A 114,613-nucleotide genomic window follows, 5' to 3' on the forward strand; every position below is an offset into this window, starting at 1 on the left:
GGGGGGGGGGGGGGGGGGGGGGGGGGGGGGGGGGGGGGGGGGGAGGGGGGGGGGGGGGGGGGGGTGGTTTCCTCCCCCCCCCCACCAAAAGGGGTGAACGGTCGTAACTTTCCCGCGCGGGTCGCGTTCCGTCGCGCTAGGAGATCACCCGCGTACGCATCGTCACGCGAACCTGGAGGGGCCGCTCAACTCGCCGGGTACGGCCAGGGGTTGGCCTTGCAGCGAATGCCGTCGTACTCCAGGAACTTGGTCTGCTGCTGCATGACAGGCGCGAGATCGCCGTTCTTGTCGCAGGTCACGTGCGAGTAGCCGAGCCGGTGGCCGACCTCGTGGTTGATCAGCATCTGGCGGTAGGCGTGGATCTGGTCGCCGTACGTCCTCGAGCCCTGCGCCCAGCGATAGGCGTTGATCATCACGCGTTCGGTGGCCGCGGAGTCGCACGAGACGTTGTCGACCGTCGTGTCGAGGCCGGACTTGGCGCACCAGTCGGCGGTCGTGCCGGGGCTGGCCAGGGTGATCACGAAGTCGGGCTCGCCCGAGTGGATGCGCTCGAAGGTACGGCCACCGTTGTGCGCCCAGCTGCGGTCGTCGTTGAGCGTCTGCTGCACGGCCTGCGCGAACAGCTCGCCGTCCAGCCCGAGCCCCTGCTCCACGTCCACCCGGTAGGTGTACTTCTGCCCCTTGCCCGGCGCCTTGTCGATCCCGGGGATCGCCTCGAACCTCCCGGAGCCGTCGAGCGACGGGCTCAGCGGGTACTTCTTCGCCATCTTCTGCTCGTACGTCAGCGGCACCGCGCTCGGCGACCCGGAGGGCGTCGGCCGCCCCTCGCCGCGCGAGGCGGAGTCGTGGGCGCCCCGCTTGTCATCGGTGGCGGACTGCGACCGTGCGGCGTCGTCGTCCTGACCGTCGGCGACCTGGCCCGCGACCACCACGGCCAGCACGGTGGTCACCGCGGCGGCGGCGACCCCGGCGAACGCCCGCCCCTTGCCGCCCCTGCCGCGCACGGGCTCGCCGGTGGGCGGGGCGTCGTCGGCGGGGGTGTCGTCCCAGCGGTTGGCGGAGGCGTACGGATCGGCGGGGGCGGCGGCCGTACGCCGGGTGAAGACGTCGTCGTCCGAGCCGTCCGAGCCATCAGCGCCGAAGGCGTCGAGGTAGTCCTGCCTCGGGCCCGCCGGACCTGCCGGACCCGCCGGACCCGACGCCGGCCGCTGCCGCGGTATCGGAGCGCCGGGCGCCGCCGGACTCCTCAACTCACCCCAGCCACCCCCGGGTTCCCGCTGCTCGGGGTGCCCACCACGGACGCGGGGGACGCCGTGCGCGGGGGTGCCGTCGGGGAAGCGGGGGGTGCCGTGCGCGGGAGTGCCGTCCGGAAAGCGAGGAATGCCATGCGCCGGCGTCCCGTCCGGGAAACGGGGCGTGCCCTGCGCGGGAGTGCCATCCGGGAAACGGGGCGTCCCCTGCGCAGGGGTCCCGTCCGGGAAGCGAGGAATGCCATGCGCGGGAGTGCCATCCGGGAAACGGGGCACACCGTGCGCCGGCGTCCCGTCCGGGAAACGGGGAACACCGTGCGCCGGCGTCCCGTCGGCGAACCGGGGCGCCCCCTGCCCCGGCACCCCATAAGGAGCGGCCCCACGCGCCTCCCCCGTGGCTCCCGCGGGCGGCCCAGCAGGCCCAGCAGGCCCAGTAGGCCCAGCAGGTCCAGCGGGCCCCCCAGGAGCAGCAGGCGCCGCAGGCCCCGCCCCCGCGGCCCTCCGTCGTCCCGTCCCCCCGGCGCCGGCCTTCGCGCCGGCCTTCGTGGTCTCACCCTTGGGTGCCGGACCGCGGCGGCTGTGGCGTCCCACGTCGCGTCTCAGCTCCCCGCACTCGCGGACTCGGCGGCGCCGCGGGCGGCCTCCTCGGCCAGCAGGTCCCGGAACGCCCCCGCCACCGTCTCCGGGTACTCCATCATCGCCACGTGCCCGGCGTCCGGCAGGGTGATCAGGCGGGAGTCCCGGAAGGCGCGGGCCGCCTTCTGGGCCATGCGGAAGCCGACGAGCTGGTCGCGCCCGCCGTAGACGAGCAGCGTCGGCGCGAGGACGCGTTCGGCCTGGCGCCACAGCCCGTGCTGCCCGCCCAGGGTGTACGCGTTGACGATCCCGCGCGCGGAGCGCGCCATCGCGTCCCAGAAGTACGGCAGTCGCAGCCGCCGTTCCATCTCCTCGACCGCGTTGCGAAAGCCTTCCGGCGTCACCCGCCCGGGGTCGCCGTAGCAGAGCGCCATGACCCCGCGGACCCGCTGTTCGGCCGTCCAGCCCTGGGTGTACCGGGTGAACAGCGCGGTCACGCCGGGCAGCGCGAGGAGTGCCGTCGGTACGGCGCCGCGCTGGACCCGGATCTCCGGCAGCGCGGGCGAGACGAGCGCCAGCGTCCGCACGAGGTCGGGCCGTACCGCGGCGACCCGGGTGGCGATCGCGCCGCCGAGGGAGTTGCCGAAGAGGTGCACGGGGCCGCGGCCGGCCGCGTCGAGATAACGGATCACCGCGCGCGCGTGCCCGGTGACCGAGTAGTCGCCGTCGTCCGGCGGCGGCGAGTCGCCGAAGCCCGGCAGGTCGACGGCCTCGCTGTCGACGACGTCCTCGAGCAGCGGCATCAGCGCCGACCAGTTCTGCGAGGACCCGCCGAGGCCGTGGACGTACAGGGCGGGCGGGAGTCCCTCGCGCGCGGGCGGCCGGGAGCGGACCGTGAGCGTGATCCCCGGCAGCCGGACCGACCTGAGCCGTTCGCCCTCCGCGACCCGGACGGGCGCCACCTTCGGGAGCACGTTGGCAGTCAGCACGAAGGCGGGCTCGGTCGAAGACATGCGGCAATGTTACGAGGTGATCACGCCGTGGTTCATGTGTTCGCCGTCACAGAAGCAGTGTCGTTTCAGCAGGGCCACTTCGGCGGAGGCGGGAGCGCTCCGATGCGCACCGCGTGACGATCCGGACGCGGATCGCATAGCGTCCCGATCGGGTGTCTCCTAGGCTCGTACAGAGGGCACCCGCGTGTGGCCCCTGCTTCTCTCAGGGACGTTCGTAGGAAGGGAGCCCACCATGGCCGTAGACCCCACCGACCCGGATACGTTCGAGAACGGCGAAGGCGAGGAGGCTCAGGAGTTCGGCGTCGAGGCCCCCGAGGTCGACGCGGCCGAGCAGCACGCGGAGGTGAAACCGGACCGCGACGACCCGCTGACGGGTGTGAACCCCGACCGGGCGAACGAGGCCGATCTCGTCGAGCAGGCCCGCGTGGTCTCCCTCGACGAGGACGACTACCGGTGACCGGACGAGGACGACCGCCGGTGATCCGAGGAGGACGACGCCGGTGATCCGCGCGGACGCGCGGCACCGCTGAGCAGGAACGGGGCCGATTTTTGCCCGGTCTCCATCTGTTTGAAACCTTTTGCGCGGCTATCGCCGCCGTCCGGTACGTGAAATTCTGCGCTCGCACCGCGCACGACACGGTTACCGAAAAGTACGATGGCGGCGCGGCGCACACCGCATGTGGACGATTTTGGGAGGCGGCGTGACAGCCATCGAGCAGACAGAGGCGGCACGCCCGCGGGGTACGCGCCTGCCGCGCCGTGCCCGACGGAACCAGCTGCTGGGCGCCGCTCAGGAAGTCTTCGTGGCGCAGGGCTACCACGCGGCCGCGATGGACGACATCGCCGAGCGCGCCGGCGTCAGCAAGCCGGTGCTCTACCAGCACTTCCCGGGCAAGCTCGACCTCTATCTCGCACTGCTGGACCAGCACTGCGAGTCCCTGATCCAGTCCGTACGCAACGCCCTGGCGTCGACCACCGACAACAAGCAGCGCGTACGGGCGACGATGGACGCGTACTTCGCGTACGTCGAGGACGACGGCGGTGCCTTCCGTCTGGTCTTCGAGTCGGACCTGACGAACGAGCCCGCCGTCCGCGAGCGCGTCGACAAGGTCACCAACGACTGCGCCGAGGCGATCTGCGACGTCATCGCCGAGGACACCGGACTCTCCCGCGCGGAGTCGATGCTGCTCGCCTCGGGCCTGGGCGGCCTCGCCCAGGTGGTGGCCCGTTCCTGGCTGCACAGCGACCGCAGCGTGCCGCGCGACCAGGCGGTACAGCTGCTGGCGTCGCTCGCCTGGCGGGGCATCGCGGGGTTCCCGCTGCACCACAGCGAGCAGCAGCACCACTGACGCCGCGGGCCGGGGCGCGTTTGTTCCCGTCGGCTGTTCGCTCCTGGCGTTCTTGCGCGGAGCGTGCGCGTCCCCTCACCGGGCTAATGTGTGCTGGGTACGGCGCGGACGCCCGCGCAACACTGACCGTTCGGAGGGACATAGCCGTGGAGGTCAAGATCGGCGTGCAGCACGCGCCCCGCGAGATCGTTCTGGAGAGCGGTCAGAGTGCCGAGGAGGTCGAGCGGGTGGTGGCCGAGGCACTGGCCGGCAAGTCGCAGCTGCTGAGCCTCGTGGACGAGCACGGCCGCAAGGTCCTGGTCCCGGCCGACCGCCTCGCCTACGTCGAGTTGGGCGAGCCGGCGCCGCGCAAGGTGGGCTTCGGCGCGCTGTAAGCGACGCGAGCAACGGCGACGGCCCGTCGGGTGAACCACCCGGCGGGCCGTCGCCGTGTGCGCGCACAGCAGGAACGGCCGTCGACGCAGGAACGGCCGTCGACGCAGCCGTACGTGCGCCGCGCACAGGAGGACCACAAGTCGCCCACAGAGGGAGGATTGCATTCCGCAGGTCAGGGGTAAGACGGGCTGTGACCGTTAGGGCAGGACGGCCAGGTGGGAGGACCCCTACATGCTCTTGGAAGCCTTCAGCTCCGCGATCCTCGGCCTGGTCCTGGCGTGGGCGTACGCCCACCGGCTGCCGCACCGCCTGCCGGCACGCCTGCTGGTGTTGGCGACCGGTGTCGCCGGTGGCCTCTTCGGCGCCTTCCTCATCCGCGGTGCCCTGGACGCCGGGGGCTTCCCGCTGACCCTGATCGGCGCGGCGGTGGTCGCCATCGCCTCCCTGTCGCTGCTGCTTCGCCCGGCGGGAAGACTCCACCGGCGGTCGGCGACGGCCTGAGCCGCCGCCGAGCCCACCCACGTCCCCGCCGCCGTCGGCGGGGACGTGGGTGGGCTCGGCGGCGGGAGGAGGAGGAGCAGGATCCCGATTAGGCCGCCAGCCCCAGCGCCGCCATCCGCTTGGTGTGCGCCTCGGTGATCCGGGAGAACATCCGGCCGACCTCGGCCAGGTCGAAGCCGTCCGCGACACCGCCGACGAGCATCGTCGACAGCGCGTCGCGCTCCGCGACCACCCGCTGCGACTGCGACAGGGCCTCGCCCATCAGGCGCCGCGCCCACAGCGCGAGCCGTCCGCCCACGCGCGGGTCCGCGTCGATCGCCGCACGCACCTTCTCCACGGCGAATCCGGCGTGCCCGGTGTCGTCGAGGACGGCCAGCACCAGTTCCCGGGTGTCGGAGTCCAGCCGGGCCGCGACCTCGCGGTAGAAGTCGCTGGCGATCGAGTCGCCGACGTAGGCCTTGACGAGACCTTCCAGCCAGTCGGAGGGCGCGGTCTGCTTGTGGAAGCCGTCCAGCGCGGCGACGAACGGCTCCATGGCCGCGGTGGGCCCCTCGCCGATCTCGGTCAGCCGGTCCCGCAGCCGCTCGAAGTGGTGGAACTCGGCCGAGGCCATCTTCGCCAGCTCCGCCTTGTCCTCCAGGGTCGGCGCCAGCTTGGCGTCCTCCGCGAGCCGCTCGAACGCCGCCAGCTCCCCGTACGCGAGCGCGCCCAGCAGGTCCACGACCGCGGCCCGGTACTGCGGATCGGCGGAGGCCGTCGCCCAGTCCTGGGCGGCGACACCGGTGTGTGCGGCGGTCTCGGAGGTGTCGGCGGGGTGGGCAGGCTTGTCAGAGCTCGTCATGAAGCGCACAATAGCCCGCCCGCAGGGCCGGGGAAGTCCCTGGTCATTCAGTGTGACAACGACGACGCACGGGACCACCCGGCTGACCGCGCGATTCGGTGTGACGACGACTACGTGACCGAATCGGCCATCGCATGTGCGCGAATCCGGGGTATGGTGGTAATGCGCCTGCTGGTACGTCGGCTGATTCCGACGTGTCTCGACAGGCCGCACGTATGAGGATGCCCGGTCGGTGGCCCGATCGGCTCCGACCCGACAGCCCTCCCTGACCGTACGGCACTGTGCGTACGACGATCGGAGGGACCCCTCAGCGGTACGAGCGCTAGAGCGTCGGCGCGGTCCCGTGCCCCACGGCCCGCCCGTAGGCAGCCGACGTCCCCGGCACGGTCTGTCACGACCCCCGCGCTCGCCTCGCGCCGCCCACACAGAAGAGGCAGCACCCTGACTACGACGTTCCGAGAGCTCGGGATCCTTCCCGAGACCGCCGAGGCCCTGGAAGCCGTCGGCATCGTCACCCCGTTCCCCATCCAGGAGATGACCCTCCCCGTCGCCCTCGCCGGCACGGATGTCATCGGCCAGGCCAAGACCGGCACCGGCAAGACGCTGGGCTTCGGCCTTCCGCTCCTCGAGCGCGTCACCGTCCCCGCCGACGTGGAGGCCGGGCGCGCCAAGCCCGAGGCCCTGACCGACGCCCCGCAGGCGCTCGTCGTCGTCCCCACGCGCGAGCTGTGCACCCAGGTCACCAACGACCTGCTCACCGCGGGCAAGGTCCGCAACGTGCGCGTCGTGGCGATCTACGGCGGCCGCGCCTACGAGCCCCAGGTGGAGGCCCTGAAGAAGGGCGTCGACGTGGTCGTCGGCACCCCGGGCCGACTGCTCGACCTCGCGGGCCAGAAGAAGCTGGACCTGAGCCACGTCAAGGCCCTCGTCCTCGACGAGGCCGACGAGATGCTCGACCTGGGCTTCCTGCCCGACGTCGAGAAGATCATCGACATGCTCCCGGCCAAGCGCCAGACCATGCTGTTTTCGGCGACCATGCCGGGCGCGGTCATCGGCCTGGCCCGCCGTTACATGTCCCGGCCCACGCACATCCGTGCCACCGCGCCGGACGACGAGGGCGCGACGGTCGCGAACATCAAGCAGTTCGTCTACCGCGGGCACTCCCTCGACAAGCCCGAGATGGTCGCCCGCATCCTGCAGGCCGAGGGCCGCGGACTGGCGATGATCTTCTGCCGGACCAAGCGCACGGCCGCCGACATCGCCGAGCAGCTCCAGCGCCGCGGCTTCGCGGCCGGCGCGGTCCACGGCGACCTCGGCCAGGGCGCCCGCGAGCAGGCGCTGCGCGCCTTCCGCAACGGCAAGGTCGACGTCCTGGTCTGCACCGACGTCGCCGCACGCGGCATCGACGTCGAGGGCGTCACCCACGTCATCAACTACCAGTCGCCGGAGGACGAGAAGACGTACCTGCACCGCGTCGGCCGCACCGGCCGCGCGGGCGCGAAGGGTACGGCGATCACGTTCGTCGACTGGGACGACATCCCGCGCTGGCAGCTGATCAACAAGGCGCTGGAGCTGGACTTCAACGACCCGGTCGAGACCTACTCCACCTCCCCGCACCTGTTCGAGGACCTCGGCATCCCGGCCGGCACCAAGGGTGTCCTGCCGCGCGCCGAGCGCACCCGCGCCGGGCTCGACGCGGAGGAGCTGGAGGACCTGGGCGAGCCGGGCGGCCGTGCCCGCGGTCGCGGTGGCCGGAGCGGCCGCCGCGAGGGCCGCGAGGAGTCCCGCCCGACCGAGGGCGAGCGTACGGCCCGTACGCCGCGCCGCCGTCGTCGTACGCGCGGCGGAGCCCTCGTCGATACGGCCGTCCAGACGCCGTCCGGCACCACCGCGCCGGAGACCCCGGCGGCCGACGCCACCGAGTCGGTCACCGCGCCGCGCACCCCGCGCCGCCGTCGCCGCACCCGCGGCGGCGCCCCGGCGGAGCAGGCGGCACCGGCCATGGCGGTCGAGACGACGGCTCCCGCCGCCGAGGCCGCGGTGACCACGGCGGAGGGCCCGAGCGCACTCGACGCGCCCGAGACCCCTGCCAAGCCGCGCCGCCGCCGCACCCGTCGGAGCGCCGAGGCTGCCACGACCATGGAGTCGGCGCCGTCCGTCGAGGCCACGACGACCGTCGAGCCGACGGCTGCCGTGACCGTGGCGGAGCAGCCGCAGCCGCAGGACACCCCCGTCGCCGAGGCTCCGGAGCCCAAGCCGCGCCGCACCCGCAAGGCGGCGGCCACGGCCGAGACGGTGGTGGACACCGCCGAGGCCGCGGAGACGAAGCCGAAGACCCGCCGCACCCGCAAGGCCGCCGAGGCCCCCGAGGCCGTCGCCGTGGACACCGCGGAGGCGGCGGAGGCCAAGCCGAAGACGCGCCGTACGCGCAAGGCGGCCGAGGCCCCCGAGGTCACCGCTGTGGACACGGCTGAGGCCACGGAGGCCAAGCCGAAGCGCACCCGCAAGACAGCGGCTGCCGCCGAGACCACGGCCGAGACCGCCGAGGCGAAGCCGAAGCGCACCCGCAAGGCCACGACCGCCGCCGAGACGGCCGTCGACACCGCCGAGGGCACGGAGGCGAAGCCGAAGGCCCGCCGCACGCGGAAGGCCGCCGAGCCCGCGGAGATCCCGGCGCAGGCCGCCGCCGTGGAGCCGGAGGCCAAGCCGCGCCGCACCCGCAAGGCGGCGGCCACGGCCGAAGCCGCGGTCGACACCGCCGAGGGCACGGAGGCGAAGCCGAAGGTCCGCCGTACCCGGAAGGCCGCCGAGCCCGCCGTGACGACGGAGGCTCCGGAGGCCGAGGCCAAGCCGAAGCGCACGCGGAAGACCGCGGCCGCCGCCGAGACCACGGCCGACTCCGCCGAGGGCACCGAGGCGAAGCCGAAGGCCCGCCGCACGCGGAAGGCCGCCGAGCCCGCGGAGATCCCGGCGCAGGCCGCCGCCGTGGAGCCGGAGGCCAAGCCGCGCCGCACCCGCAAGGCGGCGGCCACGGCCGAAGCCGCGGCCGACACCGCCGAGGGCACGGAGGCCAAGCCGAAGGCCCGCCGCACCCGCAAGGCCACGGCCGCCGCGGAGTCCGTGGAGAGCTGAGGCAGCACACGACGGCCCGGTCCCACCCGAGAGGGGGGACCGGGCCGTCGGCGTTCCCGCCCCCGCACGCTCCCGCACGCCTCACGCGCCCCCGCACACCCCCGCTACCCTCCCCCCGTGACCACCCCGACCCCCCTCGCCCCTCCCCCCGGCGCCCGCGCCTACCCCCTCCGTACCGACCGCGGTGACTTCGCCGTCGTGGACGTACCCGTCGCCCCGGGTACCGAGCAGCGCGGCGTCGCCCTGCTGCTGCCCGGGTTCACCGGGAGCAAGGAGGACTTCCATCTGATGCACGAGCCGCTGGCCGCGCGCGGGTACCGGACGGTCGCCGTGGACGGGCGCGGGCAGTTCGAGTCGAAGGGTCCGGCGGACGACGAAACGGCGTACGCGCAGGGCGAGTTGGCACGGGACGTGCTGGCGCAGGCGGAAGCCCTCGGCGCCGGCGCCCCGGTGCATCTGCTGGGGCACTCCCTCGGCGGGCATATCGCCCGCGCGGCTGTCCTCCTGGACCGCTCCCCCTTCGCCTCGCTCACCCTCGTCGCGTCGGGCCCGGCCGAGATCTCGCTGCCGCAGCAACAGCGTGTGAAGCTGCTGCGGGACGCGCTGGCCGTGATGTCGATGGATCAGGTGTGGGAGGCGATCCTGGCGATGGGCGCGCCGGAGGACGTCGGCGGCCCGGCACGCGGTCTGGGCGGCCCGGAGCAGCTGCGCCGCCGCTGGCTGGGCCATTCACCCGCCCAGCTGACCGCCGTGGGGCGCCAGTTGTGCACCGAGCCGGATCGGGTGGACGAGCTGGCCGCCACGCGGCTGCCGTGCCATGTGGTGTCGGGGGTCCGGGACGGCACCTGGCCGGTGCCCCTGCTGGACGAGATGGCACGGCGGCTGAACGCCTCCCGCACCGTCGTGCCGGGCGCCGAGCACTCCCCCAACCTGGACCGCCCCCTGCCGACCGCCCGCGCGGTGGCCGATTTCTGGGACCGGCATCCGGCGGACGTGTACGGCTAGTACGGCTACTACTGAGCGGTGCGCCCTGTACGGCTGGCTAGTACTGCGTCTGCAGGTGGTCCCAGAACCCGTCGCGCAGTGCCCGCCGCAGATCGGCCTGCCCGCGCAGGGAGTACTGGAGCATGCCCTCCGCCTCCACCAGCAGGTCCTGGTCCACGGAACCCGGCAGGTAGGGGTGCCCGGGCAGCAGTTCCACCAGCGCCTCGCGGCCCCGCGCGGACAGCCATTTCGCCGCGATCTGCGCGCCGACGAAGCGGACGTCCTCCCGGGTGGGCCGGGCGGCGGCGGTGGCGTCGTAGGCGGCGGCGGTGCGCCGGGAGACGTATGGCTTGAAGAAGTCCAGGTCGAGGGTGCGCTGGCTGTCGACCTCCCAGAGCAGCGGCTCGGCCTGGTTGCGGCCCTCGGGTGCCTCGATGCCCCACAGGTGCACCCGCGCGCCGTACCCCTGGGCCGCCTCGACGGCCGACACCAGGTCCTCGTCGCCGCCGAGCAGCGCCGCGTCGCTGATCGCCCGGTGCCGGGCGAGGGACTCCAGGTCGGTCCTGATCAGGGAGTCGACGCCCTTCTGCTGGTTGTTGGCGTTGAGGTTGCCGAGGCGGACCTTGACGTCGGGAAGCTCGGCGATGGTCTGCTGCTCGGCGGTGTGGATACGGCGCCGGGCGCCGTCGTACCAGTAGACGCGCAGCAGCCGACTGTCGGCGAAGATGGTGCGGGCCCGGTCGATCAGAGCGTCGATCAGCCCCTCGGCGTCCAGGTCGAAGGCCCGCCGGTCCTCGGTTCCGGCGACCAGGCGGCCCGCGGCCGCGTAGAGGTACCCGGCGTCGACGAAGATCGCATGGGTCGAGGGCGTCTTCGCCACCTCGGCGAGCATGCGCTGCAGCAGCTCGTTCGTCCGGTCGAGGCGGGCGGCCAGCGCCGAGAGGTCGTCGTTCATCGTCCCCATTGTCCCGGTCGTCACAGTGCGAACACAACCGGTCCCGGTCGGTCCCAGAGCGTAAGGCAGTTGAACGCTTACGCGTCAGTAATTAGTCGTTCGAAAATTTTCTTTAGCGTAGGGAATGTTTGTAACAAGCATCGCGTTGCATCCGTATGGAACCCGGGGCACCGTCGCTCCGTGGGCCATCCACCAGTAGTTCTCCTCAGGGAGGATGACCAGACGAAGGGAGAAGCCTGTGCGCTTCGAGATTCTGCGACTCGACGACGTCGACGGCACACCCGTGGACAGCACCGTCGTGGACGCCGCCTCCGTCAACCGGATCGTTCAGCAGGCCGCCGCGATCGGCCAGCGCCTGTGGATCCGTCCGGCCGAGACCCCGGCCTCGTAACTCGCATGCTTGAGAGCCCCGTACGGCACGACGGCCGTACGGGGCTCTGTCGCGTTCGGCTCAGCTGCCCTGGATGACCTGGGTGACGCCGTTGATGATCTGCTGCACGGCGATCGCGGACAGCATCATGCCCGCGAGCCGGGTCACCAGCACCACACCGCCGTCCTTGATGACTCGGATGATCAGCAGCGAGTACCGCATCACCAGCCACAGCACGACATGGATGGCGAGGATCGCCGACCACACCGACACCTGCATGCCGACGCTGTCGGCCTTCTGCACGGCCAGGATGACGGAGACGATCGCACCCGGACCGGCCAGCAGCGGCATGCCCAGCGGCACGAGGGCGACGTTGACGTCCTTGGTCTGCTTGGGCTCGTCGGTCTTGCCGGTGAGCAGGTCGAGCGCGATGAGCAGGAGCAGCAGTCCGCCGGCGATCATCAGCGCCGGCACGGACACATGCAGATAGTTGAGGATCTGGTGCCCGAGGACGCCGAAGACGGTGATCACACCGCCGGCGACACAGACGGCCTGGAAGGCCATCCGCTTCTGCACCTTGGCGGGCCGCCCGGCGGTCAGGGCGAGGAAGATCGGGGTGATCCCAGGGGGATCCATGATGACAAAAAGGGTGAGGAACAGGGAGCCGAAGACGGCGATGTCGAACATGGGGGAACTACAGGCCTTGCGCTGAAAGGGAGAAGTAGGGCGTGAGAGTGGGGCGGGCGGCGCGGTGCGCCCTCAGATCGCTCCACCGGTACCCGGCACCGGGAACGCCCCGGTGGCCCGCCGGGTGATCTCCCCGTACACCTCGGGGTCGGTCGTGTACTCGCCGAGCACACAGGTCTTCCGGCTGCCGTGGTAGTCGCTGGAGCCGGTCACGAGCAGACCCAGCTCCTTGGCCAGTCCGCGCAGCCGCGCCCGGGTGTCCGGGTCGTGGTCCATGTGGTCGACCTCGATGCCGTCCAGACCCGCGGCGGCCATCTCGGCGATCGCGGACTCCGGCACCGTACGGCCTCGCTTGGCGGCTCCGGGGTGCGCGAACACGGCGACCCCGCCCGCGCCCTTGATCAGCCGGATCGCCTCGAAGGGGTCGGTCTCGTGCTTCTCGACGAAGGCCCGGCCGCCGTCGGCCAGCCAGTCCGGGGTGAACGCGTCGCCCACGGTGGGGACGACCCCCAGTTCGACCAGGGCGGTGGCGACATGCGGCCGTCCCACGGACCCGTCTCCGGCGATCCGCGAAACCTGCTCCCAGGCGACCGGCACACCCAGCTCGTTCAGCTTGGCGATCATGCCCTTGGCCCGCGGCACCCGGTCGTCACGCACCAGCTCGCGCTCGGCGAGCAGTGCGGGCTCCTCGGGATCGAAGAGGTAGGCCAGCATGTGCATGCTGATCCCGTCGACACGGCAGGACAGCTCGGCCCCGGTGACCAGCGTCAGCCCCTGCGGCAGGGCGGCGATCGCCTCGGCGTACCCCCGGGTCGTGTCGTGGTCGGTCAGCGCGACCACGTCCAGCCCCGCGGCGGCGGCGTTGCGCACCAGCTCGGCGGGGGTGTCCGTACCGTCGGACGCGGTGGAGTGGCTGTGCAGGTCTATGCGCACGACGCGTACTCCAGGCGGGTGACGATACGGAAGGGACACCCAAGGATAGCCACAAACAGCACCCGGATGTCACACCCGCTCCCGGCGTGCGCCCTTTACAGCCGCGTAACGCCACCGCCCCCCCGACGGTCACCCCTGCGGCTACGACCACGGCTATGGCTCCGGCGACAGCAGCCGCGGCGACAGCGCCCCGCAGGGCACCAGTTCCATCTCCGCCCCCGCGTCCCGCAGATCCGTGAGCACCAGCTCGTCGTACATCAGCAGCCCGGACTGCTCGGGCCATACGACGGCCCAGAGCCACATCCCCATCGCCTCCCCCGCGAACACCGCCCGGTCGTCGGGTGTGCCGGAGACATGCCAGAGCGGGGTGGGCCGGCCGGCGGCGAGGACCTTCGCCTGCGGTGGTTTCTCGACGTTCACATACGGCCCCGGGTCCGGTCCGTCGATGCCCGCGTACCGCGCGCCCAGCCCGACGCCCAGCTCCTCGGCCACCAGGATCAGCTCGCCGACACCACCGAGCGGACTGGGTCCCGAGCAGGCCAGGGCCGTGGCACGGCCGCCGCTGCGGTCGTCACCCGCACAGAGCACACCCGTGTAGAGCCAGCCGATCGGCAGCGGCCACGGCATCCACACCGGCACCTGCGCGCGACGCACCACCACGGCGAGGGCCTCGACGCTGGGCGGGACCACGGGCTGGACTGGATAGACCGGGCCATGCACATCGCACTGCCACGAGTCGGCAAAGAGTCCGGGCGCCCTGACCCGGCCACCGCACTTCGGGCAACTGGGTTCGCCCCTCATAGGGCCCCACGGTCCTACCCCTGCCGCGCCGCGTCAAGGACGATCACCCGTCCGGGCGGAAACCCGGACCGACAGGAATCGGATGCGACCCACATCATTTAGGCGACCTAACGGCCGGCGGAGAGATCCTGCCACGACCGCAGGGCGCCAACTGACGGCTTACGGCCGGATGTTGGTGAGATCCGTCACCCGAGCGGGACGGACGCGCGCAGCGGATCGCGCAGGTCCGTGCCCTGGTTCAGCCAGCGCTCCTGGAGGGCCTGGGCACCGTGCACCCGCTTCCAGGCGGCCTCGTTGGGCGTCATCGGCAGCAGCGGCAGGAACTGTACGGGGTCCATCGGAGCGTCCAGCTCCAGGTCCTCCACCAGACCGCCCGGCTCGGCCACCAGCACCGAGGTGAACGGGGCGCCGGGCCACAGCGGCTCACCGACGTCCAGCGAGGCGCCCGGGGCCACGACCACGCCTTCCACCTGCGGGGACGCGGCGAGCACGGCCAGCGGGCGGAGCACCTTGTCGGTGTCGGCGCGACCGGCGCGCACCGACAGGACCAGCTCCGCGCGGGGACCCTTGACCGGGTCGGCGAGCACGGCGGTGGGGTCGGTCATGGGCTGCGCGGACATGCCGAGGGTGGCATAACGGACGATGTCCCCCTCCTGGAAGCGCAGCACCTCGATGCGGTCCGTGCCCAGGAAGGTGACCGCGGCACGGGCGTCGGGCTCGCCGAGCGCGGTACGCAACCGGGCCTCTACCAAAGGAAGAACATCAGCCATGCGGCGAGCATAGAACTCGTCAGGACCGGGCAAAGCAGCGCCTTGACACTTCAGTCGGCTGATACTCTTGGCCGGTGGTCGGGCAGCACACGGCAAGCGTGCGGGTCACGTCCCGACGCCACGGGAACCCTCTAGGGGGTTGGGATCGTCCCTCACCAGGGACCGGCCGGAGGAGGTGGGGCTGTCATGGATCGAAGTCGACCGTGCAGTACCACCCGCTCTTCCGGCCACTGATGTAGCTGCTCTGGCTCTGGCTGGCTGCCGCCTCTCGCATGCGCGTCTTCATCCGGGTCACCCGGAAGAGCACTTCGTTTCGCTGTACCTGATCTGTCTGTTCTGTCTGGTCTGCATCAGCAGCTGACTCAGTAGCGAAGCTCGCCACCGCGACGGTGCGGTGCTCCCCGCTTTGTGGACGTGCCAAACATCCGCATTTTCAGGACGTCCCCATTCCGGGTAGTTCCACCCGTCGTCGGCGGTCTTTCGTTGCCCGTTGCGAAGGAGCCTGCCCATGTCGATGATTCGCGACCTGCGCGCCGCCGTCCGCCCGTCCCGCCCCGCGCTGCGCAAGGACACCGGCGGCTACGACACCACCCGCGACCCGGCGACCTCCTCGGCCGTCGTCGACTGTGCCGTCTACCGTGACGGCGCCCGGGTCGAGAGCGCCCGGCCGCTGACGCCGCACGAGGCGATGCGCCAGGTGCGCCGCGACGGAGGGTTCGTCTGGATCGGGCTGCACGAGCCGACCGAGGCCGAATTCGCCGGGATCGCGCGCGAGTTCGGGCTGCACCCGCTGGCCGTCGAGGACGCCGTCCAGGCCCACCAGCGGCCCAAGCTGGAGCGCTACGACGACTCGCTCTTCACCGTCTTCAAGACCATCCACTACGTCGAGCACGACGAGCTGACCGCCAACAGCCAGGTCGTCGAGACCGGCGAGGTGATGTGCTTCACCGGCCAGGACTTCTTCATCACCGTCCGGCACGGCGGCCAGGGCTCGCTGCGCGGGCTGCGGCACCGGCTCCAGGACGACCCGGAGCTGCTGTCGAAGGGCCCCTCGGCGGTGCTGCACGCCATCGCCGACCACGTCGTCGACGGGTACATCGCGGTCGCCGACGCCGTGCAGGACGACATCGACGAGGTGGAGACCGAGGTCTTCTCACCGGGCCGCAAGGGCACCCCGCGCGGCACCGACGCCGGCCGGATCTACCAACTCAAGCGCGAGGTGCTGGAGTTCAAGCGCGCGGTGTCGCCGCTGGTGCGGCCGTTGCAGCTGCTCAGCGAGCGGCCGATGCGGCTGATCGACCCGGACATCCAGAAGTACTTCCGGGACGTCGCCGACCACCTGGCCCGGGTGCAGGAGCAGGTCATGGGCTTCGACGAGCTGCTGAACTCGATCCTCCAGGCCAACCTCGCCCAGGCGTCCGTGGCGCAGAACGAGGACATGCGGAAGATCACCTCCTGGGCCGCGATCATCGCCGTACCGACGATGGTCTGTGGCGTGTACGGGATGAACTTCGACTACATGCCGGAGCTGCGGTGGAAGTTCGGCTACCCGATGGTGCTCGGCATCACCGCGATGATCTGTTTCGGCATCCACCGCACCCTGAAGCGCAACGGCTGGCTGTGAGCCGGCCTCCACAGGCGCCCTCGATAGGCTGAGCCCATGACAACCGAGCTGCTCGACCGGGCCCTCGTCGAGGAGGCCACGAAGAAGTCCGGCCTCATCTGGGTGCGGGGACCCGGGGTTCCCACCCGCGCGCTGTGGCACGCCTGGCACGAGGGTGCCGCCTGCGTGGTCGGCGACGGGCCGGGCGAGCAGCCGCTGCCCGGGCTGACCGACGGGGCCACGGCCGAGGTGACGGTGCGCAGCAAGGACAAGGGCGGCCGGGTGGTGGCCTGGACGGCGACGGTCGTGGAGCTGGCGCCGGGCTCCGAGGCATGGGAGGCCGCGGTCGCCGAGCTGAAGGGCAAGCGGCTGAACGCACCCGACGGCGAGGCGATGACCGAGCGCTGGGGCCGGGAGTGCCGGGTGCTCCGCCTGGAGCCGACCGGCACGACGCTGCCCCTCCCGGACGCCTCCCTGGCCGAGGCCCCGCTGCCCAGCCCGGCGACGACCCGGCGGCCGATTCCGGCGGCACTGCCGCGGTTGCTGATGAAGCGGCGCAAGCGGAAGTAGCGCGTCTGGGTGCCGGCTACGACGTCGGCAGCTGCTTTCCGTAGTCCACGGTCTCGCTCTTCTCCGGCTCGGTGAGGGCGAAGTCCTCGCCCCAGGCCGAGAAGGTCAGCGTGCCGGCGCCGCCGCCGCGGACCAGGCGCAGCGGGTACGGCTTGCCCTCCAGGGAGACGTCGAGGGTGCCGCCGGAGCCCTGGTCGCCGGTGATGCGGATGGTGCGGACGCCGGACTGCTCGTGGCGGCCGTCGGTCTTCAGGGTGCCGTGCAGGGTGAGCAGGCTGTCGAGGAGGACGTCCTTGTCGGTGAAGCCGCTGAACCGCTGGTAGGAAGGGTCGCCCTGGGGCACCTTGACGTACTTGCCGTCGAGCTTGTCCGCGGCTGCGGCGTCCCCGGCCCCGCCCTTGCCGCCCTCCGGGTTCCAGAAGGCCGTGTCCGCCTTCAGATACAGCTGCTCCCCGACGCGCAGCAGCTCGAAGGCCGCCCCTTCCGCGGTGACCGACCCGGTGCCGCCGTCTCCCTTCAGTCGCATGTCGAGCTTGTAGGTGCGCCCGCTGGTGACCACGGTCCCGGACAGCCGTACCGCGCCGGCCGCCTCCGCCGCCGCCCGTGTCTTCGCCTGGATCTTCTCGGGGGGCAGCTTGCCCACCCCGTTGGTGCCCGCGTCCGGATCCTCGCTACTGCATCCCGTGAGCCCCACACCCGTCACCAGCAGCGCGCACAGCGCGCTCACCAGCGTGGCCCGGCGGGTACGGCCCTGGGGAATCGCGGTCACAGGTGGGGCTGCCTTTCTCACGGGGGTCCGGTCGGCGTACCGCAGAGTACCGGGGCTCGGAGGCCTGAGCGGAGCCAGTCCGTCCGGACCGCTCACCAGGGCGTACCCGATCCGGACGGGCTAGCCTGAAGCCCATCCGAACGGACAATCGGGATACCGCGCGCGGTACGGAATCGGAGGTGCGGAACATGGCAGCGGGCACCCCCCGGATCTTCGTCTCGCACCTCGCCGGCATCGCCGTCTTCGACCCCAACGGCGACCAGGTGGGGCGGGTGCGCGACCTGGTCGTCATGCTGCGCGTCGCCCGGCGGCCGCCGCGCCTGCTCGGCCTGGTCGTGGAACTGGCCACCCGCCGCCGGATCTTCCTGCCCATGACCCGGGTCACCGGCATCGAGTCCGGCCAGGTCATCACCACCGGCGTGCTCAACGTCCGCCGCTTCGAACAGCGCCCCACCGAACGGCTGGTCTTCGGCGAGCTGCTCGACCGGCGCGTCACCCTGGTCGAGACGGGCGAGGAGGTCACCGTCCTCGACCTGTCGGTGCAGCAGCTCCCGGCCCGCCGCGACTGGGAGATCGACCGGGTGTTCGTACGGAAGGGGAAGAAGGGCGGCGCCTTCCGCCGCGCCAAGGGCGAGACGCTGACCGTCGAGTGGTCGGCGGTCACCGGCTTCTCGCTGGAGGAGCACGGACAGGGCGCCGAGAGCCTGCTCGCCACCTTCGAGCAGCTGCGCCCCGCCGACCTGGCGAACGTTCTGCACCACCTCTCCCCCAAGCGCCGCGCCGAGGTCGCCGCCGCCCTCGACGACGACCGGCTCGCCGACGTCCTGGAGGAGCTGCCGGAGGACGACCAGATCGAGATCCTCGGCAAGCTCCAGGAGGAGCGCGCCGCCGACGTCCTGGAGGCGATGGACCCGGACGACGCCGCCGACCTGCTGGCCGAGCTGCCCACCGAGGAGCAGGAACGGCTGCTGAGCCTGATGCAGCCCGCCGACGCGGCCGACATGCGGCGTCTGATGTCGTACGAGGAGCACACGGCCGGCGGTCTGATGACCACGGAGCCGATCGTGCTGCGCCCGGACGCCACCGTCGCCGACGCCCTGGCCCGGGTCCGCAACCCCGACCTCTCCCCCGCGCTCGCCGCCCAGGTGTACGTCTGCCGGCCGCCCGACGAGACCCCGACCGGCAAGTACCTGGGCACGGTCCACTTCCAGCGCCTGCTGCGCGACCCGCCGTACACCCTGGTCAGCTCGCTCGTCGACGACGATCTCCAGCCCCTCGCGCCGGACGCCGCGCTGCCCCTCGTCGCCGGATTCTTCGCGGCGTACGACATGGTCGCGGCGCCCGTGGTCGACGAGTCCGGGTCGCTGCTGGGCGTCGTCACCGTGGACGACGTCCTGGACCACATGCTGCCCGAGGACTGGCGGGAGACCGAGTTCCACCTGGACGAGGGAGCGGGCGCCCATGGCTCCTGAGCGGGAGAGCGCGCGTGAGCGCATGCCGGCCGGGGCCACGGCGACCAGCCGCCCCCGCGCCCGGCTCGATCAGCCTGCCCTGCCGCGGCGCCGCCTGCTGCCCGAGTGGGACCCGGAGGCCTTCGGGCGCCTGTCGGAGCGGATCGCCCGGTTCATCGGCACCGGGCGGTTCCTGGTCTGGATGACGGTGACCATCATCCTCTGGGTCGCCTGGAACACCCTCATGCCGCCGCCGGTGCGGTTCGACGAGTACCCGTTCATCTTCCTGACCCTGGCGCTGTCCCTGCAGGCCTCCTACGCCGCGCCGCTGATCCTGCTCGCGCAGAACCGGCAGGACGACCGCTCCCGGGTCGAGCTGGAACAGGACCGCAGGCAGAACGAGCGGTCCATCGCGGACACCGAGTACCTGACCCGGGAGATCGCCGCGCTGCGCACGGGCATGGGCGAGGTCGCCACCCGCGACTGGATCCGCTCCGAGCTGCACGACCTCGTCAAGGAGCTGGAGCACCGGCGCGACGGCCATCGTCCCGAGGCGGTGGTATTCCCGGCAGATCGGTCGCCGGGACGTGACGTAGACGACCACTGACGGGCTTTCCGAGCCCTGGCTACCGCGCCGTACCATCGTCTCTATGGCTACGGAAGACGCGGTGCGCGAAGCACTGGCGACGGTGAACGACCCCGAGATCAACCGACCCATCACCGAGCTCGGGATGGTCAAATCGGTGGAGATCGGCGCGGACGGAGCGGTCGCCGTCACCGTGTACCTGACGGTGTCGGGCTGCCCCATGCGCGACACGATCACCCAGCGCGTGACCGAGGCGGTCTCCCGCGTGGAGGGCGTCACCCGCGTCGACGTCACCCTGGACGTGATGAGCGACGCGCAGCGCAAGGAGCTGGCGGCGGCGCTGCGCGGCGGGCAGACCGAGCGCGAGGTCCCGTTCGCCAAGCCCGGCAACCTCACCCGCGTCTACGCGGTCGCCTCCGGCAAGGGCGGCGTCGGCAAGTCGTCGGTGACGGTGAACCTGGCGGCGGCCATGGCGGCCGACGGCCTGAAGGTCGGTGTCGTCGACGCCGACATCTACGGCCACTCCGTGCCCCGCATGCTGGGCGCCGACGGCCGGCCCACCCAGGTCGAGAACATGATCATGCCGCCGTCGGCGAACGGCGTGAAGGTCATCTCGATCGGCATGTTCACCCCGGGCAACGCGCCCGTCGTCTGGCGCGGCCCGATGCTCCACCGCGCGCTCCAGCAGTTCCTCGCGGACGTCTACTGGGGCGACCTCGACGTCCTCCTCCTCGACCTGCCGCCCGGCACCGGCGACATCGCGATCTCCATCGCCCAGCTGATCCCGAACGCCGAGATCCTGGTCGTGACGACCCCGCAGCAGGCGGCCGCCGAGGTGGCCGAGCGGGCCGGCTCGATCGCCGTCCAGACCCACCAGAAGATCGTCGGCGTGGTCGAGAACATGTCCGGCCTGCCCTGCCCGCACTGCGGCGAGATGGTCGACGTCTTCGGCATGGGCGGCGGCCAGGTGGTGGCCGACGGCCTGACCCGTACGACGGGCACGAACGTTCCCGTCCTCGGCTCCATCCCCATCGACGTCCGCCTCCGCGAGGGCGGCGACGAGGGCAAGCCGGTCGTCCTGACCGACCCGGAGTCCCCGGCGGGCGCGGCACTGCGCGCGATCGCGGGGAAGCTCGGGGGGCGGCAGCGGGGCCTTTCGGGACTGTCGCTCGGGATCACCCCGAAGAACAAGTTCTAGAAGCAGCACCTCTTGAGGGGCGCGGGGCAACTCGCCAGGGGCGCGGGCAACTGCGCGACCAGCCACGGCGAACCCGCACCCGCCCGAAGCCCTCATCCCCTGCGGCGAAGGGGCGCCGAAACACCAACGGCGCCCCTTTTCGCTGCGCGCAGCCCTACTCGTACTCGGCGATGTCCTTGATCGCGGCGAAGCCGAGCCCGTACGCGCTCATCCCCCGCCCGTACGCCCCCACATGAACCCCCTGCTGCGTGGAACCGGCAAGCACCCAGCCGAACTCGGACTCGCGGTAGTGGAACGGCGTGGGAACGCCGTCGACCGGCAGGGACAGCGTCGACCACTCGGGCCCGTCGAGGTCGTCGGCGAGCGCCCACGCCGTCTCGGTCTGCTGCTCCAGCCAGTCGTCACGCAGGCTGTGGTCCATCTGCCCGGGCCAGGTGAAGGACAGCAGCCCCACCCCGGCCAGCCAGGCCGCCGAGGACACCGACGTGGCCTCCAGCAGCCCCGTACCGTCGGCGCTCCGGCGGGACGGATTCGCCGCGACGGTCACCACGACCGCGAACCGCTCCCGGTCCTCCGACGTCATGTCCCCCCGCACCGAGGGCTCGTCCCCGTGTCCGATCGACCCGTGTTCCACGGCACCGTCGGCCGCCGTGCCGACCTGCATCAGCCAACGCGGCCCCGTGAAGGCCTCGTCGAGGCCGTACCACGGGAAGGACGCTCGCAGGTAGCCGTCGACCGCCCGCCGGGCGGAGGGGACCTGTTGTCCGCCCTCCGCGGCCGGCGTCTGCGCGACTGACCGACTCGTCGTCTCCATGTACCCGGACGCCTCCTCGCTCTCGTCGGGCCGTTCGGCCCGCCCCCCTTCGGGCGGCGTTGCTGATTCGCGTACGGCCCGCACAACAACTCGGCAGCATATCCACACCGCTCGGGGCAGCCGGGAATGCGCCCGGCGCGTGGGTCGCCCCAGGGCGGGGTTCAGACCGTGCGAAGGGCGCGCGACGCGCCGCGCGCGGGACTCAGGTGGCGTCGGCGTCGAACGGCGGCCGGTGGTCCGTGGCCTCGGGCTTCTTGCTCATGTCGACCCGGGCGCCGGAGGACGAAGAGGACGCAGACGCCGACGAGGACGACGAAGACGACGACTCGGAGTCGCGGCCGTGGACCGCGTCCGTGACCTCGGCCATCTCCTTCTTCAGGTCGAAGCCGTTGCGGAGCTCCTTCAGCCCCAGGTCCTCGTTGTCCAGCTGCTTGCGGATGAACGTCTTGGGGTTCAGGTCCTCGAACTCGAAGTCCTTGAACTCCGGCCCGAGTTCCTGCCGGATGTCCTGCTTGGCGCTCTCCGAGAACTCACGGATCTTCCGGACCGTGCGCATCACGTCCTGGATGACCTTCGGGAGCTTGTCCGGACCGAAGACGAGCACGGCGAGGACGATGAGCGTCACCAGCTCGAGCGGTCCTATGTCATTGAACACCTGAAGCTCCTTGCGATGTCCTCCCGTGGTCCGGGCCGGATCCACGGTACCGGTCGATCCTGTCCGACCGGTACCGTCCCGTGACCTCCGAGTGCGTGTATGTGAGCGGTTTCTCGGTTCAGTCCTCCGACGAACCGAGCACCAGGGAGATCGTCCGCTCCTTCCCGTCTCGTACGACGGTCAGCTCCAGGCGGTCGCCGGGGCGGTGGGCGCGGGTCTTGACGATCAGTTCCTCGCCGGAGTGCACCCGCTGGCCGTCGACCTCGGTGATGACGTCGCCGGGTTCGATGCCGGCCCGGTCGCCGGGGCCGCCCGGGCTGACGGCGGAGCCGCCGTCGCTGCCCTTGGTGCCGACGCGGGCGCCGTCCCCGGTGTAGCTCATGTCGAGGGTGACGCCGATCACCGGGTGGGTGGCCTTGCCGGTGTTGATCAGCTCCTCGGCGACGCGCTTGCCCTGGTTGATGGGGATGGCGAAGCCGAGGCCGATGGAGCCGGACTGGCCGCCGTCCAGCTCGCCGCCGTCGCCGGCGGAGCGGATCGCGGAGTTGATGCCGATGACCCGGGCCTGCGCGTCGAGGAGGGGGCCGCCGGAGTTGCCGGGGTTGATGGGGGCGTCGGTCTGGAGTGCGTCGACATACGAGACATCGCTGCCGTCGCCCTTCTCGCCGCCGGCCGTGATCGGCCGTTCCTTGGCGGAGATGATCCCGGAGGTGACTGTGCCGGCCAGGTCGAAGGGTGCGCCGATGGCCACGACCGGGTCGCCGACCTGGACGTTGTCGGAGTTGCCCAGCGGCAGCGGTTCCAGCCCGCTGACGCCGCGGACGCGGACGACGGCGAGGTCGTAGCCGCCGTCCCGGCCGACGACCTCCGCCTCGGCGGTGTCGCCGCTGTTGAAGGTGACCGTTATCTCGCCGTCGGCGCCCGCGGGCTCGACGACGTGGTTGTTGGTGAGGATGTGACCTCGGGTGTCGAGCACGAAGCCGGTGCCGGTGCCCGACTCGTCGCTGCCGGAGACATGCAGGGTGACCACGCTGGGCAGCGCGCGGGCCGCGATCCCGGCGACGCTGTCCGGGGCCCGCTCCGCGGTCTCCTCCCCGGCCTGCGGCAGCTCGACCTGCCCGACCCCACCGTTCCGCTCCAGATACGCCCCTACGACGCCGCCCACGCCCCCGGACACCAGAGCGAGCAGCGCGGCGAGGCCGACCAGCACCTTCCTGGCCCGCTTACGGCGCTGCTGCTGCGTGGGCACGGCGGCACCGGTCTGCTGCAGCGGCGCGACGGGGGCGGCCGCTGCCGCCGCCCAGGGGTCGTAGCGCTGCCAGGGGTCGGCGGCGGGCGCGGAGGCGGACAGCCCGGGCGCGGGCGCGGAGGCACCGGGAGCGCCCGCCGCCGCACCGCCGGGCACGCCGTGCGCCGGAGTGGCACCGTGCGCGGGGGCGGGGGCGGCCGGGATCGCTGTGGGGGCCTGGGCGACCGGGGTTACTGCGGGGGCCTGAGCTGCCGATGTCGCTGTGGGGGCTGGGGCTGCCGGGGGCACTGCGGGAGTCTGAGCTGCCGACGTCGCTGTGGGGGCTGGGGCTGCCGGGGGCACTGCGGGAGTCTGGGCCGCCGACGTCGCCGTGGGGGCCTGGGCGGCCGCGGTGGCTGTGGTGGCTGTGGGGTGGGGCGCGAGTGTGCCCATGCCGGACGGCGGCGGCGCCGGTATCGCCGTGCCCTGGGCAGGCGTCGCCGCCGGGTGCTGAACGGGCGGCGCGGGGGCCCAGGGGCCCGGTTCCCCGTAGGGCGGGGTGCTGTAGGGATCGGGGTCGTGGAGCGGCTTGGGAGCGTCCCCGGAGGGGCTGGGAGCGGCGACGGGGCCGGCGGCCCTGGCTGCGGCGGAACCCGCGGCGACGGAGTCGCCAGCGCCGGGGCCGTGGAGCGGCTCGGCAACGGACCCCGAGTCGGCCGAGCCAGAGTCGGCGGAGCCGGAGTCCACGGCGTCGGAGCCGTAGAGCGGCTTGGAAGCGTTCCCGGACGTGCCCGGAGCGGCGACCGGCCCAGCGGCCCCGACCGCGGCGGAACCCGCGGCCACGGACTCGGAATCGGCGGAACCGAGGCCGTGGAGCGGCTCGGCGACGGACCCCGAGTCGGCGGAGCCGGAGTCCACGGCGGTGGCAGCCGTGACAGCGGCGTGGGAGTCGGCGGCACCGCGAGCCGTCTCCTCCGCCTCGCCCGGATCGCCGGCGAGCGCCTCGCCCCGGTCCTCGGGCTCCTCGGGCCGCCTCAGCTCGAAGTCACCCTCGGCAGAGGCCGCACCGCCGCCCGACCCGCTTCCGGCGGCAGGGGCGGCGCCCGGCTCGAAGTCATCCTCGGCGGAAGCCGCACCACCGCCCAACCCGCTCCCGCCCCCGGCAGCAGGGGCGGCGGTCGGCGTCGTCGGTGCGGGCCGCGTCAGTCGGAAGTCGCCGTCGGGGTCCTGGCGCCGCGCGGGGATGCCCACGGGGTCCGTTGGGTTCGGCGGCGGTGTCGCCGGGTCGTCCGGTCGGCCCGAAGGGCTCTGCGTGGGCTTCCCCTCGTTCATGCTCTCCCCACAGCTGGCCGCGGCTCGGCTCGTCGATGGTGGCCGCGGTTGGTCGACTCCGCGCCCGGTGAGTGCCCAGGGCGCGGTCTTCCCCGGGATTCAACCAGGTTCGGTCAGCGAGCGGGGTGGGTGCCGCCCGGGTCGGGTGTGGGGGACGCCGCGAGCAGACCGGGGGTGGTGGCCTCGGGCGCCATGGACCAGCCGGTCAGGCTGATCAGCGGGGTCGCGCTCAGCGGGCGTATCAGCGGGGACATGGCCGCCGCTCCGGCCACCACGGGTGTGGTGAGCGGATGCCCGGAGCCCTGCTGCGGTCCGCTGACCGGCGCCGTGACACCGGGAAGCAGCGGCGCCGACACCTCCGTCCGGGCCGCCGGGGTCTCGCCCAGCACCCGTCCGCCCTGGCCCTGCGCCAGCAGGGGGCCCACAGCGCGCCGCCGCTGGGTGTCCGGCGTCGTGGTGGCACCCGCGCCGGGCGTGCGCAGCGGCGTCACATTGCTGCCGGAACCGCCCCGCGCCTCGGGATCGCCGGGCGCGCCGGTGGTGACGCCGCCCAGCGCGATCGCGGCCAGCGACACCGCCCCGGCGGCGACGAACGCGAACCGCCGCCCGCGCGAGGCCCGCTCGCCGTCGGTCCGCCCGACGTCGTGGATGCGGAAGCCGCGCTGCGCGGAGGCCGGGAGCACGGAGGCGTGCGGGCGGGCCGGGACGTAGTCGAACTCGAAGCGCTCGCCACCCCGCCGCATCCCGAAGACACCACCGGCACCGGGCCGTCCGGAGAACGTGCCGGGCAGTCCGCCCCCGTCGAACGGCGAGTCGCCGCCGTCCAGGCCACTGCCCCCGGGCAGGCCCTGGAGCCGGGCCAGGAAGCTCTCGGAGGGCGGCGGCGGTGCCGCTTCCGCGAAGACGTTCTTCAGCCGGCGCTGGGCGTCCACCTCCGCCTTGCACTTCGGGCAGGTCGCCAGATGCGCCAGCACGCGCTCGCGCGCGTCATGACCGAGCTCACCGTCCACCAGGGCGGCGAGTCGGTCTCCCAGGTGCTGCTCTGCGAGGAGTCCCTCGGCAGGTTTCGGCCGTGATCCACTCACGCGGACGCGCCCCCTCCTCCCAGGGCGGGGACACGGGCGAGGAACGAGCGGCGCTCGGCGCGCGCCTCCGGCGAGCGGTGCGCGAGGGCCTTGCGCAGCTGGGAGCGGCCGCGGTGGATCCGGGAGCGGACGGTGCCGAGCTTCACGCCGAGGGTCGCGGCGATCTCCTCGTACGACAGTCCCTCGATGTCGCACAGGACGACCGCGGCGCGGAACTCGGGCGCGAGGGTGTCGAGGGCCTGCTGGACGTCGGCGTCGAAGTGCGCGTCGTTGAGGACCTGCTGCGGGGACGGCTCGCGGCTGGGCAGGCGCTCGGCCGCGTCCTCGCCGAGGGCGTCGAAGCGGATGCGCTGCTTGCGGCGGACCATGTCCAGGAAGAGGTTGGTCGTGATGCGGTGCAGCCAGCCCTCGAAGGTGCCCGGGGTGTACGTCGACAGGGAGCGGAAGACGCGGACGAAGACCTCCTGGGTGAGGTCCTCGGCGTCGTGCTGGTTGCCGGTGAGGCGGTACGCCAGGCGGTAGACGCGGCCGCTGTGCGTGCTGACGATCTCCTCCCACGTGGGCGGAGTCCACGCCTGCCCGGCCGCGTCGGTCGAGAAGGTCGCGGTCTGGGCGGGTTCAGCGGCGTGGTGGTGGTCAGCAGCGGTGTCGTTCACGGATTTCGGCCTGCCCGCCGACCCGAGGAAGCGCCGGAGCACTCCTCCCCGGTCCACAGGCGCGGCCGCACCTCCCCTGTCGGCTCTGGTGGTGTCCAGTGGAGCCCCTACCATAGCCACCTCGTCCGTTAGCTCCGGATAAGCGGTTTTACGAGAATTTGATCTGTGCTGATACGGCTCATGCGGCTGCGTCAGCACTTGCTCGGCGTCCCGCTCGTCATCGTGATCCAACTGTGTCCCCCGCTCTCGTCTCCCACCCCTCTAAACGCCCGGTCCCATCTGCGGGTTCCCGGCGCCAACGGATACAGTCACGCCGAGGCAACCGTGGGGACAGGAGAGGGTCATTACCGGCAACCGGCAGACGAGCTGGGCGTTCGCCGACGCCTATGTCGCCGAGGACGAAGCGCTGCTGTGGGCCCGCGACCGGGCCCGTGAGGCAGGGCTGCGCTCGGTGTCGCCCGGCACGGGCGCCGCGCTGCGGTTGCTGGCCGCCTCCGTGGACGCCAAGGCGGTCGCGGAGATCGGCACCGGCACGGGTGTCTCCGGGATCCATCTGCTGCACGGCATGCGCCCCGACGGGGTGCTGACCACCGTGGACCCCGAGCCGGAGCACCAGCAGTTCGCCCGCCAGGCCTTCCGCGCCTCCGGGTTCGCGAGCAACCGGGCCCGGTTCATCCCGGGGCGGGCACTGGAGGTACTGCCCCGGCTCGCGGACGCCGGCTACGACCTCGTCTTCTGCGACGGCGACCGGCTGGAGGTGCTGGACTACCTCGCTGAATCGTTGCGCCTGCTGCGACCGGGCGGCCTGGTGGTATTCGAGGGCGTCTTCGCGCACGGCCGCACGGTGGACTCGGGCCCGCAGCCGACCGAGGTGGTGCGGCTGCGCGAGCTGCTGCGCGCGGTGCGCGAGAGCCAGGAGCTGGTGCCGTCCCTGCTGCCGGTGGGCGACGGGCTGCTGTGCGCGGTCAAGCGGTCCGCCGACGCCGTACGCCCGTAGCGCCCCCGCCGCCGTACGCCCCGAGCGCCGCAGGCCCCCGCGCCGTACGGCAGGAGCCACACACGCAGCCGCCCCGGCACCGTGTGCGGTGCCGGGGCGGCCGAAAGGGTATGGTCGCGTTCGCGTGTCAGGCGACGACCTTCTTCAGGGCCTCGCCCAGCTCCTCGGCCTCCTGCGGAGTCAGCTCGACGACGAGCCGACCGCCGCCTTCGAGCGGAACGCGCATGACGATGCCCCGCCCCTCCTTGGTCACCTCGAGCGGGCCATCGCCCGTCCGCGGCTTCATGGCCGCCATGCTCGTTCCCCTTCCTGAAACCAGCTCATCGTCAAAGCCGACGGCCCACTGGGGGGCACGCGCGCTCCGAGAGCGGGACACGCGACACCGGCATCGAACACATTGCTTCCAAGCCATTATCCCGCATCTCACGACCCGATGACCAACATCAGTCGGCATCGCTTGGGCAACGCGCGCGAGCAAAACCACTCAATTCGGCGATGTGACTGCGATACTGCGCGACCGCACGTCGCCACGCCGAGCGAAGACCCGCCCGCTTTCTTTGACGCAGGTCACACGACGTTGTCAGTGATCTCCGCCATGCTGTCCTTCGTACCCGGGGCCGCACACAGGGCCCGTACACAGGACCCGTACCGGAGGGGAAACACCATGGCCGACACCGTGCTCTACGAGGTGACCGACGGACTCGCGACGATCACGCTGAACCGCCCGGAGGCGATGAACGCGCTGAACATCGCGACCAAGGTCGCCCTCCGGGAGGCGGTGCAGTCGGCGGCGGCCGACGACGCCGTCCGGGCGGTGCTGCTGACCGCCGCCGGGGACCGGGCGTTCTGCGTGGGCCAGGACCTCAAGGAGCACATCGGGCTGCTGGCCGCCGACCGCGAGGCGGGCGAGGGCCAGACCATGAGCACCGTGCGGGAGCACTACAACCCGATCGCGCGGGCGCTGGTCGGTATGCGCAAGCCCGTGGTCGCGGGGGTGAACGGGGTCGCGGCCGGCGCCGGCTTCGGGTTCGCGCTCGCCGCCGACTACCGGGTGGTGGCGGACACCGCGTCCTTCAACACCTCGTTCGCCGGGGTGGCGCTCACCGCGGACTCCGGCATCTCCTGGACTCTGCCGCGGGTCGTCGGCCCCGGCCGCGCCGCCGACCTGCTGCTCTTCCCGCGCGGCGTCAAGGCGCAGGAGGCCTACGAGCTGGGCATCGCCAACCGGGTGGTGCCGGCCGCCGAGCTGCGCGCCGAGGCGGAGAAGGTGGCCCGCCAGCTGGCCGAGGGGCCGACGGTGGCGTACGCGGCGCTGAAGGAGTCCATGGCCTACGCCCTCACCCACACCTTCGACGAGGCGCTGGAGAAGGAGGACGAGCTGCAGTCGCGCGCCGGGGCCTCCGAGGACCACGCGATCGCGGTGCAGGCGTTCGTGAACAAGGAGAAGCCGAAGTACCTGGGCCGGTAACCGGCCGGGTCAGGAGGCACGGCGTGCGGTGCAGTCGGCGAGGTGGTCGTCGACCAGGCCGCACGCCTGCATCAGCGCGTACGCCGTCGTGGGGCCGACGAAGCGCAGGCCCCGCTTCTTCAGCGCCTTGGACAGGGCCGTCGACTCGGGGGTGACCGCGGGGACGTCGGCGAGGGTCTTGGGGACCGGGCGGTCGGCCGGGTCCGGGGCGTGGGACCAGATCAGCTCGTCCAGCTCGCCCGCGGACCACTCGGCCAGCACGCGTGCGTTGGCGAGCGTCGCGTCGATCTTGGCGCGGTTGCGGATGATGCCGGCGTCGGCGAGCAGGCGTTCGCGGTCGGTGTCGTCGAAGGCGGCGACCTCGGCGATCCGGAACCCGGCGAAGGCGGCGCGGAAGCCCGGGCGGCGGCGCAGGATGGTGATCCAGGACAGGCCGGACTGGAAAGCCTCCAGGCAGAGGCGTTCGAAGAGGGCGTCGTCGCCGTGGACCGGGCGGCCCCACTCCTCGTCGTGGTACGTGAGGTAGTCCGGCGCGGACAGCGCCCAGGGGCAGCGCGGCGCGCCGTCCGGGCCTGTCAGGGAGGTGCCGTCGCTCACTGCTCGCCGTCCCCTCCGGGCTGGTCGGGCTTCTCGACGGAAACCCGGTCGTCCCGGTCGGCGGCTGGGCGGGCGCCGGTCAGGGCGGACTCCAGGTCGGCGATCCGGGCGTCGCGTTCGGCCAGTTCCGCGGCGAGGCGGTTCAGGGCGTCGTCCACGTCCGCCATGCGGTAGCCGCGGGCGGCGAGGGGGAAGCGCAGGCTGTCGACGTCAGCGCGGGTGAGGGGGCGGTCCGGGGGCAGCGGGTCGTGCAGCCGCTCGGGTGCCGCCTCCGGCAGCGGCGCCTGGTCGCCGCCGCCCACCACGGCGAGGGTCACCGCGGCCACCACGACGGCGAGCGCGACGACCAGGAACAAGAACATCACCATCGCTGTGGCCCCCACGGTCGGGTAAGTCGAGTCGGATGAGTCGAATCGGATGTGTCAGGGTCCGATCGTGCCATGCGAGTCTGACAGTTAAGGTCGCAGGCGGCCGAAAGACCGGCTGGTCGTACGACGTACTAGGAGAGGTCACAGGGGATGCTCAGGCTGGGCAGGCGTGAATTCGGCGCGCACGAGCCGGTGATCATGGCGATCGTGAACCGGACCCCGGACTCCTTCTACGACCAGGGAGCGACGTTCCGCGACGAGCCCGCCCTCGCCCGGGTGGAGCGGGCGGTGGCCGAGGGCGCCGCGATCATCGACATCGGCGGGGTCAAGGCCGGGCCGGGCGAGGAGGTGTCCGCCGAGGAGGAGGCGCGGCGCACGGTCGGGTTCGTGGCGGAGGTGCGGCGGCGCTTCCCGGACGTCGTGATCAGCGTGGACACCTGGCGGGCCGAGGTCGGCGAGGCCGTCTGCGAGGCGGGCGCGGATCTGCTGAACGACGCGTGGGGCGGTGTCGACCCCCGGCTGGCGGAGGTCGCGGCCCGGTACGGGGTGGGTCTGGTGTGCACCCACGCGGGCGGTGCGGAGCCGAGGACCCGTCCGCACCGGGTGACGTACGACGACGTCATGGCCGACATCCTGCGGGTGACCCTGGGGCTGGCCGAGCGGGCGGTGGCGCTGGGCGTGCCGAGGGAGTCGGTGCTGATCGACCCCGGGCACGACTTCGGCAAGAACACCCGGCACAGCCTGGAGGCGACCCGGAGGCTCGGCGAGATGGTCGAGACCGGGTGGCCGGTGCTGGTGTCGCTGTCCAACAAGGACTTCGTCGGGGAGACGCTGGACCGCCCGGTGAAGGAGCGGGTGATCGGCACGCTCGCGACGACCGCGGTGTCCGCGTGGCTGGGCGCGCAGGTGTACCGCGTCCACGAGGTGGCCGAGACCCGCCAGGTGCTGGACATGGTGGCGTCGATCGCCGGGCACCGCCCGCCGGCGGTGGCCCGGCGGGGGCTGGCGTAGGCGTTTCTCGCCCCCGCCGCCCCTACCCACTCCCATCCCCAGGGGCTCCGCCCCTTCGACCCCGCCAGGGGCTCCGCCCCTGAACCCCGTCGGGGGCTCCGCCCCCAGCACCCCCACCGGGGGCTCCGCCCCTGAACCCCACCGGGGGCTCCGCCCCTGAACCCCACCGGGGGCTCCGCCCCAAGCACCCCCACCAGGGGCTCCGCCCCTTGACCCCACCGGGGGCTCCGCCCCCTGGACCCCCGCCTGGGAGCTCCGCCCCCTGGACGCCCACCTGGGAGTTCTGCCCCCTGGACCTGCCGGCGGTTCCGCCTCTGGCCCTCGCCGGGCCTCCGCCCCCGCACCCCTGCCAGGACCGCCCCCAGCACCCGCCGGGGCCTCCGTCCCCGCACGCCTGCCCGGCCCCCGGCCCCGGCGGGGAGTGCGTCTCCCGCCCCCTGCCAGGACCGCGGCCTACGTCATCGCGGCTCAGCCCCGCACTAGCGGCCCGCCCCCGACCTCCGCCGGGAACTCCGTCCCCCGCACCCCGCCAGGACCGCGGCCCACGTCATCCCGGCTCAGCCCCGCACTAGCCGCCCGCCCCCGACCTCCGCCGGGAACTCCGCCCCCCGCACCCCGCCAGGACCGCGGCCCACGTCATCCCGGCTCAGCCCCGCGCTAGCGGCCCGCCCCCGGCCCCCGCCGGGAACTCCGCCCCCCGCACCCCGCCAGGACCGCGGCCCACGTCATCCCGGCTCAGCCCCGCGCTAGCGACCCGCCTCCTTCGAGACCAGGGCGACCGCCTCGTCCACGTCGTCGGTCACGTGGAAGAGGGTGAGGTCCTTCGCCGCGGCCTTGCCCTGGGCGACCAGGGTGTCGCGGAGCCAGTCGACGAGGCCGCCCCAGTAGGCGGTGCCGAACAGGACGATCGGGAAGCGGGTGACCTTCTGGGTCTGGACGAGGGTCAGGGCCTCGAAGAGTTCGTCGAGGGTGCCGAGGCCGCCGGGGAGGACGACGAAGCCCTGCGCGTACTTGACGAACATCATCTTGCGGACGAAGAAGTAGCGGAAGTTCAGCCCGATATCGACGTACGGGTTCAGTCCCTGCTCGAAGGGCAGCTCGATGCCGAGGCCGACCGAGATCCCACCCGCCTCGCAGGCGCCCTTGTTGGCGGCCTCCATCGCGCCGGGCCCACCGCCGGTGATCACGGCGAACCCGGCCTCGACCAGGCCTCGGCCCAGCCGCACCCCCACCTCGTACTCGAAGGAGTCCACCGGAGTCCGCGCCGAGCCGAACACACTGATCGCGGGCGGGAGTTCGGCGAGGGTGCCGAAGCCCTCGATGAACTCCGACTGGATGCGCAGCACCCGCCAGGGGTCGGTGTGCACCCAGTCCGACGGACCGCCCGCGTCCAGCAGCCGCTGGTCCGTGGTGCTCGCCGTCACCTGGCTGCGCCGTCGCAGAACCGGTCCGAGGCGCTGTTCCTGCGGCGGACGCTTGCCGTTCTCAGGACTGCCGGTAGCCATGTGCGCTCCCTCCGGTTGCCACGTCTTTCGGTCTCAGCGTAGATCTACGCGGGTTACGGAGGGGGGACGTATGCGTGTCCGCCATGAAGCGCCCCGCGCAAACCACCGCGCCCTCAGGCCGTCAGCCAGGCCCGCAGCCGCTCCTCCGCCGCCAGGATCTTCGCCGTCTCGACCCGCTCGTCCCGCTTGTGCGCCAAGTGCGGGTTGCCGGGGCCGTAGTTGACCGCGGGGACGCCCAGCGCGGAGAAGCGGGAGACGTCCGTCCAGCCGTACTTGGGCATCGGGATGCCACCGACCGCCTCGATGAAGGCCGCGGCGGCCGGGTGGGAGAGGCCGGGCCGCGCGCCGGGGCTGTGATCGTCGACCACGAACTCCGTCACCCCGCAGTCCGCGAACACCTCGCGGACGTGGGCCACCGCCTCCTCGGGCGTACGGTCGGGCGCGTAGCGGAAGTTGACGGTCACCACGCACTCGTCGGGGATCACGTTCCCGGCGACACCACCCGAGATGAAGACCGCGTTGAGGCCCTCGCGGTACTCCAGGCCGTCTATCACCGGCCACCGCGGCTCGTACGCGGCCAGGCGCTCCAGGATCGGCGCCGCCGCGTGGATGGCGTTGGAGCCCATCCAGCCGCGCGCCGAGTGGGCCCGCTCGCCCGTCGTCTTCAGCAGCATCCGCAGCGTGCCCTGGCAGCCGCCCTCGACCTGCCCGTCGGACGGCTCCAGCAGCACCGCGAAGTCGCCCTCCAGCCACTCGGGATGGGCCTCGGAGACGTGCTTGAGGCCGTTGAGGTCGGCCGCGACCTCCTCGTTGTCGTAGAAGACGAAGGTCAGGTCGCGGTTGGGCGCGGGGACCGTGGCGGCGATCCGCAGCTGGACCGCCACGCCCGACTTCATGTCGCAGGTGCCGCAGCCCCACAGCACGCCGTCCTCGTCGAGCCGGGACGGCACGTTCTCCGCGATGGGGACGGTGTCGATGTGCCCGGCGAGGATCACGCGCTCCGCCCGGCCCAGGTTCGTGCGGGCCACGACGTTGTTGCCGTAGCGGTCGACCGTGAGGTGCGGCAGGGCGCGCAGCGCGCTCTCGATGGCGTCCGCGAGCGGCTTCTCCCCGCCGCTCACCGAGGGGAAGTCGACGAGCTGCGCGGTCAGCCGCGCGGCGTCCAGCGTGAGGTCAAGCGGGGTATCGGCCATGGCCCCGACCCTAACGCCCCGCTGCGGGCACCCGCCTCCAGGTGTCGCGCGGGCTCCAGTACCTTGTACGCGTGCCAGAGCCGTCCCCTTCTCCCAAGCGTCGCGGCCGCCTCCTGCGTTGCGGGGCGGCCTTCGTGGTCCTGCTCGCGGTCGCGGGGTATCTCGCGGTGCAGTACATCACCGGCGGAGCGGGCGGTCCGGGGTGCAGGGTCGTCTCGGGGAAGGGCGACGGGGCGACGTACGAGTTCTCCCCGGAGCAGGCGGTGAACGCGGCGACGATCACCGCCGTGGGCACCGCGCGCGGGCTGTCCGAGCGGGCGGTGACGATCGCGCTGGCGACCGCGCTGCAGGAGTCGGCGCTGCGCAACATCGACCACGGCGACCGGGACTCGCTGGGCCTGTTCCAGCAGCGGCCCTCGCAGGGCTGGGGCACCGAGAAGCAGATCATGGACCCGATCTACTCGGCGGGCATGTTCTACGACCATCTGGTCGAGGTGCCCGGCTACACCCGGCTGCCGCTCACCGTGGCCGCCCAGCGGGTGCAGCGCAGCGGCTATCCGCAGGCGTACGCCAAGCACGAGCCGGACGCCACGCTGCTCGCCGCCGCCCTCACCGGGCGCGCCGAGGCCACCCTGACCTGCGAGGGACGCCCGGACGCCACCCGGGTCACCGGCCCGGACGCGGTGCGCTCGGCGCTGGTGCGGGACTTCGGGCAGGACGCGATGGAGGAGACCGGCGCCGAGGTGAGCGCCGCGGCGACCCCGCGGCCGACCGTCACCGCCGAGACCAGCGGCCGGACCGTGACGGTACCGGTCGCCGGGGAGACGGCGGCCGGCGACGGGCGGGCCACGCGCGAGCGCGGCTGGCAGCTGGCGCACTGGGCGGTGGCCAACGCCTCCGCGCTGCACATCGAGCGGGTCTCGTACGCGGGCCGGGTGTGGGTCGCCGGCACCACCGAGAACCGGTGGCGCGCGGCGGACGACGCCGCCGACGTGGCCGACGCGAAGAACGGCGAGGACGCCGACGCGGTGCGGATCGTCACTGCGCAGTAGTGCGGACGTTCACCCTGACGGGCTAATACCGGTCGTAGGGACACGACGGTGTGCGCAGGTTTTCGCCCGGTCACCCCGACAATCACCGAAACCCTTGAAAACAAAGGGCTGTAAGGATTCTGCGGACTTCCGGACCGGGCACCTTTTGTCCATTTTTATCCACAGCCGATAATGCGACGCATTACCAACTCTTTACGTTGGGTCAGCGCAACCTCGGCAGGGGGTCGAGCGGTAGTTACGGCGCACGTTCTCTTACGTTCTCTCCCCGTCAAAGGAGCAACATGTCCCTCCCCCTGACCCGCCGGATCGCCCGTGCCGCGCTGCTCACCGCAGCGGGAGCGGCCTCCGTGGTCGGTGCGACCGGCTCCGCCAACGCGGCCCCCGAGCTGCCGGCCACGCCGAACCTCGGCGGGCTGACCGCCCTGGACGGCGCGAGCGTCGGCAACACCGTCGACGGCGCCGCCACGAACGTCACCGAGCTCGCGGGCGAGACCGGCGGCAAGGCGGTCAAGCAGTCGGGCAAGACCACCGGCAAGGCGGCGAAGAAGGCGACGCCGGCCGCGCAGAAGGCCGCCGGGGACGTGGCCGGTTCCGCCGGGGACGTCGTCGGCGACACCGCCAAGACCGCCGGCAAGGGCGGGCTGCCCACCGACTCGCTCACCAAGGGCGGGCTGCCCACGCAGCAGCTGCCGACGAAGGGTCTGCCGCTCGGCTGACCCACCGCCGGTACGGCGCAAGGGGTCCGGGGACTCGCTCCCCGGACCCCTTTGTCGTATCCAGAGCAGTCGTATCCGGAACGGTCGTATCCAGGACGGTCGCGTCCAGAACGGTCGTGTCCACGACCGGCGCGGCTAGCGCGCCAGCCGCTCCACCGCCGCCCGCACCCGCTCGTCCGACGCGGTCAGCGCCACCCGTACGAACCGGTCCCCCGCCGGGCCGTAGAAGTCGCCCGGCGCGACGAGGATGCCGCGCTCGGCGAGGTGCGCCACGGTGTCCCAGCAGGACTCGTCCCGGGTGGCCCACAGGTAGAGGCTGGCCTCGCTGTGCTCGATGCGGAAGCCGTGGCCGAGCAGGGCCTCGCGCAGGGCGGTGCGGCGGGCGGCGTAGCGCTCGCGCTGCACCCGCACGTGCTCGTCGTCGCCCAGGGCCGCCACGACGGCCGCCTGGGTCGGCGCGGAGGTCATCATGCCGCCGTGCTTGCGGATCTCCAGGAGGGGGCCCAGGACGGCCGGGTCGCCGGCGATGAAGGCCGCGCGGTAGCCCGCCAGGTTCGAGCGCTTGGACAGGGAGTGGACGGCGACGATGCCCTCGTACGAGCCGCCGTTGACGTCCGGGTGCAGCACCGAGACCGGGTCGGCCTCCCAGCCCAGCTCCAGGTAGCACTCGTCGGAGAAGAGCAGCACGCCGTGCTCGCGGGCCCAGGCCACGATCCGGGTCAGCTCCTCCTTGGAGAGCACCTTGCCGGTCGGGTTGGACGGCGAGTTCAGCCACAGCAGCTTCAGGCCCGCCGGGTCCAGCTCGGTCGGGTCGTCGTAGACCTCGTACTCGGCGCGCGCCAGCCGGGCGCCGACCTCGTACGTCGGGTAGGCCAGCCGCGGGTAGGCGACCCGGTCGCCGGGGCCGAGGCCCAGCTGGGTGGGGAGCCAGGCGACCAGCTCCTTGGAGCCGACGACCGGCAGGACGTGGTGGTGGGTGACCCCGCGGGCGCCGAGGCGGCGCTCCAGCCAGCCGGTGATCGCGTCCCGCAGCTCCGGCGTGCCCCACACCGTCGGATAGCCCGGCGAGTCGGCAGCGGCGACCAGCGCCTTCTGGATCAGCTCGGGCACCGGGTCGACGGGCGTGCCGACGGACAGGTCGACGATGCCGTCGGGGTGCGCGGCGGCCGTTTTCTTGTAGGGCGCGAGCTTGTCCCACGGGAAGGTCGGGAGGCGGTCGGAGACTGCGGACACGGTTTCTCGCTCACTCTCAACGGTTCGGCAAACGCCTCGGTCCCGTGCGGCGATCGGGGGCGATCAGGCCGTACGGGACCGAGGCGGCGCGGAATTGCGGGCCGCTTACGCGGGTGTCACTAGGCCTGCGGCGGCAGACCGGCGACGAACGGGTGGTCCCGCTCGATCAGGCCGAGCTTGCTGGCACCGCCGGGCGAGCCCAGCTCGTCGAAGAACTCGACGTTCGCCTTGTAGTAGTCCTTCCACTCCTCCGGCACGTCGTCCTCGTAGAAGATCGCCTCAACCGGGCAGACCGGCTCACAGGCACCGCAGTCGACGCATTCGTCCGGGTGGATGTACAAGGACCGCTGGCCCTCGTAGATGCAGTCGACCGGGCACTCCTCGATGCACGCCTTGTCCTTGACGTCGACACAAGGCTGCGCGATGACGTAGGTCACGCTGTCGTTCCTCCTCGATAGGGCGCTGGCGGGCCTCCTCAGGCTCCGCCGCCTGGCGCGCGGGAGCGCGGCGTCGTCGATGCCCGCACCTAGTATCTCCGTTCTTGGGCATGATCCGAACAGGAGGGGTGAACCGACCTGTGGAATTCTCTGCGGCAGGGCGCTTTGAGGTCCGTATCACCGCTGCTGACGTGGGCAAACGCGTCTCCGTGCGGCGCTTGGGCCACACTAGTGCCAGTGCGGTAACGGAGGAGAAATTCACCGACACGGTGGGTGTTCTCACATCCTGGGACAACGGTGTGCTGGTGATCACACGACGGGACGGCGAACTCGTCCGTATCCCGGAATCCTCGCTGGTCGCGGGCAAGGTCGTGCCCTCCGCCCCGGCGCGCCGCCGCGGCCCCGCCGCGTCCTACCCGGAGCTGGCGCGGATCGCCGCGCGGGCGTGGCGGCCGGTGGAGAGCGAGCGGCTGGGCGAGTGGGAGCTGCGGGCCGCCGGCGGGTTCACCCGGCGAGCCAACTCAGTGCTGCCGCTGGGCGACCCCGGCATGCCGCTGGACGACGCCCTGACCGCCGTACGGCGCTGGTACGGCGCGCGAGGCCTGCCCGCGTACGTCCAGACCGCCACGGGCGCCGAGGGCACCCAGGAGCTGCTGTGCGCCGAGCTGGCGGAGCGCGGGTGGGTGCGGGAGGTGACCGCCGAGCTGTGGATCGGCTCCCTCGCGCCGCTCGCGGACCGGGAGGTGTCCTCGGAGGTGCGGCTGTCCCGCGAGGCCGACGAGGCGTGGCTGGCCCGCTACCAGCGCAAGGGGCTGAGCGAGGTGGCGCTGCGGGTGCTGCACAGTGGGCCGTCCGTGTGGTTCGCGACCGTGCCGGGCGAGGCGGCGGGGGCACCTGAAGGAGCACCGCCCGCGGCGATCGGGCGGTGTGTGGTCGACGGGCGGTGGGCCGGGTTCGCCGCCGTGGAGGTGGATCCGGCGGTACGGCGGCGGGGGCTGGCCTCCGCCGTGATGGCCGCGCTCGCCGGGCGGGCCCTGGAGGAGGGCGCGTCCGCCGCCTGGCTCCAGGTCGAGACGGACAACGCGGGCGCGCGGGCGCTGTACGGCGGGCTGGGCTTCGCCGCGCACCACGCGTACCACCACTACCGGGAGCCGGAGGCGCGCCGCGCGTCCGGTGCCGGGACGGCCTGAGGGGTGCGGGCCGTGTTGCGTCCTCCGTTCCCTCCGCCGCCCGAGCGCGCCACCGAGCTGCGGCTGCGGTTCGCCGACGAGGCGCGGGCCGAGCGGCCCGACCTGTCGCTGCTGTGCCTGCTGGTGGCCGCGGCGGGGGACGCCGCCCTGGACGAGGCGGGGATCGACGGCGCGCAGATGGAGCTGGACCGGCTGGCCGGACTGCTGCCGTACCGGCCCGGCGGGCCGCGCGACTGGGCGGAGGCGACGCGGGAGCTGCTGGGCGAGCGGCTGGGGTTCCGGGGGACGGCCGGGGACTACCGGCGGCTGGAGTCGTCGCTGCTGCACGAGGTCCTGCGGCGGCGCCGGGGGCTGCCGATCCTGCTGTCCGTGGTGTGGATGGAGGTCGCGCGGCGGGCGGGGGCGCCGGTGTACGGGGTGGCGCTGCCGGGGCACTTCGTCGTGGGGTTCGGGGCGGCGGAGGAGCGGGTGCTGGCGGATCCGTTCGACGGGGGGCGGGTGCTGAGCGGGATGGATGCGGAGTTGCTTGTCGTCGGGGCCACGGGGGCGCCGCTCGATCCTTCACTGCTGGCGCCCGCGGCGACGGGGGAGGTCGTGTTGCGGATCCTGAACAACATCCGGGCGTGGGCCGCTGCTCGGCCGGAGCGGTCGGATGTTTCGTTGTGGGCGGTGGAACTGTCGCTGCTGCTGCCGTCTCATCCGGCGCGGTTGCGGTACGAGCGGGCTCGGCTGCTGGTGCAGCGGGGGGAGTTCGTGGCGGCGGCGGAGGAGTTGGAGGCGTATGCGGAGGTCGTCTCCGCGGTGGACGCTGCCGCCGGCGAGCGGTTACTGGGGGAGGCTCGGGCTGCTCGGGCGATGTTGAATTAGCGATTCGCCGTGGGGGTTGTCGCTGCCGGCCCGCTTCGCCTGCCAGGGCTGCCGCCATCTGTCAAGCCCCGAGATGCAGGGGCATGACTCGTCTCGCGTGCCGGGGCTTACTTGAGACATGGGTTCACGCAGAGCCGGGGGCCCAGTCCGATCTCACCCCTCCGCCCCATTCCACTCGAGGAGAATTTCCATGATCCGCACCTCTTGGGCACAGCGTTTCGTGATGGCTGGTACCGCGACCGCCCTGGCGGCCGGAGGCGTGCTGTTGCCGTCCACCGCATTCGCAGCCCCGGCTACGCCGCACACCGGCGCCGTAACCGCGGTGGAAGCCGCTCACGATGTCCAGAGCATGCCGGAAAAGCAAGATGGCAAGGGCAAGAAGAGTACGGGCAAGAAGGGCGAGAGGGCTCGGGACATAGAAAACATGCCGGGCTGCAAGATCATCGGTGACTCGGTGTACTGCAAGGCCAAGCCCGAGGGCGAGAAGCCGGGCACCGGTACGGGCGGTACGGCCCCGGGCACCGGTACGGGCAGTGGGTCCACAGTCCCAGATGACACGCTCGACTATGGCGGTTATGTCGGCAAGGGCTGACAGGAAAAGGGCACCCCACGTTTGCGGGGTGCCCTTTTTGTTTTGGCGGTCAGTTCGGGTCGGTCTCGATGACTGCCGTTCTGTTCGTCTTGCTCGTCAGGGCCGTGCGCAGGGCGCCGTAGACGTCCTGCGGGGTCACCGGGGTCTTCTCGCCCGTGCCTCGGGTGATGAGGACGCCGTCGAAGGTGCTGCCGTAGAGCTGCTTGAGGGCGTTGAGGTCGGGGCTGTCGACCAGCTTGCCGTTGACGGCCTTGACACGGAGGAACTTCCAGAGGGAGTTCTCCGGGCTGAGGGGGATCGAGTGCGCCGCGTCGGTCTGGACCGTGACGATGCCGGACATCGCGGGCTGCGCGAACTCCTTCATCATCCGGTCGACCTCGGCGTTCGAGACCGTCGGCTGCTTGGTGGTGGTCGGCAGGGCGACCGCCTCGGCGGTGCCGGTCTCCACCTGGGTGCGGTAGGCCTCGACGACCGCGTCGGTGGCGCCGTCGAGGTCGACGCCCTTGCCCGGCTTGCCGTAGACGGGGACGGCCTTGCCGGAGACGAACTTGATCGTGCCGTCGGTCGCGGTGCCGGCGCCGCCCGCCGCCTTCTCCAGGGCGACCTGCAGCTTCTCCTCGTCGACCGGCATGACCGGCTCGACGACCCGCTGCTCGCCGAAGAGCGAGCCGATCACGGAGACGGGGTTGTAGTCGCTGGTCGCGGCCTCGCGGACGGTGGACTGGGCGTCGAACGACAGGCCCGCCTGGTCCGGCCTGAGGGTGACCGTGTCACCGTCGACGGTCAGCTTGATCGGGTTGTCGATCTGGTCGCCGAGGGCCTCGTCGAGCTTCTTGACGGCGTCGTCGCGGGTGCCGCCGCCGATGTCCACGCCGAGCACGGTGGTGCCCTTGGGCACGTCGGAGTGGTTCATCAGCAGTCCGGCGCCGTAGGCGACACCGGCGACGGCGACCACGCCACCGCCGAGCAGCACCAGCTTGTTGCGGCCCTTCTTCTTGCGGGGCGCGGCGGCCGGAGCGCTCTGCTGGGCCGGCGCGAGCGGCGCCGGGGGCGTGGGTGCCGACGGGGCGCCGGGACCGGCCGGCGGGAACCCGGCGTCGTGGTCGGGGCTCGGGATGACGGGGATGCCGCTGGTGACGGTGTGCCCGGAGACGTTGTCGTGCGGCGGGATGCGGTAGTCGGCGCCGGCCGGGGGCTCGGGCACCTGCTTCTGCGGGGTGAGGATGGCGGTGTCGTCGCTGAGGCCGCCGCCGGGGCCCATGGGGGCCGCGCCCGGGACGGCGGGTGCCGTGCCCGGGCCGGCGAGGGCGCCGGGGGCGGGCGGGAGCGGCGGGCCGTCGCCGGTGACCGGGCCGCCGGTCGGGCCGGCGGGGCCGCCGTAGCCGTTGCGGCCGCCGGGACCCGCGTAACCGTTCTGGCCGCCGTGTCCGTTGCCGGAAGGCTGACCGAGCTGACCGCCGGGGCCGTTCTGGCCGTTCTCCGCGAAGTACGGCAGGTCGTCGCGGCGCGTGTCCCCCGAGGAGCGGGTGCCGTTGCCCAGCGGGCCGGCGGCCAGCGCCTCGGTCACGTCGAAGGAGCCGGTGCCGCCGCCGTGGCCGGGCGCCACGGGGCCGCCGGTGGCGCCGGGCAGCCCGGAGCCCTTGGTGCCGCCGGGCCTGCTCATGGAACCGACGACGCCGCCGGGGCGGCCGGAGCCGGAGGCCGGGCGCGCACCGCCGGACGGTGCCGCACCGGGCCCGCGCGAACCCGCACCGGCGGCCGCAGCGGTGGCGCCGGAACCGCCGGGCGCGCCCGCGCCGTTGGCGGGGCCGCCGCCCTGACCGCCCTTGGGGGCCGCGGACTTGCGGGGCGCGAACCAGTCGCTCGTCTTCTCCTCGGCCTGCGCGGCGGGCTCGGCGGGGGCGGGAGGCTCGACGGTGCCCGTGGTCGTGGCGGCGCCCGGCTCCGGGGCCTCGGCCTCGGGGCCGTCGGCGGACTCGGCGTCCCCGACGGGCTTGCGCACGACGACCGGCGGGATGGGCCGCGACCCGGGGATGTTGATCCGGATCCGGGTCGTCAGCGTGGTCTCGGTCTTGCGTTCCTCCGGCTGTGCGGCCGAACGGCCCGCTTCCGCATCGCCGTCGGAAACCGTGGGGGTACCGTACGGCGGCGTGCCCGAGGGATATGCGGCTCCGCCGTGCCCGTGGGGCCCGGAGGACGGACTGTCAGTTTCACGACTCAAGGCAGGTTCTCCCGGTTGGCTCCGCCGCCCGTCTTACGACCTCACATTGCTCTGGGCGGCTCGGCGGCGCGCACAACCATACTGTCCGCTTCCGGCGCTTATCCCATGAGCACTGGGGAAACCCACACGGGACTCGCACGTGCGCTTGACGGCGAAGTGGTACGTCACTTCCCAAGTCGGACCGCTGGACCCCCGGGTTGCCGTGCGACGCCAAGGGTGGCGCAGATCACAGCCACGGCCATACCGCCGAGCAGGAAGAGATACGAGCCGGTGCCCGCGGCGAACACGAAGTCGCCCTCGGGGCGGCTGGCGGTGAGCAGTACGACGGCGATCATCCAGCCCGCGGCGGGCGCCACCGCCCCGCCCCGGCCGCCGGTGGCCCGCGCACCGCCCAGGAAGAGCCCGGCAGCGCCCGCGAGGGCGAGCAGCAGCCCGCCCGGGAACCAGCCGCCCTGCACCAGCGCACCGGCGCCGCCGACCACCGCGCCGAGCAGGAACAGCCCCAGGTGGGCGGCGATCCGGCCCAGGGAGGGGCGCGCCAGGGGCTGGGCCAGCAGAGAGCCACGGTCCGTCATGACGCCTCCTCGGCGATCCCGGCGAACAGGTCGGCCTCCCGCTCGGCGCCGGCCCGTTCCCCGCGTACCAACTCGTAGTACTCGGTACGGAAGACCGGTTGCGCCAGTTCATTGGAGAGGACGAAGTACGCGCCGTCGACCGTGATCTGGGTGGCGTGCGCGGCCATCGCGGCGGCCTTGGCGGCGGTGTACGCGTCGCCGCCGTCGATCTCGGTGGTGATCCGCTCGTCGTCGACCACGCCGGGGACGTCGTCGAGGACGGCGGCCTTGGTGAAGGACAGTCCGGGCAGCTCCCGCTGGAGCCCAGCGAAGGCGGCCTCGCCGGCGGTGCGCGGGACGCGGTTCCAGTAGACCTTGGCGGGGGCGCAGCCCGCCTCGGCGGCCAGCTCGACGGCGCGCATGGCGACGCGGTGGGCCTGGATGTGGTCGGGGTGGCCGTAGCCGCCGTCGGGGTCGTAGGTGACGAGGACCTGGGGGCGTACCTCTTCGATCACCTGGAGGAGGTGTCCGGCGGCCTCGTCGAGGTCCGCCTGCCAGAAGCAGGCCGGGTCGTCGTTGTCGGGGAGGCCCATCATCCCGGAGTCCGTGTAGCGGCCGTCGCCGCCGAGCTGGCGGAAGTCGGTGACGCCCAGTGCGGCCATCGCGGCGGCCAGCTCGCGCAGGCGGTGCGCGCCGAGCGCGGCGCCGGTCAGGTGCGCGAGCGCGGGCGGGATGACCTCGCCGCGCTCCCCGAGGGTGCAGGTGACCAGGGTCACATGGGCACCCTCGGCCGCGTACCGGGCCATGGTGGCGCCGTTGTTGATCGACTCGTCGTCCGGGTGCGCGTGCACCAGGAGCAGACGACGGGAGGGCAGGTCACTCATGGGGCCCACCCTAAAGGGATCAGAACTTGATGCTGCCGATCATCCCGGCGATGTTGGTCGTCAGCTCGCTGATCGTCGGGGCGACCGTCGAGGAGGCGAGGTAGAAGCCGAGGAGCATGCAGACCACGGCGTGGCCGGCCTTCAGTCCTGACTTCTTGATGAGCAGGAAGACGATGATCGCCAGCAGCACCACCGCCGAAATCGAGAGTGCCACGGCGGCTCACCTCCAAGGACCCGGGAACGTTGGGGGCACAGAGCAGGGGAACGTGTAAACCCATACAGCAGCCAGCAGGTTCATACCCACACAGCGCTAGTGATCATAACTATCCGTACGCGCGCATCGGTCGGCGCACGGCCGCACAAGGGGGCGCATGGCCAATATGGTCAGGGCATGACGACGGAGCCTGATTCCTTCCCCCGGCGGCACGCGCGAACCCAGCGGTTCACGCTCGGCGCGCCGCGTTCGTTCACCGTGGCGCCCGACGCGTCGCGTGTCGTGTTCCTGCGCTCGCGTTCCGGTACGGACCGGGCGAACGCGCTGTGGGTGCTCGACCTGGCGGACGGCACGGAGCGCGTGGCCGCCGACCCGGGTGTGCTGCTCGGCGGTGCCGTGGAAGACCTCTCGCCCGAGGAGCGGGCGCGGCGCGAGCGCAGTCGCGAGGGCGGGGCCGGCATCGTCGGCTACGCCACCGACACGGCTGTGGAGTTGGCGTCTTTCGCCTTGTCAGGGCGGCTTTTCGCGGCCGAGCTGCGGGCCGGTACGGCGCGTGAACTCCCCGTCGCCGGACCGGTGATCGACCCTCGGCCCTCCCCCGACGGACGGCTGGTGGCGTACGTCGCGGGCGGCGCGCTGCGAGTCGTCGGCGCCGAGGGCGCGGGCGACCGGGCGCTCGCGGAACCGGAAGCGGAAGGGGTGTCCCACGGTCTGGCCGAGTTCATCGCGGCCGAGGAGATGGGGCGTTCGCGCGGCTTCTGGTGGTCTCCGGAGTCGGACCGGCTGCTGGTGGCGCGGGTGGACGACACACCGGTGGAGCGGTGGTGGATCTCCGATCCGGCGGAGCCGAAACGTGACCCACAACACGTCCCTTACCCGGCAGCCGGGACGGCCAACGCGGACGTCCGGCTGTTCGTCGTCGACCTCGACGGGGCCCGCACGGAGGTCCTCTGGGACCGGGCGCGCTACCCGTATCTGGCGCGTGCGCACTGGTCAGCGGCGGGTGCGCCGCTGCTGCTCGTCCAGGCGCGCGATCAGCGCAGCCAGTTGTACCTGGCGGTGGACCCGGACACCGGCGCGACCCGGATGGTGCACGCCGACGAAGATCCGATTTGGCTGGATCTTTTCCCCGGAGTGCCGTGCTGGTCGCCCTCGGGGCAGCTGGTGCGGATCGCCGACGAGGGCGGTGCGCGGGTGCTCGCGGTCGGCGAACGGCCGCTCACCGGGGCGCAGTTGCACATCCGCGCGGTGCTCGACGTCTCGTCCGACGACGTGCTGGTCTCGGCGTCCGCCGGCGCCGAAGCGGAACGGCCGGAGACCGGCGAGGTGCATGTCTACCGCGTCAACGAGCTGGGCGTCGAGCGCCTTTCGGAGGAGCCCGGGGTGCACTCGGCGGTGCGATCCGGAGACGTGACGGTGCTGGTGTCGGCGACGCTGGACCGGCCGGGGGCGCGGGTGCGGGTGCTGCGGGAGGGGAAGCAGGCGGCGAGCATCCCGTCGTACGCCGAAGACCCCGGTATGTCCCCGCGCATCACCCTCACCCAGGGGGGCGCACGGAAGATTCCGTGCGCCGTGCTTATGCCACGGGACTACCCCGGTGACACTCCCCTGCCGGTCCTGCTGGACCCCTACGGCGGCCCCCACGGTCCCCGCGTCGTCGCCGCCCACAACGCCCATCTGACCTCGCAGTGGTTCGCCGACCAGGGGTTCGCGGTCGTGGTCGCGGACGGCCGGGGCACGCCGGGGCGCTCCCCCGGCTGGGAGAAGGCGATCCACCAGGACCTCACTGTCTCCCTCGACGACCAGATCGAGGCACTTCAGGATTTGGCGCGGAATCACCCGCTGGATTTGAGCCGGGTGGCCATCCGTGGCTGGTCCTACGGCGGCTGGCTCGCCGGACTCGCGGTCCTGCGCCGCCCGGACGTCTTCCACGCGGGCATCGCGGGCGCGCCGGTGACGGACTGGCGGCTGTACGACACCCACTACACCGAGCGGTACCTCGGCGACCCGGCCGTGTCCCCGGAGTCGTACGCGAAGAGCTCCCTGGTGACGGACGAGGGCCTGTCCTCCGCCGTCGAGCCGCACCGGCCGCTGATGATCGTCCACGGCACGGCCGACGACAACGTGGTCTTCGCGCACGCCCTGCGCCTGTCCTCCGCGCTTCTGGCCGCCGGCCGCCCGCACGAGGTGCTGCCGCTGTCGGGCGTCACGCACATGACCCCGCAGGAGCAGGTCGCCGAGAACCTGCTGCTCCTTCAGGTGGACTTCCTGAAGCGGTCCCTGGGACTGGTCCCGTAAGGCAACGGGCCGGGGTGACATGGCGCACCCCGGCCCGTTTACGGCACCCGCACGGCCGTACGGTGTTCAGCCTGACGCGTCCGTATATCGGAACAGGGTCGGCCAAGTTGCCTCTGTGTTACTCCGCTTCCTCCGTCGGCACGACCTGCTTCTCCTCCGCGAAGTGGCAGGCGCTGGGATGGACGGCGGGGCCGGTGGCGGAGCGGAACGCCTCGGGGACGGCGAGGGCCGGGACCTCCAGGGCACAGCGTTCGCGGGCCTTCCAGCAGCGGGTGCGGAAGCGGCAGCCGGAGGGGATGTGGGTGGGGGACGGCACGTCGCCGTGCAGGATGATCCGCTCGCGGTGCTCGCGGGCCTCCGGGTCGGGCACGGGGACGGCGGAGAGCAGGGCCTGGGTGTAGGGGTGCGTGGGGTGGTCGTAGATCTCGGCGTCGCGGCCGATCTCGACGATCCGGCCCAGGTACATCACCCCGACCCGGTCGGAGATGTGCCGGACGATCGACAGGTCGTGGGCGATGAAGATGTACGACAGGTCGAACTCGTCCTGGAGGCGTTCCATCAGGTTGATGACCTGGGCCTGGACGGACACGTCCAACGCCGACACCGGTTCGTCCGCGACGATGATCTCCGGGCGGAGGGCCAGTCCGCGGGCGATGCCGATGCGCTGGCGCTGGCCGCCGGAGAACTGGTGCGGGTAGCGGTTGACGTACTCCGGGTTGAGTCCCACCACGTCCAGGAGTTCCTGGACCCTGCGGCGGCGGTCGCCCTTGGGGGCCACCTCGGGGTGGATGTCGAAGGGCTCGCCGATGATGTCGCCGACCGTCATCCGGGGGTTGAGGGAGGTGTACGGGTCCTGGAAGACCATCTGGATGTTGCGGCGTACGGCCTTCAGGGCGCGGCCGGAGAGCCTGGTGATGTCCTCGCCCTTGTACCGGATCGAACCGGCCGTCGGCCGCTCCAGGTTGACCAGCATCCTGGCGACCGTCGACTTGCCGCAGCCGGACTCGCCGACGATGCCCAGCGTCTCGCCGCGGTCGAGGGTGAAGTCGACGCCGTCGACGGCCTTCACCGCGCCGATCTGCTTCTTGAAGAGGACGCCCTGCGTCAGCGGGTAGTGCTTGACCAGCCCGCGCACCTCCAGGATCGGCTCAGCCATGGAGGCACTCCCGCCAGAAGTGGCAGGCGCTGCCCCGCTCCTCGTTCACCTCGTAGAGGGGTGGTACGTCGGTGCGGCACACGTCTCGCGCCATCGGGCAGCGGGGGTGGAAGGGGCAGCCGGACGGGATGGCGAGCAGGTTCGGCGGCAGGCCCTTGATGGCGTACAGCTCCTGGCCCTTCTGGTCCAGGCGCGGGATGGAGTCGAGCAGGCCGCGCGTGTAGGGATGGGCGGGGGCCTTGTAGATGTCGTGCACCGGGGCGGACTCGACGATCCTGCCCGCGTACATGACGGCGATCCGGTCCGCCACGTCCGCGACGACCCCCAGGTCGTGGGTGATGAGGATGAGCCCCATGTCGTACTCGCGCCGAAGCTCGGCCAGCAGGTCCATGACCTGGGCCTGCACGGTGACATCGAGGGCGGTCGTGGGCTCGTCGGCGATGATCAGCGCGGGTTCCAGGGCCATCGCCATGGCGATCATGATGCGCTGGCGCATGCCGCCGGAGAACTGGTGCGGATACTGCCTCACCCGCTCCTTGGCGCCCGGGATGCGCACCCGGTCCATCAGCTCCACGGCCTTGGCGCGGGCGTCCTTCTTCGACATGCCCCGGTGCACGACGAACATCTCGCCGAGCTGGTCGCCCACGGACAGCACCGGGTTCAGGGCGGACAGCGCGTCCTGGAAGATCATCGCCATCTCGGCGCCGCGCACCCTGCGCCGCTCGTCCTCCTTCATCGTCAGCAGGTCCCGGCCCTTGAACAGGACCTCCCCGCCGGTGATCCGCCCCGGCGGCATGTCGAGGATCCCCATGACGGCCTGCGCGGTGACCGACTTCCCGGACCCGGACTCCCCGAGCACGGCGAGCGTCTCCCCCGCGTCCACGCTGTAGGTGACCCCGTTGACGGCCCGGGCGATCCCCTCCCGGGTCCGGAACTCCACCTGCAGATCACGCACTTCGAGGAGCACGTCTCACCTCAGCTTCGGATCGAGGGCGTCGCGGACCGCGTCGCCGAGCATGATGAAGGCCAGGACGGTGACCGCCAGGGCGCCGGAGGGCCAGAGCAGGGCGTGCGGGGCGTTGCGGATGTACGGGGAGGCGGCGGAGATGTCGATGCCCCAGGAGACGCTGGGCGGCTTCAGGCCGACGCCGAGGTAGGACAGGGTGGCCTCCAGGGCGATGTAGGTGCCGAGGGCGATGGTCGCCACGACGATCACCGGGGCCACGGCGTTGGGCGCGATGTGGCGGAGCAGCATGCGGGAGTTGGAGGCGCCGAGGGCGCGGGCGGCCTGGACGTAGTCGTTCTGCTTGGCGGTGATGACCGAGCCGCGGGCAATCCGGGAGATCTGCGGCCAGCCCAGCAGCACCATGAAGCCGATGACCGGCCAGATGGTGCTGCTGGTGACCACCGACAGGAGGACGAGGCCGCCCAGGACCACCGGGATCGCGAAGAAGATGTCGGTGATACGGGACAGGATCGAGTCCCAGACGCCGCCGAAGAATCCGGCGAGTCCACCCAGCACGCTGCCCAGGATCGCCACCCCGAGGGTCGCGCAGACGCCGACCGCGACCGACGTACGGGCGCCGTAGACGGTGCGGGTGTAGACGTCGCAGCCCTGGCCGTTGAAGCCGAAGGGGTGGCCGGGCCGGGAGCCCTGCTGGGCTCTGGCCAGGTCGCAGTGGAGGGGGTTGCCGGAGGCGATCAGGGACGGCCAGAGAGAGATCACGATCAGGAACAGGATCACCAGGCCCGAGGTGACGAACACCGGGTTGCGGCGCAGGTCGTGCCAGGCGTCGGACCAGAGGGAGCGGGGTTTGCCCACGGGGCCGCCCCGGCCGTCGGGGCCCGCGGGCGCCTTCTCCAGGGTCACCGCCTCGCTCGCCGCCAGGTCCATCTGGCCGCCCATGCCGGTGCCGGCGATGGCGCGCTCGGGCTCGTAGGGCGGCTGCTCAGGCATAGCGGATCCTCGGGTCGAGTACGGCGTACAGGAGGTCGACGAGGAGGTTGGCGACCAGGAAGACCAGGACCAGGACGGTCACGAAGCCGACCACGGTCTGGGTGTTCTGGCGCAGGATGCCCTGGTAGAGCTGGTAGCCGACGCCGTGGATGTTGAAGATCCGCTCGGTGACGATCGCCCCGCCCATCAGCGCGCCGACGTCGGTGCCGATGAAGGTGACGACGGGGATGAGGGAGTTGCGCAGCAGGTGCCGGGTGACGACCCGGTGCCGGGGCAGGCCCTTGGCGATGGCCGTACGGACGTAGTCGGAGCGCTTGTTCTCCGCGATGGAGGTGCGGGTCAGCCGGGTGACGTAGGCGAGCGAGACCGAGGCGAGGACCAGGCCGGGGACGATCAGCTCGCCGAAGCCGGCCTCCGGGGACACCGAGGGTTTGATCCACGCCCACTCGACACCGAGCAGCAGCTGGAGCAGCAGGCCGGTGACGAAGGTGGGGATGGAGATCACGACCAGGGTGACCAGGAGGACCGAGGTGTCGATCGGGCGGCCGCGGCGCAGGCCCGTGATCACGCCCAGGGTGATGCCGATGACGATCTCGAAGAGGATCGCCACGATGGTCAGCCGGACCGTGACCGGGAAGGCGGAGCCCATCAGCTCGGTGACCGGCTGGCCGTTGAAGGCGGTGCCGAAGTCACCGGTGAAGACGTTGCCCATGTAGGTCAGGTATTGCTGCCACACCGGCTTGTCGAGGCCGAACTCCCGTCTGAGCTGGGCGGCCGTCGCCGGGTCGCACTGCCGCTCGCCGCACAGGCCGGCGATGGGGTCGCCCATCACGTTGACCATCAGGAAGATCAGCAGCGTCGCCCCGACGAAGACCGGGATCATCTGGAGCAGCCGCCGCAGGACGTACCGTCCCATGGCGCCGCCTCAGCTGACCTTGATCTGGTCGTACACCGGGACGCTGAACGGGTTGAGCTTCACATCGGACAACCGCTCGGAGTAGCCGGCGCTGCCGTTCTGGTACCAGAGCGGGATGGCGGCCATGTTGTCCCGGACGACCTCCTCCGCCTGCTGGAACTTCTCGACGGCCTTGGCGGTGTCGGACTCGGCGTTGGCCTCGTCGACCAGCTTGTCGAACTCGGCGTTGGACCACTTGCCGTCGTTGGAGGAGGCGTTGCTGTAGTACAGCGGCTGGAGGAAGTTCTGGATGAGCGGATAGTCCATCTGCCAGCCGGCCCGGAACGGCCCGGTCATCTTTCTGTCGGTGATCTGCTTGCGGAAGTCGGCGAAGGTGCCGACGGGGTTGCCGACGCAGGCCCGGTCGTTGCCGAGGGCGTTGTTGATGGAGTTGCAGACCGCGTCGACCCACTCCTTGTGGGAACCGGTGTCCGCGTTGTACGTGATCTTGACCTGGCCGCCGGGCAGCCCGCCGCCCTCCTGGATCAGCCGCTTGGCCTCCTCGGGCCGGTACGCGCAGGCGTCCCCGCACAGCCCTTCCTTGAAGCCGCCGTCCTCGCCGAGCACCGGGGAGGTCCAGTCGGTGGCGGGGGTGCGGGTCTTCTGGAAGATCGTCTCGGTGATCTGCTCGCGGTCGATGGCCATGGACAGGCCCTTGCGGACCTTCTCCATGCCGTCCTTGCCCCAGGCCCGGTCGTAGTACGGGAAGGCGAGGGTCTGGATGATGCCGGCGGGGGTGTTGAGGTAGCGGTCGCCGAGGTCGCTCTGGACGTTGCGGAGCTGGGCGGCGGGGACGTCGTCGACCAGGTCGAGGTTGCCGGCCATGAGGTCGGTGTAGGCGGTGTTGTTGTCGGTGTAGACCTTGAGGTCGACGCCGCCGTTCCGCGCCTTGTCCGGGCCGGGGTACTCCTCCCACGTGCGCAGGGACATCTGGGATCCCCGGGTGTACGACTGCACGGTGTACGGCCCGTTCCCGACCGGCCTGGCCAGCCAGGCGTCGTGGTCGTCGAAGAAGGCCCGGGGCAGCGGGGCGAAGGCGTTGTAGCCGAGGGTGTCGGGGAAGGTCGAGAACTTCTGGGTGAGTTTGACGGTGAAGGTCCGCTCGCCGGTGACCTTCAGCCCGGAGAGGGTGTCGGCGCTCTGCTCGCCCGTCTCCGGGTGGACCTTGTCGTAGCCCTCGATATAGCTGAAAAAGTGTGCGTTGCGCTGATTGTTCCTCAGGCCGGCGCCGTAGTTCCAGGCGTCGACGAAGGACTTCGCCGTCACTTTCTCGCCATTGCTGAAGCTCCAGCCGTCCTTGACGGTGATGGTGAAGTTCTGCGAGTCGGTGGTCTCGATCTTCTCGGCGAGCATGTCCCGGGCCTCGCCGGTCTCCGGGTCGTAGCGCTTGAGCCCGCGGAAGATCATGTCGAGGACCTTGCCGCCCTGCACCTCGTTGGTGTTGGCGGGCTCCAGCGGGTTCTGCGGGTCCCCCCAGGAGGAGCTGAGCACCGCGCCGCTGTCACCACCGCCGCCCTCGCCGCCGCCCCCGCAGGCGGTCGCCGCCAGGGCTGCCGCCGCCGCGCATGCGACCCACTTGGCGTGCGTGGCTCCGCGCATGGTGTGCCTCCTCAGACCCGGCCGATTCGTTACCGGCGAACGCCAATTCGCTATCGGTAAATATCGACCCAATCAGGGCACGCCGCACATACACTCCGCCCTTTGGGGTGATCTTGTCCCCCGACCGCCCGTACGTTGAAGTGGATCTTCGAAAACCGCGCAACGGATCACCGCGATCCGATGCCGAACCGTTGGAAAACAACCCCGTCATGTACGCATTTCGACACCCAGGCGTCCGCATAACGAACACATAGTCCGTTTCGCGCAGTTGACCCGATGTAAGACACGGGTTGATCACAGAAGCGCTACCCGCGTAGCTACGGAACAGTCAAGCGGAGGCAAAGAAGGTAAAGAGAAACCCATCTCGGACCAGAATTTGTTGACCTTGAATGAATTGCGTTGAAAAAGTCCCGCGTAGCCCGTAGGGGAGCGCCCTGCGGAGTCACTCAGACCCTCCCTTGGGCCAGGAGCACCATGACCCCCCCAACTCCATCCGCGGCTGCCCCGCTTGAGGTGACCGACGAGAGCGTCGACACGTCGCCCGCGCCCTCCACCCCTAAGGGCAACGAGAGCCGCTCCCCCGGCCGCCTGGCCTGGAACCGCTTCAAGCGGGACCGTACGGGCGTCATATCCGCCTGCATCGTGATCTTCTTCTTCGTGATCGCGATCTGCGCGCCGCTGATCTCGGCCCTCTACGGCAAGGACCCGTACACCCAGTACGGCCAGGAGATCCCCGGGCTGCTCAACGACGCGGGCTTCCCCATCAAGCCGAACGGCGGCATCGACGGCGAGTTCTGGTTCGGCGTCGAGCCCTCGATGGGCCGCGACGTCTTCACCTTCCTGCTCTACGGCATCCGCACCTCGCTCCTCATCGCGACCGCCACCACGCTGCTGGTCACGGTGATCGGTGTGATCGTGGGCATCACCGCCGGCTACCTCGGCGGCCGCACCGACTTCCTGATCGGCCGGGTCATCGACATCCTGCTGTCGTTCCCGTCCACGCTGTTCTTCATCGCCTTCATGCCGGTCGTCTACGGCCTCTTCGTGGCACCGGACGAGGAGATCCCGACCGCGCTGCGGGCGACCTGTCTGATCCTGGTTCTGGCGGCCTTCGGCTGGGCCTCCATCGCCCGGCTGCTGCGCGGCCAGGTGCTGGCCCTGCGCGAGCGGGAGTTCGTGGAGGCCGCGAAGGTGACCGGTGCCTCCCCGGCCCGGATCATCTTCAAGGAACTGCTGCCCAACCTGTGGACGCCGATCCTGATCCAGTCCACGTTGGCCCTCCCGGCGTTCGTCACCGCGGAGGCGGGCCTGGCCTTCCTCGGTGTCGGCATCATCGACCCCACTCCCGACTGGGGCGTGATGATCCAGCGCGGTGCCACGTTCTACACGGACGACATCACCTTCATGATCTTCCCGGGCGTGTCGATGATCATCTTCGTCCTCGCGTTCAACCTGCTCGGCGACTCCGTCCGTGACGCCCTGGACCCCAAGTCGAAGCGCTGATCCAGGACCCCGAGCACCCGCACCACCCCTACGCCCGGTCACCGCTGCCCGGCGAGCTGCACCTTCGACCCACCCTTCACCCCTAGGCAGGTAAGCCATGTCCTTCTCCCGCAGAAACTTCCTCATAGCCACGGGTGTGGCGGCCGGCTCCACCATGGCGCTGAGCGCCTGCTCCAGCGGCAACGCGGGCGGCAACAGCGCCAGCAAGGCCCCTTCGATCGACAAGACCGAGGCCGCCACCATCTCCGTGGGCACCAAGGCCGACTCCCAGGGCCCGGCCCCGGAGATGCCCGGCGCGAAGAAGGGCGGCACGCTCTACACGCTGGACCAGATCGACTTCGACCACCTGGACCCGGCGCAGATCTACTCGTCGTACACCGGCGCCGGCTCGGTGCTGTTCCTGCGCGGTCTGACCGGCTACCGCGTCGACGCCAAGGGCACCACCACCTTGGTCGGCGACCTGGCCACCGACCCGGGCACCATGAAGGACGGCGGCAAGACCTGGTCCTTCACCCTCAAGGACGGCGTCAAGTGGGAGGACGGCGAGGTCGTCACCATCGAGGACGTCCGCCACACCTTCGAGCGCCTGTTCGCCGACTTCGTCACCGAGGGCCCCCGCTACCCGCAGAACTGGCTCGAGGGCGGCGACAAGTACAAGGGCCCGTACGAGGGCAAGCACCTGAAGTCGATCGAGGTCGACGGCAACACCATCACCTTCCGCCTCAAGGAGGCGCACGGTGACTTCAACTACATGCTGGCCATGCGCGGCTTCTCGATCGTGCCGAAGAAGCACGACACCAAGAAGAAGTACGACAAGCGCCCGTACTCCTGCGGCCCGTACAAGATCGAGAGCCGCGACATCGACAAGTCCCTCGTCCTGGTGCGCAACGAGCACTGGGAGGCCGACAAGGACCCGGTCCGCAACGGCTACCCGGACAAGGTCGTCATGCAGTTCGGCTTCCAGTCGCTGGCGTCCACCGACCGGTACATCGCCGACCGCGGCAACGACCAGTTCGCCGTGTCGCTGCTGAACGAGGTCGCCTCCGAGCGCGTCCAGAAGGTCCTGGGCGACGCCACGCTGAAGAAGCGCGTGCTGACCCAGGTCGACACGACCTGCTACTACTTCCCGATCAACATGACTCGGGTCAAGGACCAGAAGGTCCGCCAGGCCATCAACTACGCCTGGCCCGCGCAGCAGCTGAAGCAGCAGCGCGGTGGTTCGCTGGTCACGGAGACCGCGACCACGATCATCTCCCCGCTCACCCCGGGTCACGCCGACTTCGACCTGTACGGCAAGAAGACCAAGCCGATGGGCGACCCGGAGAAGGCCAAGGCGCTGCTGAAGGAGGCCGGCAAGGAGGGCCAGAAGCTGGTCATCGCCTTCCAGCAGTCCGAAAAGGCCGTGAAGGAAGCCGTCACCATCAAGAACGCCCTGGAGAAGGCGGGCTTCAGCGTGGTGACCAAGCAGGTCGACAAGACCAGCTTCTACAGCGAGATCAGCCAGCTCGACAACGGCTTCGACCTCTTCGCGGCGGGCTGGGGCCCGGACTGGCCGGCCGGTTACACGGTCATCCAGCCCTGCTGGGACGGCAGCCAGATCGCCGACGGCGGTGTGAACTGGGCCCAGCTCGACAACACCGGTGTCAACAAGGCGATCGCCGCGGCCACCGCCGAGACCGACCCGGAGAAGGCCAACAAGGCCTGGGGCGAGATCGACCGCCAGATCATGGAGCTCGCGGCCTGCGTCCCGGACTACCACCCGATCCGGAACTACTTCTACGGCTCCAAGGTCGGTGGCGTGGTCTACAACGCCGGTGACACCTGCGTCGCCATCGGCAAGGTCTTCGTCAAGGCCTGACGCACTCGCGGGGCGGCGGACCGCACAACGGCCCGCCGCCCCGGCCCCGTCCACGCTCCCCACACCCCGGCGACGGCGCCCCGTCCGGAAAGTCCTCACCCATGTTCCGTTTTCTGATCCGCCGAGTGATCGGCGCACTCGTCATTCTGCTGGTCATCAGCGCCGTCACCTTCTTCCTCTTCTACGCCATCCCGCGTGACCCCGCCCGGATGGCGTGCGGCAAGGTCTGCGAGCCGGAAGTGCTGGAGCAGGTGCGGATCAACCTGGGGATCGCCGATCCCATGCCGGTGCAGTACCTGCACTGGCTCCAGGGCATCTTCGTGGGCCGTGACTACGTCGGTTACGGGCACTGCGACGCGCCCTGCCTCGGTTACTCGTTCACGAACACCGAGCCGGTCTTCGAGTCGATCATGAAGGACCTCCCGACGACCGTCTCACTGGCCCTCGGCGCGGCCTTCTTCTTCCTGATCATCGGCGTCGGCGCGGGCATGATCGCGGCGGTCAAGCAGGGCACCTGGATGGACAAGACCGCCAGCTCCCTGTCGCTGCTCGGCTCCTCGCTGCAGATCTACTTCGTCGGCTACATCGCCATGTTCTTCCTGGTGCAGCAGCTCGGCGTGCTGGACCCGCCGTCGTACACGCCGTTCTCCGAGGACCCCGGCGCCTGGGTCTCGGGGCTGCTCCTGCCGTGGCTCGTGCTGTCCATCATCTTCACCGCCAACTACACCCGTATGACGCGCTCCCAGCTGGTCGAGCAGTTGAGCGAGGACTACGTGCGTACGGCACGCGCCAAGGGCCTGTCCGGCCGCAACGTCTTCTTCCGCTTCGCCTGGCGCGGGGCCATGGGCCCGATCGTGACGATCTTCGGCATCGACATGGGCACGCTGATCGGCGGCGCGATCATCACCGAGTCCACGTTCAGCCTCCAGGGGCTCGGCACCCGGGCCGTGCGCGCGGTCACCGACAGCGACCTGCCCATGCTCCTCGGCGTGACCGTCGTCGCCGCGACGGCGATCGTCGTCGCCAACATCCTCGTGGACCTCGTCTACGCCCTCATCGACCCGCGTATCCGGCTCGCCTGACCCGGCCCCACCAGCTAGCCCCGGCATCACCCCCCTCAGGAGCGTCCCCGTGACGAGCACCGACCAGCAGCCCTTCCTGTCCGTCAGGGACCTGAAGGTCCACTTCTCCACCGAAGACGGCATCGTCAAGGCCGTCGACGGTCTCTCCTTCGACCTGGCGAAGGGACAGACGCTCGGCATCGTGGGCGAGTCGGGCTCCGGCAAGTCCGTCACCAACCTGGCGATCCTCGGCCTGCACGACCGCCGCCGCACCAGCCTCGACGGGGAGATCCTGCTCGACGGCAAGGAGCTGCTGACCGCCACCGAGCGGGAGCTGGAGAAGCTGCGCGGCAACAAGATGTCCATGATCTTCCAGGACGCGCTGGCCTCGCTGTCGCCGTACCACACGGTCGGCCGGCAGATCGCCGAGACGTACCGCAAGCACACCGGCGCCTCCAAGCAGGAGGCCCGGGCGCGGGCGGTCGAGATGCTGCGGCGGGTCGGCATCCCGCAGCCGGACATGCGGGTGGACGACTACCCGCACCAGTTCTCCGGCGGTATGCGCCAGCGCGCGATGATCGCGATGGCGCTGGTCTGCGACCCGGAGCTGCTGATCGCGGACGAGCCGACCACCGCGCTCGACGTGACGGTGCAGGCGCAGATCATGGACCTGCTCAAGGACCTCCAGCAGGAGTTCGGCACCTCGATCATCTTCATCACCCACGACCTGGGTGTCATCGCGGACATCGCCGACGACGTGCTGGTGATGTACGGCGGCCGGTGCGTGGAGCGCGGCACCAAGAAGGAGGTGCTGCGCAGCCCGCAGCACCCCTACACCTGGGGTCTGCTCGGCTCCATGCCGAGCCTGGACGGTCCGGTGGACGTGCCGCTGAACCCGATCCCGGGCTCGCCGCCGTCGCTGCTCAACCCGCCGTCCGGGTGCCGCTTCCACCCGCGCTGCGCGTTCACGGAGAAGGTCGCGGGCGGGCTGTGCACCACCGAGCGGCCGGTCCTGGAGGTGGTGGACGGGCGCGGCTCGGCCTGCCACCTCACCGCCGCGCAGCGCGCCGACCTCCTCGCCGACCTCGCCGGGTCCCGGCAGAACTGACGTACGAGAGACGGGATTTCACGATCATGAGCAACACGAACCCCCTCCTGGACGTCAAGGGCCTGACCAAGCACTTCCCGGTGATGGGCGGCTTCCCGATCAAGCGGAAGATCGGCGCCGTGCAGGCCGTGGACGGCCTCGACTTCCAGGTCCACGAGGGCGAGAGCCTGGGCCTGGTCGGCGAGTCCGGCTGCGGCAAGTCGACCACCGGCCGGCTGATCACCCGGCTGCTGGAGCCGACGGCGGGCACCATCTCCTACCGCGGCCAGGACATCACCCACGCCAACCGCAAGCAGCTGGCGCCGGTCCGCTCCGAGATCCAGATGATCTTCCAGGACCCGTACGCGTCGCTGAACCCGCGGCAGACGGTCGGCAAGATCATCTCCGGTCCGATGGAGATCAACGGCATCGACCCGGCCGGCGGCCGCGAGAAGCGCGTCCGCGAGCTGCTGGAGATCGTCGGCCTCAACCCGGAGCACTACAACCGCTTCCCGCACGAGTTCTCCGGCGGCCAGCGCCAGCGCATCGGCGTGGCCCGCGCGCTCGCGCTGGAGCCCAAGCTGATCGTGGCCGACGAGCCGGTCTCCGCACTGGACGTCTCCATCCAGGCGCAGGTGGTGAACCTGCTCCAGCAGCTCCAGCGGGACCTGGGCATCGCGTTCGTCTTCATCGCCCACGACCTGGCCGTCGTACGGCACTTCTCGCAGCGCGTGGCGGTCATGTACCTCGGTAAGATCGTGGAGATCGCCGACCGCGACGACCTGTACGGCAACCCGCGGCACCCGTACACCCGGGCGCTGCTGTCCGCCGTACCGGAGGCCACGGTCGACGACGACGGCCCGGCTCGTGAGCGCATCCGGCTCACCGGCGACGTGCCGTCTCCGATCAACCCGCCGTCGGGCTGCCGCTTCCGCACGCGTTGCTGGAAGGCGACCGAGAAGTGCGCGTCGGAGGCGCCGCCGCTGGTGCAGGTCGAGGGCAACAAGCCCGGCCACCTGACCGCTTGTCACCACCCCGAGACGGAGGGAACCGTTCCGGCACCCCGTCTCTCCAAGGACCCCCAGGCGGCGGCCTGACAACACCCCTTTTCCGTCAGCCGCCGCCACGGAACGGACCTTCACCGGCCCATTGACCCGAGCCCGCGAACGTCCGCTCCCGGGGCAGAAGGCCCGCGCCTCCCAAGGCGCGGGCCTTCGCTGTGCTGTGCATCGGTGCCCTAGACGCCGGTCGTGCCGTCGACCAGCTCCCGGACTATGTCCAGGTGGCCGTTGTGGCGGGCCGTCTCCTCGACGAGGTGGAGGAGGATCCAGCGCAGGTCGACGTGGCGGCCGTCGCGGATGGTGCCCTTGGCCCGGGTGTCGAGGTCGTGAGCGGCGACCAGCCTCCGGTAGCGGTCGGCCTGTTCGGCGTACTCCCGCAGCAGGTCCGGCAGCGGGATGTCCACCGCGATCCGCATCTCGCGGTCCGGATCCTCGTCCGTCCACGGCCCCTCGTCCTCCTCGCCGAGGAAGACCACCTGGAACCAGTAGTACTCGACCCAGCGCAGATGGTTGATCAGCCCGCTCAGGGTCATCAGCGGCGAACCCGGAAGGGGCGCCTTGCGGGCGTTCTCCGCCGAGACACCGTCGCACTTGGCGCGCGCCGTGTCCCGGGCGTAGTCGAGAAAGGTGGTCAGCTGAGTGCGCTCGTCCCAGGCGGGAGGCGTGTCGGTGCGTGTCATCGCTGGGAGCATGACGGGCCGCGCGTTCGCCTGTCGAGTCAATTTGCGGGCATGGCCGCCGACTTCACGACCAGCTCCACCTCGAACCCGTCCGCGTTCTCCAGGTAGGCCGCGCAGTGCTCCGCCCCGCCCGCGTGCGGATGCCGGTCGGGGAACAGCAGCGTCCACCCGCGCGCGAAGGACTCCTCGACCAGCGCGTCGAGGGCGGCCCGGTCGCCGGGCATGTGGAAGGCGAGGTGGTTCAGGCCCGGCCGCAGCCGGTCGTGCCGGTCGCCGCGCAGGGCCGACGACTGCTCGACGACGACGTACGTCTCCCCCAGCCGCCAGCTCCGCCCGGCCGGCCACTCCTGGTACGGCGCCCAGCCGAGCCGTTCCAGCAGCCAGCCGAGCGAGCGGGCCGCCCGGCCGAGGTCGGGCACCCACAGCTCCACATGATGCAGCACGGACCGATCCTCTCAGTCCTCCTGGGCCTCCTCCAGTGCCGCCAGCGCCGGGTCCAGCACGATGTCCTCGGCGCGGGCCTCGGTGGTCGGGTCCTCAGGGAAGTGGCACGCCGTCAGGTGGCCTTCGTGGTTGTCCGACAGCCGGATCAGGGGCGGTTCCTCCGTCGCGCACCTCTCCTGCGCCTTCCAGCAGCGCGTACGGAACCGGCAGCCGGACGGCGGGGAGATCGGGGACGGCACGTCACCGGCGAGCCGGATGCGTTCGCGCGGCTCCGCTTCCGCGCCGGCCACGGACACCTCGGGCACGGCCGAGAGCAGGGCATGGGTGTAGGGGTGCCGGGGCCGGGTGTAGATGGAGTCGCGGTCGCCGACCTCGATCACCTTGCCGAGGTACATCACCGCCACGCGCTCCGAGAAGTGCCGTACGACGGCCAGGTCGTGGGCGATGAACAGGAACGCGATGCCCAGGTCCCGCTGCACCTGCTGGAGCAGGTTCACCACCTGTGCCTGGATCGAGACGTCCAGGGCAGAGACCGGCTCGTCGGCCACGATCAGTTTGGGTTCGAGGGCCAACGCCCGTGCCACACCGATACGTTGCCGCTGGCCGCCGGAGAATTCGTGCGGGAAGCGGTTGTAGTGCTCCGGGTTGAGGCCGACGATCTCCAGCAGCTCCCGGACCCGCTTCTCCCTTCCCCCTTCCGGCTCGATGCCGTTGATCTCCATCGGGCCCGCGATGATCTTGCCGACCGTCTGGCGCGGATTCAGCGACGAGTACGGGTCCTGGAAGATCATCTGGATCTCGGAGCGGATGGGGGCCAGCTCCTTGCGCGAGGCGTGCGTGATGTCCCGGCCCCGGTACGAGATCGTGCCCGCCGTCGGTTCGAGGAGCCGGGTGATCAGCCGGCCGGTCGTCGACTTGCCGCAGCCCGACTCCCCCACCAGGCCGAAGCTCTCCCCGACGTGCACGGTCAGGTCGATGCCGTCCACCGCCTGGACCTGGCCGACGGTGCGCCGGATCGGGAAGCCGCCCTTGACCGGGAAGTGCTTGGTCAGCCCTTCCACCACGAGCAGCGGTTCCCCCTCCCGGTCGCCGGCTGCCTCGCGCGGGGCGGGGAGGACGAGGTCTTCCTTCATGACTCCTCTTTCTCCTCTGTCAGCCCAGCCGGGGCTTGATCTCTTCGATGAAGATGGTCCGCTTCTGCTCCGCCGTCAGATGGCAGGCCGAGGCCCGGTCCGGGGCCAGCAACGGGCGCTCCGTCACGCACCGGCCGCCGCCGACCCGGTCCTGGAAGGTGCAGCGCGGATGGAAGCGGCAGCCGGACGGCGGGGTGAGCAGCGACGGCGGCGTGCCGGGAATGGGGGCCAGAGGGGTCGAGACGTCCGAGTCGAGGCGCGGCATCGAGTTCAGCAGGCCCCAGGTGTACGGGTGTTCGGGCGCTCGCAGCACCTCGTCGACGGAGCCGCGCTCCACCGCGTTCCCCGCGTACATCACCATGATGTCGTCGGCCATGTCGGCGATGACGCCGAGGTCGTGGGTGATGAAGATGATCGCCGAGCCGAACTCCTGCTGGAGGTCCTTCAGCAGGTCGAGGATCTGGGCCTGGACCGTCACGTCCAGGGCGGTGGTCGGCTCGTCGGCGATCAGCAGGTCGGGGTCGCAGACCAGCGCCATGGCGATCATCGCGCGCTGGCGCATACCGCCGGAGAACTGGTGCGGATAGTCCTTGGCCCGCTGCGTGGGATTGGGGATGCCGACCTTGCCCAGCATCTCCACCGCCCGCTCCCAGGCCTCCTTCTTGGAGGCGCCGGTGTGCTTGCGGAACGGCTCGGCGATCTGCCGGCCGACCGTGTAGTACGGGGAGAGCGCGGTGAGCGGATCCTGGAAGATCATGGCGACCTTGTTGCCGCGCAGCTTCTCCAGCTCGGACTCGCGGGCGGTGGTCAGCTCCTTGCCGTCGAGCAGGATCTCGCCCTCGACGGTGGTGAACATCGGGTTGTGCAGGCCGAGGATGGTCAGGTTGGTGACGGACTTGCCGGAGCCGGACTCGCCGACGATGCCGAGGGTGCGGCCGCGCTCCAGGTCGAAGGAGAGCCCGTCGACGGCCCGGACGATCCCGTCCTCGGTCCTGAAGCTGACGTGCAGGTCGCGCACCGAGAGGAAGGCGTCCCCGGCGGCCGGGCGCGGAGCACCGGCTTCCTTGGTCAGAGTGGTCACGACAGGGCTCCTAGGACAGCCGGACGCGCGGGTCGATGAAGGCGTAGGCGGCGTCGACGACGATGTTGAACAGCAGGATCATCGAGGCCGCGAAGAGCATCACGCCGAGCAGCAGCGGCAGGTCGCTGAAGGAGACCGCTTCCACCGCGAGCCGGCCGAGGCCCGGCAGGCCGAAGGTGTACTCGGTGATGATGGCGCCGCCGAGCAGGGAGCCCATGTCGATGCCGAAGATGGTGACGATCGGGATCAGCGAGCCGCGCCAGGCGTAGCGGAAGAAGACGTACCGCCGGGACATGCCCTTGGCGCGGGCGGTGCGGACATGGTCCTCCTGGAGCTGTTCGATCATCGCCGAGCGGGCCATACGCGTGTACTGCGCGGCGAAGATCGTCGACAGGATCACCCAGGGGATGATCAGCCCGCCGAACCAGGCGACGGGGTCCTTGGTGAACTCGTTGTACGTCGGTTTGTCGAACAGCTGGGTCTGGTAGACGAGGATCGCCAGGGCCAGCGGGCCGAGGAAGTAGATCTGCATCGAGCTGACGACCATCGCGGTGGCCGTGGCCGTCTTGTCGACGAGGGTGCCGCGGCGCCAGGCGGCGAGCAGGCCGGTGCCCAGACCGAAGATCAGGAAGCAGACGGCTCCGCCGATGGTGAGCGAGACGGTGATGGGCAGCCGGTCGATGAGGGTGCCCCAGACCGCCTCACCGGTGTGGAAGGAGTAGCCGAAGCAGGGCGCGGGGCACGGGCCCTGGATGTACTCGTTGCTGCCCAGGACCAGGTTGTGCAGGAAGAGCCAGTACTGCTCGGGGATCGACTTGTCGAGGCCGAGCACATGCCGGATGTTCTCCAGGTTGGCCGGCGTGCACGACTTGCCGCAGATCAGCAGCGCCGGGTCGCGTGGCATTCCGTAGAAGATCAGGAACGTCACGATGCTGAGCAGGAAGAGAATGACGGCGGCGCCGAGGGCGCGGCGGACGAGGAAGCGCAGCATGGCAGGGGCAGCTCTCAGACGTCAGCGGGCCGGGCGGTACCCGGTGCCCGCCGCCTGGTCGCGGACGGGGGCACCGGGTACCGGTCGGGCAGGGGTTACTTGACGTACAGGCGGCGCGGGTCGACGCCGTGGATCTGGTCGTCGTAGACGAGACCGCCGATCTTCGAGCCGGCGATCTGGACCTGCTTGTAGTACGCGGTCGGGACGACGTTGACGACGTCCTTGACGATGTACTCGTTGAGCTTGCCCCACTCGGTCGCGGCCTTCGCCGGGTCGGTGATCTTGCTGATCCGGTCGATCTCGCTGTTGATCTTCGGGTCGTTGACCTGCGAGTAGTTCTGCGCGCCCTCGGCGATCGCGCGGCCGTCGTACAGCGGCGGGATCACGGTCGAGGCGGACGGCCAGTCGGCACCCCACGCGGTGTGGAAGATGTCGAAGTTGTTGTCCAGGGCGCTGACCTGGTCGTAGTAGGTCTCGGCCGGGATCTCCTGGCGCTGGACGTCGAAGCCGGCCTTCTCCAGGCCCGCCGCCATGGCGGTGGAGTACTGCTGGCCCTCGGGGGTGTTGATGTAGCCGAAGGTCAGCTTCATCCCGGTCTTGCCGGCCTCCTCCAGCAGCTTCTTGGCCTTCTCCGGGTCACCCGCGGGCTTCTTCTTCTTGCCCCACGGGTCGAAGTCGGCGTTGTAGCCGCTGACCGTCGGGCTGAGGATGCCGCCGGCGACCTCCATCGCGTCGGTGCCGCCGAAGGCGCGGACGAACGGCGTGACGGGGAGCGCGTAGGCGATGGCCTGACGGATCTTGATGTCCTTCAGCTCCGGGTGGCTGAGGTTGATGTTGATCTGGCCGACGTACGGCTGATAGCCGGTGACGACACGGTTCTTCAGGCTCGCGTCGCCCAGGACCTTGGAGAGGTTGCCCGCGTCGACGGCGTTGCTGAAGCTGACGGCGGTCTGGTCCTTGCCGCTGTCGGCGAGCAGCGCCTTGGTGGACTGCTCGTACTGGTGGTTGAAGGTGATGTCGAACCGGTCGACGTACTGGTGGCGCAGCGGGTCCGTCTTCGGGTCCCAGTTCTCGTTGCGCACCAGGGTCATCGACTTGCCGGACTTGAACTCCTGGATCTTGTACGGTCCGGCCGCCACCGGGTCCTTGTCGTACTTGGCCTTGGTGTCGAGCTTCTCGGGGACGATGGCGTAGCCGGGCATGGCCAGGGCGTACGGCAGGTCGGGGCGGGCGGTCTTGAACTTGAAGACGATCGTCTTGTCGTCCGGGGTCTCCAGGAGGGTGTCCGGGAGGTGCTTGCCCTCATAGGGGCCGTCCGGCAGCAGCTTGCGGTAGTCGGCGCCCGGGGTGTCGGCCAGCCACTGCTGGAGGTACGGCGGGCCCTGGTTGATGAACGGCGCGAACAGGCGCTCGACGCTGTGGCGGACGTCCTTGGACGTGATCGGGGAGCCGTCCTCCCACTTGATGCCGTCCTTGAGCGTGAACTTCCAGGTCTTGCCGCCGTCCGTGGTGGTCCCGGGGTCGGTGGCGAGGTCGCCGACGACCTCGTGCTTCTTGCCGTCGTTGCCGGTGGCCTTGTAGCCGGTGAGACTGCGGTGGATCAGCTGGGAGACCGCCATCTCGTCCTGGACGTAGATCTGGCCCGGGTCGAGGTGGGCGTAACTGTCGCGGGCCAGCACCGAGATGGTGCCGCCGCTCTTGGCGCCCGGCACCTCGGGCGCGGGGCCCTCGGAGTCCTTCGCGTCGCCGAACGGGATGGAACTCTGCTGCCGCTGGGCGTTCTCCTGCTGCTCCTTGTCGTTCTTGTCGTTCCCGGTCTTGCTGCCGCCCTCGCTGCAACCGGTGAGCACGAGAGCTCCGGCCGCGAGCACTGAGATTGCGGCGTATGTGTGGCGTCCGCCCCTACTCATCACTCAGATTCCACCCATCTGTGTTGCACCAGTTGCACACGGAATGGTCAGCGCGCTGTCTTGGGATCGAAGGCGTCCCTGACCGAGTCCCCGAGCAGGTTGAAAGCCACGATGAAGATGATCATCGAGACGCCGGGGAAGAACATGTACGTGATGTCGTTCTGCATCACGAGTTCGGTGGACGCCTTGGAGAACATCTGCCCCCAGTCCGGCGTCGGTTCGACGATGCCCACCCCGAGGAAGGACAGACCGGCCTCGGCGGTCACGAAGTTGGGCAGCAGATACGTGGCCTGGACGAGGAGGGGGGTGACCACGTTCGGCAGGATCTCCTTGCGGATGATCCGCCACGGCGAGGCCCCGCTGACCTTCGCCGCCTCGATGAACTCCCGTTCTCGCAGGGCGAGTGTGGTACCGCGCAGAATGCGTCCGAGGCTCATCCAGCCCAGGAACCACTGGACCATGATCAGGGCCAGCACTCGCACATAGGTCGGGGTCTCGTCGCGCGGGTGGACGAAGAGGGCGACCACCACCGGCATGCTGGCGATGAAGAACAGCTGGGCCGGGAAGGCGAGCAGGAAGTCGATGATCCGGCTGATCCAGTAGTCCGTCTTGCCGCCGAGATAGCCGGCGGTGATGCCGAGCAGGATGCCGGTCAGCACGACCGTGATCGTCACCGCTACGGAGATCATCAGCGAGGTGCGGATGCCGTAGAGGAGCTTGGTGAAGACGTCGTAGCCGTTGCCGGGTTCGAGGCCGAACCAGAACTCGCCGCTGATACCGCCGTTGGGCTGCACCGGCACACCCGCGCTGTCGAACAGCTCGGGCCGCTCGTCGGCGTAGACGGTGTACGGGTCCTTGCCGTACAGCTTCGAGATCACCGGTGCGAGCAGGGCGATCAGGAAGTAGAAGCCGACGACACAGGCGGCGATCACGCCCGTGCGGTCGCGTTTGAAGCGCAGCCACATCAGCTGGCCAGGAGAGCGGCCGACGAGCTTGGCGTCACCGGCTTTCTTCTCCGGCCCGGGTTCGCCGTCGGTGACGGCCGGCGTTCCGCCGCCCTCAAGGTCGATAGGACTTGTCACAGTTCGCCCATCTCACGGGTGTGGGTGTGCCGAACCGCCGGCTCGCGGAACAGGCGAGCGCGGTCCGGTGCATGAAGAGGCGTCAGGGCACGCTGAACCAGGCGGGAAATCCGCAGCCGGACGCGCGTAGGCGCGAGGCGGCAGCGGCTACCGTGCGGGACTCAGCGCGGATCTGCGGTGGGCGAAGGTCGGTCGGCGACGGCCGGATGTGTGGCTGTGGTCCGCCTCGCGCTTGTGACACCGCGCATGGGACTCCTCCTCATGACTCCACGTGTTCACCAACAGGAGGGGGCACACATCTGAACCTCCGACACCCCTGACGGAGGGTCAGACACCCCCTGGTGCTCGTGAGTCGGCGCTGTCCCCACAGCGCGAGACCCATTGACCCGAGCGCTACGCGGCTAACTATCTGCCATGAGCCAACTACCGACCACCGTTCTTAAATCTCAATTCAGTCACAGCTGGCGCGTAGATCTTCCAAAATCTGGACAAACTGTTCGGGCGAAGAAGGCCGCGAAACGGACGTGTTACATGGCTATCGGGCGGCGATCTCCGCGTTTCGGACAACAGGGGGGCGGGAGGGCGCGAAAAAACGGGTTGAAAAAGGCCCGGGCGCCCCCATGCTGGGGACGCCCGGGCCTCGGGTACGTCAGGTTCAGCCGTGCTTGGCGCGGCTCGCGGCGCGGGCGCGCTCGCGCGCGTCCAGGTTCACCTTGCGGATGCGAACGGCCTCCGGGGTCACCTCGACGCACTCGTCGTCACGGCAGAACTCCAGCGACTGCTCCAGCGACAGCTTGCGCGGCGGAACGATCGACTCGGTCACATCGGCCGTGGACGACCGCATGTTGGTGAGCTTCTTCTCCTTGGTGATGTTGACGTCCATGTCGTCGGAGCGGGAGTTCTCGCCGACGATCATGCCCTCGTACACCTCGGTGCCCGGCTCCACGAAGAGCACGCCGCGCTCCTGCAGGTTCGTCATCGCGAACGCGGTGACGGCACCGGAGCGGTCGGCGACCAGAGAGCCGTTGTTACGGGTCTGCAGGGTGCCGAACCACGGCTCGTGACCCTCGTGGATGGAGTGCGCGATGCCCGTGCCGCGGGTCTGGGTCAGGAACTCGGTCCGGAAGCCGATCAGGCCACGGGACGGCACCACGAACTCCATGCGGACCCAGCCGGAGCCGTGGTTGGACATGTTGTCCATACGGCCCTTGCGGACACCCATGAGCTGCGTGACGGCGCCCATGTGCTCCTCGGGCACGTCGATGGTCATGCGCTCGACCGGCTCGTAGACCTTGCCGTCGACGTCCTTGGTGACCACCTGCGGCTTGCCGACGGTCAGCTCGTAGCCTTCCCGGCGCATGGTCTCGACGAGGATGGCGAGGGCCAGCTCACCGCGGCCCTGGACCTCCCAGGCGTCGGGGCGGTCGGTCTCCAGGACGCGCAGCGAGACGTTACCGATCAGCTCGCGGTCCAGGCGGTCCTTGACCTGGCGGGCGGTGACCTTGCGGTCCTTCACCGCCGCCTTCGCGTCGGCGCCCTTGCCGGTGCCGCCGCGGCCGACGAGCGGGGAGGTGTTGGTGCCGATGGTCATCGAGATCGCGGGCTCGTCGACCGTGATCAGCGGCAGCGCCACCGGGTTCTCCGGGTCGGCCAGCGTCTCGCCGATCATGATGTCCGGGATACCGGCGACGGCGCAGATGTCACCCGGGCCCGCCTTCTCGGCCGGCTTGCGGGTCAGCGCCTCGGTCATCATCAGCTCGGAGATGCGCACGTTGCTGACCGAGCCGTCGCGCTTCATCCACGCGACCGTCTGGCCCTTCTTCAGCTCGCCCTGGTGCACGCGCAGCAGCGCGATACGGCCGAGGAAGTTGTCCGCGTCGAGGTTGGTGACGTGGGCCTGGAGCGGGGCGCCCTCGTCGTAGGACGGGGCCGGGATGGTGTCCAGGATCGTGGAGAAGAACGGCTCCAGGCTGTCGGAGTCCGCCGGGACCGTGCCGTCCTCCGGCTTGGTCAGCGAGGCGACGCCGTCACGGCCGCAGGCGTAGACGATCGGGAACTCGATCTGGTCCTCGTCGGCGTCCAGGTCCAGGAACAGGTCGTAGGTCTCGTTGACGACCTCGTCGATCCGGGAGTCCGGCCGGTCCGTCTTGTTGATGCACAGGATGATCGGCAGCCGCTGCTGGAGCGCCTTGCGCAGCACGAAGCGGGTCTGCGGCAGCGGGCCCTCGGAGGCGTCGACCAGCAGCACGACACCGTCGACCATCGACAGACCGCGCTCGACCTCGCCGCCGAAGTCGGCGTGGCCGGGGGTGTCGATGATGTTGATCGTGATGGGCTCCCCGCCGTCCTTCGGGTGGTACTTCACCGCCGTGTTCTTGGCGAGGATCGTGATGCCCTTCTCACGCTCCAGGTCGTTCGAGTCCATCATGCGGTCGTCGACGGAGTCGAGCTGGTGCGCGGCGAAGGCACCGGCCTGCTTCAGCATGCCGTCGACGATGGTGGTCTTGCCGTGGTCGACGTGGGCGACGATGGCGACGTTGCGGATGTCGTGGCGCGTGGCCATATTGCGGCGTACTCCCGGAGTGTGAGATCGGCTGCGCGTCGCTCGCGCTAGCCTGCCGGGCTGGTCACGCCTCGGCCTGCTCCCATGGTACGGGGAGGCTGAGAATACGGCTTCGCCGGGCGCATCGGGGGGTGATCGTTGCCGGCGGGCGCGGGTTGTCTGCGGCTGGTCGCGCAGTTCCCCGCGCCCCCTTCTACCGGCGGATCACGACCCCTGTTTCGACGGACTCGGTGACACCCTCACCCCTTTCTTCAGGAAGCCCATGTCCTCGTAGACAGGTGTCTCGAAGCCGAAGGCGCCCGCGTTGGCCAGGTTCTTTCGGGCCGCGATCAGCTGGGGGCGCTGGTACAGCGGGATGGAGCCGGCGGCGGCCCAGATGCGGGCGTCGGCCTTGCGGATCAGGGACCGGGACTCGGACTCGTCCAGGGTCGCCATCGCCTGGTCGAAGAGCTGGTCCACCTGGTCGGTGCCGACCCGCGTCCAGTTCTGCTCGACCGAGAGGGAGCCATCGGCGGCCGGGACCGGCTTGGCGTAGATCGGGCGGGCGTCGGTGGCGGGGAAAGCGGAGGCGGGCCAGGAGTAGAGGGCGAGGTCGTACTGGCCGGAGGCGATGTGGTCCTTGAAGTAGCTCTCGTCGGACACCTTGATCGTCTCGGTGCGGATGCCGATCCGGTCCAGCATCCGGACGATGCGGTCGGCGACCGTGTGCAGGGTCTCCGAGCCGGTCCCGGAGGGCAGTACGAAGCGGAGCGCGAGCGGCTTGCCGTTCTTCGCCAGGACGCCGGTCTTCGCGCCCGCCGGGGCGGCGGTGCCCTGGGGGGCGTACGCGCCCGGGGCGCCGCCCTGCTTCAGGTGCTGCTTGCCGTCCTGGGCGAGGTGGTCGGCGTCCCGGCCCTTGTCGTCCTCGCCGACGATGTACACCCCGTCCTCGTCGCCCTCGGACCGGCCGTTTCCGTCCGCCCCGGACGTGTCCCCCTTGTCCTTCCCTTCCGCCTTCTCGCCCCGCGAGCCCGCCGCCTTCTCGCCCTTCGTGGCCTTGTCCAGCGGCCCCCCGCGCACCCATCCGGCGTCCGCGAGCAGCGCCTGCGCCTCGGCGGTGTCCTGCTTGCCGAGCGCCCCGCTGTTGTCGGCGTAGGCGGCCTGGCCGGCCAGGGCCAGGTGGCTGCCGACGGGGACGGCGGGCAGGCCCAGCGGCTTCAGGACGGTCTCGGCGAGCGCCTCCCGGTCGAGGGCGCGGGCGACGGCCCTGCGGACCCGCTCGTCGGCGAGCGGCCCGTCGGAGCCGTTGAGGGCGAGCTGGGTGTAGGCCGGCTCCAGGGACTTGCGGACCTCGAAGTCGCGCAGCGCGGGCTGCCGGGTCCCCGCCTTGCCGTCCTTCTCGTCTGCGTCGGTCTCGGTCCGGGCGCCGGACGTCTCCTCGGCGCCGGTCTCGTCTCCGGCGCCGGACGTCTCCTCCGCGTCGGTCTCCTCCCCGGCGCCGGACGTCTCGTCGGCGTCGGCCTTGTCGTCGGTGCGGGAGCTCGCGCCGGCGCTCCGGGACGGGGCGGCGGAGACGCCCCTCGGTCCGGCGGCGGCGGTGATGCGGCGGGCGGCGGCGGGGTCGATCTCGGCCAGGTCGACCTCCCCGGCGGCCAGCGCGGCGGCCCGCTCGTCCCGGGGTACGGCGGTCAGCACGATCCGGGAGAGCTTGGCCGGGTCGCCCCACCAGCGGGGGTTGCGGGCGAGGACGACCTCGTCGTCCTTGCGGTCGACCTTCTTGACGGTGAACGGCCCGGCGGTGATCTTCAGCTTCTTGCGGGCGCCGTCGTTGAAGGAGTCCGGGGTGCCCATGACCTCCTTCGGGTACAGCGGCGAGAACAGCGACCGCCAGTCCGCGTAGGGCCGGCTGAAGGTGACCCGGACCTCCAGGTCGTTGGCGCCGCGCTCGATCCGCTCGATCCGGTCGTAGCCGGCGTTGCGGGCGGTCCAGTAGGCGCTGTCCTTGCCGGACAGGGCGCGCCACTGGGCGGCGAAGTCGGCGGCGCCGATCTCCCGGCCGTCGCTCCAGACGGCCTGCTGGTTGAGCTTGTAGAGGACGACCTGCCGGGGTTCGGTCTCCACGATCTCGGCCGATTCCAGGAAGTCGGGGTTGATCCGCGGCCGGCCGGCGGGGTCGAGGCGGTACATGGACGGCAGCACGGCCTGGGCGATCCGGGTGGTGGCCGCGTCGGCGTCCGCCTGGAAGGTGTTCAGGGTCTCCGGTACGGCGTCCACGGCCCAGCGCAGGGTGCCGCCGTCGGCGACCTGGCCGCGGGCGGCCGGGGCGATGTCCTGGGCGGCCAGTGGCTTGCCCGCCGGGTCCTTCGAACTGCATCCGGCGAGAGCGGGCACGGTGAGCACACCCGCGGTGAGGAAGGCGACCGAGCGCGTGACCGCGCGTAGTCCGACGCCGTCGTGGGACATCTCGTGTTACCTCCGGGGGCCGCGGGCGTTACGATCACTTTTGGCGGTATATGGAGCTGATCACATGTATGCGGCCACTGAAGAGGAAAGGGTTCGGCAACGGGCGGCGACACGGCGATGACCGCCGGGAAGGCCACCCGTGCGGCGCAACGCACCACGGGATGCACCCACACGCCTCGGCCAATCGGTGCACATCCCTTCCCAGCGACTGGTGTGACGCGCAACACTCGCAGGCGCATGAACGTTGCCGCCCACGGCCACCCGGCCGACGGAAGTGAGGTCACGTCATGTCCGTGCACGATGAACTGGCATCCGTCCAGCGGTGCCTCGACGACCTGAACCGGTCCGTGAACCGTCTGGAACAGCAGATGGGCAGCGGCGGAATCGACATCCGCCGGGTCCGCGCCGACTGCGAACACCTGCGCGCGAGCGTGGCGCTGCTCCGGGAGTCGGCCTCCGGCCACGCCCCCGCCCGGCGCCCGGAGCTGGTCACCATCTCCGACACCCCGTACGACGTCGCCCTGTGGACGGACTCGGACGACGAGGGTCTCGGCGCCCGCGACCGGCACGCACCCTGAGCCACCGAGCCGACCGGAGTCATACCTTGGCCACTGGTACGGAACCTCCGACAACCGAACATCATCCCGGCGGCGGCGTCCGCGCCGCCGGCCGCGCAGCGATCGCCGCCCCGCATCTGCGGACCGACCGCTGGTGGCTGGCGCCGGCCGCCACCGCCGCCGGGCTGCTCGCCTTCGTCGTCTACTCGACCTGGCGGGCCTTCGCCAACGCCGACTACTACGCGGCACCGTACGTCTCGCCGTTCTACTCCCCGTGCCTCGCGGAGAACTGCGAGCCGATGAAGGCGGGCCCCAACTGGGAGATCTTCGGCAGCTGGTGGGGGATCTCCCCCGCGATCCTCATCCTGATCTTCCCGCTGGGCTTCCGCCTGACCTGCTACTACTACCGCAAGGCCTACTACCGGGGCTTCTGGGCGTCCCCGCCGGCCTGCGCGGTCGCCGAACCGCACAAGAAGTACACCGGTGAGACCCGATTCCCGCTGATCCTGCAGAACATCCACCGCTACTTCTTCTACGCGGCGATCCCGGTCGCCGGCATCCTCACGTACGACACCGTGCTCGCCTTCCGCGACGAGCACTACGACTGGGGCCACATGGGCCTCGGCACCCTGGTGTTCGTCGTCAACATCGTCCTGATCTGGGCGTACACCCTCTCCTGCCACTCCTGCCGGCACATCGTCGGCGGCAAGCTCAAGCACTTCTCCCGGCATCCCGTGCGGTACCGCATGTGGCAGTGGGTGGGGAAGCTCAACGCCCGGCACATGATGCTCGCCTGGACGTCGCTGGTGAGCGTCGCCCTCGCCGACTTCTACGTCTACCTGGTCGCGTCCGGTGTCTTCGAGGATCCGAGGTTCTTCTGATGTCCGTGGTCGAGCGGCAGGAGTGGGACGTCGTCGTGGTCGGGGCCGGCGGTGCGGGGCTCCGCGCCGCCATCGAGGCCCGCGAGCGCGGCGCCCGTACGGCCGTGATCTGCAAGTCGCTGTTCGGCAAGGCGCACACGGTGATGGCCGAGGGCGGCATCGCGGCGGCGATGGCCAACGCCAACGAGAACGACAACTGGCAGGTCCACTTCCGCGACACCCTGCGCGGCGGCAAGTTCCTCAACCAATGGCGGATGGCCGAGCTGCACGCCCAGGAGGCGCCCGAGCGGGTGTGGGAGCTGGAGACCTGGGGCGCCCTGTTCGACCGGACGAAGGACGGGCGGATCTCGCAGCGCAACTTCGGCGGCCACGAGTACCCGCGCCTCGCCCACGTCGGCGACCGCACGGGGCTGGAGCTCATCCGCACCCTTCAACAGAAGATCGTCGCGCTCCAGCAGGAGGACCACCGGGAGACCGGGGACTACGAGTCCCGGCTGAAGGTCTTCCAGGAGTGCACGGTCACGCGCGTGCTGAAGGACGGGGAACGGGTCTCCGGGGTCTTCGCCTACGAGCGCGAGTCCGGCCGGTTCTTCGTGCTGGAGGCGCCCGCCGTGGTGATCGCCACGGGCGGCATCGGCAAGTCGTTCAAGGTGACGTCGAACTCGTGGGAGTACACCGGCGACGGGCACGCGCTGGCGCTGCTGGCCGGGGCTCCACTGCTGAACATGGAGTTCGTGCAGTTCCATCCGACGGGCATGGTCTGGCCGCCGTCGGTGAAGGGCATCCTCGTCACCGAGTCGGTGCGCGGCGACGGCGGGGTGCTGCGCAACTCCGACGGCAAGCGGTTCATGTTCGACTACATCCCGGACGTCTTCAAGGAGAAGTACGCCGAGACCGAGGACGAGGCCGACCGCTGGTACGACGACCCGGACCACAACCGGCGCCCGCCCGAGCTGCTCCCCCGCGACGAGGTCGCCCGGGCGATCAACACCGAGGTGAAGGAGGGCCGCGGCTCCCCGCACGGCGGGGTGTTCCTGGACGTGTCGACGCGGATGCCCGCCGAGGTGATCAAGCGGCGGCTGCCGTCCATGTACCACCAGTTCAAGGAGCTGGCGGACGTCGACATCACCGCGGAGGCGATGGAGGTCGGGCCGACCTGCCACTACGTGATGGGCGGCATCGCCGTCGACTCCGACACGGCGGCGGCGCGCGGGGTGCCGGGGCTGTACGCCGCCGGTGAGGTGGCGGGCGGGATGCACGGCTCCAACCGGCTGGGCGGCAACTCGCTCTCCGACCTGCTGGTCTTCGGCCGCCGGGCGGGCTGGCACGCGGCGGAGTACGCGCAGGGGCTGACGGACGGGCGCCCGGCCGTGGACGACACCCAGGTGGACGCGGCGGCCGAGGAGGCGCTGCGGCCCTTCTCGGTGACCGGCGAGAACCCGTACAGCCTGCACCAGGAACTCCAGCAGACCATGAACGACCTGGTCGGCATCATCCGCCGGGAGGCGGAGATGGAGCAGGCACTGGCGACCCTCGCCAACCTGCGCGGGCGGGCGGCGAAGGCGGGCGTGGAGGGCCACCGCCAGTTCAACCCCGGCTGGCACCTGGCCCTGGACCTGCGGAACATGCTGCTGGTCAGCGAGTGCGTGGCACGGGCCGCGCTGGAGCGCACCGAGTCGCGCGGCGGCCACACCCGGGAGGACTACCCGGCGATGGACCGGGCGTGGCGGCGGGTCAACCTGCTGTGCGCGCTCGCCGGGGACGGCGCCGGCGTCGAGATCGCCCTGAGCCGCGAGACCACCGACCCCATCCGCCCTGACCTGCTCGCCCTGTTCGAGAAAGAGGAGCTGGTCAAGTACCTCGCCGAAGAGGAGCTGTACGAATGAGCGGCTACGAGGCCCGCTTCAAGGTGTGGCGGGGCGACGCGGACGGCGGCGGCCTGGAGGACTTCCGGGTCGAGGTGAACGAGGGCGAGGTGGTCCTCGACATCATCCACCGGCTCCAGGCGACCCAGGCGCCCGATCTGGCCGTGCGCTGGAACTGCAAGGCGGGCAAGTGCGGTTCGTGCTCGGCGGAGATCAACGGGCGGCCGCGGCTGATGTGCATGACCCGGATGTCGGTGTTCGCCCGCGACGAGACGATCACCGTCACTCCGCTGCGGGCCTTCCCGGTCGTCCGGGACCTGGTGACGGACGTCGGCTTCAACTACCGCAAGGCCAGGGAGGTGCCCTCCTTCGTGCCGCCCGCCGGGGTCGGTCCCGGGGAGTACCGGATGATGCAGGAGGACGTGGACCGCTCGCAGGAGTTCCGCAAGTGCATCGAGTGCTTCCTGTGCCAGGACACCTGCCATGTGGTGCGCGACCACGAGGAGAACAAGGCGGCCTTCGCGGGCCCGCGCTTCCTGATGCGGATCGCGGAACTGGACATGCATCCGCTGGACGCGGCGGCGGAGACCGGCGTCGACCGCAAGAAGACCGCCCAGGACGAGCACGGCCTCGGCTACTGCAACATCACCAAGTGCTGCACGGAGGTCTGCCCCGAGGGCATCAAGATCACGGACAACGCTCTGATCCCGCTGAAGGAGCGGGCCGTGGACCGCAAGTACGACCCCCTGGTCTGGCTGGGTTCGAAGATCAGGCGGCGCTCCTCAGCAGGCTGAGCGTCTCCCGGAGGTTGTGCTCCGCGATGGCCCGCATCCCCTCCGGGTGCGGGAAGTCGCCGTCGAGGAGCCGGAGCGGGCCGGACACCAGGGACAGGTGCAGGGCCAGCCGGTAGAGGCGCAGCCGGTCCTCGTCGAGGCCGGGTGCGCGCAGGGCGTCGTAGTGGGAGCCGAAGCGGATCCGCAGGAAGGCGTGCTCCCACTCGGCGTCGCAGTACAGCAGGCCCTCGATGTCGATCAGGGCCGGGTGTCCCTCGGCGTCCAGCAGGACGTGGTCCGGTCCGAGTTCGCCGTGCACGAGACCGTGCCGGGCGCGCGGCCGGACCGCGGCGGCCAGCTCCCGCACCAGACCGGCGAGTTCCCGCCGTACGGCGGCGATCCGCGCGTCCCGTGCGGCGGCCTGCTCGATGTCGCGCAGGGCGCCGTCGGTGACGCGCCGCTCGCAGGAGGGAGAGGACGAGGTCCCTCCCCCGTCGATCAGGGCGACCTTGCCGAAGGCGGGCCCTTGGTGCGCGTGCATCCTGGCGAGCTGGTCGGCCAGTCGCTCCAGGGCGGCGCGTCCGGCCGCCGGGTCCCGGGTCAGCGTCTCCTCCAGACTTCCGCCCCGTAGGTCCTCGACGACCGCCGTGTCCGCCGGGAGGTGGGTGCGGGTGTCGTCGGCGTACAGCAGGCGCGGGGTGCGTACCCCGGCGGCGGCCAGCCGGTCGTGCGCGGCCGTGAACAGGCCGAGGCCGGTGCCGGGCGACAGGGGGTCGCGGGGGTCGGAGGGCCCGGCGTCCCAGTAGTCCTCGTCAGCGGACCAGACGTAGGCGATGGCGGTGGAGCCGTCGTCGCAGGTCAGGCGGTACACGCCCTTCTTGCTGCCGCCGCGCAGCCGGGTGACCGAGGCGAGCGGGCGCGGGCGGCCGAGGGCGGCCCGGGCGAGGGGGGCGAGGTCGTCGCGGGTCAGGGGCGTACGGGTCACGGGCTGCGCCTCCCAGGCGTACGGGGGTGAACCGCGGATTCTCGCAGTCGGCGCGCTCCTGCCGGGAGGGATTTTCCGCCCCAGTGGGCCTCACGGGCCCCACCAGGGGTGCACCCCGCTCGCGGTGCCGCAATCCTGCTCATACGCTCCGAAATGTGACGCCCTCCTTGATCCGGGGCCGCCCGCGGCGCGTGACCTCGCAGATATCCGCACGGGTGGCACATGCCGTGCTGGGCGCGGTGGTGGCGGTGCTGTGGCTGGTCCTGCCGGGGATGACGGCGGACCGGGGTGCCCCGGCCGGGCCGGCGCCGAGCGCGGCGGCGCAGCAGCGGGAGGAGGTCGAGGAGACGACCACCGCCGATCTCGTGCTGCCGCTGCTGGCGCTGGGCACGGCGGTCGTGCTCGGCGCGTACGCCTACGTCCGGCGCACCCGCCGCGCCCGCACCCGCACCACGCCGGGCGGACCGCGGCCATCGCCGCCCGCGCTGCTCGCCGAGTCGGAGGAGCGGGCGCGGGAGGCGCTGGTCGCGGCCGACGACTGGGTGCGCACCAGCCGTGAGGAGCTGGACTTCGCCGAGCTGCGGCTGGGCGCCGAGGCCGTGGCGCCGTACGCGCGGACGGTGGCCGCGGCGCAAGCGGAGCTGACGGCCGCTTTCCGGATGCGCCAGCGGTACGACGAGGGCGTGCCGATCGAGCCGGATGCCCGACGGCAGGCGCTCGCCGGGATCGTGGGTCGGTGCGAGGAGGCGGGCCGGCTGCTGGACGAGGCGGCCGGCGGGTTCGACCGGCTGCGGAATCTGGAGGAGGCGATCGACGGGGCGCTGGAGATCGCGGAGTCCCGGTTCCGGGAACTGGCCGGGCGGACCGGGGCGGCGGAGGCGACCTTCGCGGACCTCGCCCGCCGATACCCGCCCGCCGCGCGGGCACCGGTCGTCGGATACGTCGAACAGGCCAAGGACCGCCTGGTGTTCGCCACCACGCGGCTCAACCAGGCCCGCCAGTGCGCCGACCGCGGCGAGACCGGCCGGGCCGCCGCCCATCTGCGCGCCGCCGAGGGCGCGGTGGCCCAGGCGGACGTCCTCGTGACCGCCGTCGACCGGCACGCCGCGCAGCTGGCCCGGGCCGCCACGCTGATCCCGGCCACGCTGACCGGGGCGGAGGCGGAGCTGGCGGGGGCGCGGGAGCAGGCGGGCGCGGCGCCCGTGCCCGCCGGGGAGCTGCGGGCGCGGATCCTGCACGCCGACGCGGTGCTGTCCGTCGTACGCGAGGAGCTGACGTCCGGGCCGTACGACCCGCTGGACCTGCTGCACCGGATCGTGCGGGTGACCGCGCCGGTCGCGGCCGGGCGGGCGGCGGTGCTGTCGGCCGCGGCGGCGCTGGTGGCGCGCGGTGCCGTGGCGTCCGCGGAGGACGTCGTCGCCACACACCGGGGAGCGGTCGGTGCGGAGGCCCGCACCAGGCTCGCGGCGGCGTGGGACGCCGAGGAGCCGGAGCCCCTGGCCGCCGAGGCCCTGGCCCGCCAGGCCCGGCAACTCGCCGAACGGGACGTCCGCGCCCACGGTCACCCCGACGCCGCCCCCGGCACCGGCACCGCCGGCGCCCTCCTGGGCGGCATCCTCCTGGGCCCCGCCCCGGACAAGGCCCCGGCCGCGAGCTTCGGCGGGCCGAGGACCCGCGCCCGCCGGACACCGGAGCTCTCGTAGGGTCCCCGCGGTGCGTCAGAACAGGCTCAGCAGTGCCTCCGCCGGGTCGGCCACGCCGTTCTCGCCGTCCGGGAGGGCCAGTTCGAACCAGACCGTCTTGCCGCGGTGGGTGCGGCGGGAGCCCCAGGCCGCCGAGAGGAGGCCGACGAGCTGGAGGCCCCGGCCGCCCTCGTCGGTGTCGCGGGCGCGGCGGCGGCGGGGCTGGACGAGGCCGGAGTCCCAGACCTCGCAGACCAGCGTGCGGTCCAGCAGGAGGCGGAGTCTGATCTCGCCCTCGCCGTAGCGGAGGGCGTTGGTGACCAGTTCGCTGACCAGGAGTTCCGTGGTGTCGACCAGCGGCTCCAGGTCCCAGGAGAGCAGCTGTCCGCGGGCGTACTCGCGGGCCCGGCCCACGCTGCGCGGCTCGCGCGGCAGCGTCCAGTCGCCGACGGACTCGGCGGGCAGGCCCTGCACACGGGCCATGAGCAGGGCGATGTCGTCCTCGCCGTGGTGGGTGTCGAGGGTGTTGAGGACGTGGTCGCAGACGTCCTCCAGGGGGCTGGCGGGGTCGGTCAGGGCTCCCACGAAGGCCTGCAGGCCCTCGTCCAGCGGGTGGTCCCTGGACTCCACCAGGCCGTCCGTGTAGAGGGCCAGCAGCGCGCCCTCGGGGAGTTCGACCTCCACCTCCTCGAACGGCTCCCCGCCCACGCCGAGCGGCATGCCCGGCGGCACGTCCAGCATCAGCGCCTCCTCGCCGGGTTCCACCAGCACCGGCGGCAGATGGCCCGCGTTGGCGAAGGTGCAGCGCCGGGTGACGCTGTCGTAGACCGCGTACACGCAGGTGGCCAGGTACACCTCGGACAGGTCCGCCTCGCGGGGGCGGCGGGCGGCGCGGGTGGCCTGCTGGATGCCTCCGGGGGTGCCGAGGCCGCGGGCGATCTCGTCCAACTGGGAGAGCACTTCGGCCGGTTCGAGGTCGAGTTGCGCCAGGGTTCTCACGGCCGTGCGGAGTTCGCCCATCGCGACCGCCGCGCGCAGACCGCGGCCCATGACGTCGCCCACCACCAACGCCGTGCGGTGGCCGGGCAGTTCGATGACGTCGAACCAGTCGCCGCCGACCTCGCTGGGGCGGCCGGTGGAGGCGTTGCCGGGCAGGTAACGGCAGGCGATGTCGAGGCCCGAGGCCACCGGGTCGCCGGGCGGGAGCAGGGACCGTTGCAGTATCAACGCGCGTTCGTGCTCGCGCCGGTAGAGGCGGGCGTTGTCGATGCAGACGGCCGCCCGTGCGGCCAGCTCCACGGCCAGGTCGCGGTCCCGGTCGCCGAACGGCTCGCTGCCCTTCGTACGGGAGAACTGGGCGAGTCCCACGACGGTGTCGTGGGCGACCATCGGCACCGCGAGGGTGGACTGCACGAGCCCGCCCTCCTCCGGGGGGACGAGCCGCGGGCGGGCGGTGCGCAGGGCGTCCGCGCAGGGCGAGTTGAACGGGTAGTGGTGGACCGCGCCGACCTTGACCGGCTTGCCGGTGCCGGCGAACGGGGCGTCGGAGACGGCGCTGGCGAAGGCGACGCGGCGCAGTTCCGCGCTGCCGTCGGGCAGGCCCGGCGGGGTCTCGTCGCCGACGAGGAGGCCCTGGTAGAGGTCGACGGTCGCGAGGTCGCAGAACCCGGGGACGACGACGTCGAGCAGTTCCCGGGCGGTGGTCTCCAGGTCGAGGGAGTTCCCGATGCGGGCGCCGGCCTCGTTGAGCAGCGCGAGATTGCGCCGCGCGGCGGCGGCCTCGCGGGCGGCGGCGCGCCGGGCGGTGATGTCGGTTCCCAGCCAGGCGATGCCGATCGGGCGGCCGCTGCCGCTGTGCACGCGGTAGAGGTTGACCGACCAGTGCCGCCGCTCGTCGGAGCCCGGCACGAAGCCCGTGACGTGCATGTCCGTGATGGAGTCGCCGGTCTCCAGGACCCGGCGCAGGGTCGCGGAGACCCGATCGGCCTCGGCGCGCGGCAGATAGTCGTGGACGCCGCGGCCGCGGTGGTCGTCGGGGGTGCCGCCGAAGATGGAGGCGAACCGCTGGTTGGCGCGGCGCACCCGCAGGTCGGTGTCGATCAGCAGGAATCCGAAGGGAGATTGGCCGAAAATCGCCTGCGAGGCGGCGAGGTCGGTCTCGATGCTGCGCAGCACCCGGACGTCGACGACGATACAGACCGCGGCCTTCTCGCCGTCCTCGGTGCGGGTCGGCATCACATAGACCTCGGCGAGCGCGTCCCGCCCGCGTCCGCCGTCCGGATCCGGCGCCCGGAAGGGCACCACGCCGGTCCACTCCCGCCCGTCCAGGATCTCGGCCATCTTGCGCTGGCCGCGCTCGCGCAGGTCGGGGTCGATGAACGCCTCGATGGGATCCATGCCCACGGCCCGCTGGGCGGGGATGCCGAACAGCTGCTCCGCGCGCAGGCTCCACTGGTCCACCAGCCCGTCGGGGCCGATGGAAAAGGAGGCCACCTTGATGTAGTCGTAGATCGAGCCGGGCGGACTGCTCTGCCACAGGGCGTCGGCGGGCGGCGCCTGTGAGGATCCGCCCGTGGCAGCCGCGGCCCTTACCCTCGCGCCGTCCGACGGGTCCTCGGACTCCGTGGCCTTCGCTGGTATCTCGCTCACGCGAACCGTCCCCTCCAGCTCACCGCGTCCGGCACCGGTCACCGGGGGCGGCTGCCCGCAGTATCCAGCACTACGGCGCCGCACAACACGGTGTTCACGATCACAGCACGGTCCAGGTGCTTTTCGGACCGGACTGCGAGAACACTTCCAGTCTTCTAACCAGGGGACACGCCCCCGAATCACGCTGCCTGGCACCGGCTGGTGGCCTGATCCGCACGTTTGGACAACGGTACGGGGACGACAGCGCCGTTTCACGACCCGTACGGCCTCACGTCGGCACCGCGAGTTCGAACCAGACCGTCTTGCCGCGATCGTCGGGGCGGCTGCCCCAGCGACGCGAGGAGGAGGCGACCAGTTGCAGCCCGCGCCCGCTCTCGTCCTCGGGGCGCGCGACGCGCTCGCGGGGCAGCTCCGGCAGCGGGTCGGAGACCTCCACCAGCAGCACGGCGGGCATGCCGGTGGGGCGGATCAGCCGGACGCCGATGGGTCCGGTGGCGTGCCGCAGCGCGTTGGTCACGAGTTCGCTGACCAGCAGGGCCGCCAGGTCGCCGAGGCTGTCCAGGCCCCAGCCGTGCAGCCGGCCGCGGACGGCGGCGCGGGCGGTGCGCACGGCTCCCGGGTCCGCGGGGAACGTCCACTCGGCGCGGTCGCCTTCGGTGTCGAACACGCCGATCACATCCCAGGCAAACAAGCCCACCCATGTCCGGTTTCGTGGGGTTAATGGGCACATACCCGATATCCAGGGGGCAGTACCGCGCGAGAGGGCGCACTGTGGCACGAACGGCGTACGAGAGCGAGGGGGCGCTTCCACGACCATGGGCGCGCAGGCCCGCGCAGTCGGCTGCTCAGTCGCCGCCTCCGCCGAGACGGGCGGCGATCTCCCGGACCGCCGGAACGTCCTGGTCCAGCCAGTCCACGTGCCAGATCTCGGCCGGGGTCAGCCAGCGCAGGGCGTCATGGTCCTGGAGGGGCTTGGGTTCCGCGGATCCGGGCCGCAGGCGCGCGGTCCACACGTGCAGGACGTACGGCTGCTTCAGGGGCCACTCCCCCGGCACCCTCGCGACGGCCTCGGTCTCGACGCCCAGCTCCTCGCGCAGCTCGCGCACGAGGGCGTCGTCCGGGGCCTCGCCCGGCTCCACCTTGCCGCCGGGCAGCTCCCAGCGGCCGGCCAGCTCCGGGGGCGCGCTGCGGCGCGCGGCGAGCAGGCGGCCGTCGTCGAGCAGGGCGGCTCCGACCACCACGGTCCGTTGCGTCATGCACCGGAGCCTATCCAGGGGTGGTCAGCCGACCGCGTCCTCCCCGCCCTGGTCGATCCGCTGGACCCAATAGAGCTGCTTGTGGCCGCGGCTGTCGAGGCTGTCCGCGATCTTCTGGGCCTCGGCGCGGGTCGCGTACCGGCCGACGCTGTAGCGATTGCCGTTGTCGTCCTGACGTATGACGAGCCAGGGAAGAGTGACCGTGCTGTCGTTCATCGCGCCCCTCCGCTTCCCGCCCTGCGCGCCCCGCCCGCTAAGGAAACCGCAATCCGCATATGCCCGAGCCTACGCCTAACCTTCACGCAGCGAATACGGCTTTTCACGAAGAGGTACGCAACAAGCCAGGGCGGAGGGGGCGCGCGGCATCGAACGCGCCGTCGACGGGGACCGCCGGGTCCGGTCAGCGGCATCCTGCTCATCGCGTGGGCGACCTGCGAGAACGACCGGATTTCAACCGGCGCGCGCGGGCCGTCGGCTGTGCGGGTGCCCACGGCAACTGCCACTAGGGCGTGCGCCCTAGGACACGTGTGCGCTCCTGGGGTGCGGGTGATGTGGGCTCGCGCCGGGGAGGACTGGCGGCGTGGGTTGGACTGTGCCCGGCGTTGGTGCGGACCGGGGGGGAGTCGCGCAGCCCGGCGCTGACGGGGCGCCGCCCGCGCCCACCCGTGCCGCCCCAGGCGGCACGCATGCCCGCGGCTTGGGCGGACGGGCTGCCCGCGGCTTGAGCGGACTGCCCGCCACGCGACTACGCCGGACAGACCGCTGCCCGCGGCTTGAGCGGAAGAGCTGCCGTACCAACCACGGGGCTGCACCCGCCCGCGGCGAGGAGGGGACGGGGCGGGGGTGTCCGCCCGCAGCGGCTGGCGCGTCCGGCACCGGTACGGCCGTACCCAGGGCCACCGCGCCAGACCGAGGACGGATACCCCCGGCGCGGCCCCGACCCAAAACGAACCGTAGGCGCTACAACAACCCCCACCGGACCCGCGCAGGCCGCCGCAGGCACCCGCAGGCTCTGCGGACCCCGTTACTTCACCGGCAAGTGGTAGGACACCCGGTACCGGTCCGCCGGGATGACCACGTCGGCGGTTTCGACGGGGCGGCCGGAGGCGTAGAAGGTGCGCTGGACGACCAGGACGACGTGGCCGGGGACGCCGCCCAGGGCGTGGAGTTCCTCGGCGAGGCCGGGGCGGGCGCCGACCTCCTCGGTGACGTTGTCGACGATGACGTCGATGGCGGCCATGCGCTCCACCACGCCCATGCCGCCCAGCGGACCCTCCTCGGGGAGCATCACCGGGGTGCGGCCCGTGACGGCGAGGGGTTCCCAGGAGGTCGAGAGCATCATCGGCTCGCCGGCCTCCCGGTAGAGATACCTGGTGCACATCACGCGGTCGCCGGGCTTGATGGCGAGCCGCTGCGCGATCAGCCCGCCCGCCTCGGCCTGCTCGCTGCTGGACTCCCAGGTGCCGCGCACCGAGCCGTCGGCCTGCTCCTGCCGGAACGGGGTGGCGGTGTCGGCGGGGCGGAATCCGGAGCGGGCGATCCGGCGGGGCACCGGCCGCTCGCGCACATACGTCCCGGACCCGGAGCGGCCCTCGACCAGCCCCTCGGCCATCAGCACCTTGCGGGCCTCCAGCGCGACCGTGTCCGAGACGCCGTACTCCTCGCGGATGCGGGCCTGGGACGGCAGTCGGGTGTGCGGTGGCAGCAGACCGTCGACGATCTTCTTGCGGAGATCACCCGCGACGCGCAGGTACGCCGGCTGCTCACCGAATGTCACTGGCCGCTCCCATCAGGTTGTACAGACAGCAACAGCGTGGCAACCGTAGGTTGTGCCGAGCAAGCAAAGGCCAGAGAATCACTCGATGTGATGACAAAGGGCCGGGAGGGGCTTTACGCAGGCACTTTCTCCCCGCTATAGCCGCCCTCACACCTTGAGATCGCCACCGTCCTCGCCCCCGTCGTCGTAGTCGTACTCCGGCGGGCTGGTGTCCAGGTCCAGCGCCTCGCGCACATCGATCGTGCGCGCGCCGTCGTAGAACTCGTACCCGGCGTCGTAGTGCTCGTAGAAGGTGTCCGGATCGGTCGCCGTCGCCGCCTTCGCCCAGTGCTTGCGGGCCGCCTCCAGCTCCTTCACCAGGTCGGTGACGGGCCGCTCGGCGCCGCCGGGCCAGGTGTGCCCGCGCAGCGCCTCGGTCTGGGCGGCGAGCGCGTCGCGCACCTCGCCGGCCCACTCGGTGTTGGCGTCGAGGTCGTCCTCGGCGTAGGCGTCGGGCTCGCGCTCCAGGACCGTGTCGAGGTCGCGCACCGACTCCAGGTAGGCCAGCTGGTCGGCGTCGAGGGTGGTCGCGTCGTTGCGCAGGGAGCCGGTCAGGGTGCCCTTCTCGTCGGTGTTGCCGAAGATGCAGGTGATCTCCCGGTCGCCGAGCCGCCAGCTCTGCCGGGTCGGGGTGAGGTAGTACACGTCCACGTGCTGAGGCACGGCCCAGACGTCCATGGCGTAGTCGCTCTGAAGCGTGTAGCACTTGTCCTCGGCCACATCCGTGAGGTGGTCGTCGCCGGGATAGGAGCCGTCGGGGACGGTGACCGTCGCGAACACCTCGCCGTCGTGCTCGCCGTCGCACGGCACGATGTCGAGGTCGTACGTCACGCCCTGCAGGGAGTCGCCGGGCGCGTCGAAGCACTGGCCCTTCTTCACCGCGAGGCTCTCTTCGGCCGCGCCCTCCTTGAAGCCCTCCCAGACGTCGGAGGCGACGCCCGAGGGCAGCGCCACCGCCCACAGTGCGAGCCCGACGGACGACAGCACGGCCCCGGCGATCGCCATGCCCTTGCCGCGCTCGCCCTTCTTCCTGATCTGCCGCAGCGCCACCAGCCCCAGCACGAGCCCCACGGCCGGCAGGAAGCACAGCACGCCCAGGACGAGGGCGGCGATGGCGACGCCGTTGACCGGCGGCTGCGGCGGGTGGGGGTACGGGCTCCAGGCGCCGTACGGCGGCGGCGCGTAGGGGCCCTGCTGGTACGGACCCTGGGGGTACGGACCCTGGGGGTGAGGAGCCGGGTACCGGCCCTGGGGGCCCTGGGGCTGCTCCGGCCCGGGGGGCGGGGGTGTGGACACGGGTACCGTGCTCCTGACTCGGATCTTGAGGAACTGACGTGCGACCTGGCGCATGGTAAGCGCGGGACGGGTGGGGGCGATATGGGGGTCACGAATGCGACGATCCGGGCGGTCAACGGGTTGACGGTGCGGATCGAGGCGGCGGCTGGTCCGGCGAGCCGGGGAGATGCTCACACGGGCCGACCGGAACCTGCTCACGAAGACCAAGTGCACGTGCATCGCGAAACACGTTCCGACCAGTTCTGATCTTCTGTGTCTCACCCTCAGCCCGAGTACGTAGCGTGATCGGCATGCAGCTCCGGTACAGCTTCCGCCTGTACCCGAACATGGTTCAACGAGCCGCGCTGGCCAGGGCGTTCGGGTGCGCTCGAGTGGTGTTCAACGACGTGGTGCGCGCCCGCGAGAACGCCCGAGCGGCGGGGCTGCCGTTCCCGACGGCGGGCGAGCTGTCCAGGAAGCTGATCACCGAGGCGAAGAAGACGGCAGCGCGAGCCTGGCTGGGCGAGGTATCCGCCGTCGTACTCCAGCAGTCCCTACGCGACGCAGAGGCCGCCTACAAGAACTTCTTCGCGTCCCTCAAGGGCGAGCGCAAGGGCGCGAAGACAGGCGCGCCGAGGTTCAAGTCCCGCAAGAACAGTAGGCAGTCGATCCGGTTCACCGCCAACGCCCGTTGGAGCATCACTGACAGCGGGCGCCTGATGCTGCCGAAGATCGGCGCGGTGAAGGTCCGGTGGTCGAGGCCCCTGCCGACCACACCGTCCTCGGTCACCGTCATTCAAGGATGCGGCCGGGCGGTATTTCGCCTCCTTCGTCATCGAGACCGACCCGGACGCCGACGCACAGCGGATGCCCGACACCGGTCAGACGGTCGGCCTCGACCTGGGCCTGACCCACTTCGCGGTCCTCTCGGACGGCACGAAGATCGATTCTCCGCGGTTCCTGCGCCGTGCGGAGAAGAAGCTGAAGAAGGCACAAAAGGAGCTGTCCCGCAAAGAGAAGGGAAGCAAGAACCGCGAGAAGGCACGTCTGAAGGTCGCGCGCGCCCATGCCAAGGTCGCTGACGCACGCCGTGAGTTCCACCATCAGCTCTCCACCAGGTTGATCTGCGAGAACCAAGCGATCGCCGTGGAGGATCTGTCGGTGGCGGGACTGGCGCGCACCCGACTGGCCAAGAGCGTGCATGACGCGGGCTGGTCGGCGTTCGTCACCATGCTGGAGTACAAGGCCGCCCGGTACGGCCGCACTCTCGTCAAGATCGGACGCTTCGAGCCGACCTCTCAGACCTGCTCGGCTTGCGGGGCCAAGGACGGGCCCAAACCCCTCGACGTCCGGGAATGGACCTGCGCCGCCTGCGGCACGGTCCACGACCGGGACCGCAACGCCGCAGTCAACATCAAAACGGCCGCCGGACTGGCGGCATCAGCCTGTGGAGCGCCGGTAAGACCAGAACACGTTCCGGCACAGCGCAACGAAGCAGGAAGCCACGGATTCCCGACGGAACCCTGCGCCGCGTAGCAGCGCAGCACCGATCGAGAAGGCCAGAATCCTCAGGCTTCAGTCCCGAGGAGCAAGTCAAGACCGCCCGTTCGGCTTCCTCGCCGTGCACCGGCACACGCGCCTCGTCCTCGCGGCGGGCTGGGTGACGGACCCGGAGCCCTACCGCGAGGACGAGGGGAATTACTGACGGTTCATCAGAACTGGAGCGCCCAGGCGTCGATCCGCCCGGTGTCCAGGTTCGCGTTGTCGCTCACCCGGAGCTTCCAGGTGCCGTTGGCCGGCTCCGAGGAGGCGTTGACCGAGTAGGTGGTGTTGATGTTGTCCGAGCTGCCGCCGGTGCCGTAGCCCTTCAGCGTGTACGCGGTGCCGTCGGGGGCGATCAGCTGGACCTGGAGGTCGCCGATGTAGGTGTGGATGATGTTGACCTGGACGGCGAGGGTGGCGGGGGCGTTGCCCGAGACGCCGGAGACGGTGATCGGGGACTCGACGGTGGAGTTGTCGTTGATCGCGTAGTCACCGGTGTTCTCGAAGCGCGGTCCGGGCGGGGTGGTGCTGCCGCCGCCGACGTAGAGCAGGCGGTTGGGTGAGCCGGTGCCCGGGTTGGTGACGACGTTGGGGGTCGCGGCGGTGGTCAGCGCGGAGGACACCTGGGCGGGCGTGGCCGTCGGGTTGTCGGCCAGGTAGAGCGCCGCCGCTCCGGCGACGTGCGGGGTCGCCATCGACGTGCCGGAGATGGTGTTGGTGGCGGTGTCGCCGCTGTTCCAGGCCGAGGTGATGGAGGAGCCCGGGGCGAACAGGTCGAGGACCGTGCCGTAGTTGGAGTAGCTGGCGCGGGCGTCGGAGGAGGTGGTGGCGCCGACCGTGATCGCCTCGGTGACGCGGGCGGGCGAACGGGTCGAGGCGTTGGTGCTCTCGTTGCCCGCCGCCACGGCGAAGGTGACGCCGGAGGCGATGGCGTTGCGTACGGCGGTGTCGAGCGCGGTGTCGGCGCCGCCGCCGAGGGACATGTTGGCGACCGCCGGCTTCACGGCGTTGCGCGCGACCCAGTCGATACCGGCGACGACCTGGGCGGTCGTACCGGATCCGGAGTTATTCAGCACCCGGACGCCGACGATCTTCGCCTTCTTGGCGACGCCGTACGCGGTGCCCGCGACGGTGCCGGCGACGTGCGTGCCGTGGCCGTGGCCGTCCTGGGCGGTGTTGTCGTTGTCGATCGCGTCGTAGCCGTAAGTGGCGCGGCCGCCGAAGTCGCTGTGGGTGATGCGGACGCCGGTGTCGATGACGTACGCCGTCACGCCCTGCCCGGCCGAGTCCGGGTAGGTGTACGAGCTGTTCAGCGGCAGGGCGCGCTGGTCGACCCGGTCCAGGCCCCAGGAGGGCGGGCTGGGCTGGGTGGCGTCGATGCTGAAGGTGCGGTTCTGCACGACGGAGGCGACGGCCGGGTCGGCGGCGAGACGCTTCGCCTCGGACTCGGAGGCCTCGATCGCGTAGCCGTTGAGGGCCTTGGTGTACGTGCGCTCGATGGTCGCGCCGTACTTCTTGGCCAGCGCGCGGCCCTCGGCGGAGCCGGAGCGGGCCTCGCCCGGCTTCAGGGTCACGATGTAGCTGTCGGCGACGGCGTTGGCCGCGCCCTCGTACTGGATGCGCCCTTCGGCGGCGGCGGGCGGCGCGGAGACCAGGCCAGCGGCGAGCGCCGCGGTGCTCGCGACGGCGAGGGCCGCCAGTCTTCGCCGGGTGGTGCGGTGGGGAGTACGCATCACTGCCATCTGAGGGGTCCTCCTCGATCGGTGGTGCGCTGGTGGGGTTCCGCGTACGAATGGCAGGATCATGTCAATCCGGTCGCCATTCGGACGCGTCAGCCGAAAGATTGAGGCCTCCACAGGAATTGCACAAGGGTCCTGCACAGACGTAACAGTGCCGCCATACGCCCTTCATGACGCACCGTCATCTTCGCCGGAGGCGGATCGCGCCTCCGGCGGAGGGTTGGCGTCAGGCGTCGAAGCCGGTGTCCCGGGTGTGCTTCTCCCAGGCCGCCACGTCGCCCCGCACCTGGTCGAGGTGGTCGAGGACGGCGGTGACCGCGTCGTCGCCGAGCGGCAGGCGCAGCGGGGTCCGCTCGGCCTCCAGGGCGGCCCGGATCAGGGCCGCCGCCTTCGCCGGGTCACCGGCCTGGGTGCCGTCGCCGGTCGCCACGTACCCACGGGTCTGGGTGACCTTCGGGTACACCCCGCTGTCGGGGCTGAAGCCGGCCCGGTTGCCCTCGAACAGCGAGGTGCGGAAGGCACCCGGCTCCACGATGAGCACCTTGATCCCGAACTCCGCCACCTCGTCGGCGAGCGCCTCGGACATGCCCTCCAGCGCGAACTTCGTCCCGCTGTACGCGCCGAACCCGGCGAAGGACATCTGCCCGCCCACGCTGCTCATCTGCACGATCGCGCCCGAACGCCGCTCCCGCATGTGCGGCAGCACCGCCCGGGTCAGCGCGGCGGGCCCGAGGACATGCAGATCGAACAGGGCCCGCAGCTCGTCGTCCGTGGTCTCCTCGAAGGCGCCGACGTGGGTGCGGCCCGCGTTGTTGACCAGGACGTCGATCCGCCCGTGGCGGGCCACCACGCCCTGGACGGCCGGCTCCGCGGCGGCGATGTCGGTGACGTCCAGCCGCAGCGCCTCCATGCGGTCCGGATGCGCGGCCACCAGATCGTCCAGCGCCTCCGTGCGCCGGGCGGCCCCCACCACGACATCCCCGGCGGCCAGCGCCGCCTCGGCGATCGCCCGCCCGAATCCGCTGCTCGCGCCCGTGATCAGCCAGACCTTGCTCATGTCCCCTCCTCAAGTGGCTGTTGTGACCCAACAAGCCTGCGGGAAAAGGATGTTGTTCGCCGACATTTCGAGGACAAAGGCCTGCCGGGTGTCAGCGGTACTCCTGCCGGGCCTTCACCAGGTCGAAAAGCTCGTCGAGCCGGTCGAAGCCGTCGGGCAGCACTCGCTTGATCGCGTTGCGCACCTTCCGCTCCCGCAGCGAATGGCCCACCCAGGCATGCGGCTTGGAGCCCAGCACCGCCGCGTCCACGTCGGCGGCCGGCTGCTCGTCGGGGCGGAAGAAGTCGATCAGCGCCCGGCGCGCCCCGTTGTCGGCCCAGGCCGGGTACGTGCGCGTGGGGTCGGCGTCCCCGCTGCCGAGCCGTGTGGCGGCCTCCAGCAGCCGGTCGAGGTACTCCTGGTACGCGAGCGCGCCCCTGCGCTGCTGCTCGATCACGGTGTCGAGCAGCTCCGACATCGAGCCGTAGTACGCCGGGTTCGTGGCCCGCTCCTCGGCGATCCGCCTGCGTACGGTGTTGACGATCGTCCCGGTGACGGCACCGGGGCTGTTCCTGATCCCCTCGGGCAGCCGGTCGAGGGCCTCGGCGCCCAGTTCGGTGATGAGCTGGACGAGCCCGGTGTTCTCGAAGCGGGAGACGGTCTCGGACGCGTCGGCCTGGATGTAGGTGTCCAGCAGGAACCGCATGCCGGCCTCGTACTGCTTGAAGTCGACGGCCTCGCCGGCGCCGAGCTTCACCTCGTCGCGTACGGCCGCGTAGTGCCGGATCTCCTTCCGGATGGCCTCGGCCTCCCGCTCCGGGTAGCCGGCCTCGCCCATGTCGTTCGCCAGGTTCGCGTAGGCGCGCGTCACCGCGGCGACGGCCTTGTACAGCTTGACGCGCCTGGGTTCGTTGGCCTTGAGCTGCTCCGTGTTTCCCTGTTCGGCGGCGCAGAAGTACTGCTGGTACTGGAGCGTGTTCCGGGGCGGCGCGACCGGCTCGCAGAGCGTCCGGACCCGCTTCAGGGCCTCGTCCAGGTCGTCCTTCGCGCGGCCGATCCGGCCGGCCAGCAGTCCCTCGACGTCCTGCGGGGCGTACCCGTCGAGCGCTCCCGAGGTGTAGTCGGTGATGGCGCTGCGCAGCGAGTTGAACAGGTCCTGGTAGTCGACGATGTAGCCGACGTCCTTGTCGTCCCCGTCGAGCCGGTTGACCCGGCAGATGGCCTGGAACAGGCCGTGGTCGCGCATCTTCCGGTCGATGTAGAGATAGGTGGCGCTCGGGGCGTCGAACCCGGTCAGGAGCTTGTCGACGACGATGAGCAGCCGCATCCGGCCGGGCTCCTCGACGAACTGCCGCTTGACCTCGTTCTCGAACTGCTCGACCTTCGTCATGGCGACGTCCTCGGGCTCTCCGAAGTGGTCGGCGAGCATCCTGCGGTAGACGTCGTACTGGCGGAGCTTCTGCGTCCGGCCCGCGCCGGAGTCCTCCTTGGATATCTCCGCCGCGTTCGGGACGTAGCTGGTGACGATCGCGCACCTGTCCCCGAAGCCCGCGTTGCGGAACAACTCGTAGAACGTGCAGGCCTGGTGGATGGTCGCCGCGACGAGCAGGGCGTTGCCCCGCCCGTCCATCAGGCGGGGCCTGGTCTCCATGTCGAGCAGGATGTCCTGCACGATCTGCTTCGCCCGGGGCTCGGCGGAGACGACCTTCCGCATCGTGGCCCAGCGCTTCTTCAGCCGCGCCCTGGAGATGTCGGTCATCCCCCTGGTCCGGGCCTCGAACCACCGGTCCACGTGCGCGGGCGACGTCAGGTGCTGGTCGATGTGGCGCGCCTCGTACCGCAGGTCGAGGACGACACCGTCGTCGACGGCCTCGTCGAACTTGTACGTGTGGATGAACGAGCCGAAGGCCTCCCTGCTGGTGGCCTTGTCCGCCTTGAGCAGCGGCGTGCCCGTGAAGCCGATGAACACGGCGTCCGGCAGCAGCTTCCTCATCGCCTCGTGCATCAGGCCGGACTGGGTGCGGTGGGCCTCGTCGACGAAGACGACCAGATTGCCCTTGGCCTTGAAGTCCTTGGGGAGACGGGCGTTCAGCTCCTTGATGAAGTCGATCTCCGCCGTGTCACCGGTCCCGCCGTCCGCCGGGTCGCGGAACTTGTGCATCAGGGAGCAGATGAGCCACTCGGTGGACCTGTTCAGTGTGTCCAGGAGATCCGCGCCGCTGCCGGTGCGGTAGATCTGCTCGTCGACCCCGTTGAAGACCTTCTCGATCTGCTCGTCCAGCTCGGTGCGGTCGGTGATCAGCAGCACCCTGGCGTCGTCCAGATGCTCCCGGATCCACTTGGCCAGCCACACCATCGTGAGCGACTTTCCCGAGCCCTGGGTGTGCCAGATGATGCCGCCCTCACGCCGGGCGAGGCGCTCCTGCGCCGCCTTGACGCCGAAGTACTGGTTGTGGCGGCAGGTCTTGCGCACCCCCGCGTCGAAGACCGTGAAGTCGTGGACCAGTTCCAGGAGCCGGTCCTTGCCGCACAGCTGGAGCAGCGCGCGGTCCAGCGGCTCGGCGACCTCGGACGGCTCCTTCCACTCCAGCCAGTACTTCTCGGGCGTCTCGATGGCGCCGTAGCGCAGGCCCTCCACGTCGTTGCCGGCCAGCACCAGCTGGACGGTGGCGAAGAACGACCGGATGAACTCCGGCTTCTGGTTGCCGATGGTCTGCCGGATGCCCTCGCTCACGGCGACCCGGGACCGCTTGAGTTCCAGCGTCACCAGGGCCAGACCGTTGACGTAGAGCACGAGGTCGGGCCGCTTGGTGCGCCGCCCGACGACCGTGACCTCCTCGGCCACGGCGAAGTCGTTGGCCTGGACGTCCTTCCAGTCGACGAGCCAGACGGTCTCGTACTGCCTGTCGGCGCCCGGCTTGACCTTCACTCCGTAGCGCAGCAGCTCGTAGACGGCGCGGTTCGCCTCGTACAGTCCGCGTCCGGCCCCGAGCGCGGCGGCCTTGCGGAGCCGGTCGATCGCCTTGGCGACGAGCGTGGCGTCGTAGCCGCGGGCGCGCAGGTTCGCCTCCAGCAGCCCGACCTCGATGTTCGCGTTGCCCTCGCGGTCCTGCCAGTCGCCGAGGTACCGGTACCCCAACCGCTCGGCGAACAGCCGGACGACCCGGTTCTGCGTCCTGCGCTCGATCTGCCCCACGTCGCTCACGACGCTCCTTCTCCCTCCCCCTGGACAGGCAGCCGCGTCCGTCCCGTGAGCAGCTCCTGCATCATTCCGGTCCTGATGGCCCGCGCCTTGGCCAGCCGGCGCTCCAGCGCCTCGATCTCCCCGTCGACGGCGGTGAGCGCCTCGGCGACGGCCTCCTGTTCGCGCCGGTCCGACGGCACGGAGACCTCGAGGGAATGCGCGTCGTTCCGGTTGAAGGTCGGCACTCCGGAACCGCTGGCGAAGCGTTCGAGGCCGAGGTGGGTGAGGAAGTAGTAGGCGAACCTCGCGTCCACCTTCGCGAAACTCGTCACCCACAACGACGTGTTGTGCGGCCAGTAGTCGCCTTCGACGTAGTGCACCTTGCCGATCGTCCCGGAACGCCCGGTGACGACGCCCGGGCCCTTCACCATGGCCACCGCGTGGTGCCGGGCGATGCCGTTGGAGTACACCACCGGGTACGGCCCGTTCACGACCCTGGAGTTCGGCAGGTCGAAGCCTCGCTGCAGCGGCATGAACTCCTTGAGCGGCTTGGTGCTCCACGCGGCGTGGTAGCGGGGCCGGTCGTCCTCCGCGGGGCGAGCGTCGGGCGCCCGCGGGACGCCCATGTCCGCGAGATGGCGTTCGACCCTCTCCTCGACCCGGCGCAGCTCCGCGCCGAGTTCGGTCACCGTGTGGGCGTAGCGCTCGCCCAGCTGCCTGATGCGGGCCACCAGGCCGAGGGTGAGCGACTCGACCTCGGACGTCACCCGGCGCATGACCTCCGCACGCCACTTGTCGTCCAGCACGAGGGTCCGCACCTCGCGCTCGGTGAGCTCGCCGTACTTCCGCAGCGTCGCGAGGTGCAGCGCCGTCTCGGCCTCCCTGGCGGCCTTCCGGGCCGCCGCCTCCACGTTGTACAGCCCGATCAGGTGGGTCAGGGCCGCCACCTCGTCGGGGTCCGCGCCCTCGTGCCGCGCCTTCTTCAGCCGGTCCCCGGCGCGGGCCTTGTTGATCTTGTCGTCGGCCATGGCCTCCGCCAGCAGCCCGCCCTCCACGGCGTGCTCCTCGACGTACTCCTCGACGGCCCGGCTCGCGTCCTCCGCCGCCGCCATGAGCGCGTCGACCTCGGCCTGCTCCTGCGCGAAGTACCGGCCGACGACGAGGGACGGCGGGACGAGGTCCATCTTGTACTTGGCGGCACCCCGGCCCGTGCCCACGACGAGGTCGGGCACCTCCGAGAACCTGCGGTCCTTGTCCACCGTGATCACCCGCGGCCGGGCGGCGGCCGACCAGCCGTCGTTCATGATCATGAAGACGTCGTCGTGCATGACGTCGTGCCAGTACGTCATGAGCCGCTCGTAGATGTCGTACTCGCTCACCAGGGGCACCGGCTTGAAGCGGGCGAGCAGGTCGTCGCCGAGGGCCGCGACGAGGTCGTTCGGCTGGGTGTCGGCGTCGATGCCTTCCAGTCGCTCGCGATGGGCCTCGAACCACTCGGCGGTGCGCTCGCGGGCCGCTTCGGCGAACGTCCGGAACTCGGGCGAGTCGAGGATCGCCGACTGGACCCTGCCGACCTCGATGGTCAGATCGCTGTACCCGGGACGGTTCGGCCGGAACAGCCGGCCGCGCAGGTGCGGAAAGGCGTCCCAGTAGCCGCCGAGCGCGTCGAGGTCGCGGTCCGGGATGCCGCCGTGCAGATGGGCGTGCAGGTCCTGGACGTCCTCGGGCTCGGAGGAGTCGATGTAGCGGGGGAGGTTGAGGTTGTAGTCGTTCCTCGGGTCGGCGATCTCGGACAGCGGGACCATCCGCGAGTAGCCCTCGATCTCGGTCCGCCGGGTGAAGACATCGACGATCTTGTGGATGTCCTGGCTGCGCAGCCGGTTCTTGGGGCCGTCCTTCATGAAGCCCCGGGAGGCGTCGATCATGAAGACGCCGGTGCGGCCGTCGGCGTCCTCCTTGTCCAGGACGATGACGCAGGCGGCGATGCCCGTGCCGTAGAAGAGGTTCGGGGGAAGGCCGATGATGCCCTTGACGAACCCCTTCCTGAGCAGCCGCCGCCGGATGTCGGCCTCGGCGTTGCCGCGGAAGAGCACACCGTGCGGGAGGATGACCGCCGCCTTGCCCGTGTCGTTGAGCGACGTGAGGACGTGCAGCAGAAAGGCGTAGTCGCCGTTCTTCTCGGGCGGGCGGCCGTACGCGAAGCGGCCGTAGTCGTGCTCCAGCCCGTTGCTCCAGGACTTGAGCGAGAACGGCGGGTTGGCCACGGCGAAGTCGAAGGTGTCGAGCGCGTCGCCGTCGGTGAAGCCCGGGCTGGTGAGGGTGTCGCCCTTGAGGATCAGGGCGTCCGCGTGCCCGTGCAGGATCATGTTCATCCTGGACAGGGCCCAGGTGGCGTTGTCCTTCTCCTGGCCGTAGATCGTGATGCCGCGCGGCGCCTCGGCGGCGACCTTCAGCAGCAGCGAGCCGGAGCCGCAGGTCGGGTCGTAGACCGTCTGGTCCTGGCGGGTGTCCCTGGTGATGCCGACCACCTTGGCCAGCACCCGGGAGACCTCGGCGGGGGTGTAGAACTGGCCCTTGCTCTTGCCCGACTCCGTGGCGAAGTGGCGCATCAGGTACTCGTAGGCGTCGCCCAGCAGGTCGTCGCCCTCGGCACGGGAGCCGCGGAAGTCCAGGTCGCTGAAGATCGTGACGAGCTTGGAGAGCCGGTCCTGCATCTCCTTGCCCTTGCCGAGCTTCTCCTCGTCGTTGAAGTCGGCGAGGTCGATGACGTTGCGCAGGTCGTTCGCCCCGGCGAGGGTGCCGATGATCTCGTTGAAGCGGGCGCCGATCTCCTTGTCGCCCTTGGCGGCGACCATGTCGTCGAAGGAACCGCCGGGCGGGACGTCGATCAGGCTGTCGGGGTCGGCCTTCGCCTTGTCCGAGACGTACTTCACGAACAGCAGCGTGAGGATGTAGTCCTTGTACTGGCCGGCGTCCATCCCGCCGCGCAGCTCGTCGCAGCTCTTCCACAGCGAGCTGTAGAGATCCGTCTTCTTGAGGGCCAAGGTTGTGCTTCTGTTCTTCCTGGTGCCGCGTGTCTCAGACGTCGCAAGGGTAGTGGAGGGGGAACAGAAAGGGGCCGGACCCGAAGATCCGGTCTCTGGCCTGGGGCTCCTCGTCGGGTGTCACACGTTGAAGCGGAATGTCTGCCACATGGTCCTGACCTGCGGCGGAGCTGCTCTCGGACCGCTGACCAGCATTTTTCCCGCTTTATAGCGTTGGCCTCCGACGAGTGTGTACGAGCATCCTGCGGACTCTCTGCGGACTCCCGGGCCCCCACCGAGCGGGGCAGATGCACGCCCTAGCGCCGGATCGTCGACGAGGCCGCGCTGATGGCTGGGGCTCCGTGGCGTCGAGCTCGCGCTCGACCGCCGCGTCGCGAATCGGCCGGAGCGCCGCCCGCACCGCATCGACCGCCCTGCCGTGGCCATCGACCACCGACTGGGCCGGCCTCGTGCAGCCGGACCCCCTCGCGACCGTGTCTGCTCGCCACACGCCACGCGCCCGCCCCTCTTCTCCCGGCCCCGCCGGAGGCGCTCCGCAGCACGTGGCGTCAGCGCACGGCGAGGCGACGGGCGGACGCGCCCTGAAGCCGCCGGCGTCGGCGACCACGCTTACAGGGTCGGCACGTCAAGGCGATGGTGACGTGAGTCACTCCCCAGAGCTTCCGTGCGGCGACCTCCCCCACACGGCGACTCGTCCCCGAGCCCCTCCAGCAGCAAGAACGCGACAGCTCCGTCGCGCAGTCCGACTGCGCACCGGTCATTCGTACAGCGATGAGAACGATTGGCACGCCATATCAACCCGCGTGGGTTGCTAGGTTTATGACACCTCGACAGAAGAGGTTGCCGGAGGAGTTACGCCGCATCAGCGGCATGCCGACTGCGCAGCCACACTGCGCATGTCTACTCAAGCTGGTACCGGCAGCCACGTATGCGATCAGCCGACCGAAGTGAAACGCCCGAGCGAGGAGTTCCCAGTGGAGAGCACGGATGCGCACGGCCCCGCCGCAGAGGTCGTCGACCGACTGTGGCGGGCGTATGCACCCTTTCAGCGGGGCCGGAGCACGGACCGCGACCTCACCGCGATGCTCGCCGTCCTGGTGCTCGCGAGGTTCATCGACTCTGCGAACGACCCGGGTGACGAACTGGTCAAACGGTGGTCCAGAGCCGTTGCGGAGGCACAGACCGGGTATCCACCGCTGAGGGACCTGAATGACGCGCTCTTCCTCGCCTCCAGGCACGACCGCTTTCCCGTGCTCGCGCCCTGGAATCCGGAGAATGTGTTCGCCGGCAAAGGCGAGGCGGAGGACCTGCCATGGGTGGCGGCCTTCCTCGCCGCGCTCCAACAGCCCCCTACAGCCGCCGAGGCCGGAATCGAAGAGGTCGCCGACCTGCTCCTGGAACGGTACGTCGCGGAGGGCACCGCTCAGACGGGCGAGTACCACACCCCGCGCACGCTCACGCGACTGCTCTCGGAATCCCTGTCCCCCCAGCCCGGCGATCGTGTACTCGACCCCGCCTGCGGCACCGGGGGGTTCCTCGCCGCCGCCGCGCGGCACATCGCACAGCAGGGTCACGTTGGCGGCGCCTCGTTCGAGGGTTACGCCATGGATCACCGCAACCCCCAGCTGGCCATGCTGAACCTGGCCCTGCACGGGATCGACCGGCCCCTGGTACGTGCCTCCGATCCCGGGTCACTCTTCCGGAGTCTGGGCAACGGCATGGCCGAACTCGTGCTGTGCAACCCGCCGTTCAACCAGCGCGTCCAGGGTCTGGAACACCTCGACTGGCCCTTCGGCCCACCCCCCGAGTCGAACGCGAACTTCGCCTGGATCCAATTCGCGTGGACCCGACTCAGCGAGAAGGGGAAGGCCGCCCTGATCATGCCGTCGGGCGCCGCCTCCGCACGCGGTCGCGCAGCGGAGATCCGCAAGGCGATACTGGCCGAAGGCGCGCTTCTCGCCGTTGTCGCACTACCGGCCGATCTCTTCTCCCACACGACGGTCCCTGTGCACCTCTGGCTACTCGCCCGTGACAAATCCCGCCACGTCCCCGTCGGTGAAACCGAGTCCGTCCTCTTCATCGACGCGAGCCAACTCGGCACGCAGGCTCCGCGCCGAGCCTGTGAGCTCGGCCCGGCGGACAGGGACCGCATCAGCGGCCGGTTCCACGCCTGGCTGCGGTCTCCCCGCGCGACCCCCGACGAACCCGGATTCTCCTGCTCGGTCTCGTACGACGAGATCCTGGAGAACGACGGCTGCCCCCTTGACCCCCGGCTGTACGTGGCACCTGCCCGGGAGCAGCCAACCGCGGCGCTGGACACACGCCGCCTGCTCGACGAGCTGGTGAATCGCGCCGAATCGACAGCCGGCGCGACGGCCCACCTCTGCAAGAGCTTCGACCGGAGCGAGCGGGTGGCGCGCGGCGAGACGGAAGCCCCGCGTGTGCCACTCCGGCGCCTGGTGGAGGGCTCCGCAGAAGGGCTAGTCGAGGCCCCGGGCCTGCTGCTCGCGGGACCGTCGGGAAGTCTGATCCGCGCCGACCACTACGTCGACGTCGGCGGCGTACCCGTGGTGATGCCCAAAGACCTGACCGGAAGTGGCTTCAGCACCGCGAGCATCCGGTGCATCAGCGAGCGACAGGCCATGGGGCTGGAGCGCTTCCACCTCCGCCCCGGCGATGTCGTCATGGCGCGCCGGGGAGAGCTGGGACGAGCCGCCGTCGTCCGTGAGGAACAGAATGGCTGGGTGTGCGGCACAGGGTGCTTCCTGCTGCGTCCCCCCGCCGGGCTCGACGCCGACTACTTCGCCGCGTACTTGCGGGGTCTGGAGGCACGTGCGTGGCTGGAGGCCCACTCCACCGGGAGCATGAAGATGAAGACCATCTCCCTCGACGTGCTCCGTGAGCTGCCCGTGGTACTGCCCGGCCTTGCCACCCAGCAGGCGATCGCCGACACGATGAAGCGGCTGGACGAACACGAGCGCCTGCTGCGCGAACAGCTCGCCCTGACGCAACGCATCCGTCATGACGCGCTGGACGGAGGCATCCTCCCCACGCCGTAGGAACTCGCGGCCGTGGCGAGGCGTGGATCGGAGGCTCCGGGGGAGCACCCGGCTCGCCGCCGCCACAGCCGCTACCGTGAAGCCATGACCGCACTACCCGACTGGATGCGCCCGCCCCGCGCGGAAGGCTGGTTCGCGGAGGACCTGGATCACCTCCCCGAGGCACCGCGCCACACGGAGCTGATCGACGGAGCCCTCGTATTCATGATGTCGCCCCAGCGGTCCTGGCACGGCCGCCTCGTCACTGCCCTGACCACCACGCTCATGGAGCAGGCGCCGGCCGGCGTCGAGGTCGAGCGGGAGATGACGATCCGCCTCGATGCCCGCAACCGTCCCGAGCCGGACCTCTTGCTGACGGACCTGCCCTACGACCCCGACCGCACCTGTTACGCCCCCGAACACGTGCACCTCGTCGTGGAAGTCGTCTCCCCCGAGTCCGCCCACCGCGACCGCACGGTCAAGCTCCGCAAGTACGCGGAGGCCGGCATCCCGCACTACTGGTGCATCGAGGACGAGGACGGCGCACCCGTCGTCCACGTGTACGAGCTCGACGAACCAACGGGCGTCTACGCGCCCGCCGGCATCTTCCGGGGCGCCCTCCAGCGCCCGGTGCCCTTCGAGATCAGTGTCGACCTCGACAAGCTCACACCTCCCCGGAGCGGCTGAAAAATCAGCACCGGGTCAGCACCTGAACGTGGAAGAGGCCGGACTCGCCGGAGTCCGGCCTCTCCTGAGCCGCATGTCGACCGAAGATCTCACAAGCGGTATCGGGACGAACGACTACACGTTGAAGCGGAACTCCACCACATCGCCGTCCTGCATGACGTAGTCCTTGCCCTCCATGCGGGCCTTGCCCTTCGCGCGGGCCTCGGCGACCGAGCCGGCCTCGACCAGGTCGGCGAAGGAGATGACCTCGGCCTTGATGAAGCCCTTCTGGAAGTCGGTGTGGATGACACCGGCGGCCTCGGGGGCGGTCGCGCCCTTCTTGATCGTCCAGGCGCGGGACTCCTTGGGGCCGGCCGTCAGGTAGGTCTGGAGGCCGAGGGTGTCGAAGCCGACGCGGGCGAGGGTGGCGAGGCCGGGCTCGTGCTGGCCGACGGACTCGAGGAGCTCCAGGGCCTCGTCCTCGTCCAGCTCGGCGAGGTCGGCCTCCAGCTTGGCGTTGAGGAAGATGGCCTCGGCGGGGGCGACCAGGGCGCGCTGCTCGTTCTTGAAGTCCTCGTCGATCAGCTCGTCCTCGTCGACGTTGAAGACGTAGAGGAACGGCTTGGTGGTGAGCAGGTGCAGGTCGTGCAGCAGCTCGGCGCGCTCGGAGCCCTGGACGATGCCGTGCGCGAAGAGCGTGTCGCCCTTCTCCAGGATCTCCTTGGCCTCCTCGACGGCCTTGACCTTGGGCACGACGTCCTTCTTGATCCGCGACTCCTTCTGGAGCCGGGGCAGGACCTTCTCGATGGTCTGGAGGTCCGCGAGGATCAGCTCGGTGTTGATCGTCTCGATGTCGTTCTTGGGCGAGACCTTGCCGTCGACGTGGACGACGTTCTCGTCCTTGAAGGCGCGGATGACCTGGCAGATCGCGTCGGACTCGCGGATGTTCGCCAGGAACTTGTTGCCCAGGCCCTCGCCCTCGGACGCGCCGCGCACGATGCCGGCGATGTCGACGAAGTCCACGGTGGCCGGGAGGGTCCGCTCCGACTTGAAGATCTCGGCGAGCTTGTGCAGGCGGGGGTCGGGGACGCCGACCACGCCGACGTTGGGCTCGATCGTGGCGAACGGGTAGTTGGCCGCCAGCACGTCGTTCTTGGTCAGGGCGTTGAACAGGGTCGACTTGCCGACATTCGGCAGACCGACGATTCCGATCGTGAGCGACACGTTGCGACTTCCCGTACGTGAGAGGAGGACTGGCGGAGTGGGCCGATCCACCAGTCTACGGGGTGCCCGCCCCGCCCCGGCGAAGTACCGAACGCCTGGCCGAGCCGGGACGCACGGCGTGTCGGACGGGCTATTCGGCACATAAACCGACCTAAGTTGGGCCAGTGGAGCAACACAGGACACGCCCCCCGCAGCCCGGACCCCGCCGCGGCACCCCACCGCCCCTGCCGCCGCAGGTGCCCCGCGGCGGTACGCGTACGCCCCGGCAGGCCCAGCCGGGACAGCCACGCCCGGGACAGCCGCGCCCGGCCCGCCCCGGCGCGCAGCGCGGTACGGCACCCGCCCGGCGTCCCGCTCCCGAACCCGCCCGGCGCCCCGCTCCCGCTCCGGCCCGGGCGACGCGCAGGCTGCCCAACCCCCGGCTGACCGGTCTGGGCTGCGGCCTCTTCTGCGGCGCGCTGATGCTGGCCCTGGGCTTCCTGGACCGCCTGCTCTTCGGGGCCTCGCCGCTGGTGTACGGCGTGCTGTTCCTGCCGGTGTGCGTGCTGACCGCGGTCTGGGTGCGCCGGGGCGACCTGGTGAGCGCGCCGGTCGTCGTCCCGATCGCCTTCGCCCTGGGCCTGCTCCCCCTCGCCACCGGCGACGGCCTCGGCGCCCGCCTGATGGCCCTGTTCACCGCCCTCGCGACCCAGGCCGGCTGGCTCTACGGCGGAACCCTGCTCGCGGGCTCGATCGTCACCGTCCGCAAACTGAAGCTGATGATCCAACGAGCCACGACGCCCCAGCATCACCACCCACCGACCGGCGCCTGACACCGCCCGACAGCACGGGCCATCTCCGCACGCCTTACGCCGCCCGACAGCGTCCGCCCCTCCGTACGGCCACGCGCCTGGCGGCGGCCGAGTCGCGTATCCGGCGGGCCCTGGCCGACCATCCGCCCCGGCGGCTCATCCACGGCCGGCCCCTTCCGCGGGACCCCGACCTCACCCGGCCACTGCTGCCTACACCGGCAGGTCCCGGTCGGCCCCGCCGGCATCCGGTCCGCGCCCGGACGGGCCGCGCCCGGCGGCGCGCGCCGCTCGTCGTCGGGACGGGGAGTTTCCGGCGGGGTCAGGACCCGTCGGCCTGCCTGTCCTTCGCCGCGTGCATCGCCGCCCCCACGATCCCCGCGTTGTTCTGCAGCTCGGCCGGGACGATCTCGGCCTTGATGCCCTCGATGAAGTGCAGGAACTTGTGGGCCTTGCGGCTGACGCCGCCGCCGATGATGAGCAGTTCCGGGGAGAAGAGCATCTCGACGTGCGCGAGGTATCTCTGGACCCGGAGGGCCCACTCCTGCCAGGACAGGTTGTGGTCGTCCTTGGCCTTGCTGGAGGCCCGCTTCTCCGCGTCGTGCCCGTGCAGCTCCAGATGGCCCAGCTCGGTGTTGGGCACGAGTGTGCCGTCGACGAAGACCGCGCTGCCGATGCCGGTGCCGAAGGTGAGCAGGATGACCGTGCCCTTGCGGCCGCGTCCCGCGCCGAAGGCGACCTCGGCGACGCCCGCCGCGTCGGCGTCGTTCACCACCGTCACCGGCAGGCCGCCGAGCCGCTGGGAGAACAGCGCGCGGGCGTCCGTGTCGATCCAGCTCTTGTCGACGTTCGCCGCCGTACGCACCGTGGATCCGCCGGTGACCACGCCCGGGAAGGTCAGCCCGACGGGCCCCGTCCAGCCGAAGTGGTCGACGACCTGCTTGACGCCGTCGGCCACCCCGTCCGGCGTCGCCGGGTGCGGGGTGAGCACCTTGCAGCGCTCCTGCGCCAGGTCGCCCCTGTCCAGGTCCACAGGGGCGCCCTTGATTCCGGATCCGCCGATGTCCACGCCGAAGATCTGCATGGCTCTACGTTACGACGGACGACTGACAGTCACTCCCCCGACGTCACTCGCCCCGACCGTCACTCCCCGGCCGGACCGGCCCCACCGCGCTCGGCGACCAGCGCGGCCGCCTCGTCGCGCAGGTCCCGGCGCAGCTCCTTCGGCAGCGAGAAGGTGATGGACTCCTCGGCCGCCTTGACGATCTCCACGTCCTCGAAGCCGCGCTGGGCCAGCCACTCCAGCACCTGCTCGACCAGCACCTCCGGCACGGACGCACCCGAGGTGACGCCGACCGTGGACACGCCCTCCAGCCAGGCCTCGTCGATCTCGTCGGCGAAGTCCACCAGGTAGGCGTCGCGGGCGCCCGCGAGCTTGGCGACCTCCACCAGCCGCTTGGAGTTCGAGGAGTTCCGGGAGCCGACGACGATCACCAGGTCGGCCTCGGCGCCCATCTGCTTCACCGCGAGCTGACGGTTCTGCGTGGCGTAGCAGATGTCGTCGCTCGGCGGGGAGATCAGCTGCGGGAACTTCTCCTTGAGCGCGTCGACGGTCTCCATGGTCTCGTCGACGGAGAGGGTGGTCTGGGAGAGCCAGACGACCTTCGACTCGTCGCGGACCTCGACCTTCGCCACGTCTCCCGGCCCGTCGACGAGCTGGATGTGGTCGGGGGCCTCGCCGGAGGTGCCGATGACCTCCTCGTGGCCCTCGTGGCCGATCAGGAGGATGTCGTAGTCCTCGTTGGCGAAGCGGACGGCTTCCTTGTGGACCTTGGTGACCAGCGGGCAGGTCGCGTCGATGGTGGCCAGCTTGCCGCGCTTGGCCTCCTCGTGGACGACCGGGGCGACACCGTGCGCGGAGAACATCACGATGTTCCCCGGCGGGACCTCCTCGGTCCGCTCGACGAAGATCGCGCCCTTCTTCTCCAGGGTCTGCACGACGTACTTGTTGTGGACGATCTCGTGGCGGACATAGATCGGCGCCCCGTACTGCTCCAGGGCTTTCTCGACGGCGATCACGGCGCGGTCCACACCCGCGCAGTAGCCACGGGGGGCGGCGAGCAGGACACGGCGGCCAGGCGAAGCAGTCATGGCACCCATCGTAAGGCCGCGTTCGGGGGGTCAAAGATCGCGTCCCCGTCGCGTCGCCGGGGAGACTGGCCTGAGCTGGGAGGGGCGGGACGCGACAGTACGGACGGGACGCGCGGAGGAACTGATGTCCGATACCGGCACGGCGGTCCCCCGGGCCGACGAGCACCACGAGCTGCGCCGCAGCCTCGGCTTCCGCGACCTGGTGGTGTACGGGCTGCTGTTCATCGCGCCGATGGCCCCGGTGGGTGTGTTCGGCACCCTGGACGCCCGCTCGCACGGCGCGGTCGCGCTGGTCTACGTCGTCGCCACGGTCGCGATGGCGTTCACCGCGTTCAGCTACGCCCAGATGGTGCGGGTCGTCCCGCAGGCGGGCTCGGTCTTCGCCTACGCGCGCGTGGCGCTCGGCAAGGAGGCCGGTTTCGTCGCCGGCTGGATGGCGATGCTGGACTATCTGCTCATCCCGGCGGTCGCCTATCTGTTCTCCGGGATCGCCATGGAGGCCCTGGTCCCGGAGGTCTCGCGCTGGGTGTGGACGGCGCTCGCGGTCGTCGTCACCACGCTGCTGAACCTGTGGGGCGTACGGGTCGCCGCGCGCGTGGGATTCGCCGTACTGGCGATGGAGATCGTGGTCCTGCTGGTGTTCGTGGTCGCCGCGATCGTCGTCCTCGCGCGGGACGGCGCCGAGCGGGGCTGGCTGTCTCCGCTGTCCGGGGACGGCACGCGGGGCGCGTTCGCGCTGTCGGCGGTGATCGGGGCGGTGTCGATCGCCGTGCTGTCGTATCTCGGTTTCGACGCCATCGCCACCTTCGCCGAGGAGGTGACCGGCGGCCCGGCGAAGGTGGCCCGCGCGGTGCTGTTCTGTCTCGCCCTCGCCGGTGTGCTCTTCGTCGCCCAGACCTATCTGGTGGCGCTGCTGACGCCAGTGTCCTCGGCGGAGCTGGCCGCCGACCCCGCGCGGCAGGGCTCAGCGTTCTACGACGCGGTGAACGCCTCCGTCGGGACCTGGCTGCACGATCTGGTGGCCGTCAGCAAGGCGATCGGCGCCGCGTTCGCCGCGCTGGCGGGGCAGGCGGCGGCGGGACGGCTGCTGTTCGCGATGGGCCGCGCCCGGCGCCTGCCGCGGGCGCTGTCGCGCACGGACGCCGGGGTGCCGCGCGTGGCGCTGCTGTGCGCGGCGGTCATCACGCTGGTCGCCGCGGTGTGGGCGGCCCGCCGGGACGACGGGATGGACCATCTGGTGTCGGTGGTCGACATCGGCGCGCTGACCGCGTTCACCCTGCTGCACGCGAGCGTGTTCGGGTGGTTCGTGGTACGGCGGCGAGGCCGTCCGGTGAGCTGGTGGCGGCATGTGCTGGTGCCGGTGCTCGGGGCGGCGATCACCGTCGCCGTGATCGTGGAGGCGTCGCGGCCGGCGCAGGTCGTGGGCGCGATCTGGTGCGCGGCCGGCCTGGTGGTGCTGGCCGTCCAGCGGAGCCGCCGGGGAGACGTCGAGGCGGCGCCTTGAGCCACGAGACGCGTCACGCCGGATTGTCAGTCGCTGCCGTTACGCTCACCAGCATGGCTGTGAACACATCCCCGGAATCCCCGCTCCCCGTCGGTGAGGTGTCGCGGCTCATCGGGGGGTGGATCGACCGGCTCGGCGCGGTGTGGGTCGAGGGGCAGATCACGCAGTTGTCGCGGCGGCCGGGGGCCGGCGTGGTGTTCCTGACGCTGCGGGATCCGTCGTACGACATCTCGGTGAGCGTGACCTGTTACCGGCAGGTGTTCGACGCGGTGGCCGACGTGGTGAGCGAGGGCGCCCGGGTGGTCGTGCTCGCGAAGCCCGAGTGGTATGCGCCGCGGGGGCAGCTGTCGCTGCGGGCGGCCGAGATAAGGCCCGTGGGCGTGGGCGAGCTGCTGGCGCGGCTGGAGCAGCTGAAGAAGGCGCTGGCGGCCGAGGGGCTGTTCGCGCCGGAGCGCAAGAAGCCGCTGCCCTTCCTGCCGCAGCTGATCGGCCTGGTCTGCGGCCGGGCGTCGGCGGCGGAGCGGGACGTGCTGGAGAACGCCCGGCACCGCTGGCCCGCCGTCCGCTTCGAGGTGCGCAACGTGGCCGTGCAGGGCGTGCACGCGGTCCCGCAGGTGGTGCAGGCTGTGAAGGAGCTGGACGAGCTCGACGACGTGGACGTGATCATCGTCGCGCGGGGCGGCGGCAGCGTGGAGGACCTGCTGCCGTTCTCCGACGAGCAGCTGGTGCGCGCGGTGGCCGCCTGCCGTACGCCGGTGGTGTCGGCCATCGGCCACGAGCCCGACAACCCGCTCCTGGACCATGTGGCCGATCTGCGCGCCTCCACCCCGACCGACGCCGCCAAGAAGGTCGTGCCGGACGTCGGCGAGGAGTTCGAGCGGGTGCGGCAGCTGCGCGACCGGGCGCGGCGCTGCATGGAGGCGTTCGTCGACCGCGAGGAGCGCGGGCTGGCGCACGCGCTGGCGCGGCCGGTGATGGAGAATCCGCACCGGATGATCGACGAGCGCGCCGACCTGGTGGACTCGCTGACCGAGCGGGGCCGCCGCTGCCTGGGCCATCTCCTCGACCGCGCCGAGTCCGAGCTGACCCACACCCACGCGCGCGTGGTGGCCCTCTCGCCCGCGGCCACGCTCCAGCGGGGGTACGCCGTACTGCAGAAGGCCGACGGGCATGTGGTCCGCGATCCCGGCGAGGTCACCGCGGACGAGCCGCTGCGCGCGCGGGTGGCCGAGGGCGAGTTCTCCGTACGAGTCGAACCTAGGGTGGGTGGATGACCAGCAAGGTGGAAGAGGCGCTCGGGTACGAGCAGGCCCGGGACGAGTTGATCGAGGTCGTACGACGGCTGGAGGCCGGCGGTACGACGCTGGAGGAGTCCCTGGCGCTCTGGGAGCGCGGCGAGGAGCTGGCCAAGGTGTGCCGGCGCTGGCTGGAGGGGGCGCGGGCGCGGCTGGACGCGGCGCTGGCCGAGGAGGCCGCGGCGGAGGAGGCCGAGGCCGCCGAGCGGTAGTTCGCCCGGGGTCCGGAAGCGTGCGGGCTGTGAAGCGGATCACCACGCCCCGCTTTTGGTTGAACGTTGAACTTCACTGACGTACTGTCGATGCCGTTCAGCACCACGTTCGAAAAGGTTCAGCCATGTCACTCGTTCTTGACCCCGCCGCCCAGGACCTGCTCTTCCGCGAGGCCCGCACCGCGAACACCTTCACCGACGAGCCGGTGACCGACGAGCAGATCCAGGCGATCTACGACCTGGTCAAGTACGGCCCGACCGCGTTCAACCAGTCCCCGCTGCGGATCACCCTGGTCCGCTCCGCCGAGGCCCGCGAGCGCCTGGTCCGGCACATGGCCGAGGGCAACCAGCCGAAGACGGCCACCGCCCCGCTGGTCGCGATCCTCTCCGCGGACAACGAGTTCCACGAGGAGCTGCCCGCCCTCTTCCCGCACTTCCCGCAGGCCAAGGACGCCTTCTTCGACGAGCGCCCGGTGCGTGAGAACTCCGCCCTGCTGAACGCCAGCCTCCAGGCCGCCTACTTCATCGTCGGCGTCCGCGCCGCCGGTCTGGCCGCCGGCCCGATGACCGGCCTGGACTTCGAGGGCGTCCGCAAGGAGTTCCTGGACGACGACCACACCCCGCTGATGGTGGTCAACATCGGCAAGCCGGGCCCGGACGCCTGGTTCCCGCGCTCGCCGCGCCTGGAGTTCGAGCAGGTCGTCACGACCGTCTGAGCCCCTGGCACCAGACGACCGTCTGAGGCCCCCGGCACCAGGCACACACAGCACACAAAAGGGCCCCGGCAACTCGCCGGGGCCCTTTCCCGTCGCCCTGTACGGGGCGGCTCACGCCAGCTTCAGCGCCGCCGCCATCTCCGCCAGCTGCTCGAACGAGCCCGTACCGGCCACCACGGTCGTCACGCCGCCCTTGGCGTCCGCGTCATCCGCCGACAGCACCAGAGCGTCGTAGCGGCCGCCGGTCCAGCGCGTCCACGTGCGGCCGCCGATCTCCTCGGTGGCCTTCGTCTCGTGCGCGCCCTGGGTCGCCTCGTCGATGAACCTCGAGCGCTTCTCCGTGGACTGCTTGACCTGCACATACTCGCCGTCGGGCGCGTGGAAGCCCAGGTGCCACATGTTGTTCTCGACGCCCTGGAAGCGCACGGACGTCGCCGTCCAGCCGTCCCGCAGGCCCTCCGGCGCGGCCACCGGGTAGGGCGCCGCACGGCGGGCCGTGATCAGCTCGACGCGGTAGTCGACCGGCTTGACCGGCGACCCACTGCCGTCGTGCGGGACGAAGAGGTAGATGACCCCTGCCGCGAGCACGGTCACGCCCAGGGAGAGCACCATGCTCCGGGCCGTCTTCTGCTTGCCGTTCGTACCTGCCACGCCCCTATCGTCGCAGGTGCCCTGGTCCGCTCATCCGTGGGGTGCACTGCTCAATTTGTCACCCTGACGATAGAGTCATGGCCAACACCCTCATCCGGCCGTCGTCGTATCAGAAAGGTGCGCTCCGATGACCGAGCATCATCTGCCGTCCGAACTCGATGTCCCCTCCGAGGCCCCCGACCGCAACCTCGCCCTGGAACTGGTCCGCGTGACCGAGGCAGCGGCGATGGCCGCCGGCCGCTGGGTGGGGCGCGGCGACAAGAACGGCGCCGACGGGGCCGCGGTGCGCGCCATGCGGACCCTCGTATCCACCGTCTCCATGAACGGCGTCGTCGTCATCGGCGAAGGCGAGAAGGACGAAGCCCCGATGCTCTTCAACGGGGAGCGCGTCGGTGACGGGACCGGGCCCGAGTGCGACATCGCCGTCGACCCGATCGACGGGACCACCCTCACGGCGAAGGGCATGCCGAACGCCATCGCCGTGCTCGCGGCGGCGGAGCGCGGGTCGATGTTCGACCCGTCCGCCGTTTTCTACATGGACAAGCTGGTCACCGGGCCCGAGGCGGCCGACTTCGTCGACATCAACGCGCCTGTCTCGGTGAACATCCGGCGGGTCGCCAAGGCCAAGCGGTCCGCGCCCGAGGATGTGACGGTCGTCATCCTCGACCGGCCGCGGCACGAGGGGATCATCCAGGAGATCCGGGAGACCGGGGCGCGGATCAAGCTGATCTCGGACGGCGATGTCGCCGGGTCGATCCTGGCGCTGCGCGAGGGCACGGGCGTGGACCTGCTGCTCGGCATCGGCGGTACGCCGGAGGGCATCATCTCGGCCTGTGCGGTGAAGTGCCTGGGCGGCACCATCCAGGGCAAGCTGTGGCCGAAGGACGACGAGGAGAAGCAGCGGGCGATCGACGCGGGGCACGATCTCGACCGGGTGCTGACCACGGAGGACCTGGTCACCGGGGAGAACGTGTTCTTCGTGGCGACCGGGATCACCGATGGCGAGCTGCTGCGGGGTGTGCGGTACCGGTCGGAGACCGCGACGACCGACTCGATCGTGATGCGGTCGAAGTCGGGGACGGTGCGGCGGATCGACTCGGAGCATCGGCTGAGCAAGTTGCGGGCGTACAGCGCGATTGATTTTGATCGGGCGAAGTAGCGCCTACTGAGTGGGGGGGTGTGGAGCGTGGGCGGCTGCGGGATGTCTGTGGTTGATCGCGCCCACGCGGCGGAGCCGCATATCAAACACAGCCCCGCGCCCCTGGGTGAGTCACCGCGCCCGGCGTGCAAAACGAACCCCCACATGCAGAACAGAAGGGGCGTCTCCTGTGCGGAGGGGACGCCCCTTCTGTCTGTGCGTCAGCCGGCTGCGGCTATGCGGTTGGTCGCCCGGGCCGCCTTCTTCAGTTCCAGGTCGCGGCGGCGGCGTCGGGCCAGGACCACGCGGCGTTCGGCGGCGGTGAGGCCGCCCCAGACGCCGTACGGCTCGGGCTGGAGCAGGGCGTGCTCGCGGCACTCGACCATCACCGGGCAGCGGGCGCAGACGCGCTTGGCCGCCTCCTCGCGGGACAGACGCGCGGCGGTGGGCTCCTTGGAGGGGGCGAAGAACAGGCCGGCCTCGTCGCGCCGGCACACCGCCTCGGTGTGCCAGGGGGCGTCTTGATCCCTGTCTCGCGCTGGCACCCGCGGGGCCGGAACGGCAGCTACCTGCAGGGACGAATGCGGCGGTTGCAGCACGGTCTACTCCTGACGACGGCTTCGCGAGCGAGAGACGATGCAGCAAGGTCTACCCGCTGTACGCGCGCCTATGCAGGGAGTCCCCGACCGGCGGGTCGGTATCCGCCGCCCCGCCGGATCGACAGCCGTCAACGGTCGAGATGCCTGCGCACACTCCGGTCGACCTTGCGCTGGACGCGGTCGAGGATGTCCGCGACGAGCCTGCCCCGCCTCGGGCGGGCCTCCACACTGCCGAGGATCGCCCAGCCGTCGACGTACACGACCGGCGCGTCCGGGTCCTCGGCGTCGAGCGGGTCCACCTCGAAGGAGCCCAGGACACCGCCGCCGGTGCCGCGCAGCGACACGTTCTCCGGCACGCTGACCTCGACGCTTCCGAACACCGAGTAGGCCTTCACCACGACCTGCTGGTACTCGAAGAGCGCCTCGCTCAGATCGATCTCCACACTGCCGAAGATCGCGTACGCGTGGATCCGGCGCCCGGCCCGCCAGCGGCCCTTGCGCATCGCACTGCTGAACACCGCGACCACGTTGTCGTCCGGGTCGGCGGGTATGGCACCGGCCGTGGGGCGGCCGGCCGCGTGGGCGTACGCCGGGGTCGCCCGCCGCTGGTGCGCACCGGGCAGGTCCCGGATGAAGAGCTCCAGCTCACCGACCGTCTTGGCGGCCAGCACGCCCTCCACCCGCTCGGCGTGCTCCTCGGCGGTGAGGCGGCCCTCGGCGAGGGCGTCGCGCAGCAGGTCGGCGACGCGGTCGCGGTCGGCGTCGGACGCGCGGAGCTCGGAGGCGCGGAGTTCGGAGGCGGTGGGCGCGGTCTGCTTCTGAAGGTCCACGAGCATCAGCGTAGCGAAACACGATAGATCGCGATAGCCCCCCGCGGTTTCCAACTGAGCCTTACCTCACAGGCTCGCTGTCGTAGGCAGGTTCTACGCTGGTGGACGCTGCCAATGGAGGCCAGCCGCTGTCTGTCGTGAGTGAGGAATGGGCGAGATGCCTGAGTTCGCGTACACCGATCTGCTCCCCATGGGAGAGGACACCACCCCGTACCGGCTGGTGACCTCCGAGGGTGTTTCCACGGTCGAGGGACCGGACGGGCGGACGTTCCTGAAGGTCGAGCCGGAGGCGCTGCGGAAGCTGGCCGAGGAGGCGATCCACGACATCCAGCACTATCTGCGGCCGGCCCACCTGGCGCAGCTGCGGCGGATCATCGACGACCCCGAGGCGTCGAGCAACGACAAGTTCGTGGCGCTGGACCTGCTGAAGAACGCGAACATCGCGGCGGCGGGCGTGCTGCCGATGTGCCAGGACACCGGTACGGCGATCGTGATGGGCAAGCGCGGGCAGAACGTGCTCACCGAGGGGCGGGACGAGGAGGCCCTGTCCCGGGGCATCTACGACGCCTACACCAAGCTCAACCTGCGGTACTCGCAGATGGCTCCGCTCACCATGTGGGAGGAGAAGAACACCGGGTCGAACCTGCCGGCCCAGATCGAGCTGTACGCCACCGACGGCGGCGCCTACAAGTTCCTCTTCATGGCCAAGGGCGGCGGCTCCGCCAACAAGTCGTTCCTGTACCAGGAGACGAAGGCGGTCCTGAACGAGGCCTCCATGATGAAGTTCCTGGAGGAGAAGATCCGTTCGCTGGGCACGGCCGCCTGCCCGCCGTACCACCTGGCGATCGTGGTGGGCGGTACGTCGGCGGAGTACGCGCTGAAGACCGCGAAGTACGCCTCCGCGCACTACCTGGACGAGATCCCGGCCGAGGGCTCGCCGCTCGGTCACGGCTTCCGGGACAAGGAGCTGGAGGAGAAGGTCTTCGAGCTGACGCAGAAGATCGGGATCGGCGCCCAGTTCGGCGGCAAGTACTTCTGCCATGACGTGCGGGTCGTGCGGCTGCCGCGGCACGGCGCGTCCTGCCCGGTCGCCATCGCCGTCTCCTGCTCGGCCGACCGGCAGGCCGTCGCGAAGATCACCGCCGAGGGTGTCTTCCTGGAGCAGCTGGAGACCGACCCGGCGCGGTTCCTGCCGGAGACGACGGACGAGCACCTCGAGTCGGACGGCGACGTCGTCAAGATCGACCTCAACCAGCCGATGGACGACATCCTCGCCGAGCTGACCAAGTACCCGGTGAAGACCCGTCTGTCCCTCACCGGTCCGCTGGTCGTGGCCCGTGACATCGCGCACGCCAAGATCAAGGAGCGGCTGGACGCCGGCGAGGAGATGCCGCAGTACCTGAAGGACCACCCGGTGTACTACGCGGGTCCGGCGAAGACGCCGGAAGGCTACGCCTCGGGTTCCTTCGGTCCGACGACCGCCGGCCGCATGGACTCCTACGTCGAGCAGTTCCAGGCGGCGGGCGGCTCCAAGGTCATGCTGGCGAAGGGCAACCGCAGCAAGCAGGTCACGGACGCGTGCAACGCCCACGGCGGCTTCTACCTCGGCTCCATCGGCGGGCCCGCCGCCCGCCTCGCCCAGGACTGCATCAAGAAGGTCGAGGTCGTCGAGTACGAGGAGCTCGGCATGGAGGCCGTCTGGAAGATCGAGGTCGAGGACTTCCCGGCGTTCATCGTCGTCGACGACAAGGGCAACGACTTCTTCCAGAACCCGGCGCCCGAGCCGACGTTCACGCACATTCCGGTGCGGGGACCGGGCCTGGCGTAGGCCTGTGCACCGGACGGGAGCCCGCGCGGGCTCCCGTCCGGCCCAACCCCCGGAACATCGTGCCGGCCCCGATCGCTATAGCCGGTATGAGCGAATACCGCATCGAGCACGACTCCATGGGCGAGGTCCGGGTCCCCGCGGACGCGAAGTGGCGGGCGCAGACGCAGCGGGCGGTGGAGAACTTTCCCGTCTCCGGGCAGCGGATCGAGCGGGCCCACATCGAGGCGCTGGCGCGGATCAAGGCCGCGGCGGCGAAGGTGAACGCCCGGCTGGGGGTGGTGGACAAGGACGTCGCGGAGGCGATTCAGGAGGCCGCCGCGGAGGTGGCCGAGGGGCGGTGGGACGAGCACTTCCCCGTGGACGTGTTCCAGACGGGGTCCGGGACCTCGTCCAACATGAACACCAACGAGGTCATCGCGACGCTGGCCAGTGAGCGGCTGGGGAAGGCCGTTCATCCGAACGACCACGTCAACGCCTCCCAGTCCTCCAACGACGTCTTCCCGTCCTCGATCCACATCGCCGCCACCGCCGCCGTCACCCGCGACCTGATCCCCGCCCTGGAGCATCTCGCCGCCTCCCTCTCCCGCAAGGCCGAGGAGTTCGCCGATGTGGTGAAGTCGGGGCGTACGCACCTCATGGACGCCACCCCGGTCACGCTGGGGCAGGAGTTCGCGGGGTATGCGGCTCAGGTGCGGTACGGGATCGAGCGGCTTCAGGCGTCCCTCCCCCGGCTCGCCGAGCTGCCGCTCGGCGGCACCGCTGTCGGCACCGGCATCAACACGCCGCCCGGGTTCTCCGCCGCCGTCATCGAGGAAGTCGCCCGCGCCACCGGGCTGCCGCTCAGCGAGGCCCGCGACCACTTCGAGGCGCAGGGCGCCCGGGACGGGATCGTGGAGACCAGTGGGCAGTTGCGGGTCATCGCCGTATCGCTGACGAAGATCGCCAATGATCTGCGGTGGATGGCCTCCGGGCCGCGCACCGGTCTCGCCGAGATCTCCCTGCCCGACCTCCAGCCCGGCTCCTCGATCATGCCCGGCAAGGTCAACCCGGTTATCCCCGAGGCCACCCTGATGGTCGCCGCGCAGGTCATGGGGAACGACGCCACCATCGCCGCCGCGGGGGCCGCCGGGAACTTCGAGCTCAACGTCATGCTGCCGGTCATCGCGAAGAACGTCCTCGAGTCCGTCCGGCTGCTCGCCAATGTGTCGCGGCTGCTCGCCGACCGGACCGTCGACGGGATCACCGCCAACCGCGAACGCGCCCGCGAGTACGCCGAGTCGTCGCCCTCCGTCGTCACCCCGCTCAACAAGTACATCGGGTACGAGGAGGCCGCCAAGGTCGCCAAGAAGTCGCTCGCGGAGCGGAAGACCATCCGTCAGGTGGTCCTGGAGGGTGGGTACGTGGAGCGCGGTGACCTCACCGTCGAGCAGCTGGACGAGGCGCTGGACGTCCTGCGTATGACACATCCGTAACCGTCGGTTCCGCACGTGTGAACCGTGACGCGCACCGCAGCGTCGTATGACAGTGACACCTAATATCTGTGCATGGCAGACGACGGAGCGGTGAGAGAAGTGGAAGCGGGCGGCACGACGGCCTTCTGGGCGCCCGGGAGTCAGATCCTGTGGCGGTACCGGGAGAACGCCGGCGCTCGCTTCCATATCGCCCGCCCCGTCACGGTCGTCCAGGACGACGAGGAACTGCTCGCCGTCTGGATGGCGCCCGGCACCGAGTGTGTGAAGCCGGTGCTCGCCGACGGCACCCCCGTGCACCTGGAGCCGCTGGAGACCCGCTACACCAAGCCGCGCACCGTGCAGCGCGACCGCTGGTTCGGCACCGGTGTGCTGAAGCTGGCGCGGCCCGGCGAGCCGTGGTCGGTGTGGCTGTTCTGGGAGCCGGGCTGGCGGTTCAAGAACTGGTACGTCAACCTGGAGGAGCCACTGGCGCGTTGGGACGGCGGGGTCGACTCCGAGGATCACTTCCTGGACATCTCCGTGCACCCGGACCGCACCTGGCACTGGCGCGACGAGGACGAGTTCGCCCAGGCCCAGCGGGACGGCCTGGTGGACGCCCGGCTCGCCGAGCGGGTGCGTGCGGCGGGGCGGGACGCGGTGGAGGTGATCCGCGCCTGGGGCCCGCCGTTCTCGGACGGCTGGCAGCACTGGCGTCCGGATCCGTCCTGGTCCGTCCCCGTCCTCCCGGACGACTGGGATCGTACGCCCGCGCATGTGTCCTCATGAGACCCTTGATGCGCCCCCGGGCAAGAAACGTAGGATCGTCCTCCGCAAGGGCGCGCGGCGGCAACTCCCGGGGCGCGCAACGGGCCTGACCACATGTCACCGAGGGGCGGCAGGACGTGAGCGAGGGGTACGAGCGCACCACCCGTGCGGGCCGCGGCCGGTCCGCGAGTGGCACAGGAACAACCTCTGACCACGCGGGAAATCCGTTCCCTGGACACGTATTTGGGGTATCGGCCTTCCTGCGGGACGAACTGCAACGGCGCACGCGGAACGCGCGGCGCGCAGCCCCGGACGGATGGATTCGACACGCGTGACGGAGCAGCCGACCTCCTTCGAGCGCCCCCAGGCGGGCGCCGACCCCGCGGATCCCCGCGGGGCGCTCCTGCGTACCCCGGGGCCGCAGCGCAGCACGCCCGGCGGCTCCGGGTTACCCCAGGCACAGGCCCAGGCCCGCGGCGGCGCCGGTGAGACGCCCTCCGTGCCGCCCGGCCCGCCGGTGACGCCCGCACCCGACGGCACCGGCCCCGAGCACTCCCAGCCGGCGGCCGCCGAACCCGACACCCACCGACCCCGCCCCACTCCCGAGGCCATCCCGGCCCAGCCGCCCGGCCTGGAGCAGGAGCGCCGGACCGGCCAGGGCCTGCCGCCCGGCCGGCCCACTCCCATGCGCCGGGACGGCGACCGGCTGCGCTTCGTGGGCGCCGCGACTCGCCGCATCGCCCGCGGCATCGACCTGGACGAGATCGTGATGGGGCTGTGCCGGGCGACCGTGCCGACCTTCTCCGACGCGATCCTGGTCTATCTGCGCGATCCGCTGCCGGTCGGCGACGAGCGGCCCACGGGTCCGGTGGTGCTGCGGCTGCGCCGTACCGACCGGATTCCGGAGGAGCGGGACACCGAGGGCGGTTTCCTGCCCGTCTTCCAGCCTGAGCCGTCCGAGCTGTCCGCGCTCACCGCCGAACTGTGCGAGGTACGCCCCGGCGGCGCCCTGAACGAGGTGCTGCGCGG

99 protein-coding genes and 1 pseudogene (1 of these 100 cut by a window edge) are annotated in these 114,613 nt (G+C 71.0%); 44 read left to right on the top strand and 56 right to left on the bottom strand.

Annotated features, from left to right (window positions below):
* Positions 1-185: 185 nt before the first annotated feature.
* Complete coding sequence (locus ACZ42A_RS07090) at positions 186-1,841, bottom strand: DUF3152 domain-containing protein (RefSeq protein WP_468526162.1); 1,656 nt, start codon at positions 1,839-1,841, stop codon at positions 186-188.
* 8 nt (positions 1,842-1,849) lie between these two features.
* A complete protein-coding gene (locus ACZ42A_RS07095) occupies positions 1,850-2,839 on the bottom strand; it encodes an alpha/beta fold hydrolase (RefSeq protein WP_468526163.1) in 990 nt (329 codons plus the stop codon).
* Positions 2,840-3,071: 232 nt separating this feature from the next.
* Here ACZ42A_RS07095 and ACZ42A_RS07100 point away from each other — a divergent pair, with 232 nt between their 5' ends.
* The 4 genes from ACZ42A_RS07100 to ACZ42A_RS07115 all read left to right on the top strand — a co-directional run bounded on the left by ACZ42A_RS07100 (position 3,072) and on the right by ACZ42A_RS07115 (position 5,064).
* The gene (locus ACZ42A_RS07100; RefSeq protein WP_468526164.1) at positions 3,072-3,296 is read left to right on the top strand and encodes a hypothetical protein; all 225 of its coding nucleotides are present in this window, start codon (positions 3,072-3,074) and stop codon (positions 3,294-3,296) included.
* 244 nt (positions 3,297-3,540) lie between these two features.
* Positions 3,541-4,188 (top strand): TetR/AcrR family transcriptional regulator, encoded by a 648-nt coding sequence (locus ACZ42A_RS07105; RefSeq protein ID WP_468526165.1) that lies wholly within the window; start codon positions 3,541-3,543, stop codon positions 4,186-4,188.
* Between the two features lie 146 nt (positions 4,189-4,334).
* Positions 4,335-4,562 carry a DUF3107 domain-containing protein gene (locus ACZ42A_RS07110; RefSeq protein WP_073940165.1) on the top strand — a complete coding sequence of 76 codons (228 nt, stop codon included), beginning with the start codon at positions 4,335-4,337 and terminating at the stop codon, positions 4,560-4,562.
* Positions 4,563-4,794: 232 nt separating this feature from the next.
* Positions 4,795-5,064, top strand: coding sequence for a hypothetical protein (locus ACZ42A_RS07115; protein WP_468526166.1), 270 nt, complete (start codon positions 4,795-4,797; stop codon positions 5,062-5,064).
* Between the two features lie 88 nt (positions 5,065-5,152).
* Here the strand turns inward: ACZ42A_RS07115 and ACZ42A_RS07120 are convergent, their stop codons facing one another.
* Entirely contained in the window at positions 5,153-5,914 is a 762-nt protein-coding gene (locus ACZ42A_RS07120; RefSeq protein WP_468526167.1) for a ferritin-like fold-containing protein, read from the bottom strand.
* A 525-nt stretch (positions 5,915-6,439) separates the two neighbouring features.
* Between ACZ42A_RS07120 and ACZ42A_RS07125 the strand changes: the two genes are divergently transcribed.
* Both ACZ42A_RS07125 and ACZ42A_RS07130 read left to right on the top strand, forming a co-directional pair.
* Complete coding sequence (locus ACZ42A_RS07125) at positions 6,440-9,037, top strand: DEAD/DEAH box helicase (RefSeq protein ID WP_468526168.1); 2,598 nt, start codon at positions 6,440-6,442, stop codon at positions 9,035-9,037.
* Positions 9,038-9,154: 117 nt separating this feature from the next.
* The gene (locus tag ACZ42A_RS07130; protein WP_468526169.1) at positions 9,155-10,042 is read left to right on the top strand and encodes an alpha/beta fold hydrolase; all 888 of its coding nucleotides are present in this window, start codon (positions 9,155-9,157) and stop codon (positions 10,040-10,042) included.
* 37 nt (positions 10,043-10,079) lie between these two features.
* Here ACZ42A_RS07130 and ACZ42A_RS07135 read toward each other — a convergent pair whose 3' ends face one another.
* Positions 10,080-10,985: an NYN domain-containing protein gene (locus ACZ42A_RS07135; protein WP_468526751.1), complete on the bottom strand. Its 906-nt coding sequence runs from the start codon at positions 10,983-10,985 to the stop codon at positions 10,080-10,082.
* A 229-nt stretch (positions 10,986-11,214) separates the two neighbouring features.
* Here ACZ42A_RS07135 and ACZ42A_RS07140 point away from each other — a divergent pair, with 229 nt between their 5' ends.
* Positions 11,215-11,367 carry a hypothetical protein gene (locus tag ACZ42A_RS07140; protein ID WP_468526170.1) on the top strand — a complete coding sequence of 51 codons (153 nt, stop codon included), beginning with the start codon at positions 11,215-11,217 and terminating at the stop codon, positions 11,365-11,367.
* Between the two features lie 60 nt (positions 11,368-11,427).
* On the opposite strand, the gene ACZ42A_RS07145 is transcribed toward ACZ42A_RS07140, so the two are convergent.
* From ACZ42A_RS07145 to ACZ42A_RS07160, 4 genes are all read right to left on the bottom strand, one after another.
* Positions 11,428-12,033, bottom strand: a complete 606-nt coding sequence (locus ACZ42A_RS07145; RefSeq protein WP_468526171.1) for a MarC family protein — start codon at positions 12,031-12,033, stop codon at positions 11,428-11,430.
* Between the two features lie 72 nt (positions 12,034-12,105).
* Entirely contained in the window at positions 12,106-12,966 is an 861-nt protein-coding gene (locus tag ACZ42A_RS07150; RefSeq protein ID WP_468526172.1) for a PHP domain-containing protein, read from the bottom strand.
* 153 nt (positions 12,967-13,119) lie between these two features.
* Entirely contained in the window at positions 13,120-13,767 is a 648-nt protein-coding gene (locus ACZ42A_RS07155) for a DUF6758 family protein (RefSeq protein ID WP_468526173.1), read from the bottom strand.
* Positions 13,768-13,952: 185 nt separating this feature from the next.
* On the bottom strand, positions 13,953-14,537 hold the full coding sequence (locus ACZ42A_RS07160) for a suppressor of fused domain protein (protein WP_468526174.1): 585 nt from the start codon (positions 14,535-14,537) through the stop codon (positions 13,953-13,955).
* Positions 14,538-15,045: 508 nt separating this feature from the next.
* Here ACZ42A_RS07160 and ACZ42A_RS07165 point away from each other — a divergent pair.
* Entirely contained in the window at positions 15,046-16,161 is a 1,116-nt protein-coding gene (locus ACZ42A_RS07165) for a magnesium and cobalt transport protein CorA (protein ID WP_468526175.1), read from the top strand.
* Positions 16,162-16,197: 36 nt separating this feature from the next.
* Positions 16,198-16,710 (top strand): hypothetical protein, encoded by a 513-nt coding sequence (locus ACZ42A_RS07170; protein WP_468526176.1) that lies wholly within the window; start codon positions 16,198-16,200, stop codon positions 16,708-16,710.
* Between the two features lie 16 nt (positions 16,711-16,726).
* On the opposite strand, the gene ACZ42A_RS07175 is transcribed toward ACZ42A_RS07170, so the two are convergent.
* Positions 16,727-17,479 (bottom strand): hypothetical protein, encoded by a 753-nt coding sequence (locus tag ACZ42A_RS07175; protein WP_468526177.1) that lies wholly within the window; start codon positions 17,477-17,479, stop codon positions 16,727-16,729.
* A 188-nt stretch (positions 17,480-17,667) separates the two neighbouring features.
* Here ACZ42A_RS07175 and ACZ42A_RS07180 point away from each other — a divergent pair, with 188 nt between their 5' ends.
* The 3 genes from ACZ42A_RS07180 to ACZ42A_RS07190 are packed head-to-tail and all read left to right on the top strand — an operon-like array spanning position 17,668 to position 20,714.
* Positions 17,668-18,951, top strand: coding sequence for a magnesium transporter MgtE N-terminal domain-containing protein (locus ACZ42A_RS07180; RefSeq protein WP_468526178.1), 1,284 nt, complete (start codon positions 17,668-17,670; stop codon positions 18,949-18,951).
* Positions 18,941-19,537: a DUF1003 domain-containing protein gene (locus ACZ42A_RS07185; RefSeq protein WP_468526179.1), complete on the top strand. Its 597-nt coding sequence runs from the start codon at positions 18,941-18,943 to the stop codon at positions 19,535-19,537. Before ACZ42A_RS07180 ends, ACZ42A_RS07185 begins: the two co-directional genes overlap by 11 nt.
* A gap of 43 nt (positions 19,538-19,580) precedes the next feature.
* A complete protein-coding gene (locus ACZ42A_RS07190) occupies positions 19,581-20,714 on the top strand; it encodes an Mrp/NBP35 family ATP-binding protein (RefSeq protein WP_468526180.1) in 1,134 nt (377 codons plus the stop codon).
* 154 nt (positions 20,715-20,868) lie between these two features.
* Here the strand turns inward: ACZ42A_RS07190 and ACZ42A_RS07195 are convergent, their stop codons facing one another.
* The 5 genes from ACZ42A_RS07195 to sigE all read right to left on the bottom strand — a co-directional run bounded on the left by ACZ42A_RS07195 (position 20,869) and on the right by sigE (position 26,526).
* Positions 20,869-21,528, bottom strand: coding sequence for a hypothetical protein (locus tag ACZ42A_RS07195; RefSeq protein ID WP_468526181.1), 660 nt, complete (start codon positions 21,526-21,528; stop codon positions 20,869-20,871).
* 202 nt (positions 21,529-21,730) lie between these two features.
* On the bottom strand, positions 21,731-22,183 hold the full coding sequence (locus ACZ42A_RS07200) for a sec-independent translocase (protein ID WP_468526182.1): 453 nt from the start codon (positions 22,181-22,183) through the stop codon (positions 21,731-21,733).
* A 118-nt stretch (positions 22,184-22,301) separates the two neighbouring features.
* The gene (locus ACZ42A_RS07205) at positions 22,302-24,158 is read right to left on the bottom strand and encodes a S1C family serine protease (RefSeq protein WP_468526752.1); all 1,857 of its coding nucleotides are present in this window, start codon (positions 24,156-24,158) and stop codon (positions 22,302-22,304) included.
* A 698-nt stretch (positions 24,159-24,856) separates the two neighbouring features.
* Positions 24,857-25,828: an anti-sigma factor family protein gene (locus ACZ42A_RS07210; protein ID WP_468526183.1), complete on the bottom strand. Its 972-nt coding sequence runs from the start codon at positions 25,826-25,828 to the stop codon at positions 24,857-24,859.
* Complete coding sequence (gene sigE / locus ACZ42A_RS07215; RefSeq protein ID WP_468526753.1) at positions 25,825-26,526, bottom strand: RNA polymerase sigma factor SigE; 702 nt, start codon at positions 26,524-26,526, stop codon at positions 25,825-25,827. The genes ACZ42A_RS07210 and sigE overlap by 4 nt, the downstream gene beginning before the upstream one ends.
* A gap of 235 nt (positions 26,527-26,761) precedes the next feature.
* On the opposite strand from sigE, the gene ACZ42A_RS07220 reads away from it, so the two are divergent.
* Entirely contained in the window at positions 26,762-27,481 is a 720-nt protein-coding gene (locus ACZ42A_RS07220) for an O-methyltransferase (RefSeq protein WP_468526754.1), read from the top strand.
* A 127-nt stretch (positions 27,482-27,608) separates the two neighbouring features.
* Here the strand turns inward: ACZ42A_RS07220 and ACZ42A_RS07225 are convergent, their stop codons facing one another.
* Positions 27,609-27,776 (bottom strand): DUF3117 domain-containing protein, encoded by a 168-nt coding sequence (locus ACZ42A_RS07225; RefSeq protein ID WP_468526184.1) that lies wholly within the window; start codon positions 27,774-27,776, stop codon positions 27,609-27,611.
* A 369-nt stretch (positions 27,777-28,145) separates the two neighbouring features.
* Here ACZ42A_RS07225 and chcB point away from each other — a divergent pair, with 369 nt between their 5' ends.
* Positions 28,146-28,949, top strand: a complete 804-nt coding sequence (gene chcB / locus ACZ42A_RS07230; protein ID WP_468526185.1) for a 2-cyclohexenylcarbonyl CoA isomerase — start codon at positions 28,146-28,148, stop codon at positions 28,947-28,949.
* A 9-nt stretch (positions 28,950-28,958) separates the two neighbouring features.
* On the opposite strand, the gene ACZ42A_RS07235 is transcribed toward chcB, so the two are convergent.
* Together ACZ42A_RS07235 and ACZ42A_RS07240 are read right to left on the bottom strand one after the other, a co-directional pair.
* The gene (locus ACZ42A_RS07235) at positions 28,959-29,546 is read right to left on the bottom strand and encodes a DNA-3-methyladenine glycosylase I (protein WP_468526186.1); all 588 of its coding nucleotides are present in this window, start codon (positions 29,544-29,546) and stop codon (positions 28,959-28,961) included.
* Positions 29,543-29,914, bottom strand: a complete 372-nt coding sequence (locus tag ACZ42A_RS07240; RefSeq protein WP_468526187.1) for a DivIVA domain-containing protein — start codon at positions 29,912-29,914, stop codon at positions 29,543-29,545. Before ACZ42A_RS07240 ends, ACZ42A_RS07235 begins: the two co-directional genes overlap by 4 nt.
* Positions 29,915-30,064: 150 nt before the next feature.
* On the opposite strand from ACZ42A_RS07240, the gene folP reads away from it, so the two are divergent.
* Entirely contained in the window at positions 30,065-30,925 is an 861-nt protein-coding gene (gene folP, locus ACZ42A_RS07245; RefSeq protein ID WP_468526188.1) for a dihydropteroate synthase, read from the top strand.
* Positions 30,926-31,671: 746 nt separating this feature from the next.
* Here folP and ACZ42A_RS07250 read toward each other — a convergent pair.
* Entirely contained in the window at positions 31,672-32,430 is a 759-nt protein-coding gene (locus tag ACZ42A_RS07250; protein WP_468526189.1) for an LOG family protein, read from the bottom strand.
* Positions 32,431-32,543: 113 nt separating this feature from the next.
* Positions 32,544-33,623: a succinyl-diaminopimelate desuccinylase gene (dapE, locus tag ACZ42A_RS07255; RefSeq protein WP_468526190.1), complete on the bottom strand. Its 1,080-nt coding sequence runs from the start codon at positions 33,621-33,623 to the stop codon at positions 32,544-32,546.
* Positions 33,624-33,694: 71 nt separating this feature from the next.
* On the opposite strand from dapE, the gene ACZ42A_RS07260 reads away from it, so the two are divergent.
* Together ACZ42A_RS07260 and ACZ42A_RS07265 are read left to right on the top strand one after the other, a co-directional pair.
* The gene (locus ACZ42A_RS07260) at positions 33,695-34,675 is read left to right on the top strand and encodes a VldE C-terminal domain-containing protein (RefSeq protein WP_468526191.1); all 981 of its coding nucleotides are present in this window, start codon (positions 33,695-33,697) and stop codon (positions 34,673-34,675) included.
* Positions 34,676-34,956: 281 nt separating this feature from the next.
* Complete coding sequence (locus ACZ42A_RS07265) at positions 34,957-35,391, top strand: ATP-binding protein (protein ID WP_468526192.1); 435 nt, start codon at positions 34,957-34,959, stop codon at positions 35,389-35,391.
* Between the two features lie 135 nt (positions 35,392-35,526).
* On the opposite strand, the gene ACZ42A_RS07270 is transcribed toward ACZ42A_RS07265, so the two are convergent.
* Positions 35,527-36,624 (bottom strand): bifunctional succinyldiaminopimelate transaminase/glutamate-prephenate aminotransferase, encoded by a 1,098-nt coding sequence (locus ACZ42A_RS07270; protein WP_468526193.1) that lies wholly within the window; start codon positions 36,622-36,624, stop codon positions 35,527-35,529.
* Between the two features lie 119 nt (positions 36,625-36,743).
* A complete protein-coding gene (gene fdxA, locus ACZ42A_RS07275; RefSeq protein ID WP_468526194.1) occupies positions 36,744-37,061 on the bottom strand; it encodes a ferredoxin in 318 nt (105 codons plus the stop codon).
* Between the two features lie 140 nt (positions 37,062-37,201).
* On the opposite strand from fdxA, the gene ACZ42A_RS07280 reads away from it, so the two are divergent.
* The 3 genes from ACZ42A_RS07280 (at position 37,202) to ACZ42A_RS07290 (ending at position 39,710) form a co-directional block, all read left to right on the top strand.
* Positions 37,202-38,251, top strand: a complete 1,050-nt coding sequence (locus tag ACZ42A_RS07280; RefSeq protein WP_468526195.1) for a GNAT family N-acetyltransferase — start codon at positions 37,202-37,204, stop codon at positions 38,249-38,251.
* Between the two features lie 15 nt (positions 38,252-38,266).
* On the top strand, positions 38,267-39,118 hold the full coding sequence (locus ACZ42A_RS07285) for a transglutaminase-like domain-containing protein (protein WP_468526755.1): 852 nt from the start codon (positions 38,267-38,269) through the stop codon (positions 39,116-39,118).
* Between the two features lie 190 nt (positions 39,119-39,308).
* Positions 39,309-39,710, top strand: coding sequence for a hypothetical protein (locus ACZ42A_RS07290; protein WP_468526196.1), 402 nt, complete (start codon positions 39,309-39,311; stop codon positions 39,708-39,710).
* Between the two features lie 49 nt (positions 39,711-39,759).
* Here the strand turns inward: ACZ42A_RS07290 and ACZ42A_RS07295 are convergent, their stop codons facing one another.
* From ACZ42A_RS07295 to ACZ42A_RS07310, 4 genes are all read right to left on the bottom strand, one after another.
* On the bottom strand, positions 39,760-41,931 hold the full coding sequence (locus ACZ42A_RS07295) for a hypothetical protein (RefSeq protein WP_468526197.1): 2,172 nt from the start codon (positions 41,929-41,931) through the stop codon (positions 39,760-39,762).
* Between the two features lie 164 nt (positions 41,932-42,095).
* Entirely contained in the window at positions 42,096-42,506 is a 411-nt protein-coding gene (locus tag ACZ42A_RS07300; RefSeq protein ID WP_468526198.1) for a DUF6113 family protein, read from the bottom strand.
* On the bottom strand, positions 42,503-43,369 hold the full coding sequence (gene mshB, locus ACZ42A_RS07305; RefSeq protein ID WP_468526199.1) for an N-acetyl-1-D-myo-inositol-2-amino-2-deoxy-alpha-D-glucopyranoside deacetylase: 867 nt from the start codon (positions 43,367-43,369) through the stop codon (positions 42,503-42,505). Before mshB ends, ACZ42A_RS07300 begins: the two co-directional genes overlap by 4 nt.
* A gap of 19 nt (positions 43,370-43,388) precedes the next feature.
* The gene (locus ACZ42A_RS07310; protein ID WP_019755516.1) at positions 43,389-43,583 is read right to left on the bottom strand and encodes a hypothetical protein; all 195 of its coding nucleotides are present in this window, start codon (positions 43,581-43,583) and stop codon (positions 43,389-43,391) included.
* 177 nt (positions 43,584-43,760) lie between these two features.
* Between ACZ42A_RS07310 and ACZ42A_RS07315 the strand changes: the two genes are divergently transcribed.
* Positions 43,761-45,881, top strand: coding sequence for a S9 family peptidase (locus ACZ42A_RS07315; RefSeq protein ID WP_468526200.1), 2,121 nt, complete (start codon positions 43,761-43,763; stop codon positions 45,879-45,881).
* A 118-nt stretch (positions 45,882-45,999) separates the two neighbouring features.
* Here ACZ42A_RS07315 and ACZ42A_RS07320 read toward each other — a convergent pair whose 3' ends face one another.
* From ACZ42A_RS07320 to ACZ42A_RS07340, 5 genes are read right to left on the bottom strand one after another with little or no spacing between them, the layout of a single operon-like run.
* Positions 46,000-47,037, bottom strand: coding sequence for an ABC transporter ATP-binding protein (locus ACZ42A_RS07320; protein ID WP_468526201.1), 1,038 nt, complete (start codon positions 47,035-47,037; stop codon positions 46,000-46,002).
* A complete protein-coding gene (locus ACZ42A_RS07325; RefSeq protein WP_468526202.1) occupies positions 47,030-48,004 on the bottom strand; it encodes an ABC transporter ATP-binding protein in 975 nt (324 codons plus the stop codon). Before ACZ42A_RS07325 ends, ACZ42A_RS07320 begins: the two co-directional genes overlap by 8 nt.
* A 3-nt stretch (positions 48,005-48,007) precedes the next feature.
* Positions 48,008-48,994, bottom strand: a complete 987-nt coding sequence (locus ACZ42A_RS07330; RefSeq protein WP_468526203.1) for an ABC transporter permease — start codon at positions 48,992-48,994, stop codon at positions 48,008-48,010.
* On the bottom strand, positions 48,987-49,910 hold the full coding sequence (locus ACZ42A_RS07335) for an ABC transporter permease (protein WP_468526204.1): 924 nt from the start codon (positions 49,908-49,910) through the stop codon (positions 48,987-48,989). The genes ACZ42A_RS07330 and ACZ42A_RS07335 overlap by 8 nt, the downstream gene beginning before the upstream one ends.
* Positions 49,911-49,919: 9 nt before the next feature.
* Positions 49,920-51,548: a peptide ABC transporter substrate-binding protein gene (locus tag ACZ42A_RS07340; protein WP_468526205.1), complete on the bottom strand. Its 1,629-nt coding sequence runs from the start codon at positions 51,546-51,548 to the stop codon at positions 49,920-49,922.
* A gap of 474 nt (positions 51,549-52,022) precedes the next feature.
* Between ACZ42A_RS07340 and ACZ42A_RS07345 the strand changes: the two genes are divergently transcribed.
* The 5 genes from ACZ42A_RS07345 (at position 52,023) to ACZ42A_RS07365 (ending at position 58,154) form a co-directional block, all read left to right on the top strand.
* Positions 52,023-53,051, top strand: coding sequence for an ABC transporter permease (locus ACZ42A_RS07345; protein WP_468526206.1), 1,029 nt, complete (start codon positions 52,023-52,025; stop codon positions 53,049-53,051).
* Positions 53,052-53,148: 97 nt separating this feature from the next.
* Positions 53,149-54,909, top strand: a complete 1,761-nt coding sequence (locus ACZ42A_RS07350) for an ABC transporter substrate-binding protein (RefSeq protein WP_468526207.1) — start codon at positions 53,149-53,151, stop codon at positions 54,907-54,909.
* 101 nt (positions 54,910-55,010) lie between these two features.
* Positions 55,011-55,991, top strand: a complete 981-nt coding sequence (locus tag ACZ42A_RS07355) for an ABC transporter permease (protein ID WP_468526208.1) — start codon at positions 55,011-55,013, stop codon at positions 55,989-55,991.
* A gap of 49 nt (positions 55,992-56,040) precedes the next feature.
* The gene (locus ACZ42A_RS07360; RefSeq protein WP_468526209.1) at positions 56,041-57,078 is read left to right on the top strand and encodes an ABC transporter ATP-binding protein; all 1,038 of its coding nucleotides are present in this window, start codon (positions 56,041-56,043) and stop codon (positions 57,076-57,078) included.
* A gap of 26 nt (positions 57,079-57,104) precedes the next feature.
* Positions 57,105-58,154: an ABC transporter ATP-binding protein gene (locus ACZ42A_RS07365; protein WP_468526210.1), complete on the top strand. Its 1,050-nt coding sequence runs from the start codon at positions 57,105-57,107 to the stop codon at positions 58,152-58,154.
* 140 nt (positions 58,155-58,294) lie between these two features.
* On the opposite strand, the gene ACZ42A_RS07370 is transcribed toward ACZ42A_RS07365, so the two are convergent.
* The 9 genes from ACZ42A_RS07370 to ACZ42A_RS07410 all read right to left on the bottom strand — a co-directional run bounded on the left by ACZ42A_RS07370 (position 58,295) and on the right by ACZ42A_RS07410 (position 70,444).
* On the bottom strand, positions 58,295-58,798 hold the full coding sequence (locus ACZ42A_RS07370) for a DinB family protein (RefSeq protein ID WP_468526211.1): 504 nt from the start codon (positions 58,796-58,798) through the stop codon (positions 58,295-58,297).
* Between the two features lie 38 nt (positions 58,799-58,836).
* Positions 58,837-59,241 (bottom strand): VOC family protein, encoded by a 405-nt coding sequence (locus ACZ42A_RS07375; protein ID WP_468526212.1) that lies wholly within the window; start codon positions 59,239-59,241, stop codon positions 58,837-58,839.
* Between the two features lie 12 nt (positions 59,242-59,253).
* Positions 59,254-60,375 (bottom strand): ABC transporter ATP-binding protein, encoded by a 1,122-nt coding sequence (locus tag ACZ42A_RS07380; RefSeq protein WP_468526213.1) that lies wholly within the window; start codon positions 60,373-60,375, stop codon positions 59,254-59,256.
* Positions 60,376-60,394: 19 nt separating this feature from the next.
* Positions 60,395-61,456, bottom strand: a complete 1,062-nt coding sequence (locus tag ACZ42A_RS07385; RefSeq protein ID WP_468526214.1) for an ABC transporter ATP-binding protein — start codon at positions 61,454-61,456, stop codon at positions 60,395-60,397.
* Positions 61,457-61,466: 10 nt separating this feature from the next.
* Complete coding sequence (locus ACZ42A_RS07390) at positions 61,467-62,447, bottom strand: ABC transporter permease (RefSeq protein ID WP_468526215.1); 981 nt, start codon at positions 62,445-62,447, stop codon at positions 61,467-61,469.
* Between the two features lie 95 nt (positions 62,448-62,542).
* Positions 62,543-64,357: an ABC transporter substrate-binding protein gene (locus ACZ42A_RS07395; protein ID WP_468526216.1), complete on the bottom strand. Its 1,815-nt coding sequence runs from the start codon at positions 64,355-64,357 to the stop codon at positions 62,543-62,545.
* Between the two features lie 47 nt (positions 64,358-64,404).
* Positions 64,405-65,439, bottom strand: a complete 1,035-nt coding sequence (locus ACZ42A_RS07400; protein WP_468526217.1) for an ABC transporter permease — start codon at positions 65,437-65,439, stop codon at positions 64,405-64,407.
* 655 nt (positions 65,440-66,094) lie between these two features.
* A complete protein-coding gene (typA, locus tag ACZ42A_RS07405; protein WP_468526218.1) occupies positions 66,095-68,002 on the bottom strand; it encodes a translational GTPase TypA in 1,908 nt (635 codons plus the stop codon).
* Between the two features lie 204 nt (positions 68,003-68,206).
* Positions 68,207-70,444, bottom strand: a complete 2,238-nt coding sequence (locus ACZ42A_RS07410) for an ABC transporter family substrate-binding protein (protein WP_468526219.1) — start codon at positions 70,442-70,444, stop codon at positions 68,207-68,209.
* Positions 70,445-70,731: 287 nt separating this feature from the next.
* Between ACZ42A_RS07410 and ACZ42A_RS07415 the strand changes: the two genes are divergently transcribed.
* The 4 genes from ACZ42A_RS07415 to ACZ42A_RS07430 are packed head-to-tail and all read left to right on the top strand — an operon-like array spanning position 70,732 to position 74,541.
* Positions 70,732-71,022, top strand: coding sequence for a hypothetical protein (locus ACZ42A_RS07415; protein WP_468526220.1), 291 nt, complete (start codon positions 70,732-70,734; stop codon positions 71,020-71,022).
* A 26-nt stretch (positions 71,023-71,048) separates the two neighbouring features.
* Positions 71,049-71,882: a hypothetical protein gene (locus ACZ42A_RS07420; protein WP_468526221.1), complete on the top strand. Its 834-nt coding sequence runs from the start codon at positions 71,049-71,051 to the stop codon at positions 71,880-71,882.
* Positions 71,882-73,768: a fumarate reductase/succinate dehydrogenase flavoprotein subunit gene (locus ACZ42A_RS07425; protein WP_468526222.1), complete on the top strand. Its 1,887-nt coding sequence runs from the start codon at positions 71,882-71,884 to the stop codon at positions 73,766-73,768. Before ACZ42A_RS07420 ends, ACZ42A_RS07425 begins: the two co-directional genes overlap by 1 nt.
* Complete coding sequence (locus ACZ42A_RS07430; RefSeq protein WP_468526223.1) at positions 73,765-74,541, top strand: succinate dehydrogenase/fumarate reductase iron-sulfur subunit; 777 nt, start codon at positions 73,765-73,767, stop codon at positions 74,539-74,541. Before ACZ42A_RS07425 ends, ACZ42A_RS07430 begins: the two co-directional genes overlap by 4 nt.
* Here the strand turns inward: ACZ42A_RS07430 and ACZ42A_RS07435 are convergent.
* The gene (locus ACZ42A_RS07435; protein WP_468526224.1) at positions 74,516-75,505 is read right to left on the bottom strand and encodes a phosphotransferase family protein; all 990 of its coding nucleotides are present in this window, start codon (positions 75,503-75,505) and stop codon (positions 74,516-74,518) included. The genes ACZ42A_RS07430 and ACZ42A_RS07435 overlap by 26 nt on opposite strands.
* 155 nt (positions 75,506-75,660) lie before the next feature.
* Here ACZ42A_RS07435 and ACZ42A_RS07440 point away from each other — a divergent pair, with 155 nt between their 5' ends.
* Positions 75,661-77,208: a hypothetical protein gene (locus ACZ42A_RS07440; protein ID WP_468526225.1), complete on the top strand. Its 1,548-nt coding sequence runs from the start codon at positions 75,661-75,663 to the stop codon at positions 77,206-77,208.
* A 15-nt stretch (positions 77,209-77,223) separates the two neighbouring features.
* Here ACZ42A_RS07440 and ACZ42A_RS07445 read toward each other — a convergent pair whose 3' ends face one another.
* The 6 genes from ACZ42A_RS07445 to ACZ42A_RS07470 all read right to left on the bottom strand — a co-directional run bounded on the left by ACZ42A_RS07445 (position 77,224) and on the right by ACZ42A_RS07470 (position 84,204).
* Entirely contained in the window at positions 77,224-79,836 is a 2,613-nt protein-coding gene (locus ACZ42A_RS07445) for a SpoIIE family protein phosphatase (RefSeq protein ID WP_468526226.1), read from the bottom strand.
* Between the two features lie 268 nt (positions 79,837-80,104).
* Positions 80,105-80,533: an ATP-binding protein gene (locus ACZ42A_RS07450; protein ID WP_468526227.1), complete on the bottom strand. Its 429-nt coding sequence runs from the start codon at positions 80,531-80,533 to the stop codon at positions 80,105-80,107.
* A 148-nt stretch (positions 80,534-80,681) separates the two neighbouring features.
* The gene (locus tag ACZ42A_RS07455) at positions 80,682-81,092 is read right to left on the bottom strand and encodes a (deoxy)nucleoside triphosphate pyrophosphohydrolase (RefSeq protein ID WP_468526228.1); all 411 of its coding nucleotides are present in this window, start codon (positions 81,090-81,092) and stop codon (positions 80,682-80,684) included.
* A gap of 24 nt (positions 81,093-81,116) precedes the next feature.
* Positions 81,117-81,308, bottom strand: a complete 192-nt coding sequence (locus ACZ42A_RS07460; RefSeq protein WP_468526229.1) for an SPOR domain-containing protein — start codon at positions 81,306-81,308, stop codon at positions 81,117-81,119.
* Positions 81,309-82,116: 808 nt separating this feature from the next.
* A complete protein-coding gene (locus ACZ42A_RS07465) occupies positions 82,117-82,869 on the bottom strand; it encodes a GntR family transcriptional regulator (protein WP_468526230.1) in 753 nt (250 codons plus the stop codon).
* Between the two features lie 147 nt (positions 82,870-83,016).
* Positions 83,017-84,204, bottom strand: coding sequence for a DUF4190 domain-containing protein (locus ACZ42A_RS07470; RefSeq protein ID WP_468526231.1), 1,188 nt, complete (start codon positions 84,202-84,204; stop codon positions 83,017-83,019).
* Between the two features lie 290 nt (positions 84,205-84,494).
* Between ACZ42A_RS07470 and ACZ42A_RS07475 the strand changes: the two are divergent.
* A pseudogene (locus ACZ42A_RS07475) lies at positions 84,495-85,719 on the top strand (RNA-guided endonuclease InsQ/TnpB family protein).
* Positions 85,720-85,895: 176 nt separating this feature from the next.
* Here ACZ42A_RS07475 and ACZ42A_RS07480 read toward each other — a convergent pair.
* The 4 genes from ACZ42A_RS07480 to ACZ42A_RS07495 all read right to left on the bottom strand — a co-directional run bounded on the left by ACZ42A_RS07480 (position 85,896) and on the right by ACZ42A_RS07495 (position 94,728).
* Positions 85,896-87,467, bottom strand: coding sequence for a S8 family peptidase (locus ACZ42A_RS07480; RefSeq protein WP_468526232.1), 1,572 nt, complete (start codon positions 87,465-87,467; stop codon positions 85,896-85,898).
* A 223-nt stretch (positions 87,468-87,690) separates the two neighbouring features.
* Positions 87,691-88,521, bottom strand: a complete 831-nt coding sequence (locus ACZ42A_RS07485; protein ID WP_468526233.1) for an SDR family NAD(P)-dependent oxidoreductase — start codon at positions 88,519-88,521, stop codon at positions 87,691-87,693.
* A 91-nt stretch (positions 88,522-88,612) separates the two neighbouring features.
* The gene (locus ACZ42A_RS07490) at positions 88,613-91,705 is read right to left on the bottom strand and encodes a type I restriction endonuclease subunit R (protein ID WP_468526234.1); all 3,093 of its coding nucleotides are present in this window, start codon (positions 91,703-91,705) and stop codon (positions 88,613-88,615) included.
* Positions 91,702-94,728: a type I restriction-modification system subunit M gene (locus tag ACZ42A_RS07495; RefSeq protein WP_468526235.1), complete on the bottom strand. Its 3,027-nt coding sequence runs from the start codon at positions 94,726-94,728 to the stop codon at positions 91,702-91,704. The genes ACZ42A_RS07490 and ACZ42A_RS07495 overlap by 4 nt, the downstream gene beginning before the upstream one ends.
* A gap of 1,082 nt (positions 94,729-95,810) precedes the next feature.
* On the opposite strand from ACZ42A_RS07495, the gene ACZ42A_RS07500 reads away from it, so the two are divergent.
* Together ACZ42A_RS07500 and ACZ42A_RS07505 are read left to right on the top strand one after the other, a co-directional pair.
* Positions 95,811-97,787: a type I restriction-modification system subunit M/S gene (locus tag ACZ42A_RS07500; RefSeq protein WP_468526236.1), complete on the top strand. Its 1,977-nt coding sequence runs from the start codon at positions 95,811-95,813 to the stop codon at positions 97,785-97,787.
* 84 nt (positions 97,788-97,871) lie between these two features.
* On the top strand, positions 97,872-98,453 hold the full coding sequence (locus ACZ42A_RS07505; protein ID WP_468526237.1) for a Uma2 family endonuclease: 582 nt from the start codon (positions 97,872-97,874) through the stop codon (positions 98,451-98,453).
* A gap of 114 nt (positions 98,454-98,567) precedes the next feature.
* On the opposite strand, the gene ychF is transcribed toward ACZ42A_RS07505, so the two are convergent.
* Positions 98,568-99,656: a redox-regulated ATPase YchF gene (gene ychF, locus ACZ42A_RS07510; protein WP_468526238.1), complete on the bottom strand. Its 1,089-nt coding sequence runs from the start codon at positions 99,654-99,656 to the stop codon at positions 98,568-98,570.
* Between the two features lie 164 nt (positions 99,657-99,820).
* Here ychF and ACZ42A_RS07515 point away from each other — a divergent pair, with 164 nt between their 5' ends.
* Complete coding sequence (locus tag ACZ42A_RS07515; protein WP_468526239.1) at positions 99,821-100,468, top strand: DUF6542 domain-containing protein; 648 nt, start codon at positions 99,821-99,823, stop codon at positions 100,466-100,468.
* A gap of 298 nt (positions 100,469-100,766) precedes the next feature.
* On the opposite strand, the gene ppgK is transcribed toward ACZ42A_RS07515, so the two are convergent.
* Positions 100,767-101,528: a polyphosphate--glucose phosphotransferase gene (ppgK, locus tag ACZ42A_RS07520; protein WP_468526240.1), complete on the bottom strand. Its 762-nt coding sequence runs from the start codon at positions 101,526-101,528 to the stop codon at positions 100,767-100,769.
* Positions 101,529-101,587: 59 nt separating this feature from the next.
* Entirely contained in the window at positions 101,588-102,604 is a 1,017-nt protein-coding gene (locus tag ACZ42A_RS07525; protein ID WP_468526241.1) for a 4-hydroxy-3-methylbut-2-enyl diphosphate reductase, read from the bottom strand.
* 115 nt (positions 102,605-102,719) lie between these two features.
* Here ACZ42A_RS07525 and ACZ42A_RS07530 point away from each other — a divergent pair, with 115 nt between their 5' ends.
* From ACZ42A_RS07530 to ACZ42A_RS07545, 4 genes are all read left to right on the top strand, one after another.
* On the top strand, positions 102,720-104,099 hold the full coding sequence (locus ACZ42A_RS07530; protein WP_468526242.1) for an APC family permease: 1,380 nt from the start codon (positions 102,720-102,722) through the stop codon (positions 104,097-104,099).
* A 53-nt stretch (positions 104,100-104,152) separates the two neighbouring features.
* Entirely contained in the window at positions 104,153-105,373 is a 1,221-nt protein-coding gene (gene xseA / locus ACZ42A_RS07535; protein WP_468526243.1) for an exodeoxyribonuclease VII large subunit, read from the top strand.
* A complete protein-coding gene (locus ACZ42A_RS07540) occupies positions 105,370-105,606 on the top strand; it encodes an exodeoxyribonuclease VII small subunit (RefSeq protein ID WP_073940243.1) in 237 nt (78 codons plus the stop codon). The genes xseA and ACZ42A_RS07540 overlap by 4 nt, the downstream gene beginning before the upstream one ends.
* Before the next feature lie 125 nt (positions 105,607-105,731).
* Positions 105,732-106,322 carry a malonic semialdehyde reductase gene (locus tag ACZ42A_RS07545; protein WP_468526244.1) on the top strand — a complete coding sequence of 197 codons (591 nt, stop codon included), beginning with the start codon at positions 105,732-105,734 and terminating at the stop codon, positions 106,320-106,322.
* Positions 106,323-106,433: 111 nt separating this feature from the next.
* Here ACZ42A_RS07545 and ACZ42A_RS07550 read toward each other — a convergent pair whose 3' ends face one another.
* The gene (locus ACZ42A_RS07550) at positions 106,434-106,973 is read right to left on the bottom strand and encodes a DUF4245 domain-containing protein (RefSeq protein WP_468526245.1); all 540 of its coding nucleotides are present in this window, start codon (positions 106,971-106,973) and stop codon (positions 106,434-106,436) included.
* Positions 106,974-107,100: 127 nt separating this feature from the next.
* Here ACZ42A_RS07550 and glpX point away from each other — a divergent pair, with 127 nt between their 5' ends.
* Positions 107,101-108,132, top strand: a complete 1,032-nt coding sequence (gene glpX / locus ACZ42A_RS07555) for a class II fructose-bisphosphatase (RefSeq protein ID WP_468526246.1) — start codon at positions 107,101-107,103, stop codon at positions 108,130-108,132.
* A 200-nt stretch (positions 108,133-108,332) separates the two neighbouring features.
* Here the strand turns inward: glpX and ACZ42A_RS07560 are convergent, their stop codons facing one another.
* Positions 108,333-108,710 carry a WhiB family transcriptional regulator gene (locus tag ACZ42A_RS07560; protein WP_468526247.1) on the bottom strand — a complete coding sequence of 126 codons (378 nt, stop codon included), beginning with the start codon at positions 108,708-108,710 and terminating at the stop codon, positions 108,333-108,335.
* Between the two features lie 128 nt (positions 108,711-108,838).
* Positions 108,839-109,540 (bottom strand): DUF1707 SHOCT-like domain-containing protein, encoded by a 702-nt coding sequence (locus ACZ42A_RS07565; protein WP_468526248.1) that lies wholly within the window; start codon positions 109,538-109,540, stop codon positions 108,839-108,841.
* Between the two features lie 157 nt (positions 109,541-109,697).
* Between ACZ42A_RS07565 and ACZ42A_RS07570 the strand changes: the two genes are divergently transcribed.
* The 4 genes from ACZ42A_RS07570 to ACZ42A_RS07585 all read left to right on the top strand — a co-directional run.
* A complete protein-coding gene (locus ACZ42A_RS07570; protein ID WP_468526249.1) occupies positions 109,698-111,368 on the top strand; it encodes a fumarate hydratase in 1,671 nt (556 codons plus the stop codon).
* A gap of 86 nt (positions 111,369-111,454) precedes the next feature.
* The gene (locus tag ACZ42A_RS07575) at positions 111,455-112,840 is read left to right on the top strand and encodes a class II fumarate hydratase (protein ID WP_468526250.1); all 1,386 of its coding nucleotides are present in this window, start codon (positions 111,455-111,457) and stop codon (positions 112,838-112,840) included.
* 72 nt (positions 112,841-112,912) lie between these two features.
* Positions 112,913-113,605 (top strand): cytidylyl-2-hydroxypropylphosphonate hydrolase, encoded by a 693-nt coding sequence (gene fomD / locus ACZ42A_RS07580; RefSeq protein ID WP_468526251.1) that lies wholly within the window; start codon positions 112,913-112,915, stop codon positions 113,603-113,605.
* Between the two features lie 295 nt (positions 113,606-113,900).
* On the top strand, positions 113,901-114,613 hold the 5' portion of the coding sequence (locus tag ACZ42A_RS07585; protein ID WP_468526252.1) for a SpoIIE family protein phosphatase. The gene runs 1,363 nt beyond the window's last position; only the first 713 of its 2,076 coding nucleotides appear in the window; the start codon lies at positions 113,901-113,903; its stop codon lies beyond the right edge, outside the window.

The sequence above is a fragment of the Streptomyces sp. NPDC030838 genome, assembly GCF_055572035.1.

Coding starts and splice junctions, on each gene's coding strand:
- ACZ42A_RS07180 (WP_468526178.1), top strand. CDS start 17,668: ATGGCAGCGGGCACCCCCCGGATCTTCGTCTCGCACCTCGCCGGCATC.
- ACZ42A_RS07340 (WP_468526205.1), bottom strand. CDS start 51,548: ATGCGCGGAGCCACGCACGCCAAGTGGGTCGCATGCGCGGCGGCGGCA.
- ACZ42A_RS07265 (WP_468526192.1), top strand. CDS start 34,957: ATGTCCCTCCCCCTGACCCGCCGGATCGCCCGTGCCGCGCTGCTCACC.
- ACZ42A_RS07300 (WP_468526198.1), bottom strand. CDS start 42,506: ATGACGGACCGTGGCTCTCTGCTGGCCCAGCCCCTGGCGCGCCCCTCC.
- ACZ42A_RS07095 (WP_468526163.1), bottom strand. CDS start 2,839: ATGTCTTCGACCGAGCCCGCCTTCGTGCTGACTGCCAACGTGCTCCCG.
- fomD (WP_468526251.1), top strand. CDS start 112,913: ATGGCAGACGACGGAGCGGTGAGAGAAGTGGAAGCGGGCGGCACGACG.
- ACZ42A_RS07570 (WP_468526249.1), top strand. CDS start 109,698: ATGCCTGAGTTCGCGTACACCGATCTGCTCCCCATGGGAGAGGACACC.
- ACZ42A_RS07330 (WP_468526203.1), bottom strand. CDS start 48,994: ATGCCTGAGCAGCCGCCCTACGAGCCCGAGCGCGCCATCGCCGGCACC.
- xseA (WP_468526243.1), top strand. CDS start 104,153: ATGGCTGTGAACACATCCCCGGAATCCCCGCTCCCCGTCGGTGAGGTG.
- ACZ42A_RS07425 (WP_468526222.1), top strand. CDS start 71,882: ATGTCCGTGGTCGAGCGGCAGGAGTGGGACGTCGTCGTGGTCGGGGCC.
- ACZ42A_RS07290 (WP_468526196.1), top strand. CDS start 39,309: ATGATCCGCACCTCTTGGGCACAGCGTTTCGTGATGGCTGGTACCGCG.
- ppgK (WP_468526240.1), bottom strand. CDS start 101,528: ATGCAGATCTTCGGCGTGGACATCGGCGGATCCGGAATCAAGGGCGCC.
- ACZ42A_RS07500 (WP_468526236.1), top strand. CDS start 95,811: ATGCTCGCCGTCCTGGTGCTCGCGAGGTTCATCGACTCTGCGAACGAC.
- ACZ42A_RS07165 (WP_468526175.1), top strand. CDS start 15,046: ATGTCGATGATTCGCGACCTGCGCGCCGCCGTCCGCCCGTCCCGCCCC.
- ACZ42A_RS07195 (WP_468526181.1), bottom strand. CDS start 21,528: ATGGAGACGACGAGTCGGTCAGTCGCGCAGACGCCGGCCGCGGAGGGC.
- ACZ42A_RS07530 (WP_468526242.1), top strand. CDS start 102,720: ATGTCCGATACCGGCACGGCGGTCCCCCGGGCCGACGAGCACCACGAG.
- ACZ42A_RS07395 (WP_468526216.1), bottom strand. CDS start 64,357: ATGAGTAGGGGCGGACGCCACACATACGCCGCAATCTCAGTGCTCGCG.
- ACZ42A_RS07335 (WP_468526204.1), bottom strand. CDS start 49,910: ATGGGACGGTACGTCCTGCGGCGGCTGCTCCAGATGATCCCGGTCTTC.
- ACZ42A_RS07540 (WP_073940243.1), top strand. CDS start 105,370: ATGACCAGCAAGGTGGAAGAGGCGCTCGGGTACGAGCAGGCCCGGGAC.
- ACZ42A_RS07505 (WP_468526237.1), top strand. CDS start 97,872: ATGACCGCACTACCCGACTGGATGCGCCCGCCCCGCGCGGAAGGCTGG.
- glpX (WP_468526246.1), top strand. CDS start 107,101: ATGACCGAGCATCATCTGCCGTCCGAACTCGATGTCCCCTCCGAGGCC.
- ACZ42A_RS07460 (WP_468526229.1), bottom strand. CDS start 81,308: ATGAACGACAGCACGGTCACTCTTCCCTGGCTCGTCATACGTCAGGAC.
- ACZ42A_RS07370 (WP_468526211.1), bottom strand. CDS start 58,798: ATGACACGCACCGACACGCCTCCCGCCTGGGACGAGCGCACTCAGCTG.
- ACZ42A_RS07250 (WP_468526189.1), bottom strand. CDS start 32,430: ATGGCTACCGGCAGTCCTGAGAACGGCAAGCGTCCGCCGCAGGAACAG.
- ACZ42A_RS07315 (WP_468526200.1), top strand. CDS start 43,761: ATGACGACGGAGCCTGATTCCTTCCCCCGGCGGCACGCGCGAACCCAG.
- folP (WP_468526188.1), top strand. CDS start 30,065: ATGCTCAGGCTGGGCAGGCGTGAATTCGGCGCGCACGAGCCGGTGATC.
- ACZ42A_RS07415 (WP_468526220.1), top strand. CDS start 70,732: ATGTCCGTGCACGATGAACTGGCATCCGTCCAGCGGTGCCTCGACGAC.
- ACZ42A_RS07190 (WP_468526180.1), top strand. CDS start 19,581: ATGGCTACGGAAGACGCGGTGCGCGAAGCACTGGCGACGGTGAACGAC.
- ACZ42A_RS07545 (WP_468526244.1), top strand. CDS start 105,732: ATGTCACTCGTTCTTGACCCCGCCGCCCAGGACCTGCTCTTCCGCGAG.
- ACZ42A_RS07410 (WP_468526219.1), bottom strand. CDS start 70,444: ATGTCCCACGACGGCGTCGGACTACGCGCGGTCACGCGCTCGGTCGCC.
- ACZ42A_RS07100 (WP_468526164.1), top strand. CDS start 3,072: ATGGCCGTAGACCCCACCGACCCGGATACGTTCGAGAACGGCGAAGGC.
- dapE (WP_468526190.1), bottom strand. CDS start 33,623: ATGGCCGATACCCCGCTTGACCTCACGCTGGACGCCGCGCGGCTGACC.
- ACZ42A_RS07525 (WP_468526241.1), bottom strand. CDS start 102,604: ATGGGTGCCATGACTGCTTCGCCTGGCCGCCGTGTCCTGCTCGCCGCC.
- ACZ42A_RS07170 (WP_468526176.1), top strand. CDS start 16,198: ATGACAACCGAGCTGCTCGACCGGGCCCTCGTCGAGGAGGCCACGAAG.
- ACZ42A_RS07115 (WP_468526166.1), top strand. CDS start 4,795: ATGCTCTTGGAAGCCTTCAGCTCCGCGATCCTCGGCCTGGTCCTGGCG.
- chcB (WP_468526185.1), top strand. CDS start 28,146: ATGGCCGACACCGTGCTCTACGAGGTGACCGACGGACTCGCGACGATC.
- ACZ42A_RS07345 (WP_468526206.1), top strand. CDS start 52,023: ATGACCCCCCCAACTCCATCCGCGGCTGCCCCGCTTGAGGTGACCGAC.
- ACZ42A_RS07485 (WP_468526233.1), bottom strand. CDS start 88,521: ATGAGCAAGGTCTGGCTGATCACGGGCGCGAGCAGCGGATTCGGGCGG.
- ACZ42A_RS07155 (WP_468526173.1), bottom strand. CDS start 13,767: ATGAGGGGCGAACCCAGTTGCCCGAAGTGCGGTGGCCGGGTCAGGGCG.
- ACZ42A_RS07575 (WP_468526250.1), top strand. CDS start 111,455: ATGAGCGAATACCGCATCGAGCACGACTCCATGGGCGAGGTCCGGGTC.
- ACZ42A_RS07350 (WP_468526207.1), top strand. CDS start 53,149: ATGTCCTTCTCCCGCAGAAACTTCCTCATAGCCACGGGTGTGGCGGCC.
- ACZ42A_RS07455 (WP_468526228.1), bottom strand. CDS start 81,092: ATGACGCAACGGACCGTGGTGGTCGGAGCCGCCCTGCTCGACGACGGC.
- ACZ42A_RS07185 (WP_468526179.1), top strand. CDS start 18,941: ATGGCTCCTGAGCGGGAGAGCGCGCGTGAGCGCATGCCGGCCGGGGCC.
- ACZ42A_RS07430 (WP_468526223.1), top strand. CDS start 73,765: ATGAGCGGCTACGAGGCCCGCTTCAAGGTGTGGCGGGGCGACGCGGAC.
- ACZ42A_RS07480 (WP_468526232.1), bottom strand. CDS start 87,467: ATGGCAGTGATGCGTACTCCCCACCGCACCACCCGGCGAAGACTGGCG.
- ACZ42A_RS07390 (WP_468526215.1), bottom strand. CDS start 62,447: ATGCTGCGCTTCCTCGTCCGCCGCGCCCTCGGCGCCGCCGTCATTCTC.
- mshB (WP_468526199.1), bottom strand. CDS start 43,369: ATGAGTGACCTGCCCTCCCGTCGTCTGCTCCTGGTGCACGCGCACCCG.
- typA (WP_468526218.1), bottom strand. CDS start 68,002: ATGGCCACGCGCCACGACATCCGCAACGTCGCCATCGTCGCCCACGTC.
- ACZ42A_RS07135 (WP_468526751.1), bottom strand. CDS start 10,985: ATGGGGACGATGAACGACGACCTCTCGGCGCTGGCCGCCCGCCTCGAC.
- ACZ42A_RS07160 (WP_468526174.1), bottom strand. CDS start 14,537: ATGGCTGATGTTCTTCCTTTGGTAGAGGCCCGGTTGCGTACCGCGCTC.
- ACZ42A_RS07320 (WP_468526201.1), bottom strand. CDS start 47,037: ATGGCTGAGCCGATCCTGGAGGTGCGCGGGCTGGTCAAGCACTACCCG.
- ACZ42A_RS07380 (WP_468526213.1), bottom strand. CDS start 60,375: ATGAAGGAAGACCTCGTCCTCCCCGCCCCGCGCGAGGCAGCCGGCGAC.
- ACZ42A_RS07225 (WP_468526184.1), bottom strand. CDS start 27,776: ATGGCGGCCATGAAGCCGCGGACGGGCGATGGCCCGCTCGAGGTGACC.
- ACZ42A_RS07355 (WP_468526208.1), top strand. CDS start 55,011: ATGTTCCGTTTTCTGATCCGCCGAGTGATCGGCGCACTCGTCATTCTG.
- ACZ42A_RS07240 (WP_468526187.1), bottom strand. CDS start 29,914: ATGGTGATGTTCTTGTTCCTGGTCGTCGCGCTCGCCGTCGTGGTGGCC.
- ACZ42A_RS07145 (WP_468526171.1), bottom strand. CDS start 12,033: ATGTTCGACATCGCCGTCTTCGGCTCCCTGTTCCTCACCCTTTTTGTC.
- ACZ42A_RS07365 (WP_468526210.1), top strand. CDS start 57,105: ATGAGCAACACGAACCCCCTCCTGGACGTCAAGGGCCTGACCAAGCAC.
- ACZ42A_RS07125 (WP_468526168.1), top strand. CDS start 6,440: ATGACCCTCCCCGTCGCCCTCGCCGGCACGGATGTCATCGGCCAGGCC.